The sequence below is a fragment of the Stappia sp. ICDLI1TA098 genome, assembly GCF_054880955.1.
The window spans coordinates 684,491-794,230 of sequence record NZ_JBTZBT010000001.1 but is presented as its reverse complement, the minus strand read 5'-3'; the positions used below and the strand labels follow the sequence as shown (position 1 = coordinate 794,230).

The window sequence follows — 109,740 nt, the reverse complement described above, 5'->3', positions numbered from 1 at the left end:
AGCTCATTTCCTATCCGCGCCTGCGCTCCACGCTGATGGATTTCGCCGCGGCAAAGATCCTTTCCGACATCGGCTTTGAATCTCTCGACGGCATCGCCGGCGGCGAGACGGCCGGCATTCCCTTCGCGGCCTGGATTTCCGAGCGCCTGGCACTGCCCATGCAGTATGTCCGCAAGAAGCCGAAGGGCTTTGGCCGCGATGCCCAGATCGAGGGCGCGCTCGGCGAAGGCGACCGGGTGCTGCTCGTGGAGGATCTGACAACCGACGGCGGCAGCAAGGTCCGCTTCGCCGAGGCGCTGCGCAAGGCTGGCGCCCAGGTCGACCACACCCTTGTCCTGTTCTTCTACGACATCTTCCCCGAGACCCACGCCGCCATGGCAAAGCACGGGCTGACGCTGCACTATCTCGCCACCTGGCGCGACGTGCTGGCGGTTGCCCGCGAGGACGGCCACTTCCCCGAGGCAACGCTCTCAGCGGTGGAGTCCTTCCTCGACGCCCCGCTCGCCTGGTCGGCGAAGCACGGCGGCATTTCCGAATTTGCCGTCTGAGCAAGCGCCGGAATTTGCCGGAAACGACAAGGGGGCCATGTGGCCCCCTTTTTCTTTGCCCTCACGCACCCGCCGGGGGCCCCGACCTTTTCAGCGGGTGCGGCACCGGTTCCTTTGCGCGAAAGGCATATGTGCGGATCACCTGCCAGTAGGAGCGAAACACATAACCGCCGTTGTTGCGGATGAACGCCTCGCGGTTCTCCGCGTAGACAGCCGGCAGCCGATACCACGGCAGGCCAGGCCGGGCGTGGTGGACCGCATGCAGCGAATTGAACAGAAAAAGAAAGGCGAGCGGCCCGCGGTCCTCGATCAGCACCGTCCGATGACCGACCGCCTCTTCCGCCTGATGCTCCAGAAAGGTGCGGATCGCCAGCAGGGAAAAGCCGAGATAGCAGCCGGCCAGATAGGCCATGAACGGAAAGCCCGGAACCTGCGCCAGAAGCCAGAACAGCAGTGCGCCGAATGCGGCGTGCTCAATCCATGCACGCGCGACACCCCTTTGTCCGGCGCGAATCAGGCGCGCTTCGGTGCGATAGAACGCGGCAAGACTGACCGCGGGGCCAAGTAACACACGCCCGGCAAGCGTGTTGTTGAGGCGCAGCACCAGCCGACGCGCCGGCCCGGCGCTCGCCCAGTCGCGCGGGTGCTGGTACCAGCTCTCCGGATCCTCATACGGATCCGTCAGGCGCGGATCATCGTGATGGGCGATATGCAGCGCGCGAAACCGCCAATAGGGCACGAACAGTCCCAACGGCAGCGCCACCAGCAGCGCGTTTATGCGCGGCGCGCGGAACGGGTGACCGTGCAGGGCCTCATGCTGAAGCGACGAATGCAACGCGATCAGCACGCCAAACAGAAGAGCCGCGCCCCAGCCCAGCGATTCGGCGTGAAGGGCGAGCACCAGGAAAGCCCCATACACGCCGACGAGCAGCCCGAGCGTCGGCCATTCGACAGCGGCAAGCCGAGCAAATGGACGCATGCGGCCGCCGACGTCGTTCTTCCGCCCCCCCGCCCGCTCCTGCGAGCGGACGGGCCGCCACCAAAGTCGGCCCGCAGACGGCCGCCTCGTATCGGCAGCAGCGAGGCGACAGGTGGGCGGAACAAGGCGGTAGGTGGGTTTGTCTGGCATGCCTCCTTGATCGAGCCGATGGCCGAGCCTTGCAATGAGTCAATGATCAAGCGAAAGCGAGATGATACATTGATTACACAAGAGGTATGCGACTTCACAATTTTCATGTGATTTCACATAGACCATGATCCGGGCGAGCAGGAAGCAGGGCATGAGGGGAACCGACAAGCGGGAACTGGCGGCGATCTTTCGCGAGCGGCTGGCGATCCTGATGGCGCGGCGTGCGGAACCGCCTGCCCGCTTCGCCATGCGCATCGGCCTCGACCGGTCGGCGCTGAGCCACTTCCTCGACCCGGTCTCGACACGAATGCCACGCACCGAGGCCTTGTGCGACATCGCCCGCGCCGAAGGCGTGACCACCGACTGGCTTCTCGGCCTCACGCAGACCACCAACGGTGCAGCCGACATTGCTCCCGCCATCGAGATCGAGCAGGCGGAAGACGGGCGCGGCGAGACCTTGCTGGCGAGCTGGCACCAGCAGGCGATCGGCTACAAGATCCGCTATGTCCCCTCCACGATCCCCGACCTCCTGCGGACCGAGGCCGTCGTTGCCTATGAATTCGGCGCTCCGGAAAGCGCCAAGGCCGCCGCCAAGGCCGACCAGGGCCGCAGGTTGCTCGCCTATACCCGCAGACCGGAGACCGACATGGAGGTCTGCATGCCGTTACAGACGCTGGAGGAACTCGCTGCCGGCACCGGCATCTGGTCCGGTCTTCCCGCTGCAGACCGACAGGCTCAGCTGCGCCACATGGCCCGGCTGATCGACGAGCTTTATCCGACCTTCCGCCTGTTTCTCTTCGACGGGCGCGAGCGATTCTCCGCCCCCTACACCGTGTTCGGCCCTCAGCGCGCCGCGCTCTATCTCGGCACGCTCTATCTGGTGATCAACTCGGTCGAGCAGATCCGTGCCCTTACGCGTCATTTCGACGGCCTGATCCGGGCTGCAGCGGTCGGCCCCGACCGGGCGGGCGCGCATCTTTCCGGATTGGCAGAAAAATGAGACACTTGCGCCGGAGCAGTCACGGCTTCGTGATGCCTCCCCGACTTGAGCGTGCGACACTTCGCGCGGAATGTTGTCCGGGGCGGCGACTGCCGTGCCATTCGAGGGAGACACTGACCATGATGAAAACGGGTATCCGGGCGCTTGCGCTCGCCATGCCGCTGGTGATGAGCGCGGCTGCCGCCAACGCCGACCCGGTCGCGATTCGCCAGGAGATGATGAAGTCCATCGGCGCCGCGACGGGCACGCTCGGCAAGATGATCAAGGGCGAGATCGACTATGACCCGCTGGCGGCAAGCCTTGCCATGCGGATCATCTTCGCCACGCCGTCCGGCTTTATCACCGAGTTTCCAGAAGGAAGCGAGACGGCCGAGAGCGAAGCCGGACCGAAGATCTGGGAAGACAAGGCCGGTTTCGACAAGATCGCCATGGACATGCAGGACGCCGCCCTTGCCGCGATCCCTGCCGCCGGCAAGAGCCTCGACGATCTCAAGGGCGCCTTCGGCCCGGTGGCCAAGAACTGCAAGGCCTGCCACGAGACATATCGCGTCAAGAAGAACTGAGGCACACGGCCCTGCTCAACGTGTCGCCGCCCCGGCCTGCCGCTGTCGCAGACGGGCCGAGGCGGCGGGGCGGTGACGGCTCCAGAGGACCCGCAGAGGATCTGAATGACCCGAAGGACCTTCCGCCGCCTTGTCGGCGTCTTCCTGCTCATCATCGCCGCAATGCTCTATGTGACCCGTCCGGAACGGGTCGACACGTCTGCGATCCCCGCACATGAGCCAGATCTCTCCAACGGCGAGCACATGTTCTGGGCGGGCGGCTGCGCCTCCTGTCACGCCGCGCCAGGCGCGGAAGGAGACGCCAAGCTCGTGCTTGCCGGCGGCGTCGAGCTCGACACTCCCTTCGGCCTCTTTCGCGTGCCCAACATCTCGCCCGACGCCGCGCATGGCATCGGCGGCTGGTCGCAGGCGGACTTCCTCACCGCGATGACCAAGGGCACCTCGCCGCGCGGAGAGCACTATTATCCGGCCTTCCCCTATACTTCCTACAAGAACATGCGGTCGGAAGACCTGCTTGACCTCAAGGCGTTCCTCGACACGCTGCCGACATCGCAGAACGCGGTCGCCGGTCACGACCTGTCCTTCCCCTTTTCCTGGCGCGGCGCGCTTGGCTTCTGGAAGTTCCTCTATCTCGGCGGCGAACCGCCCGCCGTGGCGGCCGACGCCAGCGACGCCGTGAAACGCGGCGCGTATCTGCTTGCCGGCCCCGGCCACTGCGCGGAATGCCACACGCCGCGCGACGTCTTCGGCGGGCTCGACCGTTCGCGCTGGCTTGCCGGAGGTCCCAACCCGGACGGCAAGGGAACGATCCCCAACATCACCCCGGCCCCCAACGGCATCGGCTCCTGGTCGGCCAAGGATATCGCCTATTATCTGGAAACGGGCTTCACGCCCGAGTTCGACAGCGTTGGCGGCGGCATGGCCTCTGTGCAGCAGAACTGGGCAAAGCTTCCAGCCGACTACCGCGAGGCGATCGCTGCCTATCTGAAGACCGTGCAGGCGGTGGCGGGCGAGAAGAAGTGACGCGCGCTTGGCGCGCCTCACCCTTCCGGCTGAGTCTCGGCGCGGATCCAGTCGAAAAATCCGGCGCTGCCACCAGCGGCTGCCACTGCGACGATAGCCGGTTCCTCGTAAGGATGAACCTCGCGTATCACCGCCACCGCCTCGGCAAGACGCGTCGCCGTTGTCTTGGCCAGGAACACGATCTCCTCGCCTTCCTCGACCCTGCCTTCCCACCGGTATAGCGAGACCATTCCGGGCCACATGTTGACGCAGGCCGCCAGGCGCGCGCCGATCAGACGCTCCCCGGCCTGCCTGCCACTCTCCATATCTGGAAAAGTCGCGTAAATCAGATGGATGTCGCTTTCGTTTTGCATCGGCGAACGGATTCCCAAGTCGGTGTCGGGCATGCTACGAGACCGGATGTCCCGTGCCTTGCGGTCACGTCCCAGCGACTGTGGCGCATCATGTCGGGATTTGAAACCGGGTGGAGACCTGCCATGGGCTTGCGTCGTGCCGCATCGAACACATGCAGATCCCGCGGGCCCAGGCGACGTCGCCCCGTTTCCCTCCACGGCCTCCGCTGCCGTCCGCTTCGTCAGGTCGCGCTATGAACGCTTCGCTTCCCGCCATCGACCGGATCGCCTTCGTTTCCAGTGACACGGAGGAGGCAGCGCTTGCCCGCGAAGCGCTCGAGACACGCTACGGCGCGCATGACCCCAAGCGCGCCGACGTGATCGTCGCCCTTGGCGGCGACGGGCTGATGCTGCAGACGCTGCACCGCTTCATGAACACCGGCAAGCCGATCTACGGCCTGAATCGTGGGTCCGTCGGATTCCTCATGAACGAATACCGCGAGGACGACCTGCTCGAGCGCATCCGCAGCGCCGCGGTCAGCCGCATCCGCCCGCTGGTGATGGAGGCAACCGACGCGCTCGGACACATCCATTCCGCGCTGGCCATCAACGAGGTCTCGCTCCTGCGCCAGACCCACCAGGCGGCGAAGCTGCGCATTTCCGTCGACGACCGGGTGCGCATGGAAGAGCTCGCCTGCGACGGGGTCATCGTTTCAACGCCGGCCGGCAGCACCGCCTACAACCTGTCCGCCCACGGGCCGATCCTTCCGATAGACGCGCATCTGCTGGCGCTGACGCCGATCAGCCCGTTTCGCCCGCGGCGCTGGCGCGGGGCGCTGCTGCCCAACCGGGTGCGGGTGCGCATCACCGTGCTGGAAGGAGACAAGCGCCCGGTGAGCGCGGCCGCCGACTACACCGAGATCCGCAACGTCGTCGAGGTCCGTGTCCGCGAGGAAGAGGGCTCGAGCAGCCTCGTGCTCTTCGACGCCGATCACAACTGGGACGAGCGTATCCTGACGGAGATGTTCCGCTACTGAGCCGCGATTTCGCATTCTCTATGAAAGAATATGCGAAAGTTTAACCGATAGACGGCACTCTTGCGGCCCAAGCATCCGTCTGCCGAACGCACGGCGGATGACAAAGCGGAAGAAACATGTCGTATCCGACCCTCAGTCTTGGCGCATTGCGCATCCTGATCGTCGAGGACAACGCCCACATGCGGCGCATCCTCCGTCGCATGCTGGCAGGCTTCGGCATCACTGCCATCCATGAGGCGGAGGACGGTGCTGAAGCGCTCGACCAGATCTCGCGCCAGGACCCCGATCTTATCGTCATGGACTGGCTGATGCCGATTGTCGACGGGGCCGAGCTCACCCGCCGCATCCGTTCCGGCCGACAGCCCGGATGCTTCGTGCCGATCATCGCCGTCACCGCGCATACTCAGAAACGCCGTGTCATCGAGGCCCGCGACAGCGGCGTGACCGAAGTGCTGTGCAAGCCGGTCTCGGCCAAGGCGCTCTATCTGCGCATCGCCAATTGCGTGCTCAACCAGCGCGACTTCATCCGCAGCAAGACCTTCTTCGGCCCCGACAGGCGTCGTTTCCAGACCCCGAACTTTCAGGGGATCGACCGGCGCGGCCTGCGCACCGACGACGGCTACGCTCTGGACGGAACCGGCCAAGTCACGCAGAATCGTTCAACCTCAGGATTGAGGGAATCGGCCTGACCGCCGCGTCCTCCGGGGAAACGGAACCCGCGGCGAGCCGGACGACGGCGACATCCGCAAGATCAATAACGCAGTCGGGGACCAGGCATGGCCAATGACCAGACCGGACGAGACGACGATTTCGAAGTTGTGAAGCCGCCGCGCGACCTGCGCTCCAAGGTGCGTGTCATGAGCGCGCGCGAGGCGGCGCGGTTCGATCCGGTCAAGGCGGCCGAGGCGGCGCTCGCCCGCCTCGCCGACGACTTCGATGACTGGATGGCATCGGAAGCGCTGACGCTGTCCAACGCGTGGACCGACATCCAGACCAATGGCATCGACGCGGAACGCCGCGATACGCTGTTCCGCGCGGCGCACGACATCAAGGGGCAGGCAAGCACGCTCGGCTACCCGCTCGTCGGCGCGGTTGCCGGCAACCTCTGCTACCTGATGGATCACGTTGACACGAAGCTTCTGCCGCTGACGCTCATTGCCCAGCATGTCGACGCGGTTCGTGCCATGGTCGCGGAAACCGCTGGAGAACAGGAAAACCACACCGCGCGCGCGCTGGTCGACGGACTTGCCGATGTGACGGAGGATTTCGTCGCGCGCAACGGTCGGCCGGAACAGGACGACTGAGCGGAAGCGGAGAAAGGTCCGCCCGTCAGACCACCACCATCAGGCCGCCAGCGTGCGCTCGCGGAAGTCGCGGGCCGCCTCGCGGGCGATTTCGGCGGAAAACCGCCTGAGCATGACGACGAGGTCGTCGGCCTCGACGCCGTCCTGCGCCTGATAGCGGGCGATAACCTCGCCGATCAGCAGCCGGGAAACCCGCGCGCTGCCAGCGACCGCCGGCGCATTCGGCGCGGCCGACAGCAGATCCCGCCAAACGGACACCGCAACGCAGAACAGCGAATGGGTCCGCGATGGCAGGCCGGCGCGTCCAAGCAACGCGCGCAGCGGCAGGCTGCGGCCTGACGAGAGGACACTCGCCACCCGCCGCCGCGACAATCCGGAAAGGCGCACAAGCGCCGTCTGGAACAGCTCCGCGTTGCCCGTGCACACACCTCTGAGCAGCAGACCGGCCGTGAGTTGCCCCGACTGGCGCAAGTGCTCGACCAGCGCCTCGGTCTCATGCGGCGCGGCGCAATTGGCAAGCGACACCGTCGCCCGCTCCCGCGCCTCCGCAACCACGGTGCGTGCCCGGTCCTCGTTGAGCCCCCGGCGCACCAGCGGATGGTCGCTCAGCAGGTCTCCGACCTGCTTCAGAAGCATCTGGCGGATCTCTATCGGCACATCGCCGCGCGTCAGCAGCGCCTCGCGCAGGGCGGCCTCCTTGCCGTGGCGCTCGACCAGGCGGATCAGGGAAAGTCGGGAAATGTCCGCACCCTCGTTGCCGACAAGCGCGACGCCCGCGTTCAGCGAACCAACCTCTGCGATCGCGGCCGCGACCGAGACACTCACCTGCGAGCGGCTCGCCACAGCGACCGGTAGCGGATCCGAATGCCCTGCCACCACGTCGACAAGCTCCGCATCGAGCAGCACCGGTGAATGGCGCAGCACGGTGGTCGCGATCTGCGGAAGATCGGAGACAAGTGCCAGGATCACCTCGCGCGGCGCGTCCTCGCTGCGCGCCAGGGCCTCGGCAAGCGCCCTGCGGACACGCACGCATGGGTCATCGAGGAGCAGCGTCAGGGCCGCTTCCGCCGCCTCCCGCTCGCCCTCGCTCAGCGTCGAGTGCAGATAGGCGCGCGCCAGCGCGCTCGTCGCTTCCGCCCGCCGGTCATCCGGCGCGTCGTCCATCCACCGCAAGAACTGTTCTACGATCATGGTGCCAGGTTCCCGAAAGGTGCCCAGGAACGCGGGCACCTTGTTCGACACCGACTATGCGCGCGAAACGCTTAAATCTTCGTTCACCATGAATCTGCGCCCGGGTGCACCACCCCGCCCTCCCCTGCCGAACCGCTCAGGCCTCGACGCGCAGGAAGCCGGCAAGGCCGGTCTTCTGGTGCTCGATCACATGGCAGTGGAACGCCCAGTCGCCCGGATTGTCGGCGACAAGAGCCACCTCCATGGTTTCCTGGGCCTGCAGCAGCGCCGTGTCGGTCCACAGCGGCGGCACGGGCCGCTTGTCGGAACGCAGAAGCTTGAACGTGTGGCCATGCAGATGGATCGGGTGATCGTTCTGGGTCTCGTTGCGCAGACGCAGGATGTAGCTCCGGCCGTGTTTCATCACCGCCAGCGGATCGAGCGGACCGGGCACGTCACCTTTCCACGCGACCCGGTTGATCGACCAGAACGTGTAGCCGAGGCTTCCGCAGATGGAGCGCTGCGGTGCATCGCCGGACGGCGTCCAGCCGAAGAGGAAGTCGAGCGTCTCGGCATTGGCAAGATCCGGCTCGGCATTCGGATTGGGCCGCAGAGGCTTCAGCTCCGCAAGACTGCGGTTGACGCTGGCACCGCTCGCCCGGAAGGTCGCCAGCGTCACCGGCCCGGTGGGCGAACTGCGCGTGAGCGTCACCGTCGCGCCCTCGCGCGCCGGCATCCGAAGCGCGATATCGGCGCGCTGTCCGGGTGCGAGCAGGATGTCGCGCGCCGGACGCGCCATGGGCAACGGGTTGGAATCGAGCGCGATGACACGCGCCGAACCTCCCTCCGGGCTGCCCGGCAGATCGCTGGCGAGGTCGTAGGAGGCGACGCGCGTCAGGTCCGTGACCGCCAGACGCAGGCGCACGAGCGCTCCAGCGGGGAGATCATGCAGCGGCTCCACCTGCCAGTTGACCGTGGAAACCGTGCCGAGCGTGCCGCCGCGCGCGGCGTTTCTCGGCTTGTAGAACTCGATGAAGGAGCCCTTCCCGTCCAGACGGAAATCACGAATGTTCAAAGGCAGGTCGACGTCGAACCCCGGATCCTCGTCCTCCTCGACGACGAGAACGCCGGTCAGCCCCCGGGCAATCTGCTCCAGCGTGTTGCAATGCGGGTGATACCAATAGGTGCCGGCATCCGGCGGCGTAAAGCTGTAGCGAAAACTCTTGCCGTCCTCGATGGGATTCTGGGTCAGATACGGCACGCCGTCCATCGCATTGGGAATGCGCAATCCGTGCCAGTGCACGGTCGCTGCCTCGCCCAACCTGTTATCGACGTCAACCGAGAACGGGCGCCCCTGTCGCATTCGCAGGACCGGCGCAGGCCCCTCGGGAACGAAGCTCATCATGTCGCGCGTCAGCGTACCGGGCAGGACTTCGTGGGAAAGCCGGCTGAGCTTCAGCGCACCGTCAGCCGCGAAGGCCCTGCGCGCGGCAAAGCCGCCGACCGCTGGCGCCGCCAACAAGGCTCCTGTTCCCACAAGAAGCTCCCGACGCGATATGCCCGTCATGATCCGCTCATCCCGTTCCTGCCAGCCGAGCCTGGCCTGCCCTCGACGCTCCCAAGAGAGAGCCGCCTTGCCGGAGCGACCTTACGCCCGCTCGCGGTCGGCTTGAACCCGGCCGGCCCAAAATACATGAGGCAAGAACGCCAGTTTTCCGCAAAACACACCGCAGCGGACAATTGGTCGCATCGCGGCAGGAGCAAAAACGCCGCCGCCCGCGACAAGGCGGGCGGCGGCGCGAAAGGATCATCAGCGAAATCCGGGGGCGGATCAGACCGGAGGCAGAAGTTCTTTCTGTTCGAAGTTCGGCCGATAGCTCAAGAAGCCGGTGAGATCGATTGGCTGCCCCTTGGCGATCGAGGCCGTCTTCAGCGACATGCCCTCGTCAAGCACCCGGGAACGAAGCTGCGTGTAGGCATCGGGCTCGCTATCGCGCTGCACGGCCGCGCGCTGCAGGGCCTCCTGCTGGCCGGCCTCCTGCGCCGCGAAGGCGGAAAGGTAGCGCGTGTCGAACGAAGCCTTGCGCGCCTCCACGCCATTGCGGAAGAGCGCATGGAACGGAGAAGACACCTCGCGGGTCGCCGACCAGGCCGACAGCACCCGGTTGGTCGGATCGCCCATCGACAGGCCCGTGCCGGTTTCGGCCACCGCGACGTTGGGAATGGCATCCATGCCGCCCGAATCACGCACCGCCGCAACGCTCTCCGGCTTTGTCGCGGGCAACGCCGCAAAGCGTGTGCCGGAGGTGCCCGGCAGGGTCGGCATCGATCCCCCGTGCTTGGCGATCAGATTGGCGTAGACTTCCTGCACGGAGCGCGCGCCACCGCGATCATAGAAGATCGGTTTGTTCGCCCGCGCCTGCTGGGAAAACACCTTGTCGGCGGCCATGTCCGGATTCTGCTCGGCCAGCCGGATCAGCTTCGACGCCCCGCCGGCCCCGAGGAAGTGGGCGATGTAGAGCTCGCCGTCGCTCGGCTGGCGACCGAGCTTGTCGCTTAGGTAGGCGGCGTTCTTCTGGGTCAGCTCGCCCGCCATTGCCGAGGCGATCTCGGCATTGTCGCGCAGGCTCAGGATCTCCCGGCGCATCTGCGGATCGGCGACCCGGTACTTGCCGTTCGCGGTGCGCTGGATCTGCTCGGCGTATTGGCCAAGGCCATGTTTGGAGCCGGTCTCCTTCAGCGTCTCCAGCCAGGTGCTCTCGATGAACTGAAACAGGCCGGAGGCGCTCGACGTGCGCGCCTTTGCGTCCTCATCGAAATTCGATTCGCGTTTCGCCGTCTTCACGAGGTAGTCGAAGGACGCACCAGTGGAGGTGCTGGCGGACTGAAAAGCCTGCTCTATCCGCGATGCGATCGAGGTCGTTTCGCCGACTTTCATGCTCCACGCTCCTGACTGGCTTCGAGAGTTCTTGCGAATTGATTAAAGAGTCCGAGGAAAGTGGTTAACGAGGGGTTAACATTCGCTAACTTGCGTTGCGAATTGAGAAATATGTCGCCAATCGAGCGACATGATTCGGGTTGCCCCCAAAGAAGGCCCCGGGGAGAATGCGCGAACATCAAGTGGAGGACGGCATGGCCGGATTGTATTTCGACGAATTCGAAGAGGGGCGGCTGTTTCGCCACGCGCTGACGCGCACGGTGACGGAGATGGACAACATGCTCTTCTCCAACATGACGCTCAATCCTCAGCCGCTGCATATCGACCGGCATTTCTGCGAGACGCAGACCGAATGGGGCCAGCCCCTGGTCAACAGCATCTTTACACTCGGTCTGATGATCGGCATTTCCGTGCACGACACGACGCTCGGCACCACCATCGCCAATCTGGGTATGAGCGACGTGAAGTTTCCAAACCCGGTCTTCCAGGGCGACAGCCTGCACTGCACGACCGAGGTGATCTCCAAGCGCGTCTCGAAGTCGCGCCCCGATGCGGGCATCGTCGAATTCGAGCACAAGGCCTACAATCAGCACGACAAGCTCGTCGCCGTCTGCCGGCGCCAGGCCTTCATGCGCAAGAAGACGGAAGACGGCTGATCATGCGCTCGCTTCTCTTCGTTCCCGGCGACAGCGAACGCAAGCTTGCCAAGAGCCTGTCGAGCGGCGCCGATATCCTGCTGATCGACCTGGAGGATTCCGTCGCGCTCGAGGCCAAGGCGACGGCGAGGACGATCGCAGCGGAGTTCCTCGCAGCCCATATCGGCGCCGCCGACCGGCCGAGGCTCTATGTGCGCATCAATGCGCTCGACACAGGCGAGACGGAGGCCGACCTTGCCGCGATCATGGCCGCGGGCCCCGACGGGGTCATGCTGCCGAAATCGATTTCCGGCCGCGATGTCGAGCACCTGTCGGCCAAACTTGCCGTTCATGAAGCCGAGGCAGGCCTTGAGGACGGCGCGACCCGTATCCTGCCTGTCGCCACCGAAACGGCCGCCGCAGTCTTCAATCTGGGCACCTATCAGGGCGCGAGCCCACGGCTGGAAGGGCTGACCTGGGGGGCTGAGGACCTGTCCGCCGACCTCGGGGCACTGGCGAACCGCGACGCGAGCGGAGGCTTCACCGAGCCCTTCCGGCTTGCTCGCAACCTTTGTCTCTGCGGTGCGGTCGCCGCCGGCGTCGTTCCGGTCGATACGGTCTTCACCAACTTCCGGGATATGGAGGGGTTGCGCGTGGAGGCACTGACCGCCCTGCGCGACGGCTTTACTGCGAAGATGGCGATCCATCCCGCCCAGGTGCCCGTAATCAACGAGGTCTTCACGCCCTCGCTGGACGATGTGGCCCACGCGCAGGCCATCGTCGCCGCCTTCGAGGCCGCCGGCAATCCTGGTGTCGTCGGGCTGGAGGGCGAGATGCTCGACAGGCCGCATCTGCGCCGCGCGGAAAAGCTGATCGCGCGCGCGCGGGCCGCCGGACGCGCCTGAACCCGCGACACGACCAGACACGAAAAAGCCCGGGTGGATCCGCTGCTCCGCCCGGGCTTTTTATCTGAAGACGCCTCGGACTAGCCCTTCGGTCGGGCCATCGTGAAGACCTCGTCGACGACCGCGTAGTCCATGTAGCCAAGACGCGACAACGGCCGGGCCAGCGTCACATCGAAACGCCCGTCGCGAAGGACGCTCTCGTCCAGATGGACGGTAACCACTTCCCCAAGCACCATCCAGTTGTCCGTCTCGCGCCCGTCGAGGCCCGTAAGCCGGATCGTCCGCAGATGCCGGCACTCGAGCGCCGCCTTGGCCTCACCGACGCGCGGTGCGCCGACGCTGGTCGAAGCCACCGGCGTCAGGCCCGCCGCCTCGAACTCCGACACCCCATGCGCCAGAGGGGCCGAGGAGGCGTTCATCGCGTCCTTCAGATTCTCGGTCGCGAGATTGAAGACGAAGTCGCCGGTCTCATCGATATTGGCGACCGTGTCCTTGTAGCCGCTCGACGAGAAGGCCAGGATCGGAGGCGTATCGCATACCGCGTTGAAGAAGCTGTAGGGCGCAAGATTGACGCTGCCGTCGCCTGCCCGCGTCGAGATCCAGCCGATGGGGCGCGGCGCAACAATCGCCTTGAAGGGATTGTGCGGCAGGCCGTGCCCGTCCGAGACATTGTAGGAATAGGTGCTCATGCACCGGTCCATTCGCTGACGACGGCTGCAAGGTCCGGGCGCGGACGCTCGCTCGGCGTCTCGCTTGCGGTGCCGATATGGATGAAGCCAGCGACGCGCTCCGTTTCGCCAAGACCGAGGATGGCGGCAACCCCGTCGTCAAAGGCCATCCATTCCGACAGCCACTGGGCGACGAATCCGCTCGCATGGGCGGCGAGCATCAGGTTCATGCACACCGCGCCGACGGAGAGCTGCTGTTCCCACACCGGGATCTTGGGATGCACCGCGGCGCGGCTGACAACCGCGATGACGAGCGGTGCGCGGGTGAAGCGCCCGGCTTCCTGCGCACGCCGGTTTTCGGGAAGTGCCCCGTCGCGCGCCTCGAGCAGCGTGACCAGCTTGCCGCCAAGCTCCGCGCGGGCATCGCCGCGGATGAGAACGAAGCGCCAGGGCGCAAGCTTGCCGTGATCCGGCACACGGGCAGCGGCGGTCAGCATGCGGTCAAGCGTCTCGCCTTCGGGGGCCGGCTCCACCATGCTCGCCGAGGGGTGGGAGCGGCGCGCCAGCAAAAGGCGCATGGTTTCGGAAATGTCCTGTGTCATAAGGATCCCTGTCATGATCGGCTGGAGAAGCCTTGGGGAATGGAACCGCAGGGTCGGGCTCCGGGGTCATGGCCCATGAGGTAAGCCCGTTTTCGGCCCTGTCAATCTTCAAGGTCCGGCTTGCTCGGGGGGCATGCCTGCGGACAACGGCATCGCTGCCGTTGCGGCAGACGGAAGCGGACTTGAAATCGCCCCAGTTTCAGGGTTTGAAACGCGGGACATCCTTGCAGGCGACACGACGGGGCAATTGGTTCGATGCGCGGCAGCTTTCTCAATCTCGTGGGGCTCGTGACCGGCCTTGCGCTCGGCGCGATAGCGATCTCCCCGGTTTTTGCGCAGGATGTGCTCACCCCGCCGAAAAAGCCCGACATCGACGCCCCCGCACGCTCCTCGACTTCAGGAGCAGGCCTCGAAGGATTGCTCGACGGCCCAGGCGCAAGCCGCCCCCTGTCGCAATCCTCCCCCTTCGGCAACGGCCTGCCCGGCTCGGACGAACTTTCTGCCTCCCCGCTCCTGGAAGGCCCGGTTCCTGGCGCCTCGGTCGTTCCCTACGCCCCCTCCTCGACCCCGGACACCGGAATGCCCGACATGGGCAAGGAAGCGCCGGTCTATCTCGTTGCCCGCCTCTCCGAGGACGGCCCGGCCGTCTCGCAGGGCGTTACCTGGCGGGTCTATGCCGAAAAGCCGAACGCGGAAGGCAAGCTGGAACTCGTCGCCAGCGCCAAGGGCGGCGACGCGGATCTCCGACTGACGCCAGGCGAGTATTTCGTCCACACCGCCTTTGGCTACGCCGGGCGCACCAGCCGCATCAGCGTGCGCCACGGCGTCACCAGCCAGACCGTTCTGCTCAATGCCGGCGGGTTGAAACTCGACGCCCAGTTCGGCGGTCACCAGCCGATCCGCACCGGGCGCGTCGTCTTCGACATCTACCAGAGCGAGTTCAGCAGCCGCGGCGAGCGCAAGCTCATTGCCGGAAACGTCAAGCCGGGCGAAATCGTGCGCCTGAACGCCGACACCTATCACATCGTCAGCCGCTACGGCGCGGTGAACGCGGTGGTGCGCGCGGACATTCGCGTCGAGCCAGGCAAGCTGACCGAGGCGACCGTCTACCAGAACGCCGCCCGCGTGACGCTGAAACTCGTCAGCCAGCCAGGCGGCGAGGCCATAGCAAACACCCGCTGGTCGGTGCTGACACCCGGCGGCGACACCGTCGTCGAGGCGACCGGCGCGTTCCCTGCCTTCGTTCTCGCCTCCGGTGACTACACGGTCATCGCCCGTAACGAGGACAAGCTCTACACCCGCGATTTCAATGTCGAGACCGCGAACCACGGCGAGGTCGAGGTTCTGACCAGCCAGTTGCTCAGGCAGTAGTCACGCCGCGATCCGGCGCATCCGGCGGCGGTCCGCCTTCGGACGCGGGCGGACCACTGCCGGCGCCATTGACACCACCTTGTGGTGAAGGTGCTCGATCATCGCCTTCTGATCCCCGAAAACGGCAAGCTCCGAATAGAGAACCGGCGCACCGACGCGCACGCGAAGCTCGCATCCCATGATGCGCCGGAATTCTCGGATATAGAGCGACAGGCGCAGCGTCAGCGACACCCGCGAAACGAGATGGAAGAGCGCCGAGTTCTGCCCTTCGAAATGAAGCGGGATCACCGTCGCCTTGGCCGACCGGATCATCTTGGCCGTGAAGGTCTTCCATGGCAGTTCCCGTGCCCGCCCGAAGGGTTTCTCGGCGGTGGCCACACCGCCGCCTGGAAAGACGATGATGGTAACGCCCTCGTTGAGCAGGCGCAGCGCCTCCTGACGGGTGCGCATGTTGGTCCTGAGCGCCTCGGCCGTCTCCTCGAAGTCGACCGGAAGGGCATAGGGCCGGATCTCCGGCGCCTTCAGCAACTCGTTGTTGATCAGGATCCGGTAGGGCCGGCCCAGCTTCTCGGCCATGGACAGGATCGCCAGGCCGTCGCCCAGGCCGTAGGGGTGATTGGCGATCATGACCAGCGGCCCGTTCGGCAGGTCCTCCGGCGGCCACGCCCCTTCCGCGACCACGACGTCGACACCGATCAGGTCCAGCAGATCGCTCCACTTGTACTGGGACGTCGTGGCGATCGCATCGCGCCAGTAGCGATAGTAGCCAAGCAGGTAGCCCCGGCCCGACACGGTTTCCACACAGCGGATGAAACCGCGCTTCAGCCAGGTATGCCCGTCGTTGGCATAGCTCAATTCAGTATCAGACAACTCGCGGCCCTCGCGCCGTGCTCGACCAGTTCCGCTGCGGCAGGACAGAGATCCCGTCGCGGCTGAATCGGAGATCTAGCCTCTTTCCCGTGACAGTTCGGCGACAGGACCCACCAATTCCGGCCACGCAGGCTCAAAAAGAAAGGCCGGCGCGGGCATGCCGCGTCGGCCTTCGGTAACTGGTGCCGGTTCGCCGCAGCGCTCCGTCTCAGGCGTCGTCGGCGCGGCGCTGATCCGGCGCAACCGCTTCCTCGGCGAGAGCGGCGATCGCCTCGTCGAGCCCCATCGCGCTCTGGTTCTGGGAACCGAGCCTGCGAATATTGACCGTGCGCTCCTCCGCCTCGCGCTTGCCGCAGACGATGATCACCGGAACCTTGGCCAGCGAATGCTCGCGGACCTTGTAGTTGATCTTCTCGTTGCGCAGGTCGAGTTCGGCGCGCAGCCCGGCCTTCTTCACCGCCTTGAACACGTCCGACGCGTAATCGTCGGCATCCGAGGTGATGGTGGTGACGACCACCTGCTGCGGCGCGAGCCACAGCGGGAAGTGACCGGCGAAGTTCTCGATCAGGATGCCGAGGAACCGCTCCATCGAGCCGCAGATGGCGCGGTGGATCATCACCGGCGTCTTCTTCTCACCGTCCTTGTCGACATAGAAGGCGCCGAAACGCTCCGGCAAGTTGAAGTCCACCTGCGTGGTGCCGCACTGCCATTCGCGGCCGATGGCGTCACGCAGGGTGTACTCGAACTTGGGCCCGTAGAAGGCGCCCTCGCCCGGCAGGATGCCGGTCTTGATGCGCCCGCCCGACTGCTCGGCAATCTCGCCGAGCACGCGGGTCATCACCTCTTCGGCATGGTCCCACATCTCGTCGGTGCCGACACGCTTCTCCGGGCGGGTGGAGAGTTTCACCACGATCTCGTTGAAGCCGAAGTCCTCGTAGACCGACAGGATCAGGTCGTTGATCTTGTGGCACTCGGCCGCCATCTGCTCCTCGGTGCAGAAGATATGCGCGTCGTCCTGGGTGAAGCCGCGCACGCGCATCAGCCCGTGCATGGCGCCCGACGGCTCGTAGCGGTGCACGGCCCCGAACTCCGCCATGCGCAGCGGCAGGTCACGGTAGCTCTTCAGCCCGTGCTTGAAGATCTGCACATGCCCCGGACAGTTCATCGGCTTCAGCGCGAACAGCCGGGTATCCTCGGCCTCCGTGTCGGCGCACTGCACGGAGAACATGTTCTCCTTGTACCAGCCCCAATGACCTGAGGTCTCCCACAGCGACGTGTCGAGGATCTGCGGCGCGTTGACCTCATCGTAATCCTCGGCAAGGCGGCGGCGCATGTAGGCGACGAGCGACTGGAACAGGCTCCAGCCCTTGGCGTGCCAGAACACAACGCCCGGACCTTCCTCCTGGAAATGGAAGAGATCCATCTCGCGGCCAAGCCGGCGATGATCGCGCTTCTCCGCCTCCTCCAGCATGTGGAGATAGGCCTTGAGCTCGGCCTCGTTCGCCCAGGCGGTGCCGTAGATGCGGGTCAGCATCTCGTTGTCGCTGTCGCCGCGCCAGTAGGCGCCGGCGACCTTCATCAGCTTGAAGGCATCGCCGATCTGACGGGTAGAAGCCATGTGCGGGCCGCGGCAGAGATCGAGCCAGTCACCCTGGCGGTAGATCTTGACGTCCTCTCCCGCCGGAATCGCATCGACGAGTTCGACCTTGTAGGTCTCGCCCTTGTCCAGGAAGAAACGCTTGGCCTCGTCGCGCGACCACACCTCGCGGGTGAAGGCATCACCGCGCTGGATGATCTCGCGCATCTTCTTCTCGATGACCGGCAGATCCTCGGGCGTGAAGGGCTCGTCGCGCTTGAAGTCGTAGTAGAAGCCGTTCTCGATCACCGGGCCGATGGTGACCTGGGTGCCAGGCCACAGTGCCTGCACGGCCTCGGCCATCACATGGGCTGCATCGTGGCGAATGAGCTCAAGCGCGCGCGGGTCATCGCGCGTCACGATCTCGAGCCGCGCATCGCCTTCGATCGGCAGCGACAGGTCGGTGAGTTCGCCGTCGAGCGTCACCGCCACGGCCTTCTTGGCGAGAGACTTGGAAATGCCGGCAGCGATCTCCGCCCCGGTCACGCCAGGCTCGAAGTCACGCACGGAATTGTCGGGGAAGGTCAGATAAATCATGTCTGTCTCCTGCTCACTCCTGCAAACGGGGCAGGTAAGCGAAGCGTCCTGTGTTTCTGGAAGGCCCTCCCATAAGGGATTTGCGCCCGCCAAACAACCGTCGCGCGGCGCGAAGTTCGGCGGGAACGCAGGTTCGGCGATGGCTTGGACCGTGACGCGGGCGGTCCAGGGTCGCCGCCCGACAGCCTTCAGGTTCTTACCTCGCCTCCAGCCGCTTCACGAACCAGCGCACCAACCGGTCCCAGACGGCATCCTTCTCGGCGGAATCCTCCACGCCATGGTCGAGATTGGGGTTGTCGTTGACCTCGATGACAACGACCCTGTCGCCGAAGGACTTGAGATCGACGCCATAGAGACCGTCGCCGATCAGGCGGGCGGCGCGCACGGCGGTCTCCACCACCGCCGGAGGCGTCTCGGCGAGCGAAACGGAGCGGAACCGCCCCTCCTCCGCCTGTTTTCCATCCTCGTGGCGCACGATCTGCCAGTGCTTCTTCGCCATCAGGTACTGGACGGCGAAGAGCGGCTCGCCATCGAGCACCCCGACACGCCAGTCGAATTCCGTCGGGCAGTATTCCTGCGCGATGATGATGTCGCTTTCTTCGAGCAGCGCCTTGAGCTTCTCGGCGATGGCTTTCTCGCCCTCGACGCGGAAGACGCCCCGCGAAAAGGACCCGTCCGGGATCTTCAGAACCACCGGCGAACCGAGCCGCGCCTCAAGCCCCGCCGCTTCCTTGACGCTGGACAGGATCGCCGTCTTCGGGATCGGCAGGCCATGGGATTCCATCAGCTCGGCGAGATAGACCTTGTTGGTGCATCGGATCATCGATACCGGATCGTCGATCACCGGCATGGCTTCCTGCACCGCCCGCCGCGCGAAGCGATAGGTGTGGTTGTCGATGTTGGTTGTCTCGCGGATGAACAGCGCGTCGAACTGCGCCAGCCGGTCGAGATCACCCTTGCCGATGGGCACGATCTCGACGCCCTGACGGGCCGCGACCTTGGCAAGGTAGCGCAAGGATTCCTGGCTGGACGGTGCCAGGTCCTCCTTCGGATTGGAAAGCACGGCGAGCGAGTACTTCATCGGCACGCGCTGCTTCGGCGCCCGCCAGGCGCGATGCGTGTAGCGATCGAGGCTTTCCATCATGAAGGCGCGGCTCGCCGGGTCGAGTTCGGAAACCGGCACGGCGCGGATGCGGGTGATCGCGCGCCAGTCGCCGCCGGCGAAGCGCACCTCAAGGATCGGTGCCCGGTACCAGTCGAACAGCAGCCGCGCGAAGGGCTCGAGCGCGGCCGCCCGCGTCATGCCGAGGCAGACGAGGACGCGGCTTCCTTCCGCCTCCTCCGGCGCCTTCGCAAGACAGCGGTTAAGGCTGTCCTCCAGTTCCGGGAGTGCATGACGGTAGAGCCCCTTGCGGGACAGCTCGATCATCGTCTCAACGTTTGGCAGCACCCGGTGCTGGCGTGCCTCGGCCAGCAACGAGGCGTAATAGCCCGCGCCCTGATAGGCGTAGGAACGCGACAGGTTGATGATGTTTGGATAGGTGCCCGTGAACAGCTTGGGCCGCACCAGGTAGTCACGTACGCTCATCACCTTGTGCGGTGTGTCGGCGTTCGAGACGTCTTTCGGGTTGTCTACCAGAACGACCCATGTCGCCATGTCCGGCTAATCCTTCTTCAAAGAGGTCCTGGCGTCAGGATGATCTGGGCGCGGACCGGAGGCTTGCCCCAGCGCGCCATGCGTTCGAATTCCCCGTCCGGGATCGGCAGGTTTGCTGCATCCTGGATGGTTTCATAGCCCTCGTAGCCAAGCCAGGGGTCGTGCACGAAGAGGTGACGGCCATCTTCGCCCGTGACAAGCACCCAATGCGGCCCGCGCCGGCCGAGCATACGATATTCGGAGATGAGCACGATGGCGAGACCGCCGCCCGCCACCGTTTCCGCAAGCTGGCGCGGCGAGAGCTGCTCCTCCAGCACCGGAATGCCAAGTTCGACAGCCTGAGCGCGGTAGTCGTCCTGCACGATCTCCATCACCCGACGCTTGTCCGCATCGCGCACGGAGGACATGAAGAGATGCCCCGGAGGCGTCAGGCGGACCTGCGCGCGCAACCCCCTCTCGGCCGCTGCGACCGCCAACCCGAAAGGTCCGCAGCCGCCGTGGCCGGAGGCCAGATAGATGGTCGTTGATTCCCGCCACAGGCGCAGCTCCAGCCGCTCCCCCATCTCCGTCTCCGGCAGGAAATGCTTCAGCGCCATGACAAGGCAGGAGGGGCCGCAGGTGAAATCGGTGGTCTGGGCGAAGTAAGGCACGCGCGATGCCTGGGCCTCCGCGTCGTGAAGTGGCTTTTCCATCCGCAAGGCCGCCATGCCGTCGGCATAGTAGCCGGCGACGCGCCCATGTACCCGGTAGCCAGACCGCTCGTAGACCCGGCGCGCCGGTGTGTTGTCCTCACGAACCTCGAGGCGCAGCACGATCCGGTCGCGCGCATAGGCGTCCGCCTCCGCCGCCGCAAGCAACGGACGGGCGACGCCCCTGCCCCGCATCTCCGCCAGCACCGCGAAGGAATAGAGGCGAGCCAGCGCAGTGCCGGCCCGAAACAGCAGAAGCGCATAGCCAACCGCCTTGCCGTCGAGTTCGGCGATCAGACAGGACGCGCCCGGACTTTCAAGGAACCGTCGGAACGAACGGCGCGAGATGCGGTCGTGGGTGAACGCTTCCGTCTCGATGGCGAGGAGGTCTGCGAGGTCGTCGGGGCGGGCTGCGCGAATGCTGGCCTGCACCAGGTCGGGAGTGTCCAATTCCGGCTCCAGCGGCTGCGGCGCCTTGAGCCCGCGCTGCGCGGACCCCGGCTGGCCATGCCTTGCACGGCGCGCGCCTCCACGATGCGGGACGTCACGTTGCAGGCAGTCTCCATACTCGCCTTCACCGCGAGCGTCGCCAAGAGCTTTCGCATGGCTCCTGCGTTTTTCGCATGGGAGCGACGGCTCTCGGACGGGATCGAAAAACGTCGCGCTGGAAAGACCTTGAGGTAAGAACTCAGTCGAGCCGCGTCGCCGGATCGATATGGTCGGACGTCCAGTGGCCATAGCGCCAGGGCATATACCAGCGAGCGTTGTCCGGCAGGCTCCCGGGGATCGGATCGAAGCCACTGCCGCCACCTGGCCGGCACCTAAGGATTCGGGCAAGGCCGATCCAGCCGCCCGCCCAGAACCCGTAACGCGCCATCGCATCGGAGGTGTACCAGGAGCAGCTTGGCGCGTAGCGGCAGCCCCGCCCCATAAAGGCCGACAAGGAGAGCTGATAGGCGCGGATCACCGCCATGCCGACGCGCGCGGGCACGCTGACGTGGCCTGCCGACGGGGGGCGGTGCTGCGCGCCTTCCCCGTGCCGATGGCTGCTTCCGGGCCCGCACATGGCAGCACTCCCGCGGGCGGCTCAGGCTGCCGCCTCGTCCTTCGCCTTGATCTGGTCGAGCGCATCGACCACTGCCTCGAAGACAAGCATCGTGGAGGCGTGGCGGGCCTTGAAGTCACGCACCGGCTCGAGCAGCACACAGTCGGCGAAACGCCCGGCGGGCGCCGGGGCGCCTTCCTTGAGCATTGCCCGCATCTCATCGCGCAGCTTGCGCAGCTCGTCTGCGGTCGCGCCGACGACATTGCGGGCCATGATCGAGGCCGATGCCTGGCCGAGCGCGCAGGCTTTGACGTCCTGCGCGAAATCGGTCACAACATCATTCTGCATCTTAAGGTCGACAACAACGGTCGATCCGCACAACTTTGAGTGTGCCTTGGCGGATGCGTCAGGGGCATCGAGGCGGCCAAGACGGGGGATATTGCCAGCCAGTTCGAGGATTCGCGCGTTGTAGATGTCGTCGAGCATGAAGGCCTCATCACCGAAACGTGAAACGGACAACCCGAACTTCACGTCCTTCCCAAAGCTCTTATATAGGCGCTTGTCGGCGAAGAAAACGCATCCGGCGACCCTTGTCGCCGGAACCCGCGTCTCCCACACCGAAAGTCAGGACGGGATGTGGCCCATATCCGCCGTATTTCCGGGGTCTTGACGTCAACTTCCGTGCTGCTACTCCCCGGTCTCGGGTGGGTCGGCACGACCATACAGGCCGGGGCCATGTGGTCCGCGGCGGCAGGGATAGCGTAAGGCATGCGGAATAAAGCACAAACGGGAGACCCCGCAATGGATGCCATCTTGAAGTCGGTCAACGGGGAAGACGGCGATCACACGCCCGCGCTCAAGCGCCCGACCCGCGAGGAAGCCGAGGCGGCAGTGCGCACGCTCATTGCCTGGGCCGGCGACGACCCGACGCGCGAGGGCGTGATCGAAACGCCCAAGCGGGTCGCAAAGGCCTATGGAGAGATCTTCTCAGGCTATGATCAGGATCCGGCCGAGCATCTTCAGCGGACCTTCGAAGACGTCGGCGGATACGACGACATCGTCCTCGTGCGCGGCATCCCCTTCTTCTCCCATTGCGAGCATCACATGCTGCCCTTCATCGGCGAGGCGCATGTCGCGTATTATCCCTCCGACGGCGTCGTCGGCCTGTCGAAGATCGCAAGGGTCGTCGACATCTACGCCAAGCGCCTGCAGACACAGGAAAACCTGACGGCGCAGATCATCGGGTCCATCGACAAGCATCTGGCGCCGCGCGGCATCGCCATCATGCTGGAGGCCGAGCATCAATGCATGACCATGCGCGGCGTGCAGAAGACCGGCGTCTCGACCATCACCACCCAGTTCACCGGCGTCTTCCGCGACGACCCGGCCGAACAGGTGCGCTTCATGACCCTGGTGCGCGACGGCCGGCGATAAGCCGGCCCGTTCCCCTCGCACACCACGCAAGAAATTCCGAAAGACCATGACCGAAACGCTTTTCGCCCAGCGGGGCAGCAAGGCCGAGATCGAAGGCGGTGCCTCCTTCCAGCCGAAGTTCGATGCCGATGGGCTCATCGTCTGCGTCGTCACCGACGCAACCGACGGCACCGTGCTTATGGTTGGCTACATGAACGCCGAGGCACTGGCACGCACCATCGAGACCGGCGAGGCATGGTTCTGGAGCCGTTCGCGCAAGGGGTTCTGGAAGAAGGGCGAGACCTCGGGACAGATCCTCGCCGTCGTCGACATTCTCACCGACTGCGATCAGGACGCGCTCGTCCTCAAGGTCAATGTCGCCGGCAACGGCGCGACCTGCCACGTCGGCTATCGCTCCTGCTTCTATCGCCATGTGGTGAAGGGCAACGCCGGCGAAAGCCCGCGCCTGTCGCCGATTGGCGAGGACCGGGTCTACGACCCGGCCGAGGTCTACGGGCACAGCCACGACCACTAAGACCGTTGCCGCCGGCTACCGCATCCGCAGCGGTGTCCCGTGCAGCCCGGACCAGTCCACATCGCCGGCGCCCGACAGGCGCCGGCGATGTTCGTTTCAGGTCATGGCGATGTAGTTGCGCATGTCCTCGGCTTCGCGCTCGATCTGCGCGATACGGTACTTCACCACGTCGCCGATCGAGATCAGGCCGTCGAGCTTGCCGTCCTTTACGACGGGCACATGGCGGAAGCGGCCGCCGCTCATCCTGGCCATCACGGAGTTGATCGATTCATGCGCCTGGCAGGTCACCACCTTGCGCGTCATGTAGTCGGAGACAGCCTTGTCGAGCGCCTCCGGCCCGTCCTGCGAAATGGCGCGGACCACATCGCGCTCCGACAGGATGCCGGAAATGCCGGCCCCGGCGCCTGCGATCACGATGGCGCCGATCTTGTGCTGCGCAAGCGTTGCGCAGATCTCGCGCATCGTCGCGCCCTCAGAGGCGGTCGTGACCTCCCGCCCCTTCTCGTTCAAAATCGCTGCAACGGTCATGCGCCGATCCTCCCATGCCTGAATTCCGGACCCGATTCCGGTACGCGAAACGCTCCTCCGGCGTTGACGGTGCCCGCCTGTCGCTCCGTCATCATGACCTATCCTGACGCTGGCGCAATCGGCAAAGACGCCAAGGAAGGCCGTCAGCGTGCGAGCCGACGAACCGGATCGAACAAGGAAAACAGCAGGAAACCGGCAAGGAAGCCACCAAGATGTGCTTCCCAGGCAATCTGTGCGCCCTCCCCGGCAATGGCCGGCGTGAACAGGCCGAACACCAGATTGATGCCGAACCAGACCGCAAGGAAGATCAGGACCTGGGGATTCGACAGCGCCGCGACAAAGCCGATGGCAGGGACCCGGTAGGCCGCCTGGTCGGAACGGCGGAACGCTCCAAGCGGGCCTCCCATCTGGAAGACGAAGCGCGTTGCCGCCGCCATATGGCCCGAGATCGCCGCCGAGGCACCGATCATCGGCGCGATCTCGCCGAAGTGCGCGGACAGATAAGCCGCCGCGCCGGCAATGGCGCAGACGGCCGAGAACAGCAGGAAGCGCAGGGCGCCGAAGCGACGCGCCACCGCGCTGCCGAACACCGCCATCCACAAAAGGTTGACGAAGAGGTGGCTCCAGCCGCCGTGCAGAAAGGCATAGGTGACGAACGTCCAGGCGTTCGCGAGGTAGCCGCCGGGCAGCTCCGCGGACGCACCCGGAAGATAGCGCGCGGGCAGGAAGGCAAAGGTGAGAAGAACCTCAAGCTGCGCCTGCTCGGAGAGAAACACCGCATCGACGACATGGATCGCGCCCATGGCCAGCGCCAGCGCCACGATGACGCGAGGAAGGTTCAGCGCCGGTTCCCGGCCTTCCGGCGGAAACGGTCGCTGCGGCGCGGGGCGGTGCGTTTCTGGCATGTGTTCCGGGCTCGACAAGGGCGGCACTCCTGCGGCGCGCTGCCGCGCGCGGGCTCAAGCATATCGGGTTGCGTCCGGCGAATACCATGGCCGACCGCCGCGCCCAACCGCTTTCGCCGGCAACTGGCACACGCCCTGCTTCGTTGAGGACGAAACCCGGCCCGGCAGCTGGAACCGTCCCCGATCGGGACAGATCCGAGGCAGCCGTCCCGAAACGACCGAACGACGGGCGCGCAAATGAAACATCCGGTGACACAACGCCTCTATGCCTATTGGGACGGATTGCGCGACGAGCGCCCCGCCCCCGACCGCAATGAGATCGAGCCGGGCCAGATTCGCGGCCTGCTGGGCGACACGTTCATCCTCGAACTGGTCAACCGCGACACCTACCGCTACCGGCTCGCCGGCACGCGCCTGTGCTCCCTGCACTGTCGCGAGCTGAAGAACCGCAACATCCTGCGCGGCTGGTCGAGCGAGGACCACGAGGCGCTCGGCACGCTGCTCGCAGCCGTTACCGAGGACGCCGCCGCTGCCGTTCTGGGCATCGCCGGCTTCACCGAGCGCAAGCAGGCGGTGGAGATGGAAATGCTTCTCCTGCCGCTGCACATTCCCGGCGAGGGATGCAGCCGCGTGCTCGGAAGCTGTGTCGCGCTGGAGCAGCCCTACTGGGCGGGAATGCACCCGATCCTGTCGCAGACGATCAAGAGCGTCCGCCTGCTCTGGCCGGACGAACGGCCGTCCTTCCTGGGCATGCGCACCGCGCAGGTGGCGACCGCAGCCTCGTCGGTTCCCCAGATCCGCCGCGCGCCGTTGCCCGCCAGCGCCAGCCCGTTTCCCGTTGCAGGGGCAAGGCAGGTGCAACACCTCACCGTCATCGAGGGTGGCAAGAACTGACCAGCTTCCAGCGATTACGCTATGTTAACGCTCCCGACCTAGGGTGGACGCAGCAGCGTTCCGGCGGCATGATATCCGTGTTGGTGGTTTAGGGAAGGTCGGTGACTGATGGCGCACGCCACGGCACTCACATACATGACAGTCGCCGCCACGAAGGATGTCGACCGCCGACGCCATTCGCGCGTCAGGGTCGATATTCTCGGTCGCTTCATGCTTGAAGATCGCCGCGAGTACCCCTGTCAGGTTATCGACATGTCGCCCGGCGGCGCGGCCATCATCGCCCCGACAACCGCCCGGATCGGCGAGCGCGTGATTGCCTACATCGACCACATCGGTCGTATCGAGGGCGAGGTCGTCCGCGAGATCGAGGGCGGGTTTGCCATCCGCATCAACGCCCCCCTGCGCAAGCGCGACAAGCTCGCCAATGTGCTCACATGGCTCGCCAACCGCGACGTCCTGAACCTGCCGGAAGACCGCAGGCACGAGCGCTTCACGCCGAAGAACCCGCTGACGCAGATCGTTCTTCCCGACGGGCGCAAGTACCAGTGCCGGATCGTCGACCTGTCGCTCTCCGGAGCCTCGCTCAAGACCGACGTCAAACCCGAGATCGGCATCGTCATCGACATCGGCAAGATGCGCGCGCGCGTCATCCGTCACACCGAGGACGGCGTCGCGGTCGAGTTCGCGAACATCCAGAACCGCGATCTTCTGGAACGCCATATTTCCTGACCGGGCTTTTCCGCAACTTCCGACTGGCGTTGTCCCGCGCCCTGCCGCCTGCGCTCCGCTCGCGCCACGACCTCCCAGCTTTCACACAAATGTTCCTTGCACATCGCCCGGCTCTCAGCCGGGCCAATCGCGTTGCAACGCGGCGCCGGCCGAAACGTCGCGTGCGCGGCCGAACTGAGTGTCTGAGCTGAGCGCCCGAGAGGCGGCACAGAACAGCTCCCTCTTCACAACCCAAGCGCCAACAAGCCCAAGCCCTTCCCGAGCACTCTTCACAAGCAGCTACCGCCTGTCAGCGGGAGCTGCTCGCCCGATTTCAGTCATGCCCGATAATCGATAAAATTTGAATCAAATAAGCATAAAAATATGTATTTATTTGAATAAAATTTGACTTAAATGCAATTATACTTTGCATCAAAAACACATTCCGGGCTTATACTGGAATAAAAACGAGCGTGTCATTGTATATCCAACCTTGGGGAAGGGATATACGATGAAAAAGACATCGAAAGCACATTTCGCGATCGCAGCTCTGGCGATCCTGATGACCGCCGGCACCGCACGCGCGGATGACGGCCCCGGCCGCTACATGGAGACCGGGCAGGCCGCCAGCGCGCCGGTCGGGCATGTGGGTTTTTGCAAGGAAAATCCATCGGCCTGCCGTACAGGCAAAGGTGGTGCCGTGGTCGTGAAGCTCGACCGGGACCGCTGGGCCGAGTTGATCGCCGTCAACGCGCAAGTCAACCGCAGCGTCAAGCCCGTGACCGACATCGAGCTCTTCGGCGTAGAGGAGTACTGGACCTATCCGACGGACGGTCAGGGCGACTGCGAGGAATACGTTCTGGAGAAGCAGCGCGTGCTCGAAGCCCGCGGCTGGCCGCGCAGTGCACTTCTTATCACTGTCGTGAAGGACACGAACAGCGCTGGACACGCTGTCCTGACGGTTCGCACCGATCAGGGCGACGTGATCCTCGACAACCAGATCGAGGCCGTTCTGCCCTGGTATTCGGCTCCATACCGTTTCGTCAAAAGGCAGTCGCCCTCGAACCCGGCCCGCTGGGCCGCGATTAGCGACCGCCGTGTCAGCACGGTGGCTAGCTTGTCGAACTGACGAGGCCGCGCCTCACCACCTTCGGCACCGCCGACCTCCCCCCCTTCCCCAAACTTGTGGGTCGGGGTGCCGGGCCGGTCCTTCGGGACCGGCCATTTTTTTTGCGCCCGGCCAATGCGGGCGATGGTGGATGCCTAGAGCTGGACCAATCCGTCACGGAACCGCTTCCAGTTGCGCACATAGCTGGCGGCCGACTCCGTCAACCCTCGCGCTGCCGCTTCGTCGAGCTGGCGCGCGACCCGCCCCGGCATGCCGACGACGAGCGAATTGTCCGGAATCTCCTTGCCCTCGGGGATGAGCGCATTCGCGCCGACGATGCAGTTGCGGCCAATCTTTGCACCGTTCAGCACCGTTGCCCCCATGCCGACAAGGCTGTTGTCGCCAATCGTGCAGCCATGCAGGATTGCCTTGTGGCCGATCGTGCAATTGCTACCGATGGTGAGCGGAAAGCCAAGATCCGTATGGATGACGCAACCGTCCTGCACATTCGAATTCTCGCCGACGGTGATCGTCTCATTGTCGCCGCGCAGTATCGCGCCAAACCAGACGCTGGCGTCCTTCAGGAGAACGATGCTGCCAATCAGCGTGGCGCAGGGCGCGATCCAGTAATTTCCCTCGCCGGGAAGTTCGGGGCATCGCTCGCCGAGGCGATAGAGGGGCATGATGTCTCCTTCAGGGCGTGTGTTGGCTGGGGCCGACCGCAAGACCGGCCACCTTCATTGCAGCACGACCAGCATCACATGCAAGACCATCACGCCCGAGCATAGGCTCCACATGCCGGCAATGGTGGACGACGCGACAAGCCAGCCAAATGGCCTCTGTTCGATGCGCCTTCCGCGAATCGCATTGCGCATGATGATGAAAGGGCCGGCGAAAACGCACAAAAGACAGGAAACAAGCCCCTGCAGCCATGTCTCGACCTGAAACACAAATCGCAAGGGCTTACCCGTCACCAACTGATAGAAACTGCCAAGAATCCCGGCCACAACAAACCCTGAACACCCCAAATACGCCGCCGCCGCAAGTTCGCCCATCACCCTGTTAACCCCTCATTAACCAAACATCGGAGAGCCTGTCCTGAAACTGGCTTTCCGCTTGAGTAAAAAGCTCGAGCAAATAGCGTGCCGAGTGTATCGGTCCGTTAACGAACCGGTAACCATGAAATGGCGCGCAAGAGGCACCGCCTTCCGCTTCGAAACGGGACAGGTGTCCCACGGCGGAACAGGCGCGCAGCGCCCATGCAGAGGAACGAAGCAAGGATGGGGAGCGCATGACGATGCCGATGTCGCTCCCGAACGGTACGGGCATGCGGGCGCGACACTTCACGCCGATCGTGCTCGCGCTGGCGCTGGCCGGCACGGCCTTCGTTGCTCATACCGTCGGCTCCTGGATGAGCTTCGCACGCGCGCCCAGCGGCTGGAGCGCGCGCGCCGAGCACATTCCCGTCTCCCTTGGAACGCTCACGCTTTCAATCCCGGCCAACATGATGCGCAGAGTCGAGGAGCGCGTCGCCGGCGGCAGCCTGGAGCGTGTCAATCTCTCGGTGCTGTGGCCGTCGATGGAAGGCTACAGCGAATTGCGCGCCCGCGACTTCGCCGATGCCGGCGACCGCTCGCCGGTGCTCAACATCGCGCTTTCCGATGATGCCGAGACGATGGACACGAGCGAGCGGCTGCGCCGGGTGTGGCTGTCGCTGGCAGCCGGCGAATCCCTGCCCGGCCCCGAGGGCCTTGCGCTGCTGCCGCTTCCCGGCGACAGCGCCTCGGGCACCGACTTCGTCGCTCACCGTGCCGAGCCGGAGGGGCTGTTTGCGGCCCGCTGCTTCACCCCGCGTGAAAAGTCGCTCGCCGCCAATTGCGAGCGCTCGATCCGCATTGGCGACCGACTGTTCGCGACCTACCGCTTCCGCCAGGCGCAACTTGCGAACTGGCGCGAACTCGATGCCCGCGTCGGCGCGCTCGTCGCCTCGCTTCGCCCCTGACCCCGATATCTGAGCAAAGAAAAAGGCGCGCCGAACCCTGCTCGCCGCGCCTTCGTGTCCTGTCGACCTCGAGCCGAAGGAAAATCACATCTCTTCGATATCCATCTCGAGGATGGCCATCGAGAAATTCCAGCTCAGATCGCCATCGTCGTCATCGCGATAGACCACGCCGATGAACTCGTCACCAATGTAGACCTCGGCGGAATCGTCCTTCTTCGGGCGCGCCCGGACGGCAAGCTTCGGCAGCTCGAATTTCTTCTGGAAATAGAGTTCAAGCTTGCGGATTTCGTCTGCCTTCACGGTCGGCTCCTCTCGTCGCCCGCCCGGGCAAGCCGGCCCGGCGGGTGTCATGTTCCTGTGGCGCCCCGCGCGAACCAGCGGTTCCGCGCGATGCGACCGGACACCGAAGCGGCGACCGGCCCGGGCACCGTCGATGCGCGAACCCTACACGTTCAAAGCGTCGAGCCAAGGCACTCGCGGCCACTTTCCCCATGCGAGCTTCGCCTGGGGAGAAGTGATGCGCGAATGAGCCACCAATGCGGCAGAGACAATCCCGCCGCACAGGAGGCGCTGTTCACCGTCTCTGACCCTGGCCGCGCCCGGGTCGTCGGACTACGCCTTGTCACTCTGCGGTTCGTCGACGATCAGCTGGTTCATCGTGCGCGACGGCTCGGCGCACCCCGCCGCGCCGACCACCCTGGCCGGAACGCCCGCCACGGTTGAGTTCGCCGGCACGTCGTGGAGCACCACCGAGCCGGAGGCGATCTTCGAGCAATGGCCGATGTCGATGTTGCCGAGCACCTTGGCGCCGGCGCCAATCAGAACGCCGTTGTGGATCTTGGGATGGCGGTCGCCCTCCTCCTTGCCAGTGCCGCCGAGCGTTACGTTCTGGAGGATCGAGACATTGTCGCCGATCTGCGCGGTCGCACCGACGACAATGCCCGTGGCGTGATCGACGAAGACGCCGTTGCCGACCGGCACGGCCGGATGGATGTCCACCTGGAACACCTCCGAGCAGCGGCTCTGCAGATAGAGCGCGAAATCCTTGCGCCCGCGCTTCCACAGCCAGTTGGCCAGCCGGTGCGTCTGCAGCGCGTGGAACCCCTTGAAGTAAAGCAGCGGCTCCAGGAAGCGGGTGCAGGCCGGGTCGCGATCATAGACGGCCACGATATCGACGCGGAACGTCTCGGCAAGCTCCCGGCTCTCGACCAGCGCCTCCAGATAGGTCTGCCGGATGAGAGAGGCCGAAACGACCACATGGCCAAGCCGGTCGGCAAGACGATGGACCACCGCCTCCTCCAGCCGGTCGTGATTGAGGACGGTCTCATAGACGAACGAGGAAAGCGCCGGCTCGGCGCGAACCATTGCCTCCGCTTCCTCGTGAAGACGCTCCCAGACGGGATCGTGGCGCGGCAGTACTGCCGCTTCCGTTGCGTGTGTGGATTGCGGCATGCCTGCCTCCTTGCCCCGGCCGGCCCCTGGGGCAACGTCCGGGCGCATGCATTGTGACTGCGGTCTCGGGAGACATCATATAGCCATCGCCCCGGCGATGACCATAGGGGAGGCGGCGAGGCGTCTCGCGCGTGGTGCGAGTCGTTTTGTTAACCGGTTTCAGCGAAGGTGCAGGGATGGAATGCGACGCACTTTCGCCTGGAAGCCGCGCCCTGCCGGGGACCTGCCGCAGTCGCTCTTGACGCCGGCCACATCGCCTGATTCCTTACCGCGCAATCAGGCTGATTGATTCTCCTTGCGAAGCAGGAGATTCATCGCATGAAGAACCTGAAGCAGCGCTTCAAGCGCCCAAAAGATCCAAGCCGACGCAAATACCGAAAGATCTTGCTAGCCAACCTGCTGGAGCAATCTCCTCACAGGAAGCTTAAACACGCTCACGCTCCGCGTTAACTTTCAGTTTACCATATAGGTCTCTGAAAAATATAGAATTCCCCCGTAGCGCGCGTGACGCCCCCCCGCACACTGGAACGTCCCGCCCGCATGGCACGAAGGCGGCTTCAGGCGGCTTTCAATTTTTCCAGGAACGACACCACCGCATCGGCGAAGGCGTCATTCCGGTCTCCGGCCACCATATGCCCCGCGCCCTTTACATCCGCGTATTCGGCCTGGGGAACGAGGGACAGGAACTCCTCGACATGCGCGTCGGTGACGAGCTCGGAACGCGCGCCCCGCACAAGCAGAACGGGCAGGCGCAACGCCGCCGCCGAGGCGACGAGCTGCGCCTCCACATCCTGCGGCCGCGCCTCGGTGCCGTGGCGGCCGTCGATGAAACGCGGGTCCCAGTGCCAGCGATAGCGCCCGTCCTCATGCAGCCGCAGGTTCTTCGAAAGACCGTCGAGGTTCGAGGGGCGGCGGCGATGGGGCAGATAGCTGGCGATGGCGTCGGCCGCCTCTTCCACCGAGGCAAAGCCCTCGTGCATGCGCTCCGCCATGAAGGAGATGATCCTGTCGACGCCGGAAGGATCCATGCGCGGCGTCACGTCTACCAGCACCAGTGCGGAGAGCGTTCCCGGCTGCAGCCTCCCCTCCGCCAGAAGCGCCGCTATTCCACCAAGCGACGCGCCAATGGCGATCGGTCGTGCGCCGGTCTCGCTGACGATCAGGTCGCTGACGGAAACGACGTCGCGGGCGAAATCGGTGAAGTCATAGGCGCCGCTCTCCACCCAGGCGCTGTCTCCATGGCCGCGCTGATCCATGCTCCACGCATTGAGACCGCGCTCGGCCAGCCGCACTCCGGTCGCGTCCCAGGCATGGCGGGTCTGCCCACCGCCATGGAGAAGCAATGCCGACCGGGCCCCACTGCCGAAACGGTCTGCCACGAGGGTATTGCCCTCCGCGCCGCAAAGTTCGACCGTCCGCGCACTCATGACACACCCGCCCGCGCCAAGGCATGGAGGAAGTCGACGACACCCTGCTTGTAGACCTTGTCGCCGACGGCAACCATGTGATCGCGGTTGGGGATCTCCAGCACCTCGGCATGCTGCATCAGCGCGGCAAGCTTCTGCGGCGAACCGGCGATATCGTCCTTCGTGCCGACGGCAACCAGAACCGGCTGCCGGATGCGCGAGATTTCCTCCTCCGAGATCTTCTGGCGCGAGGAGCGCATGCAGGCCGCAAGCGCCAGCCGGTCCGACTTCGTCTGCTCGGCGAAGGCGCGGAAGGCGCGCCCGGTGCGGTCGGTCACATCGGAGAGCTTCTCCGCCTCGAGGGCTGATGCGATCGGCTCGGGATCGCCGACGCCGGACACCATTCCATAGCCAAGGCCGCCAAAGACGACGCTGCGCACCCGCTCGGGATGATTGAGCGCGAGAAAGGCGGAAATGCGCGCGCCCATCGAGTAGCCCATCACGTCGGCACGACCGATGCCGAGATGGTCGAGAAGCCGAAAGGCATCCTCCGCCATCGCCGGCGCACCGTAATCATCCGGCTTGTGGCTTCCCTGGCTCTCGCCATGCCCGCGGTTGTCGATCGCTATGACCCTGCGCCCGGTCTCCGTCAGCAGCTTGACCCAACCGGGATAGACCCAGTTCACCTGCTTGTTGGATGCAAATCCGTGGATGAGCAGGATCGGCTCGCCCCGCCCCTCGTCGAGGTAGGCAAGTCGCAGTCCGGCGGAATCGAAGTGGGGCATCTATCCTCTTACCCTTACGTAAAGGTTACATTTGCTCCCGCTACGATAGAGCCCCGCTCCCTTGTTGAAAAGTCCCGCGCCACGCGACGAAGGCAATGTCATTCATCGCATTTGCCGACCAGAAGTGCCCGCGGATCAGCTCCACCGGCTGGAATGTCGCATCCCTCTCGCCGCTTTCCCCTGTTCAATCCGGGTCTTCCTGCGTATGGTCCCGCCAAACATCGACCCGAACGGCAAGGATGGATGCGATGGCGGACGCAGTGATCCCCCATTTCCAGAACGACAGCGGCTTCGAGACCATCGAGATCGGCGCGAAGGAATTCCAGTGCGTCGGCGCACGACCGCCTTTCGATCACCCGCATGTCTATCTCGACATGGGTGACGAGACGGAGATCGTCTGCCCCTATTGCTCGACGCTGTACCGCTACAATGCGAAGCTCGGCGCGGGTGAGACGGAGCCGGCCGGCTGCCTTTGGAAGCCCGAAGCGGCGTGACCGCGCGGCGTCATCGGCTTCGCGCTGCATGACGCGGGACACACGCCGGACAAAAACATGGCGACTTCCGAAACAGGCTCCGGCCCCCTCTATGTGGCAGGAGCCGGCATAGGTGGACTGACCACCGCACTGGCGCTGTCACGCCGGGCGATACCGGTCACGGTTCTGGAGCGCGCCGAGCGCCTCGACCCGGTCGGATCCGGCCTGCAGATCCCGCCCAACGCGATGCACATCTACCGCGCCTTCGGCCTCGAGGAGGTGCTGAAGCGGCATGCGGTGGCCCCGGAAGCGATCCGGATCATGTCGGCGCGCACGGGCCGCGCGCTTGCCGACGTGCCGCTCGGCAGAACCGTCGAGGAGCGCTACGGCGCGCCCTATCTCGTCATCCACCGCGCCGACCTGCAATCTATTCTGCTCGATGCGGCGCGCCTTTCCGCCGGCGTCACCCTGACGCTTGGAGCAAGTCTTCGCGACGCGACGCAAGACGCTTCCCGCGTCACCATCGCGCTCGAGGAAAGCGACCGCGGCGATCTCCAGACCGGCTGCGGCCTCATCGGCGCGGACGGCGTCTGGTCCCAGGTCCGCCGCCGTGTCATGGGCATCCGCCAGGCCGTCTACAGCGGACGCACCGCCTATCGCGCGGTTTTCCCCATCGACTCCGTTCCCGGCGACTGGCGCCATGTCACCGGACTGTGGATCGGTCGCAACGCCCATATCGTCCACTACCCGGTCCGCGCCGGCACCCAGCTCAACGTCGTCGCCATTGTCAGCGAGGACTGGCAACAGGAAACCTGGTCGGGACCCGCCGCACGCGACGAACTGCTCGGCCATTTCCGCGACTGGCCAGCAGAGGTTCGCGCCTTGCTGGAGAGGCCGGAAAGCTGGCTGAAGTGGGCGCTATGCGGCATGGACCCCGGCTCGAGCTGGGTCGACGGCCGGCTCGCCCTGTTGGGCGATGCCGCCCACGGCATGCTTCCCTTTGCCGCCCAGGGCGCGGCAATGGCAGTGGAGGACGCGGCAGTCCTGGCGCGCGAGGTCGAGCGTCACGACACGATTCCCGCCGCCTTCTCCGCCTATCAGGATGCACGCCAGAACCGGGCGGAGCGCGTGCTTCGTCTGGCGCGGGAAAACGACCGCATCTATCACATGTCCGGCCCGCTGGCGCTTGCCCGGGACACGGTGATGCGCACCCTGCCCGCGATACGTCTTCTCGGACGGCTCGATTGGCTATATGGATGGCAACCTCCGGCCGAAGCGTGAGCGCCCGGCATCGGGGAAATGATGCACCGGAAAGCAGGAAACCGCGACTCATGACCGGCGAGCGCCAGGACACGATCGTCACCGCCGCGTTTCTCGTCATTGGCGACGAGATCCTCTCAGGCCGCACCAAGGACAAGAACATCGGCTATCTGGCCGAATATCTGACCGCGCTCGGCATCGATCTCGCCGAGGTCCGTGTCGTGCCCGACGTTACCGAGCGCATCGTCGAGGCGGTCAACGCGCTGCGCGCGCGCTATACATATGTGTTCACCTCCGGCGGCATCGGGCCGACCCATGACGACATCACCGCCGATTCCATCGCCGCAGCCTTCGACGTGCCGATTGACCACGACCCACGCGCCGTCGCGATTCTCACGGCGTTCTATCCCGAGGGACAGCTTACTCAGGCGCGCCTGCGCATGGCGCGCATCCCGCAGGGCGCGGAGCTGATCGAGAACACGGTTTCCAAGGCTCCGGGATTTCGCATCGGCAACGTGCATGTGATGGCCGGCGTTCCCGCGATCATGCAGGCGATGCTCGACGCCATCGCCCCCACGCTGAAGACAGGAACCCGCATCCTGTCGCGCGCCATCGACGCCGACCTTCCCGAAAGTCGCATCGCCGACCGCCTGCGCACGATCCAGGACGAGAACCCCGGAACGATGATCGGCTCCTACCCCCGTTCCAACGACGGCCGCTTCTCCACGCAGATTGTCGTGCGCTCACGCGACGAAGCGCTTCTGGAGCGTGCCGCATCCGCCGTGAGCGAGGCCGTCGCCGAGACGACCCGCCAGGCACCGAACCCCTAAGACACACCGCCCATCAGGACGAGATTACATGGAAAACCCGCAAGCCCCGAAAGCCTTCCCCGTCTCCTGGGACCAGTTCCACCGGGACTGTCGCGCGCTTGCGTGGCGCCTGTCCAGCCAGGGCAAGTGGGAAGCCATCGTCTGTATCACCCGCGGCGGTCTCGTTCCAGCGGCGATCGTTGCCCGCGAACTGGGCATCCGCATGATCGAGACGGTCTGCATCGCCTCCTATCACGATTACGAATCCCAGGGCGCGCTCAAGGTCATCAAGCCCGTCGACCCGGATGTCATCGACCTTGACGGCGGCAAGGGCGCGAGCGTGCTGGTCATCGACGATCTGGTCGACACCGGCAAGACCGCGCGGGTCGTGCGCGAGATGCTGCCGGACGCGCATTTCGCGACCGTCTACGCCAAACCGATGGGCCGCCCGCTCGTCGACACCTTCGTCACCGAGGTGTCGCAGGACACCTGGATCTACTTCCCCTGGGACATGGGCTGGCAATTCCAGCCGCCGATCGCGACCAATACGCAGGGCTGAACCGCCGAGATAGGCGCGCGCCGCTATTTCGGCGCATTTTCCTAGGCAAAAGGGAGACATGAGCGGATTCGGCGCCAGCCTTCGCCACGGCCTGACCGTGTTTCTTCTCCTTGCCTTCGCGTTGCACGCGGGCGGGGCGAACCTGCGTGCGTCCTCCCTGCGCAGCCTCGAGGCCCCGGGCGCGACGGCAACGGAAGCGTCGGCCACGCGGGAGGTGGCGCGCGGAGGTCCGTTGCGCTCCTGTGCCCTGCAGGGCAAGTGCGTGCCCTATGTCGCACCAGGCACCCCCCGCCTCGCGCCTCCCGAGCGCTCCGCGCGCCGGCACCCGCGCGAGACCGGGACGCTGATCGCACTCGCGGAACCCGCTCTCGACAATCCGCCACCGCGCGCCTGAACGGTTTTCCCGGAACCGTGGAACCGACCGCGTGTGCTCGGGGTTCTTCCCGTGTACCTCGGGACGCGCCGCCCCTTCCCTTGCCCTCGCCGGGCTGCCACTCGCCCGCTGGCGCATCTGACCTATGTGAAACGAAATGAAGACAATGACGCCTCCCAATCTTGCCTTGCCGTCGCGGCGCAGCTTTCTCACCGGACTGGCGGGCATATCGGGCCTGGCCCTGGCCGGTTGCCAGTCGGCGCCGCACGGTCGCCTCCAGCCGGCGGCCACCGCTCCCGCCCAGGTGGCCATCGACCCGTATTACCTGCAGATGTACGCGGCGATGCCCCAGGAGGAATTCCCGGTTCCCGCCGTCGATCTGCGTAGGCTCGATCCGGTCTATTTCCGCCAGGTCGTGCCCTACCAGACCGACGAACGCACCGGCACGCTGATCGTCGACACGCCGAACAGGTTTCTCTATCTGGTGATGGAGAACGGGCAGGCGATGCGCTACGGCGTCGGCATCGGCCGTGCCGGCTTCTCATGGGGCGGCCGCGCCAGGATCGCCTACAAGCGCGCCTGGCCGCGCTGGACGCCGCCGGCGGAGATGATCCAGCGCCAGCCGGAGCTGGAGAAGTATCGCAACGGCATGGCGCCGGGGCTGGAAAACCCCCTTGGCGCCCGCGCGCTCTACATCTTCGAGAACGGGCGCGACACGCTGTATCGCATCCACGGCACGCTCGAGACCTGGTCCATCGGCAAGGCCGTGTCCTCGGGCTGCGTCCGCCTGCTCAATCAGGATGTCATCGATCTCGCTTCGCGCGTCCCCAACGACACGCCGATCATCGTGCTTCAGGATCGCAACAACGGCAGCGTCGCCTGACCCTAAAAGGTCGACCGGCGCGACCCGTGCTCACATCTCGAGCATGACGCGCCGGTCGACGACGATTTCCTCCGGCGTGATCCGGCACCCGATGGCATAAGCCTCGACACCGCGCTCACGCGCCGCTGCGAAGGCGGCCGCATATGCCGGGTCGATGTCCGCGGCCAGGTTCATCCGCGCGCAATCGGGACGCTGCACCAGATAGACCATCGCCGCGCGCGCCCCCTGCTCGACCATGTCTCCCATCTCCACCAGATGCTTGGCACCGCGCGCGGTAACGGAATCGGGAAATTCCGCCAGTCCCGGCTCGCGCATCAGATGGACGTTCTTGACCTCCACATAGACCGGCCGGCCGTCGCTCTCCTCCAGCAGGATGTCGATGCGCGAGTTCTTCCCGTAGCGGACCTCGCGCCGCAGGCTCGAATAACCGGCGAGTTCACCGACAAGCCCGGCGGCAAGCGCCTCCTCGACCAGCCCGTTGGGATGCGCGGTATTGATGCCCACGAGCACTCCGTCGACCTCCACGATCTCCCAGGAATAGGCAAGCTTGCGCTTGGGGTTGTCCGACTTCGACAGGAAGACGCGCGCGCCCTCCGGCGCGAGCCCCAGCATCGAGCCGGGGTTGGCGCAATGGGCGGTGATCGTCTCGCCGTCATCGTCGAGAATGACGTCGGCGAGAAACCGCTTGTAGCGACGCACGAGTCGCCCGGAAACAAGAGCGGTGGGAAAACGCATGGGGAAACCCCTTGGAAGAACGGGCGCGCCCGGTGTCAGCGCGACCAGAAATCGGGATCGAGCAGCACGATGACCGTGAAAAGCTCGAGACGCCCCATCAGCATGGCGAAGGACAGGATCCATTTGGCCCCATCGGGAAGCGGCGCGAAATTGCCCGACGGCCCGATGATCGGCCCCAGTCCGGGTCCGACGTTGCCGACCGAGGTCGCCGCCGCCGACAGCGCTGTGACGAGATCGAGATCGAAGGCGGCCAGCAGCAGCGTGATGATGCCGACCGTTCCCATATAGACGACGAGAAAGGCCAGCACCGAGAAGGACAGTTCCGGCGTCAGCCGGGTGTTGCCATAGAGCTCCGGCACCACGCGGTTCGGGCGCACCATGCGGCGCAAGTGGGCCCGCACGGTGCCGAAGAACACCAGGAAGCGGAAGATCTTGATGCCGCCCGTCGTCGAGCCGGTGCAGCCGCCGACGAACTTCAGCAGCAGCGCCAGCACGACCACCGGCGTTCCCCATGTGGTGTAGTCGCCGTAGGCATAGCCCGTGCCGGTGATGATGGCGATCATATTGAAGGCGGAGAGCCGCAGCGCGTCCTCGAACGGCAACCGGTGCACGAGGCCGATGTAGACGGTGACCGCCAGCGAGACGAGGACGATGAAGCCGAGGAAGGCACGCACCTGCGGATCGCGCCAAAGCGCCAGTGGCGCCCCCCGGAGCGCCTGGATGATCAGCACGAAGGGCAGCGCACCGGTGATCATGAAGACGATCGCGACCCAGGCCGTCGCCGGGTTTGTGAAGAAGCCGAACGACTTGTCGTGGGTGGAATAGCCGCCCGTTCCCACCGTCGTGAAGGCGTGGTTGACCGCGTCGAAGGGCGACATGCCGGTCGCCCAGAAGGCCGCCGCGCAAAGAGCAGTCAGAAACAGGTAAGAGACGCCGATCAGCCGCACCAGTTCGATGGAGCGGGCGACGATCTTCTCGCTTCGGTCGGAGTTCTCGCTCTGGAAGAGCTGCATGCCGCCGATCCGCAGGAACGGCAGCAGCACGATGGCCATGACGATGATGCCAACGCCGCCCATCCACTGCATCAGCGAGCGCCAGACAAGCAGCCCCGGAGGCAGGTCGTCGAGGCCGGAAAGCACGGTCGAACCGGTCGTGGTGAATCCCGACACCGCCTCGAAGACGGCGTCCGCGTAACCGACGCCAAGCCACAGGAACGGCAGTGCGCCAAAGGCCGGCAGCGTTACCCAGGACAGCGTCGTCAGGATGAAGGTCTGGCGCATGTTGAGCCCGTCGCCGAGCGATCCGCCGACGGCAACCGACAGCAACAGTCCGATCAGGCCGGTGATCAGCGACGACATGACAAAGGCCTGCCAGTCGGCGTTGCGCGCGGCCACGTCCACCATCGCCGGAATCAGCATGGCCGTCGCCAGCCCGACATGGAGGAAACCGAGAACGTTCAGGACAGGGCGCAGCGAAATCACGAACCGGGCATCTTTCATCGACAACAAGGCCGCAAAGGCTTAGCCGATTTCAGGGCCGAACCCTACCCCCAATTGACAAGGGCGACGCCCATGCGCCCGCAAGCGAACATACGGCGAGGACAAACGGCAAGACGTGACGCCGGGCCGGGCGGATCAGCCGTGCTGCACCTGGAATGCGCGGATGTCGGCCAGCGTCGGAATCGCCTCCGTCGCCCCGTGCCGTCCGACCTGTAGCGCCGCCGCGGCATTGGCCGTCGCCATCGCGGTGGCCGGATCGGCTCCCTTGTCGGTCTCCGCCAGGAAGGCACCTAGGAACACGTCGCCCGCCCCGGTCGTGTCGACGACGCTCACCGCATGTGCGCCGACCGTCGTTTTGCTGCCGCCGGCGATATAGTCGGCGCCCTCGCCGCCGCGCGTGACGAGCAGCGCGAGGCTCTCCGGCAGGTTGCCCGCGCCACCTATGGCATGAAGCAATTGCTCAAGCTCGATTGCGTTCACGGAAAGCAGATCGACATCGGCAAGCAGCGGAACGACCGTATCGGCGACAAAGGGGGCGGCCGAATAGGCCACCTTCAGCCCGCGCCGACGTGCCGGCCGGGCGCAGCTCTCCGCCTGATTGGTCTCGTTCTGGAACAGCAGCCAGTCGCCCGCCTGTGCCGCTTCGATGGCCGCCTGAACGGCGCCATCCGGCACCCGCCCGTTCGCTCCCCAGTCCAGCACGATCAGGTTCTCGCCGGCCCGGTCGACGAAGATCGTCGCGCTTCCCGTCTCGATGCCCTCGACGCCGACAACCGCGCCGTCGTCGAGGGACAGACGACGCAGGGTCTCGCGCATTGGTACATCCAGGGCTCCAACCGCCCCGACGTGACGCACCGATCCTCCGGCCCGCAGGATCGCAACCGACTGGTTGAGCCCCTTGCCTCCAGGCCCGACCGACACCGAGAACGCCTGCAGCGTCTCACCCGGCTGCGGGAAATGCGGCACCCGCAGCACGCGATCCCAGTTGATCGAGCCGACGTTCAGGATGGTCATTGCGCCGCAATCTCCTCCCGGAATTGCGCCGTGCCCGTCTCGATGTGCTCAAGCAGGTCCATAACGGCCCAGTGCCTTTCGCAAATGTCGTAATCCGTGACCCGGGAGTGCGCCGAGGCAAAGGTCCCAAGGCGCGTGTGGTAGATCTTGGCAAGGCCCGGATAGCCCATGGGTTCGGCCATGGCCGCCAGCGCCAGGAACACTTCCAGCCGCCGCGACAGATCGCTGTCCGCATCCCGGTTGCGGTAGAGCCAGGCATAGAGATCCGGGTGGAAGTTGGTGAAGACCCCGGCAAAGCCGCGCGAACCGGCCCGCATCGCCTGCGCGGCGATCGCCGCGTTGGCGTTCACCACGGCAAAGCCTGAATCGCCCGCAAGCCCGACCCGCCGCCGCACTGTCTCAAGGTCGCAGGACACATCCTTCAACGTCACGAAGCGTCCGGTGTCGCGGCACAGTTTGAACTCGTCGTCACTCAGAAGCCTCCGGTATGGCGCCGGGCATTCGTAGAGCCCCAGCTTCAAGTCACCGGGAAGCCAGCCGAGGACGGCATCGAGCCCCTCGCGGAACGCCGCCTCGCCCGCGTTCGCGGGATCGAGGTGATTGGTCACCAGGACCAGCGCGTCCAGGCCGGTGTCGGCCATCGCCATCAGTTCCTCGCGCTGCGCGTCCCGAGCATCGCTGATATGGCCCGAGCCGATGACCCCGACCCGTCCGTCGGCGAACTCGATCGTGCGCCGCGCCAGTTCGACGCGTTCGGCCAGCGACAGCCTCTGCATCTCGCTCGACTGGCACACTGCAAACAGGGTGTCCGCACCCTGGGCGACATACCAGTCGACGAGACGTGCGAGGCCATCCCAGTCGATCCGGTCATCTTCCGTGAAAGGTGTCAGCATCACCGGTACGATACCGTCAGAGCCCTTGCGCATTTTCCGTTCTTTCCAATGGATTTGTAATCATTTTTTATTTTAGAATAGCATTCCAGAATTCAAGTCGACAAGGAGGTTCGTCGCGTGAACGTCAAGAGGTGGGAGGACGATGCAACTGTCTGGCACGGGCCGGACTATGGCCCCGAGGCGCTCAGCTACCATCCGGATGTCGCCTCGGCCTCCGTCGCGGGGCGCATCATCACCTGCGTCGACGTGGTCGACTGGACGGGGACGGGCGCGCGCGACCTTCTGCTCTCGACCTGGGACCCCTGCTACGACGGCAAGGTCTTCCTGCGCCGGCAGATCGGCACCAACGACGACGGGACGCCGATCCTCGGCGAGGAGGAATGCGTCGAGGGCGTTCGCGGATACGTGACCGCCGTTCCGGATGGCGAGGTCTTCCACCTCGTGTCCGCGTCCCGCATGCGGCGCCAGATCTACCTGTTCCCCAACATCGGCCGCCGGGGCGCGCCCGAGTTCGGCGAGCCGGTGGTGCTCGAGCTCGACGCCGACTGGGTCAAGGGAAACGAATATTTCCACATGGTCCGGTTCCATGACATCGACGGTGACGGCGTGCCGGAGCTGATCGTCGGCAGCGACAGCTGGGACGACTACTGGCCCAACGGACTGGAATGGAACGACGAGGGCTACCGCGGTTATGACGCCGCCGGACGCTGGCTCGGCGGCCCGCTGCGCGGCTTTCTCTATGCCTTCAAGAACACCGGATCGCTCGCCGCACCGGTTCTCGAGAAAGGCCGTCCGCTGCTGGCTGGTGACACGCCGCTGGAGGTCTACGGCCAGCTTGCGCCCGCGTTCGGCACCTTCCGGCCCGGCGAGACGAGCCTGATCGCCGGCGAGTTCTGGAACATCCTGCACCTCGCCCGCCAGCGCCAGGATGGCCACTTCGAGCCGAACACCCTGGTGCGCACGCCGGGCGACGAGGTCCTCGAGCTCGACCAGTGCATCCATCTTCCCTGTGTCACCGACTGGAACGGCGATGGCAGGCTCGACATTCTCGTCGGCGCCGAGGATGGCTATGTGACCTATCTGAGGAACTGCGGCGAGGGAGACGACGGCCAGCCGCGTTTCGAGAAGATCGGCCGCGTGCAGACCACCCGGCCGCTGATCCACGCCGGCGTGCTGCCCTCGCCGGCTGCCCATGATTTCACCGGCGACGGCCGCCCGGACCTCGTTGTCGGCAACAGCACCGGCGAGCTTCTGTTCTACGCGAACCGGGGCGATAGCGATCCCCGCCATCTCGACAAGGAAGTCATGCTGACGGCGGCCGGTCAGCCGGTGCGCATCGCCGCCGGCCTTACCGGCTCCGTGCAGGGCCCCTCGGAAAAGATGTTCGGCTACACCTGCCCCACCGTCGCCGACTGGACGGGCTCGGGCGCCGGCGATCTGCTCGTCAGCGACGTGACCGGCTATCACCGCCTGTTCCGAAACCTCGGCAAGGGGACCGTTCCCCCGGTCTTCGCGCAGGAGGAGCTGCTCACCGTCCGGGGCAAGCCGCTCAAGACCGTCTGGCGGGTGCGCCCTGCCGTAACCGACTGGGGCGGCGACGGTCCGCTGCACTATCTCGCCCTGGACGAGGATGGTGTGCTCTCGGACTGGACGAAAGTGTCGGACACGGAACTCGCCGACAAGCGCCACCTCAAGTGGGAGGACGGCCGCGACATCCGCTTCACGGTGGACGTGGGCGGCGGACGCGGCCGCGTGAAGCTCTGCCTGTGCGACTGGGAAGGCAGCGGACGCACCGACCTGATCTTCGGCACCCACGCCCGGGCCTGCGTCCCCGACGACCCGGCAACCGGTGCGCCGCGCAACACCACGAAACAGGCCGGCCTCTTCTACGCCCGCAATGTCGGCACGCCTGAGGAACCGCGCTTTGCCCTGCCCGTGGCGATGAAGCACAAGGGAGAGACGATCGCCATGGCCATGCACGTCGCCTCGCCCGAGGCGGTCGACTGGGCCGGACGCGGCGCGCTCGACCTGATCGTCGGCGTCGAGGACGGCAGCATGGTCTGGCTCAAGCGCGAGGATCTGTCATGGCAGTCGTGATCGGCGGCGGCACCCGGCTCATGGGCGTGATCGGAGATCCGATCGCCCAGGCCCGCACGCCCGGAGCGATCAACCCGCTGTTCGCGGCCCGTGGCGCGGATATCGCCTGCGTGCCCCTGCATGTGCCGACAAACGATCTGGCCGTCTGCTGGGCTGGCCTCAAGGCGATGCCGAACCTTGTCGGCTTCGGCATTACCTTGCCCCACAAGCAGGCGGCGCTGGCGCTTTGCGACAGCCTTGACCATGTTGCCGAGCGCGTCGGCGCGGTGAACCTGGTTCGCCGCGAGGAAGACGGCAGTTTCAAGGGGTATCAGTTCGATGGCGAAGGCTTCGTGCGTGGACTGAATGCCGCCGGGATCGCGATTGCCGGGCGAAGCTGCCTGATGATCGGCGCCGGCGGAGCCGCCGTCGCCATTGCCTTCGCGCTTGCCGGGGCGGGCGCCTCGCAAATCATCGTCGCCAATCGAACCCGGGCCAAGGCCGAAGCGCTTGCCCGAAAGGTCAACGACGACCTGGGCCGCGAATACGCCTGCGCCGGCGATCCCCTGCCGCAAGCCGGCCAGCTCGTGATCAACGCCACCTCGCTGGGCCTCAAGGATACGGACGCGTTGCCGCTCGATCCCGACCTTCTGCATCCCGGCATGACCATGGCCGAGGTGATCGCCCAACCGGAGACCACGCCGCTGCTCGAGGCCGCGAAACGTCGTGGCGTCGCGTGTCATTCCGGTCTTCGGATGATCGAGGGTCAGGTCGGGCTCATCGCCGACCACATCAGCGCGCTCTGGGGCTAGCCGACAACCGCCCGCGCGGCTGCGCTGCGGAGACGTCCGGGTCGTCGCGGCTTCGGCTGTGCTGCCTCAGGCTCCCAGCGGCGTTCCAGCGGGCAGTCCGGACGCGAACCCGGCGATCAGCGCGATCTGCGCCTGCAGCATGTCGTTGCCGTCCGAGGTCGCCGCGCCGGCCGCCCTCGCATCGCGCAGAAGCTGTGTCTCGCCCGAAAGCGCCGCGATGTCGGCAACCAGCATGTCGCTGTGCAAGGCTTCCGGCGAGATCGGAAAGCCGGCATTGCCCTTGATGCCGATGGGCGAGGCATTGATCACGACGTCGAACCTCGCCTCCGCCAGCGGATCGAGGGCGGTGGCCGCCTCGCGCTTCAACAGGCCATTGACCATCCAGGCGGTGAAGGCGATGGCGTCGGGGTCGAGGTCCACGAGTGCCAGCGAGGCAATCCCCTCGCCCGCCAGCGCATGGGCAATGGCGCGCCCGGCACCGCCCGCGCCAACCATCAGCACCCGCGCGCCGGCAAGACGCGCCCGGTGCGCGCCAATCCCCAGAACAAAGCCGGTGCCGTCGAACAGGGCCCCGTGCATGCTCCCGTCCGCACTGCGCTGGATCGAATTAACGGCGCCAACGGCCTCCGCCGTCGGTGTCAGCGTCGCGCACTTGCGCGCGGCCGCCACCTTGTACGGCACCGTCACGCCGATGCCGGCGACGTTGTCGAGCATGGAAAACGCATCCCAGGCGCTGTCGAACTGCGCCGGAGTGACATGAAAGGGAACGGCGAAGATGTTGCACGCGGCCGCGGCGAAGATCGGGTTCACCAGCCGCGGTGTCTGCACCTGCGCCACCGGATCGCCGAAGACCGCATAGATCCGCGACGCGCCATCCAGGTTGGGGATCAATCCGCCCATGCCGCCTGCTCCGTTCCGAAAATCCTCGCGCAGCGATCCAAGGCGATATCCATCACCTCCGCCGGATCGCGCTGCCACCAGGTGCTGGAGAAGATCTCCACCTCGACCGGTCCGCCGAACCCGGCGCGACGCATCATCGCCTCGATGCCGGGAAGGTCGATCACGCCGTCACCCATCATGCCCCGGTCCGTGAGCAAGTGCCGCGTCGGCACCAGCCAGTCGTTGACATGGAAGCCAAGCAGCCGGCCGGCCCGACCCGCACGTGCGATTTCCGCCTCCAGCCGTTCGTCCCACCACAGGTGATGCACGTCGACAACAACGCCGATGCCCTCGCCCAGCCGGTCGCAGATGTCGTTCGCGTGGCTCAGGCTGGAGATCAGCGTCCGGTCGCCGACAAGCATCGGGTGCAAGGGCTCTATCGCCAGCTTGACGCCAACGCGCCGGGCGCGCTCCAGCAGGCCGGCGATTGTCTCCTCGGCCCGCTGTCGCGCGCCGGGAAGGTCGCGCGCGCCCTCTTCAAGCCCGCCCGTGAACAGGAAAACATGGTCGGCCCCGAAGCGGGCGGCACGCTCCAGCTCGGCCTCCGCCGCGCCAAGCCCCTCGGCCGTGAACGGGCCGATGCGGTTGTAACCGGCGACCGACAGTCCGTGCGCGCGGATCGCCTCCAGCGCCCGCGCCTCGCCCACCTTGTCGATCTCGTTGCCCCAGATCGACACCGTGTCGAGCCCGCGCCCCGCACAGAGGTCGAGGAACGTCAGCATGTCGGCACGTTCGCGCACCGTTGCGTGATTGAAGACGACCCCTGTCATCGCCGCGCTCAAAACTTGTAAACACCCAGCTTCGAGAAGATCCGGTAGATCCGCTCGGCATATTTCGAGAACTCCGGATATTCACCCAGATGCGCCGGACGCGGCCTCGGCAGGTCGATCTTGATCTCCTCGACGATCTGGCCGGGGCTCTGCGACATCACCAGCACCCGGTCGGAAAGGCCGACGGCCTCCTCGATGGAATGGGTGATGAAGAGCACCGTCTTCTTCGTTTCCAGCCAGAGCATTTCCAGGTCGTGCCGGATCTGGGTGCGGGTGATCGCATCGAGCGCGCCGAAGGGCTCGTCCATCAGCAGCATCGAGGGATCGTGAACCAGAGCCCGGGCGATGGAGACCCGCTGGCGCATGCCGCCGGAGAGCTGGCGCGGATACTTGCTCTCGCTCCCCTTGATGCCGAGGCGGTCGAAGAGCATTTCCGCGCGTCCGAAGAGCTTCGCCCTGTCGAGCCCGCGGATCTCCTGCTGCAGCATCACGTTCTGGATCGCGGTGCGGAAGTCGAGCAGCAGATGGTCCTGGAACACGATGCCGACTTCGGAGATCGGCTTGGTCAACGGCTTGGCGTCAACCTCCACCACGCCGTCGCTGACCGGCTCCAAGCCGGAGACCAGCAGCAGCGTCGTGCTCTTGCCGCAACCCGAAGGGCCGATCAGGCTGACGAACTCGCCCGGCTTCACGTCGAGGTCGATGGGGCCCAGCGCGTGAAACGGGTTCGGGCCGTCCTGCCCGTAGATCTTGGAAATTCCCCTGGCGACAATCGACGCACCGACGGCAACGGTGTCGCCCTCGTCCGAGGACGCAAGTGCACTGTGATACGGCTCCGTGGTCTCTGCCATTCGTGCCATCCTGTTCTTTCCTTTTCCTGGCAGCGGGTTCAGTGCCCGCTTCGTTCCCAGGGCATCAGCCAGCGTTCCGTCACGCCCATTGCACCGTTGAAGACCAGCGCGACGAGCGCCGCCGCGATCAGGCCCGCGAACATCAGCGGCATGTCCATGAAGCTCGAGGCCTGCATGATCATGAAGCCCAGTCCCTTGTTGGAGGCGATGAACTCGGCGATGATCACGCCCTCGACCGCCTTCACCACGCCGATTTTCATGCCGGAGAAGATCTCCGGCATCGCCGCCGGCAGGCGGAACTTCCAGAAGCTCTGCCACTGCGTCGCGCCCATGGAGCGCGAAATGTAGAACAGGCGCGGATCGACCGCCCTGAAGCCGGCCATGGAATCGACAAGCACCGGGAAGAAGCACATCAGGAAGACGATCAGCGCGGCGACCAGCGGCCCGATTCCGAACCAGATGATGAGGATCGGCCCGATCACCGTTTTCGGCATGATGTTGAGGAACACGACCACCGGGTAGAGCCCGCGCTCCAGCGCCGGCACCGACACGATGGCAAGGGCCATCGGCACCGCGACGACCACGCCAAGCGCGAAGCCTTCGGCAATGGTCACGGAGGTTGCCAGTGCGTGATACCCGATGATCCGCCAGTCATCGACCAGCCTGCCGAGAAAGTCCGAGGGCTTGGGCACCAGCCAGGCGGGCACCTCGAACCAGATCGCCAGCCCCTCCCACAGGCCGAGCAGGGCCGCGATCGACAGCACGCCGATCAGGAAGGATCCGACGAATGATCCGCGCAGATGCGCGAAGACGCCGAGCGGCAAGCTATGGCCCTGGCGTCGCATGGCCATCGCGGGCGGTTCGGGGGACGTTGCCATCCGTTGTTCCTGCTGTTCCTTCGTCACCTACCGGAGGGGGCGCGACAGGCGTGCCCCATCCGGCTGACCGCATCGATCAGGGGCAGGTGACGGGCGTGGCCGGGGCCAGCTCGTTCGTGTAGTAGGTGGTCACGGGCTTGTCGTTGGACATGCTCATGGCCGTCGTCATCACCGAGAACATCTTCTCCCAGGTCTCCGGAGCGGTGACGCCGATGACATCGCCCGTGCCGCCCGGGCAGACCGAGGCGAAGCTGAAGGCGGCCGCCTGCTTCAGCGACGCGGCCGAGTTCTCGGTTTCGGGGAAGACCTTCTGCAGGTCCTCGATGGCCTTGTCCGGATCGGCCATGGCCATCTTCCAGCCCTCGGCGGTCGCCTCGATGAAGCGTTTGAAGACGTCGCTCTTCTGCGCGATCTTGTCCTCGCGCGCGACGAGGCTCAGACTCGCGATCGGCACGCCATTGTCATAGAAATACATGTTGCCGGCCTCGATGCCCTGTTCGGCGAGAGGCACCACGATGTTCTCCGGCGTCTGCGAGACCGCGTCCACCTCATGCGAGGTCAGCAGGCCGAGGAAGGCGGATTCCGAGGCCGTGACGATCTCCACATCGCCCTCGGCAATCCCGTTGGCCTTCAGGAACACCGGGATCAGCGGCATCATCGCCGAGCCGGGCGAGACCGCCAGCTTCTTGCCGACCAGGTCCTGGGGCTTGGAGATGCCCGAATCCGACAGGAACTGAATGCCGAACTGTCCGGATTTCCAGATCGTCGAGACGATCTTGATCGGCGCGCCCTTGGAGGCGACATTGAGCGCCGCGCCGGCATCCGCGTAGCCGAGGTCGACCTGGCCGGTGGCAACGAGCTGCGCCGCCACGGACGACCCGCGCCCCTCGACCAGATCGACGTCGAGATCGTACTTCTTGTAGATCCCTTCCGCCTGCGCGACGGCAAAGCCCAGATGCGCGGAGTCCGCCGTCCAGTTCATCTGCATCGTCAGCTTGTCGGCCGCCATCGCCCCCGATGACATCAGCCCGGCCGCGAGCACGACAGCGGATGCGCCGATCAGTTTCCCGAAATACGTCATGACCTTCCTCCCAACTTCAGGTTATTCAGGCTGGCAATTGATCGCCCTGGCTCAGAACCTCCGCCACGGCAACAGGACGCGCTCCAGCAACGACATCCCGAAACTCAGAAACACCCCGATCAGCGAGCCGACGACGAGCACGGCGAAGATGAGCGGCGTGTTGGAGCTGTCCATCGCCCGCAGCACGAGGTAGCCAAGACCGTTCTGCGAGTTCAGCCACTCGACGACGATCACGACGGTGACCGCGATGACGATGGTGATCTTCATGCCCGACAGGATGCTCGGGGCGGCAGAGGGAAGCTCGAAGAGGCGGAATGTCTGCCACCAGGACGCCCCGACCGAGCGGCTCAGGTAGTATTGGCGCGGATCGATCGACTTGAACCCGGTGACGCTGTCGACCATCACCGGAAAGAAGGTGATCAGCGCCGTCAGAAGCACTTTCGGAAGGTCGCTGAAGCCGAACCAGACCAGCATGAGCGGCGCCAGCGTCACCTTCGGCAGCCCCTGGATGAAAACGACCATGGGATAGAGGATCTGCTCCGCGATCCGGAACTTGGCGATCAGATAGGCAAGCACGATCCCCGGCACCGCGCCCGCGACGAAGCCGACGAGGATAAGCCGGGTGGTGATCAGGCCATGGTGCAACAGCCGCCAGCGTTCCTCGACCATGTCGGCCAGGAAGTCCGAAGGCGCCGGCAGCACGAAGATGGGCACCTCGAACACACGCACGCACACCTGCCAGATCGCCAGCAGCCCGGCGAACCAGAGCACCGGCTCGACGATGCGTCGGAACGTGGAAACCTCACTCATTGGATCGCTCTCGCCCCGTTTGCGCCGAAGCGTTCGAAGCCGGACACATTGCGCTGGCGCTTGCGCAACGGCCATAACTGGCTGATTTCCTCCGCCGCGCGATGAAGCGCATCGGCAAGCTCCGGCCAGCGCTCTTGCCCGATACGCAGCAGCGGCCCGGCGATCGAGATCGTCCCGGCCACCGGATCGCTCTCGTCGGGGCCCGAGCGGAACGGCACCGCCAGCGCCGCGGTACCCGCCTCGGCTTCCTCAACGGAGGTGCCGAACCCCTGCTCACGGGTCTCGCGCAGCCTGCGCCGCAGATCGTCGATCGATGTCGCGCTGTTGGGACCGAGTTCGCGATTGGCCTTGAAGCCGCGCGAATAGACGATGGCGAGCGCCTCCTCCTCGGGCAGCGTCGCCAGCCAGGCCTTGCCGTTCGCCGTCGCGTGGAGAACCACCTCCTGCCCCATGTCGGGGTCGTAGCGCAGGCCCGTCACGGCGCCTTGCGCACGCGCCACCCAAACGAGGTCCTGCCCCTCGAGAATGGCCAGCCGGCAGTATTCCCTGGTTTCCGCCGCCAGGCGGTTCAGCGCCGCCTGCACCACGTCGGGCACGTTGCGGCCGTCGAGGTTGCGGAAGGCAAGCGAACTCATGCGCAGTGACAGGGCGTAGTTCTGGCTGGCGGGATCCTGCACGACCCAGCCGTGGTCGAGCAGCGTGCTGATGAGCCGATGCACGGCACTCGGCGGGATGTCGAGCCGCGTCGCCAGTTCGGACAACTCCACCGGCTCGCGCTCACCGGCAAGTATCTCCAACAACTTCAGGCACCTGGATACAGCTGCGACCGTCACTGGGTTTCTCCTCTTGGGGCGATCATATGGGACCTCGTTCCAAATTGGAATATGTTTCTAAAACTATCCGTTCCGCGTCTGCCGATGTCGCCTGCGGCAGCGTGGCGCCGACGCCCTGTTGCGCCACATCTGTTGCATGCCGCGCAACACTGCAGAGCTCTCCTCCCCGGAAAACCGCGCTTTTGAAACTGGCACAGGCGTTGCTGACCTTGATCGGCGGGAGGACACACATGATCAAGGTCGGCGTTATCGCCAATCCGATTTCTGCCCGCGACATCCGGCGGGTGATATCGCACGCGGGCAATCTGCCCATCAACGACCGCGCAAACATCGTCCTGCGGATGATGGCCGGGCTGGCGGCGACCGGCGTCGGCGACGTGGTGATGATGCCCGAGCACGGCGGCATCCGCTTTCATCTGGAGCGCAGCATCCAGCGCGAAGCGCGCCGGGGGGGCTCCTGCTTTCCGCGGATGCGCTATCTCGACATGCGCGTTACGGCGACCGCGGAGGACAGCGCCCACGCCGCCCGCATGATGCGCGAGGAGGGTGTCAGCGCCGTCGTGGTGCTCGGCGGCGACGGCACGCACCGCGTCGTCGTGCAGGCCTGCGGCGATCTTCCGGTGGCCGGCGTCTCGACCGGCACGAACAATGCCTTTCCCGAAATGCGCGAGCCCACGATCACCGGACTGGCAGTCGGCCTCGCCGTCACCGGGCAGGTTCCGCCCGAGCGCGCCCTTGCCCGCAACAAGTGGCTCGAGGTGACGGTGGGTGGGCGCAGCGAGATCGCACTCGTGGATGTGGCCGTCGTCGAGGATCGCTTCATCGGCGCCCGTGCGATCTGGAAAACCGCGGGTTTCCGCGACCTCTTCGTCGCCTTTGCCCTTCCCCAGGCGATCGGCATGTCCTCGATCGCCGGACTGACCGACCCGGTGGACCGCGCGACGCCCGAGGGGCGGCACGTTCGCCTGTCGCGCGACGCCGCCCACAGGCTTCGCGCGCCCATCGCCCCGGGCCTGATCGACGAGATGGGCATCGAGGCCACCGCCCGCATGGTGCCGGGTGAAGTCTACCGCCCCTCGATCCGCGCCGGCTCGCTCGCCCTCGACGGCGAGCGCGAGCTGACCTTCAGCGAAAAGGACGACGTGGCGATCCGCCTGGTAACCGACGCCTTCGCCACCATCGACGTTCCCGCCTGCATGGCCCACGCGGCCGCCACCGGGCTTTTCTCCAGCAACCAGAACTGAACGACAAGGGAGGAGTTCATGACCAATCCGTTTCCGCTGCCCAAGGATAGGCTGCTCGACGCCTATCGCAGGATGAAGACGATCCGCGACTTCGAGGAGCGTCTGCACGTCGACTTCTCGCGCGGCGAGATCCCCGGCTTCGTCCACCTCTACGCCGGAGAGGAGGCCACCGCCGTCGGCATCATGATGCACCTGCACGACCGCGACCGCATCGCCTCGACCCATCGCGGCCACGGCCACTGCATCGCCAAGGGCGTCGACGTGAAGGCGATGATGGCGGAGATCTACGGCAAGGCGACCGGTTGTTGCGCGGGCAAGGGAGGGTCCATGCACATCGCCGATCTCAGCCTCGGCATGATGGGGGCGAACGGCATTCTCGGCGCGGGCGCTCCCCTCGCCTGCGGCGCCGCGCTCGCGGCGATGAAACTCGGCCACGACGGGGTCGCGATCACTTTCTTCGGCGACGGCGCCTCCAACCAGGGCACCGTGCTGGAGAGCATGAACCTGGCCGCGATCTGGAACCTGCCGGCGATCTTCGTGGTCGAGAACAACGGCTATGCGGAATCCACCTCCGTCGACTACGCCACCGCCTCCGACAGCTACGTCGACCGCGCCACGGGCTTCGGCATGCCCGGCATCACCGTCGACGGGCTCGACTTCTTCGCGGTCTTCGAGGCCGCCGGCGAGGTCATCAAGCGCGCCCGCGAGGGCGCCGGCCCGACGCTCCTGGAGTGCAAGAACGTTCGCTTCTTCGGCCACTTCGAAGGCGACGCGCAAACCTACAAGGCACCGGGAGAGAACGAGCACAACCGGGCCAACAACGACTGCCTGAAGCTCTTCCGCCAGAAGGTCACCGAGGCCGGCATCATCTCCGACAGCGAGCTGGATGCCATCGACACCGAGGTTGCGACCCTCATCGACGAGGCCGTGGCCGAGGCCATCGCCGCGCCGCTGCCCGGTCCGGAGCAACTGACCACTGACGTCTACGTGAACTGAAGAACCAGGGGAGGAGAAGAAAATGGCACGTATCATCAGCATGAAGGACGCGGTGAACGAGGCGCTCGATCAGGAGATGACGCGCGACCCCACCGTGATCATGTTGGGCGAGGACATTGTCGGCGGTGCCGGCGCGCAAGGCGAGGACGACGCCTGGGGCGGGGTGCTCGGCGTCTCCAAGGGGCTGTACCACAAGCACCCGAACCAGATGATGGACACGCCCCTGTCGGAAAGCGCCTATGTCGGCGCGGCCATCGGAGCCGCGACCGCCGGCTTGCGGCCGGTGGCCGAACTCATGTTCGTCGACTTCATCGGCGTCTGTCTCGACCAGGTGTTCAACCAGGCCGCCAAGTTCCGCTTCATGTTCGGCGGCAAGGCGGAAACGCCGGTGGTGATCCGCGCGATGTGCGGTGCCGGCTTTCGCGCGGCGGCACAGCACAGCCAGATGCTGACGCCGTTCTTCACCCACATTCCGGGTCTGAAGGTCGTCTGCCCCTCCAACGCCTATGACACCAAGGGCTTGCTGATCCAGTCGATCCGCGACAACGACCCGGTGATCTTCCTCGAGCACAAGAACCTCTACGCCTCGCAATGCGACGTGCCGGAGGAGGCCTACACAATCCCCTTCGGCGAGGCGAACATCGTTCGCGAGGGGGGCGATGCGACCATCGTCACCTACGGACAGATGGTCGGACGGTCGCTGGAAGCCGCCGACCTGCTCAAGAAGGACGGCATCGAGGTCGAGGTCATCGACCTGCGCACGCTGTCTCCCATCGACATGGACACGATCCTGGAAAGCGTCGAGGTCACCGGCCGGCTGATCTGCGTCGACGAGGCGAACCCGCGCTGTTCAATCGCGGCGGACATTTCCGCCACCGTTGCGCAGGACGGCTTCGACCTGCTCAAGGCTCCGATCCGGATGGTCACCGCCCCGCACGCGCCGGTGCCCTTCTCGCCCGCGCTCGAAGACATCTACGTGCCGTCGGCCGCCCGCATCGCCGAGGCCGTCCGAAAGGCCATGGAGAACTGAAATGGCAGACATAACTCCGATCCTGATGCCGAAATGGGGCCTGTCCATGCAGGAGGGCAGGCTCTCCGCATGGCATGTGGCGGAAGGCGCCACGATCTCTCCCGGCGACGAGATCATGGACGTCGAGACCGACAAGATCGCCAATGTCGTCGAGGCCGCCGACGGCGGCCTCCTGCGCCGGCGCGTCGGCAAGGAGGGCGAGGTCTATCCGGTGCGCGCGCTGCTCGCCGTGCTCGCCCCCGCTTCCGTTTCCGACGAGCAGGTCGACGCCTATGTCGCCGCCTATGAGGTTCCCGCCGCCGGCGGCGACGACGAGGAGGCCGGCCCCGTCTACCGCTTCGCCGACCTTCCGGCGGGTCGCATCCGCTACGCGGAACGTCCCGGCGAGGGCACGCCGCTTCTCTTGATCCACGGCTTCGGCGGGGATCTCGACAACTGGCTCTTCAACATCGACACGCTTGCCGAGGGCGGGCCGGTCTATGCACTGGACCTTCCCGGCCACGGCCAGTCGGTCAAGACGGCGCGCCCCGCGGCTCTCGAGCTCATGGTCTCGACCGTCCTCGCCTTCCTGGATCATCTCGGGCTCGAAAAGGCTCATCTGGCCGGGCATTCCATGGGCGGGCTGGTCGCCGGACGTCTCGCCATCGACCATCCGGACCGGGTCGCCTCCGTCACGCTCGTCTGCGCGGCCGGCCTCGGGGACGCGATCAACGCCGACTATATCGACGGTTTCGTCGCAGCCGAGGGGCGCAAGGACCTGAAGCCGGTGCTCGCCCATCTGTTCAATGACCGCAGCCTGGTGTCCCGCGCGATGGTCGAGGACCTGCTGAAGTTCAAACGCCTCGACGGCGTGCGGGAGTTCCTCGGCGAGCTGTCGGCGACCCTTTTCGCCAAGGGCCGGCAGGCCGAGACCATCGCCGCCGCCCTTTCCGCCTCCGGCGTACCGGCACAGGTGATCTGGGGTGAGGCGGACGCGATCATCCCGGTCGCGCATGCCGCCAACGTCGACGGCGCGGCGGTCCATGTGCTCGCGAACGCCGGCCACATGGTCCAGATGGAGCAGGCGGCCGAGGTCAACCGGCTGATCCGCGCTTTCATCGGCTAACGCAACAGGCTGTTCCCCGCCACCGGGGGCAGCCGCCTTTCAACGGGTGGGAAACATGAGCAATTCCGTCGAAAATCGCGCAATCATCGTCACCGGCTCGGGCCGGGGCATCGGCCGCTCCATAGCGGAGGGACTGGCCGGCGCCGGCGCCCGCGTGGTCATCGCCGACATCGATCCGGCAACCGCCGAGGCGACCGCGGCCGAAATCCGGAAGGCGGGCGGACAGGCGATCGGCCTTCCGGTCGATGTCACCAAGCGCGCAACCGTCAGGACGCTGATCGAAAGCACCGTCGCCGAGTACGGCCGTCTCGACGTGATGTTCAACAACGCCGGCATCGCGCAGGTGAAGCCCTTCAACGACATCACCGAGGACGACTGGCACCGCGTCATGGACGTCAACGCCATGAGCGTGCTGATCGGCATTCAGGAAGCCTCCCGTCAGTTCATCGCGCAAGGCGGCGGGGGCAAGATCATCAACACCTCCTCGATCGCCGGCAAGCAAGGCTACGAGCCGCTGGCGCATTATTCGGCCAGCAAGTTCGCCGTCGTCGCCCTGACCCAGGCGGCTGCCCGCGCCTTCGGCAAGCACAAGATCAACGTCAACGCGATCTGCCCGGGCGTGGTGGCGACCGACATGTGGAAGCTGATCGACAAGGGCTTCAAGGACGAAGGGCTGACCAGTCGCGACAACGAGGCGTTCGAGTCGTTTTCCGCCGACATCCTGCTCGGTCGCCCCTCGCGCCCCGACGATCTCGCCGGTGTGTCGATCTTCCTGGCCTCCTCGGGCTCCGACTACATGACCGGCCAGTCGCTGCTGGTCGACGGCGGCATGGTGCTGGTCTGATGGCGGATGCAAAGGAGAAGCTCGCCGGGATCAATGCCCGCGCCATGGCCCTCTACAAGGCCGACGGCAAGACGATGGGCGCCTTTCGCGAGCTGATGGCCTCGGCAACGCGCGAAGGCAGGCTGTCGCCCGCCATGAAGGAGATGGTCGCCATCGCCGTTGCCGTCGCGCGCGGCTGCGAGGATTGCATCGTCTTTCACGCCCACGAGGCAAAAGGCCGCGGCGCAAGTCGCGAGGAGCTTGTGGAGATCCTCGCCGTTGCCATTGAGATGTCGGGTGGTCCGGGCACGGTCTACGCTGGCAAGGCGCTGGCCGCCTTCGACGAACTGTGAAAGGAACTCCCATGAAAGCACTGCGTTTTCACGCCGCCAAGGACCTGCGCCTGGAAGAAATTCCCGTCCCGCCGCAGCCCGGCCCGGGCCAGGTGCTGATCCGCAACCGCTTCGTCGGCATCTGCGGCACGGACCTGCATGAATACGCCAGCGGCCCGATCTTCATCCCCAAGGAGCCGCACCCCTACTCCGGCGCAGAGCTGCCGCAGGTGCTGGGCCACGAGTTTGGCGGAACGGTCGAGGCCGTCGGCGAGGGCGTCACCAAGGTCGCGGTCGGCGACCGCGTTTCCGTACAGCCGCTGATCATGCCCCGCGGCGGCGAGTATTTCGCCGATCGCGGCTGGCACAACCTCTCCGGCAGCCTGGCGCTCGTCGGGCTGAGCTGGGTTTCCGGCGGCATGGCCGAGATGGCCCTCCTCAACGACTACAACGTCGAGAAGATCCCGGCCGAAATGTCGGACGAGGAAGCCGCCCTCGTCGAGCCGACCGCCGTTTGCGTCTATGCCTGCGACCGCGGGCGGATCACGGCGGGAAGCAGCGTGCTGGTCACGGGTGCCGGTCCCATCGGCATCCTCGCGCTGCTCACGGCGCGGGCCTTCGGTGCAACCAGGCTCTTCGTCTCCGACGTGAACGAGACCAGGCTGAAGCTTGCCGAGGAGATCGTGCCCGGCGTCGTCGCCATCAACGCCGCGCGCGAGGATGTCGGCGAGCGGGTCCGCGCCGGCACCCAGGACGGCATCGGCTGCGACGTTGCGCTGGAATGCGTCGGCAACGAGCGCGCCCTCCAGTCCTGCCTGGACGCCATCCGCAAGCAGGGCGTCATCGTCCAGACCGGACTGCATCCGGGCAAGGGAAGCGTCGACTTCTTCCAGCTCACCTTCAAGGATGCCGAGATCCGCGGCTCCTGGTGCTACCCGACCCACAGCTGGCCGCGCACCATCGAGCTGATCGCATCCGGCGCGATCCCGGCAAAGCGGGTCGTGACCCGGCGCATCGCGCTGGAGCAGGCCGTCTCGGAGGGCTTCGAGGCGCTGCTTGATCCGGCGGGAACGCAGTTGAAGATCCTGATAGATCTTGCCGGCTGACGGCACACCGGCAACGGAACCATCGAGCTTTCTGGACCGGGGCGAAGAAGAAGTGCTATCTTCGCCCCGGCTTTGGGAGGAGTCGATGGACGGAGCGCAGGAGACGGGGACGCATGTCCTCGAAATCAGCCGCGTTGCCGAGGGACAACGGTCGCATCGAGACGACGATGTCCTGGCTTCATGGCGTCGCTGCCTGAACGAGCACCGGCTCGACCCTGCCCGGCGTGCCGGGCCGCGCATTCTCACCCAGCGTGAACTTCGCCAGCACAGACAGGATTCCGAGGAACTGCTCGGCATGGCGCGCCACGGCATGGAGGATCTCTTCCGCCGTGTGAATGCAATGGGATACGTGCTGCTTCTGGCCAACGCGCGCGGCGTCACCGTCGACACGATCGGCGATGCGGATCTGGACCGCGACCTGCGCCATGCCGGCTTGATCGCCGGGTCGGAATGGCACGAAAGCAACGCCGGCACCAATGGCGTCGGCGCCTGCCTCGCCTCCGGCCGGGCGATAACCGTGCACCGCACGGATCATTTCGACATGGCGCTGACACCGCTGTCGTGCACCGCCGTTCCGGTGCATGATGCCCTGGGTCGCCTGATCGGCGTGCTCGACCTGTCGCACCTTCAGGCTCCGCACAACAAGATGAGCCAGGCGCTGACGCTGGAGGTAATGAAATCCTGCGTCCGGCGGATCGAGATGGCCAATCTGGTGCGCAGCCGTCGCAGCGACTGGATCCTGCGGCTCAATCCCTCGCCCGAATTCCTGGACGTCGACCCCATGGCCGCCGTCGCCATAGACGCGGGCGGGCGCATCAGCGGCATGACCCGCAACGCGGCCGAGATGCTGACGGCGGGCACGCCGCCCGCCACGCTGATCGGCCGGCGTTTTTCGGACATCTTCGCCTATGAGGTCGAGGACCTGCCGAAGCTGTCGCACTCGCTCGCGCAGGGCGAGGGCATGCTCGAGAAGCAGGCCGGCGGCTTGCTCTTCGCCCGCGCCGTGCCGCCGACCGCGCCGGCCCCGCGCGCCACAAGCCCCCTGCCCACCGCCCTGCGCGAGATCCATGGCGGCGATCCGGCGCTGCAACGCCTGGCCGAGCGCGGTGCCAAGGTCGCCGACCGGCAGATCAGCGTGATCCTGCGCGGCGAGACAGGTACCGGCAAGGAGTTCATCGCCCGCGCCCTGCACGAGGCCAGCACCCGTCGCGGCCCCTTTGTCGCGATCAACTGCGCCGCCCTGCCCGAGGCGCTGATCGAGAGCGAGCTCTTCGGCTATTCGCCCAATGCCTTCACCGGCGCCCACGCGCGCGGCAAGAAGGGCCTGATCCGCGAGGCAAGCGGCGGCACGCTGTTTCTCGACGAGATCGGCGACATGCCGCTTGGGCTGCAGGCGCGGCTGCTGCGCGTGCTTTCCGAACGCGAGGTGCTGCCCGTTGGCGGCACCCGCGCCGAGCCGGTGGACATCCGCGTCATTTCCGCCTCGCACCGCGATCTGGCCGCGATGGTGGCGGAGGGCGGGTTTCGCCAGGACCTCTACTACCGCCTGAACGGCCTGTCGCTCGACATCCCGCCGGTCAGGCTGCGGCGGGACCTGGAATGGCTGATCGACCGCATTGCCGCGCGAACCGAGGGCACACCCGTTTTCTCCGGCCCTGCGATGCAGATGCTTCTGGCGTACGACTGGCCGGGCAACGTGCGCGAAATCGTGAACCTTTGCGCATTGTGCGCTGCGATGTGCGAGGGCAGCCCGGTCCTTCCGGAGGACCTGCCGAGCGATGTGGCACAAGGCCCCGCCCGCATCCGCCTGCCCGTCCGGCAGGCGATGGAGGCCGAGGAAGCCGAGGCCCTGCGCGCGCTGGTGAAGTCCTGCGACGGCAACATCTCGGCCGCCGCACGCCGCTCCGGCGTCGACCGCAGCACCATCTACCGCCGGATGAAAAGACTGGGCCTCACCGGCCTCCCCCCGCGCGGCTGAGCAACAGGCGCAAGGCGGAACGGACATGGCCATCCACTGCCAAACCGGCGACGGTAGCCTCGACAACCGCCACCGACGCAGTTCCAGGTTGAGCATTGGCCACCGCTTTGCTAGCAGAGATGCCCATGCGGACGTGGTGGAATTGGTAGACACAAGGGACTTAAGGCAAACTTGAGTGCGCTGGCGGAAACGCCGGACGTAGAACTGCTCAAATTCGGGGAACCCTGTCAGATGGCAATCCCGAGCCAAGCCCGAGCGATCGGGAAGGTGTAGAGACTAGACGGGCAGCACCTAAGGCATTGGCTACGGTGAAGGTATAGTCCAGACCACAAACGCCGGAAGGCGGCGGCGAAAGCCGTAGTTGGTACGAAAATCCCTCAGCCTTGGCTATGCGGGTTCGAGTCCCGCCGTCCGTACCAGGATATTCAATCTTCTCCTCAATCCAGTCCGGGACTTTTGGCAGGGGTCCGTGACGGCTCGAATGTCGGCGGGCGACCGGTACGGGAGCCGCAAGCGGGCTGCCGGCGTACGCGCGACCAAACCGTCCACGCAGATCGTCCAACCATCGCAGCGGCGACATGGCTTTCGCTTTTTGCAGGCCGGCGCCTTGCACGAAACGGATGAATGGTCCTTGCGCCAAGGCTGCGGCTTCGTTCGATGCCCGCCATTTGCTCTGGCGGAAAATGCAAAGCGCAACCGATCCAATTGCACTCAGTATCATGCTCTTGGTTCTCAGAGGCCGCTTCGGGCCCGTGAGGAGAGACGTCTGAAAGGTGCTGGAAATCGGCCACTCCCTCTCCCTTTTTGGTGATGGACGATTCTTGGCTTTCTGGTGTCGACACGCCGTTCAGACAAGTCTCCATGAAAATTTCCGCGGCCGACGTTCGAACAAACAGGGCAACTCCCAGGCTTGGAGATGAAAATTGAAAATAAAGGCAGCACTCACAGGCGTCTTGCTCGCGACGTCCGTCACCATGTTCGCAAACGGTTTCGCGCAGGCCAAGGACCTGACACAGTCGGAAGCCAACGAGATCGCGGTGGAAGCCTATCTCTATTTCTATCCGCTCATCACAATGGACCTGACGCGTCGGCAGCTGATGAGCATCAAGCCCGGCCCCGGGTCCATGGGCGGCGGTGAGAACTGGTTCACCAATATCCCGGCCTACCCGACGGCGGATGAAAAGTCTGTCGTGCGGCCCAACTTCGACACGCTCTACTCCTCGACGTTTCTCGACCTCCGGGATGAACCGATGATCGTCTCGGCGCCCGACACCGACGGGCGCTACTACCTTCTGCCGATGCTCGACATGTGGACGGATGTCTTCGCTTCGCCGGGCTCCCGGACAACAGGAACCGAGGCTGGAACCTTCCTGGTCACCGCCCCTGGCTGGAAACCGGAGAACGGCGCGGAACTCGGTAAAGACTTTGCCGATCAGCTTGGCCTTCCGAAAGAGACGCATCACATCAAAGCCCCGACGAACCATGTCTGGATCATCGGACGGACCAAGACGGACGGACCGGCCGACTATGAGGCCGTTCACAAAGTCCAGGCCGGTTTCAAGGTGACCCCCCTCTCCAAATGGGGACAGCAGGTTACCAAACCCGCCTACTCGCCAGATCCGACCGTTGACACGAAGACGCCGCCGAAAAAGCAGGTCGATACCATGCCCGGCCGGAGCTACTTCACCTACGGCGCGGAACTCCTGAAGGCTGAAACGTCGCACATCACCGACCAGCCGATACTGGCGCGCATGGCCCGCCTCGGGTTTGAGGAAGGCAAGAGTTTCGACTTCGACGCAGCGAGCCCCCTTGTTCAGTCGGCGCTTACGGACGCACCCGTCACCGCGCAGAAGCTGATGGCCTGGAAGAGCCCGCGCATTGCCAACTTCGTGAACCAGTGGTCGATGGATATCGACACGGTGGGGGTCTACGGCACCTATTATCTCAAGCGGGCCCTGATGGCTCAGCTCGGTCTCGGGGCAAACCTGCCGGCGGATGCCGTCTATCCCATCGCCATGGCGGATGGTGACGGCAATCCTCTCAACGGAACCAACGACTATGTCCTGCATTTTGATGCAACCGACATCCCCCCGGTCAATGCCTTCTGGTCGGTCACGATCTACGACAACGACGGCTATCAGGTCGCCAACAGCCTGAACCGTTTCGCCCTGTCGAGCTGGATGCCGATGCAGAAGAACCCGGACGGATCGCTTGATCTGTACTTCCAGCACGAAAACCCCGGCAAGGACAAGGAAGCCAACTGGCTCCCGGCCCCCAACGGTCCGTTCAACGTGACCATGCGATTGTATGCACCCAAGCCCTCGGCCCTGATTGGCAAGTGGGCCCCGCCGGCCATTACCAAGGTTGGCAAGCTTTCCGTCCACACCGCGCAATAAACACGATCTCGATGGCCGTTCGGGCCAATGTATCCGAACGGATCCGGCCGTACCGCGCCGGATCCGTTTTCGTGGCGTCTGACACAGACCAACGTGAGAGAGACATGAAGCAGCTCATCCCCCTTGCCATGATCGGCTCGCTCCTCGCCGCCGCGTCCTTGCCGGCTCTGGCCGAAACCGCGCTTCCCGAAGGAGCGAGCATCGCGAAGGACGCCAAGCCACTTCGGACATACGTCCCGCAAGACAATCCCGGAGCTGTCGGCTTCGACGCCGCCGACCGGCTGGCGATCGCCAATCTGCTCTACGCCTATTCCTTTGCCTACGACAACTACGAGGCGGATTCCTGGTTCAAACTGTTCACGGCTGACGCCGTGTTCGTCGCCGGCGTACCGGGTGCGGGGGCCGTGTCGTTCACCGGAGATGGCTTCCGGACATTCTGGAAGGAGCGGATGAGGGAGTTCAGCACCTCGGGAAACCAGCGCCGGCATCTGATGTCCAACATCCTGTTCCTGGATCAGACCGCTGACACCGCTCACATCAGTGTCGCCGGGCTTTTGACCAACGCCAAGGACGGCAAGAGCTTCGCTGCCGTGTCGAGCCTCAACTACGAAGGTTGGCTGGTGAAAGGCTCCGACGGCTGGAAGATCCAGCGCTGGCATGATTTCCCGGACGCACCCGTTTCGGAAAAATAAAACAGGCAAAATCCCTCCAGAAGGAACTGCAATAAGTCCACCTCCCAAATCCTGATTTGATATTCAATTCACATTTGGGAGGCATTCTTTTGACCGTATGTCGCTTCGCCTGAGTATCGCCCCGCGCAACGGATGATCCTCCCTCAAACTGTTTTTCGCTTGCGCAAGGCAATGAGCGTTATCAGGATCCGTGTCCGGTTCTCCAACACAATGCCAAAGCGACAAGGGCGATGAGCGACAGCAGGTCGATACTCTTGGTCAGAGCCAGTGGTTTCGGTCCACTTCCGGCGATCTTTGAGCAAAGAGCCGGCGAGCAGGCACTGTGGCGCGTTTTCGAGAAAGTGGGCCTTCCCGTAGACGTTATCGGCTCACCACACACGCCCATTCCCCTCCCGGCCATGATCAGCCTTTTCGAGATATGCGGACGCGAACTCGGCGACCGGACCTTCGGCCTCGAGATCGGTTTCGAGATGCAGAAGGCCTGGGGGTACGGACTGTGGGGGCGCTATGGTGCCACCGCGGACACTCTGGGCAAGGCGATCCGACGCTACAATCTTACCTTTTGGGCCCATGCGTCCGACGGCAGGCTGGAACTTGTTCAAAGCGGCACGGCCATGCTCTGGCGCCATGTCAAACGGCCGCTCGAACCGCAGGCCCAGCATATCGATCACCTGATCGGCCCCATGATTATCATTGCCAGGCAGTTTCTCGGGCTGGACTGGTCACCGGAATGGATTGAGGTTCCTTATCAAAGGGACAACGACGCCCATCTGGTGGAAGATCGGCTGCAGGTTCCCGTCCGCTTCGGATGCAAGGGAACCGGGATCGCCTTCAAGTCCGGCGACCTTGACGTGCGAAAAGCGCGCAGACCCGAGGGAGCTGCGTCCGCGATCATCACCTTGCGAGAGGTGGTTGCCGACAATGTCCTTTCCCGCGCGCCGGAGCCGGCACGTTCCGTGTCGGCGATTGCCGCGCTTCGCCTTCTGGATGGAAGAACCGACATCGATGGTGCGGCACAGATGGCCGGGCTTAGCGTCCGCAGCCTGCAACGGCAGCTTCTGGAAAAGGGATACTCCTACCGTGACATCGTGACCATTGCGCGAAACGAGAGGGCAGTAAGTCTCCTGCGTGAAACAAGCTATGCCATCATGGAGATAGCCTTGCTCCTCGGCTACGAGGATCATGCAAGTTTCACCAGAGCCTTCCGCCGTTGGAAGGGATGTTCTCCCGTGGAGTTCAGACGTCTCCACCAGCCTGCCGGGCTGGCGTGAAATGCAAAGCAGGAAGAGCCTCTTCCTTCCTAAACGTAAGGATCGTCACACGTCCGATATTCGGCAAGGACCGCTGGATGGACAACATGCGCCCGGGACACCCTGGACATTCCGGTTCCCAGGGGACGATGCCGTCACGATGCGTTGTGCCAAATCGTCGATACGCCTGCGAAGCAAAGGACATGTGAATGGAAACTCTGTCTGGGCGATTGAAGAACGCGGTGGCGCTGCGCACCCTGTTGGTCGGACTCGGTACCGCGGTTGCCAGCATTCAGGCAGCACCAGCGATCGCTGCGGATCCAGGTGCGTCCTTTGCGTCGACCCCTCTTGAGGAAAACGTCTTTCCGCCCCAGTGGAGCGTTGAGGTCGCTCCGTATTTCTGGGCGGCTGGAATGTCGGGCCAAGTCGCGTCTTTCGGAGCCCCCAGTGTCGATGTCAACATGGGCTTCTCCGACATTCTAGACGATCTTCGGTTCTCGGCCATGGTCGCAGCGGAAATCCGCAACGGCCCTTTCAGCCTCTCAACGGATCTTTTTTATCTGAAGCTGGGCACGGACCAGGCCACCCCGCGCGGCGTTCTGGCGACGAGCGTCGAACTCGACTCGTCAACGATGTCTGCGACCGCGCTTGCCGGCTATTCGGTTCTGGATCGTGCGAACCTGCGTTTGGATGCAGTCTTTGGCGCACGCCTGTGGTCTGTCGAAAACACACTCAAATTCAAAGGCGGCATCTTTGGCGGTCAATCCTTCAAGGATTCAGAGACCTGGGTTGATGCCATGGGCGGTATCAAGGGGCGTCTGAACGTCACTGACCGCATTTACTTCACCGGCTCGGCTATCGCGGGCGGCGGTTCCTCGAATTTCGGTTGGGATGTCATGGGAGGAATTGGATATGAGATATCCCGACACTTCTCCGCAGTTGCCGGCTATCGCGCCCTCGGTGTTGACTACAAGAACGGCAGTTTCGATTTCGATGTAACGGTTCAGGGCCCCATCGCGGGGGTTTCCATCAAGTTTTAGAATTCGAGCTCATCATCCAAGTCATTCAAGTCTTGTGCCCCAGGTTCCACCATGTCGGCGCGGACTTCGCGTTGCCGGCACAGGCGCGGGCGCAAGAGGCCAGCAACCGTTATCGCCGGTTGCGGACGGCCCGCAGGGCCGAATGCGATTGCGCCCGCCCTTCCGCCGAATTATGGCTATGGAATGTAACGCGACGACGCGCATGCCGTGCAAGGTGCCCGATGTGGTGCCATCCGGTGGTCGCGGCGCGACACGGCGACTGCCGCTCTCTCCGGGGAGCCTCGCCCTGCGCCGCCGCCGCCGCGGGGCCCTCCCGCCCCTGTCGGCCTCGCAAGAAGTCCGCCCCGCGATGCAAGAGCCGGGGTGGAAAACGATGGAAAGCTGCTGCTTATGGTCACCTACGTCGATGCCGCCACGGCGCCCCTGAAGAACACCGGTCAGATTCGCCTTTACTCTCCCGAGGATTTTGCGGGAATGCGCAAGGCAAGCCAGGTGACGGCGCGCTGCCTCGATGCGCTCGTCGACCTGATCAAGCCGGGCGTCACAACCCAGCAAGTCGACGATTTCGTCTTCGATTTCGGCCTGCAGAACGACGCCGTGCCGGCCACGCTGAACTACCGCGGCTTCACGAAGTCGACCTGCACCTCGATCAACCACGTTGTCTGCCACGGCATCCCCGACGACAAGCCGCTCAAGGAAGGCGACATCGTCAACGTCGACGTGACCTTCATCGTCGACGGCTGGTACGGCGACTCAAGCCGCATGTATCCGGTCGGCCAGCTCAAGCGGGCGTCCGAACGACTTGTCGAGGTGACCTATGAATCGCTGCTGCGCGGCATCGAGGCGGCCAAGCCGGGCAACACCACCGGCGACATCGGCGCCGCGATCCAGACGTTCGTGGAGGCCGAGCGCTGTTCGGTCGTGCGCGATTTCTGCGGCCATGGCGTCGGCCGGCTCTTCCATGACACGCCCAACATCCTGCACTATGGGCGCCCCGGCGAGGGCGTGGAGCTGAAGCCGGGAATGATCTTCACCATCGAGCCGATGGTGAACCTCGGGCGCCCGCACGTGAAGGTACTGCGCGACGGCTGGACCGCGGTGACGCGCGACCGCTCGCTGTCGGCGCAGTTCGAGCATTCCATCGGCATCACCGCCGATGGCTGTGAGATCTTCACATTGTCACCCGCCGGGCTCGACAATCCGATGGTGCGCACCGGGGCGTAACGCTGCCGGAGAGAGGTGTGATGGACCAGAAAGACAACGGGTTCTCCGACGCCGGCGCCTCCTCTCCGCATTATCACGGTCACCGCGACCGTCTGCGCCAGCGTTTCCGCGAGGCCGGCCACGAGGCGCTTCAGGACTACGAGCTTCTGGAGCTGCTGCTGTTCTCGCCGATCAGGCGCGCCGACACCAAGCCTATCGCCAAGGCGCTGATTGCCCGCTTCGGCTCGTTCGGCGAGGTCCTCGCCGCTCCGCCGGCGCGCCTCAAGGAGGTGAGCGGCGTCGGCGACAGGGTCGTCGACGAGTTGAAGCTCGCCCATGCGGTGGCCGAACGCTTCCTGCGCGGCCAGTTGCGCAAGAAGCAGGTGCTCTCGTCCTGGTCCGCCGTGCTCGACTACATCCGCACCGCCATGGCCTATTCGGACCGCGAGGAGTTCCGCATTCTCTTCCTCGACAAGAAGAATGCGCTCATCGCCGACGAGGTGCAGCAGCGCGGCACGGTGGATCACACGCCGGTCTATCCGCGCGAGGTGATGAAACGGGCGCTGGAGCTTTCCGCAAGCGCCATCATCCTCGTCCACAATCATCCTTCCGGCGACCCGACGCCCTCGCGCGCCGACATCCAGATGACCAGCCAGATCGCCGAGATAGCAAAGCCTCTGGGTATTGCCCTGCACGATCACATCATCGTCGGCCGCGACGGACACGCCAGCTTCCGCGGCCTCCAGCTTCTGTGACGGCAAATGTGCAAAAAAAGACAGAAAACTGCCGCAGCGGAATAGGTCTGTTAATAATAATTAACTAATATTCCACGGCTTTTGTTAAATTCGCTGTGTAAGCGTTTCCCGGGTGGGGAAATGAGGCTGCAATGGGTGCGTCACGGAAATCTAGCGGAACGAAATTGGCCAACGCCATTTTGTTTCCGGTCGTCGGATTGGTTCTGCTCGCGATCGCTTTTTCGGTCGTGCTCATTGCCTATACGTCGCGTTCCGCGGATATCGCCGCCCTCAACAGCGAGCGCAATCTGCTGCGCGGCGGCACCAAGCTGCAGCTGGATCTGCTGGCCAAGGAGCAGGAAGGGACCGCGATCTGGGACCAGGCCTTCTTCTACACGCGGCCGGGCTCGTTCAACCCCAGCTGGATCGACGCCAACATCGGCCGCTGGATGCTGGCCAACCACGGCCACGACCAGACGCTGATCATCGGTGTCGACGGCAAGCCGGTCTACAACTTCCTCAACGGTCGCGACCAGGATCCCGCCACCGCCCGGGAGCTCGCCGACAGCATCCACCCGCTCGTCGCGCGGGTGCGAGCCCGCTTCATCAACAGCTTCACGCGGCTTCCCTCCGGCCTCTTCGTCGTCGAGCGCCCCAAGTCCGGGTTCACGCGCTCCGTCAACGAGACCGGCTTCACGCAGCTTGACGGGCGTCCCGCCTTCGTCGCCGTCACCGCCATCGGTCCCGAGCTCAAGCAATTCCTGGCCGAGCGCCAGCCGCCGGCCGTCCTCGTCAGCATCAAGATGCTCGACCCGGCGCGGCTGTCCGCTCTCGCGGAACGCTCCGGCACCCATGATCTGCGCGTTTCACCGAGGGTGCCGAACGATGGCAATGCCGCCAGTCTCGCGATCAAGGATCCGCGCGCGCGCGACATCGGCTATCTGACCTGGCAGTCGGAAAACCCGGGCGCACAGATCCTTGCCGGCGTTAGCCCGATGCTGTTCTTCCTGGCGACGACCATCGCCGGCCTGACCGGCCTCGTTCTCTACTACACCCGCCAGAACACCCGCCGTCTGGCGGAGAGCGAGGCCCGCGCCCATCATGCGGCCCTGCACGACAGCCTGACCGGACTGGCCAACCGCGACTTCTTCTCCTCCCGCTTCCGCGAGGAGCTTGGGGAATGGCACAGCGGTCGAGGCATCATCGGCGTGATCTACATCGATCTCGACCACTTCAAGGACATCAACGACACGCTCGGTCACGCCGCAGGCGACGAGGTCATCCGCGAGGCGGCGCGACGCCTCAGGGTGCTGGCGCCGGACAATGCGACGCTTGCCCGCATCAGCGGCGACGAGTTCGCCCTGCTCCTGCCCGAGTGCGCCGACCGCTCCTACATCGAGACCGTCCTGCGGCGCATGCAGGACCGTTTCGCCGTGCCGATGTATGTCGCAGGCAACCACCTGCACGTCAGCCTCAGCGTCGGCGCGGCGATCGCGCCCGACGACAGCCTTTCGATGGGCGAGCTGCTGCGCAAGGCCGACATCGCGCTCTACTCCGCCAAGTCGGGCGGGCGCGGGCGGTGGGCCTTCTTCGATTCCTTCATGGAAGAGCACGTGCGAACCCGCGAGAACCTGGCGCACGGCCTGCGCGAGGCGATCCGCAACGAGCGCCTTCAGGTGGTCTACCAGCCGCAGACCACCATCGATGGCACCCGCGTGCTCTCCGTCGAGGCGCTGCTGCGCTGGACCGACCCGGAGATGGGCGCCATCAGCCCCTCGGTCTTCGTGCCGATTGCCGAGGAAACCGGCCTCATCAACGAGCTCGGCCTCTACGTCTTGCGCCGCGCCTGCCGCGATGCCGCCGCCTGGCCGCATCTGGGCGTCGCCGTCAACGTGTCACCGACCCAGTTCCGCCATCCGCGCTTCATCGACGATCTGCGCGACACGCTGGAGGACTGCAACTTCGAGCCGACGCGGCTGGAGATCGAGGTCACCGAGACCGTTTTTGCCGACGATGACAGCGGCATTCTCGACACGCTGACCCAGGTCCAGGACCTCGGCGTACGCGTCGCTCTCGATGATTTCGGCATCGGCTATTCGAGCCTGAGCTATCTGCGCCGTTTCCCGTTCGACACGCTCAAGATCGACCGCAGCTTCATCGCCGATCTCGACGTCGCCCCGCATGCGCACGCGATCCTGTCGACGATCATCGATCTCGGCGAGGCACTTGGCATGAAGGTGGTCGCCGAAGGCATCGAGACGCGCCAGCAGGCGGCGATCCTGCAGCGCACCAACTGCGACCGCCTGCAGGGCTACTACCTGTCGCGGCCGATGCCGCGCGAGGATATCGCCGAAGCCGAGAGGCGGCTGGCCGGTGTCACCGCCCCTGGCGAGACCGACGTGCCGACCGCAGCGGCGGCCTCGCGCTGCGCCTGAAGAAAGAGGGGCGGAGCCTGTCGCGACAAGCGTCAGGCGAGCGGTGGCTGATCTGGCGTCAAGGGGTCTGGCGTCGATGACTGCCCCGCGTCGAGCCGGGCCCGCATCGCCGCGTCGAGCATGGCCATCGCCGCGAACGGCCCGCCAGCCTTGGCAAGTGCGCCGTCGACATCGCAAAGGCCGAGCCCGACGCTGCCAAAGCGCTGGCGTAGCGCGTCAACCACCCAATGGCGCTCCTGTCGCACCCGGCGCTCCCGCAGCGCACCGCTGTCGCGCGCGCTGCCGGCAAACGCGTCGGCCGCGGCCAGGGCTTCGTCGATCCCTTCCCCTGACGTAGCGGAAATGCAGAGAACCTGCGGTGCGGCACGCGCATCCGCCGGCCTGGCGAGGGTCAGAGCGCCAGCCACATCGGCGCGCGCGCGGCGCGCCAATCCACCCATGTCGGCTTTGGTGACGAGGATCAGGTCGGGCAGTTCCATGACGCCCGCCTTCATGAACTGCAGGCTGTCGCCGGAACCAGGCTGGATGCACAGCGCCAGCGTGTCGACAGCATGGACGACATCCGCCTCCGACTGTCCGATCCCGACGGATTCAACGATCACCCTGTCCATCACCGCGCGCATCAGCACAATGGCGGCGATGGCGTGATCGGACAGGCCACCGAGACGGTCACGCGCCGCCATGGAGCGCACGAAGATGCCGGCGTCCTCCGGATCCGTCGCAAGCCGCGTCCGGTCGCCGAGAAGCGCGCCGCCGGTCACCTGCGACGAGGGATCGACGGCAATCACCCCGACCCTTTCGCCACGGCTCCGATAGGCCCGGATCAGCGCGTTGGTGAGCGTCGACTTGCCGACGCCCGGCGGCCCGGTCAGGCCAAGCACCTCCGCCCGCGGCGCGGCCGCCGCCGCGTCGAGAAAACGGGCAAGATCGTCCTCGCCCGCTTCGGTCTCGACCGCCGACAACGCGCGCGCCAACGCGGCCTTGCCGCCGGCCCTCAGGGCCTCGAGGCTGGCCGGCCGGCGCACCGCGACTTACGCCGTCTGCGCCTTGAGCGCCGCCTGGGCGGCGGCAAGGCGGGCGATGGGCACGCGGAACGGCGAGCAGGACACATAGTCCAGGCCGACGCTCTCACAGAAGAAGATCGAGGCCGGATCGCCGCCGTGCTCGCCGCAGATGCCGAGCTTCAGTCCCGGACGCGCGGCCCGGCCGCGTTCCGCGCCGATGCGCACCAGTTCGCCGACGCCTTCCTGGTCGATGGACACGAACGGGTCGCGCTCGACAATGCCGAGGCGCTGGTAGGCGCCGAGGAAGGAGGAAGCATCATCGCGCGAGATGCCGAAGGTGGTCTGCGTCAGATCGTTGGTGCCGAAGGAGAAGAACTCCGCCGAGGCCGCGATCTCGCCGGCGCGCAGGCAGGCCCGCGGCAGCTCGATCATCGTGCCCACCTGATAGGCGATGGCGACACCCGTTTCCGTCGAAACCGCCTTGGCCATCGCATCGATGCGCGCGCGCACCAGGTCGAGCTCGGCCTTGACGCCGACGAGCGGCACCATGATTTCCGGCGTCACCGGGGAGCCGGTGCTCTTGCCCGCGGCAACCGCGCCCTCGAAGATGGCGCGCGCCTGCATTTCGGCGATCTCCGGATAGCTGACGAGCAGGCGGCAGCCGCGATGACCGAGCATCGGGTTGAACTCCCGCAGTTCCAGAGCCCGCTCGCGCAGCCGATCGGCGTCGACGCCCATCACGGCGGCGACCTCGGCGATCTCCTCGTCGCTGTGCGGCAGGAACTCGTGCAGCGGCGGGTCGAGCAGGCGGATGGTCACCGGCAGACCCTGCATGATCTCGAAGAGCTCGGTGAAATCACCGCGCTGCATCGGCAACAGCTTGTCAAGCGCCGCCCGGCGGCCCGCCTCGTTCTCCGACAGGATCATCTCGCGCACCGCGACGATGCGCTCCCCCTCGAAGAACATGTGCTCGGTGCGGCACAGGCCGATGCCCTCGGCGCCGAAGCCGCGCGCGGCGCGCGCATCCGCCGGCGTCTCCGCGTTGGTGCGCACCTTCATGCGGCGCTCCGCGTCGGCCCATTCCATCAGCCGCGCGAATTCGCCCGACATTTCCGGCTGCTGCATCGCCACCTCGCCGACGAGCACCTGGCCGGTCGCCCCGTCGATGGTGATGCGCTCGCCCTTTGCGAACTTGCGCCCGGCGACCGTCAGTGTGCCGGCCCGGTAGTCGATCCGCAGCGAACCCGCGCCGGAGACGCAGGGCTTGCCCATGCCGCGGGCGACGACCGCCGCGTGGCTGGTCATGCCGCCACGCGTGGTCAGGATGCCCTCGGCCGCGTGCATGCCGTGAATGTCCTCAGGACTTGTCTCGACGCGCACGAGAATGACCTTGCGCCCTGCGTTTTTCGCCTCTTCGGCCTCGTCGGAGGAGAAGACGATGTCGCCGGACGCCGCGCCCGGCGACGCCGGCAGACCGGTCGCGAGGATGTCGCGCTCCGCCTTCGGGTCGATCATCGGGTGCAGAAGCTGGTCAAGGGCGGACGGATCGACGCGCATCACCGCCTCCCTCGGCGAGATCAGACCGTCGTCCGCCATCTCGACGGCGATCTTGAGCGCCGCCTTGGCGGTGCGCTTGCCGTTGCGCGTCTGCAGCATCCACAGCCGGCCGCGCTCGATGGTGAACTCCAGGTCCTGCATGTCGCGGTAATGGCCCTCGAGCCTGTCGCAGATGGCGACGAATTCGGCGAAGGCCTCCGGCATCGCCTTTTCAAGCGACAGTGCGTCGGAGCCGGCGGCGATGCGCGCGGCTTCGGTGATGTCCTGCGGCGTGCGGATGCCCGCGACCACGTCCTCGCCCTGGGCGTTGATCAGGAACTCGCCGTAGAGCGCCTTCTCGCCGGTCGAGGGATTGCGGGTGAAGGCCACGCCGGTCGCGGAATCGGTGCCCATGTTGCCGAACACCATGGCCTGAACATTGACCGCCGTGCCCCAGTCATTGGGAATGTCGTGCAGCCGACGGTAGGTGACCGCGCGGGCGCTCTGCCAGGACAGGAACACCGCCCCGATCGCGCCCCAGAGCTGCTCGCCCGGGTCCTGCGGGAAAGGCTGACCAAGCTCCTCCTCAACCAGCGCCTTGTAGCTCACGATCACCTGCTGCCAGTCCTCGGCGGAAAGATCGGTGTCGAGCGCGTAGTCGTTGTCGTTCTTGTAGGTTTCGAGGATTTCCTCGAAATCGTGATGCTCAAGGCCAAGCACCACGTTGGAGTACATCTGGATGAAGCGGCGGTAGCTGTCATAGGCAAAACGGGCGTCGCCGGCGGATTTGGCGAGTGCGGGAACGGTGGCGTCGTTGAGGCCGAGGTTGAGGACCGTGTCCATCATGCCCGGCATGGAGACGCGCGCGCCCGAGCGCACGGAAACCAGAAGCGGATCGGTCGCGTCGCCGAAGCCGCGCCCGGTGATGCGGGCGATCTCGGCAAGCGCCGCGTCGACCTCGGCGCCGAGACTGTCCGGATAGGACCGGCCGTTCGCCTCGAACCAGGTGCAGACCTCGGTGGTGATGGTAAAGCCTGGGGGAACCGGCAGACCGAGATTGCTCATCTCCGCCAGATTGGCGCCCTTGCCGCCAAGCAGGTTCCTCATGTCGGCCGCCCCTTCGGACTTGCCGTCGCCGAAGCCGTACACCCATTTGGTCATTGCGTTCCTGTCCCTTCTCCCGCAGACGCCGCAACGCGCCCGTTTTTTTTGCCGGAGCCGGTACCACTCCGGACGCCTTCCCCTTAAATGATGCAGTGCGAGAAACAAAGGACTTTCGGACCTTCGAACGGGTTCCCGACAGGCTTTCGCCGCACTGCAATATACTTTGCCGGGGGAGCGGGCGCGCGCTGCCCTCCCCGTTTCCTGCCCACTTCCGCAAGGGCGACAAGGCACTGTCGCGAGGCCTGCTTGCGGCGCAGACACATAAAGGCCATCCTCATGGAGAAAATTCACGCCATGACTCGCCTGAACCCGCGTGCCAGCAGAGGCAGCCAGTCCGACACAATGATGCGACGCCTTTTCAGAAACACCGCCCTTTCCCGCGGCCTTCTCGCCGCAACGGCACTCGCCCTCGTCTCCGCTGCCGCGACACCGGCGCTATCGGAAACGGACGCCGCCGCCAGCATCATCGCTGAAAGCGGGACCGCAGACGGTCTTCCCGTAACGCTGAGCGGCAGCTACCTGTCCGGTCGGCTCGCCGGGCAGACCAACGACCTTGCAAATGCCGCCGCCTTCTTCGCCGAGGCGCTGGAGGCGGATCCTGGCAACACGTTCCTGCTCGACCGGGCGTTCGTGCTGCAGCTCGCCAACGGCAACATCGAAGAGGCCCTCGACCTGGCCGAACGGCTGCGCAGCGAACAGCCCGACCATTTCGTCGCCGGCCTGTTGCTTGCTGCCGACGCGCTGAGGCACGGCAAACCAGTCGAAGCCGACAAGCTCCTCGCAAAGGGCGGACGCGGCCCGCTTGCCGAGCTTGCCGGCGGTCTTGTCGCCGCCTGGGCCAAGGAGGCCGAGGGCAACACCGACGCGGCGCTTGCGCAGGTCTCCAGCCTCGACGGCCCGTCCTGGTTCACCGTTTTCCTCACCTATCACGCCGGCCTGATCCAGGATCATGCCGGGCGCACCAAGGACGCGCTGGAAAACTTCCGCGCCGCCTATGACACCGACAAGGGAGCGCTGCGCGTCGTCGACGCCTATGCCCGCTCCCTGGCCAAGAACGGCCAGAAGGACGAGGCCCTCAAGGTCCTGGCCGAATACGACCGTGTCCTCCCCGACCATCCGGTTATGAGGGCGACGCGCAAGGCTCTGGAAAGCAACGAGAAGATCGGGCCGATCGCTGGCGATGCCAAGGTCGGTTCGGCCGAGGTTCTCTATGGCCTCGGCGCGGCGATCGGACGGGATGGCGGCGAGGAACTCGCGGCCGTTTTCCTCCAGCTCGCACTGCATCTCGACCCCAAGGCGGATGTTGCCGCGGTGGCACTCGCCGGCCTCTTCGACCGGCTCGGGCGCTTCGAGCGTTCGATCGGCATCCTGGAGAATCTCTCCCCCGATTCGCCGCTCAAGCGTGACGCCGAGATCCAGATCGCCTTGAACTACAACGCTCTGGAGGATCTCGAACAGTCCCGCGCCCATCTGGAGGCGCTGGTTGCCAAGGATCCGACCCAATATGAGGCCGTGGTCGCGCTCGGCAACGTGCTGCGCTCGCACAAGCTCTTCGCCGAATGCGAGGAAGCCTATTCCCGTGGCATCGACACGATCGACAAGCCCGAGGAAAAGCACTGGACGATCTTCTACTTCCGCGGCATCTGCCGAGAACGGCAGAACAAGTGGGATGCCGCCGAGGCGGATCTGGGCAAGGCGCTGGAGCTCTCGCCCGACCAGCCCCTGGTGCTCAACTATCTCGGCTATTCGCTCGTCGACCGTGGGCTGAAGCTGCCCGAGGCGCTGGAGATGATCCGCACCGCCGTCGAGCTGCGGCCCAAGGACGGCTATATCGTCGACAGTCTCGGCTGGGTCTATTTCCGCCTCGGTCGCTACGACGAGGCGGTTGTCGAGCTTGAGCGTGCGGTCGAGTTGCGCCCCGAGGATCCGGTGATCAACGATCACCTTGGTGACGGCTACTGGATGGTCGGACGCAAGCTGGAGGCCCGCTTCCAGTGGAACCACGCCCGCGACCTCGGTGCCGAGCCGGACGATCTGGTCACCATCCTCGACAAGATCGAGAACGGACTGAAGCTGCCGCAAGGCACGCCGGCGGCCCATGTCGAGCCGAAAAAGAACGGCGGCTGACCCTCTCGTGACGCCGTCTTGCGGGGGAAATCCCCCCCAGTTCACCACACCGGACCTCGCCCGCCTCGCGCGGGCGAAGGTCAATTACGCCCTGCACGTCACCGGACGGCGCGAGGACGGTTATCACCTCATAGAAAGCCTCGTCGCTTTTCCGCGCGTCGGCGACAAGGTGGCGCTCGTGCCCGCCGGCGAGGCGGGCGCCACCCGCTCCCCGCTTGGCGGAATGGCTCTGTCGGGACGGTTCTCCGATGCACTGGAGGCGGCCGGCGGCGCGGCCGACAATCTGGTCCTGCGGGCCGCCGAAGCCCTGCTTGCCACGCTCGAGACGGGCGCGCGCGAGGCGGTGCGCCCCTTTCTCATCCGGCTCGAAAAGAACCTGCCGGTCGCAGCCGGCATCGGTGGCGGCTCGGCCGATGCCGCCGCCACTCTTCTCCTTCTGCGTGACGCCCTGTCCCCCACCCTGCCGGATGAAACGCTGCTTTCGCTCGGCGAGCGGCTCGGCGCCGATGTTCCCATGTGCATTTCCGGCCGGCCGGCGCTCGTTGCCGGGATCGGCGAACGGATCGCACCGCTCCCCGGCCTGCCGGCGCACGCGCTGGTCCTGGTCAATCCGGGGGTTCCGGTCGCCACTCCGGCCGTCTTTTCCTCGCTCGCGCGGCGCGACAATCCCCCTCTTCCATCGCTCCCCCAAGGGGGCTTCGCCACCCTGGGGGACCTTTGCGGCTGGTGCCGGCAGGCGCGCAACGATCTGGAGGCCCCGGCGCTGCGCGTCGCGCCTCAGATCGCCGGCGTTCTCGAACGGCTCGCAGACGCCGACGGCGTGCACCTTGCCCGCATGTCCGGATCCGGGGCGACCTGCTTCGCGATTCTCGACAACCTCGATCAGGCGACGCGTCTTGCCCGCGACATTTCGCGCGACCAGCCCGACTGGTGGGTCGTGGCCGCCCCCGTCGACTGAGGCTTTTCCGGACCGGGAAGCCCGCGTTTTGTCCCCGATCCGCAACGTCAGCGGGGCAAGGTCGGATTTTTATCGTTTCGCGACGCTTTTCCCGGTGGTACCGCCATCCGCGAATGCCAAGACTCGCCGAGGTGCTATACCTCGCGCAACCGCACTGCGAGACCGGCCGCCGGGCCGCCTCCAACCACCGGATGACCGTTCATGACCGCCTTCGCCCTGACCGTGACATGCGCTTCCCGGCGCGGGATCGTCGCCGCCATCTCGACCTTCCTGGCCGATCATGGCTGCAACATCACCGACAGTGCCCAGTTCGATGATCGCGAGACAGGCCGGTTCTTCATGCGGGTCAGCTTCAACGCCGAGACCGGGGCAACCCTGGAAGAGCTTCAGGACGGATTTGCCAAGCGCGCGCAGACGTTTGAGATGGACTACGCCTTCCACGACGAACACGCGCGGATGAAGGTCCTGATCATGGTGTCGCGATTCGGACACTGTCTGAACGACCTGCTCTACCGCTGGCGGATCGGCGCGCTGCCGATCGACATCGTCGGGGTGATCTCCAACCACCTCGAGTACCAGAAGGTCGTCGTCAACCACGACATTCCCTTCCACTACATCAAGGTAACGCGGGCCAACAAGACCGAGGCCGAGGCCCGCCAGCTCGCGATCATCGACGAGACCGGCGCCGAGCTCATCGTTCTTGCCCGCTACATGCAGGTCCTGTCAGAGGAAATGTGCGCGCGCATGGAAGGGCGGATCATCAACATCCACCACTCCTTCCTGCCAAGCTTCAAGGGCGCCAATCCCTACAAGCAGGCCTTCGAGCGCGGCGTGAAGCTGATCGGCGCGACGTCGCACTACGTCACCACGGATCTCGACGAGGGCCCGATCATCGAGCAGGACACGGTGCGCGTCACCCATGCCCAGTCGCCCGAGGATTACGTCTCTCTCGGCCGCGACGTGGAGAGCCAGGTTCTGGCCCGCGCCATCCACGCCCACATCCATCGCCGGGTCTTTCTCAACGGCAACAAGACCGTCGTCTTCCCGGCGAGCCCGGGCAGCTACGCCTCCGAGCGCATGGGCTGAGAAGCGGCGCAAAAAAGCGCCCGGCCGTGCATTTCCTGCAAGCCGGGCGCTTAAATTTCGAAATTTAGTCCTCAGCTGACGCGCGCGATGCAGAATTCGACGGCCTCGGCAAGCGCGGCGCGGTGCGGCCCCTCGGGCAGCGTCTGCAGCGCCTGCAGCGCCTCGGCGCCGAAGCTGCGCGCGCGCACGACCGTGTCGGCGAGCGCGCCGGTCTCGTCCATGATCCGGATCGCGGTCGCAAGGTCGTCGTCGCGCACATCGCGGTCTTCGAGGCAGCGCTTCCAGAACGCCTTATCCTCGTCGCGGCCGCGCTGAATGGCGAGGATCACCGGCAGGGTGATCTTGCCCTCGCGCAGGTCGTCGCCCGTATCCTTGCCGAGATCGGCGGCCGAGCCACCGTAGTCGAGCGCGTCGTCGACGAGCTGGAAGGCGAGGCCCAGCGCCATGCCGTAGTCGCGCGCCGCCTGGCGGGGCTCGCCCTCGATGCCGGCGATCACCGGACCGACCTCGGCGGCGGCGGCAAACAGCGCTGCCGTCTTCGCCTCGATCACCTGCATGTAGCGGTCTTCACTGGTCGCCAGGTTCTGGGCGGCACCGAGCTGCATCACCTCGCCCTCGGCAATGACTGCGGAGGCGGTCGACAGGATGCGCAAGGCCTCGAGCGAGCCGACATCGACCATCATCTTGAAGGCCTGGCCGAGCAGGTAGTCGCCCACGAGGACGCTGGCCTGATTGCCCCAGAGCTTGCGCGCGGCGAGCTTGCCGCGCCGCATGTCGCTCTCGTCGACGACGTCATCATGAAGAAGCGTCGCCGTGTGCATGAACTCGACGCTGGCGGCCAGCCCGACATGCCCCTGCCCGGCGTAGCCGAAGAGCTCGGCCATCGCGAGTGTCAGCATGGGACGCAGCCGCTTGCCGCCGGAGGAGATGAGATGGTTGGCGATCTCCGGAATCAGGTCGACATTGGATCCCGCCTTGTCGAGAATGACCTGGTTGACGGCGCCCATGCCGTCGCAGGTCAGATCGACCAGGTTCTGGATGCCTGCCGGTTCGGACCGGGTCTCGCGCAAGGGAACCACAACGCCCACGTTCAGTACCTTTTTGTCATTGTGCACGGGCGGGACAATAGGTCCGCCCCCTCCATCCGGCAAGCCGTCTTTCGCAGGGACACCGATCACAACGGCAGGCCGATGGCGCGAATCCGCCGGTGTTCGGAGGTCGTGAACACATCGTCTCACCCACCTCGCCCCCGGACTTGCCCCCGCATCGCGCGCCGGCGGTCGCGTCTTCGCGCCGGACGCGGTAAGCTCGTCCGCGACAATCGGCCCTCCTGCGGGAAAGCGGCCGCCACCCCAGACGGAAGGCCGATCCATGGTTCCAGTCCTGCGCACCAACGACGTGGTGCTGATCTCCTTCGTCGAGGCGCTGCTCGACGAATCCGGAATCGGCCATGTCGTGCTCGACGGGAACATGAGCGTGCTGGAGGGAACCCTGGGCATCATCCCCCGCCGGGTGATGATCGCCGACGACGACGCCGTCGCCGCCGTGCGCCTGCTGCGCGAGGCCGACCTTGGCGCCGAAATCCACGCGGACTGCCTGAAGGCCGCCGACCTCGCCGCCTCCGGAGGCGCGGCATGAGCCTCGCGCCCGCGGCCGAAACCGATGGCCTGTCTTCCGGCGATGTCACCAAGGACGCCTTTCTCGGCGGCCTCGTGCAGGTGCTCCAGCCAAGGCGCGGCGCCGGCCACCGCGCCGGGCTCGATGCGGTCTATCTCGCCGCCGCCGTTGCCGCCGGCACCACCGGCCATGTGATCGACCTTGGGTCCGGCGTCGGCACCGCCGGCTTCTGTCTCGCCGCCCGCCTTCGCGGCGTGAGCGTGACGCTGGTCGACCGCGACCGTCGCGCCCTCGATCTCGCGCGCCAGGCGCTGACGCTTGAGGAAAACGCCGGCTTTGCCGACCGCATTCGACTGATGGAGGCGGATGTGACGGGCGCGGGCCAACTTCGCCATGCCGCGGGTCTTGGCCCCGCCATCGCCGATCACGTCATCTGCAATCCGCCCTATTACGCCGACACCCGCTTCCGCGCCTCGCCGGAAGTGTCGCGGGCCGGCGCCCATGTTCTGGACGGGCGCGGGCTGGAGCCCTGGGCCCGCACCATCACCGACATCCTGAAGGAGGGTGGCACGCTGACGCTGATCTTCCGCGCCGACGGGCTCGACGAGGTGCTGTCGGTTCTGGCCCGCCGCTTCGGGGCAATCGACATCGTGCCGCTGCGCCCCCGGCCGGAGGCGGCGGCGACCCGGATCCTGGTGCGGGCGGTCCGCGCAAGCCGCGCGCCGCTGCGCCTGCTGCCAGGCTTCGTGCTGCACGAGGGCACGGGCTCGGACTTCACCGCAGAGGCCAATGGCGTCATGCGCGACGGGGCCGGTCTCTCGATCCCGCCGCGCTGATTGGCGACAGCGTTGCGTCAGTGGATCGGGAACTCGGCGTCGAGAAGACGCCAGTCTCCCGGCCCGATCAGCCCGCGATGGGCGATCTTCACCGAATGCAGCTTGCCTTCGATGTCGCGCTGCCAGAACTCCAGAAACTGCCTGAGCTCGGGAAAGACCGGAGCCTTGTCGAGCGTTTGCCACAGAAAGCTCTGGAGCAGCTTCGGGTGGTCCGGCATGTGGTAGAGAATATGAGCCGTCAGCAGCCCGTAGCCCTCAAGCTGGCGCGAAAAATCCGATCTCGTCATATCGGAACCTCCGTTACCCTCTCCTAGCGTAAAGTTTCCGGCCACCATGGTTAACAAACCCTGAAGGCTCCGGGTCATCCCGATATCGCCCCTACGGCAACCTCAGCGGCATGACCCTCCACGTCCCTCCCCGTGGCTTGCCCCCACGGCGGCACCCTCCGGTGCCAGCCCCCCCTTCGGAGCGGCCCCGACCCGGCCCCCTCCTGCGCCGGCTCCCCCCCCCAGGCGTCATCCCGGGCTTGACCCGGGACCCAATCCACATCGCGACAGCCGGAGCGGGGGCCGGTGCGCCAGAAGCGGCCCGCATGCCCGGAGCCCAGTCTGCGAAAGCTGCGGGAACCAATAGGCCCCGGGTCAAGCCCGGGGTGACGGCGGAGCGGAAGGCGACCGGCAGATGCATCAGCCAGCACTGCGGAGCGAGGGCCACCAAGCGCACATCCGCAGGCACCGGACCGGGCGTGGAGCCGCGCCCACACTGCCACGCACCGCCACACCTCCCTCCCGGCGGCCCCCTCCTGTGCCAGCCCCCCCTTCTGGAGCTGCCCCGACCCGGCCCCCTCCTGCGCCAACTCCCCCTCCGGGCGTCATCCCGGGCTTGACCCCTGATCCTCCGGCGCCAGCTCCCCCCCCCGGCGTCATCCCGGGCTTGACCCCTGATCCTCCGGCGCCAGCTCCCCCCCCGGCGTCATCCCGGGCTTGACCCGGGACCCAATCCACATCGCAACAGCCGGAGCGGGGGCCGGCGTGCCCGCAGCGGTCCGCATGCCCCGTGCCCGGCTGCGAAGGCTCAGGGAGCCAATCCACGTTGCGACGGGTGGAGGGCCTGACAAACCCGGCCGGGAGGTTCTATGGTGAGCGTAGCGCCGCGCGCGGACCTGCGCGCACGCCACCGAGCCAGGCGGTCGTGCCGCCAGCAAACCAGCCGGAGATCCGATGTCGCAACGTCCCCTGCCCGCCTCCATCGACGAGACCCTGGCCCTGCTCGACGGGCAGGGCTATGTCGGCGACCGCGCGCTCGCAACCGTCCTGCATCTGGCGCTGAAGCTGAAGCGGCCGCTCTTTCTCGAGGGCGAGGCCGGCGTCGGCAAGACCGAGATCGCCAAGGTCCTGTCAGAAGGGCTCGGGCGCGACCTGATCCGCCTGCAATGCTACGAGGGGCTCGACGTCTCGACCGCTGTCTACGAATGGAACTATGCGGCGCAGATGGTCGAGATCCGGGTTTCGGAGGCGTCCGGCGACGCCGATCACGAGGATCTGTCGAAGTCGGTCTTCGGCGAGCGCTTCCTGATCAAGCGTCCGGTGCTGCAAGCGCTGGAACCGTCGCTTTCCGGCCCGCCCGTGTTGCTGATCGACGAGCTCGACCGCGCCGACGAGGCCTTCGAGGCCTTCCTCCTGGAAGTCCTGGCCGACAATCAGGTGACGATCCCCGAACTCGGCACCATTCGTGCCGAGGAGCCCCCCATCGTCATCATCACCACGAACCGCACCCGCGAGATCCACGACGCGCTGAAGCGCCGCTGCCTCTACCACTGGGTCGACTATCCCGATGCCGCGCGCGAACTCGCCATCGTCCGGCGCAAGGTGCCCGGCGCGGCCGAGCGGCTGGCGGGGGAAGTCGTCGCCTTCGTCCAGGCGCTCAGGGCCAACGAGGATCTCTTCAAGCAGCCCGGCGTCGCCGAGACCCTCGACTGGGCGACGGCGCTCACCGAGCTGAACGAGATCGCGCTCGATCCCGACATGGTGTCCGATACGCTGGGCGTGCTGCTGAAATACCAGGACGACATCGAGCGCGTACGCGGGTCGAGGGCACGACAAATCATCGACGACATCCGCCGCGAGCACGACCGCGCCCTGGCCGACACCGAGTGACGGCGCCCCTGCATCGATGACGACACCGGCAGAAAGCGACGCCCCGCGCGGGCGCATCACCGAGAACATCGTGCATTTCGCGCGCACCCTGCGGCGTGCCGGCATGCCCGTGGGGCCCGCCAGCGTCGTCGACGCGGTGCGCGCCGTCGAGGTTGCCGGCATCCGCAACCGGGACGACCTCTACTGGGCGCTGCATGCCGTCTTCGTGCGCAAGCGCGACCAGCGCGCCGTCTTCGACGAGGCCTTCCGCATCTACTGGAAGTCGCGCGGGCTCGTCGAGAAGCTGCTGTCGATCCTGTCGCCCGTGGCCCCGCCGCGCGGCGAGCCGGACAAGCCGAAGGCCGCCCAGACCCGTGTCGCACAGGCGTTCCAGGCGACCCGGGAGCGCCGCCGGGAGGACGAGCGCGAGGAGATGGAGATCGACGCGCGCTTCACCGCATCGGGCCGCGAGGTGCTGCAGCGCAAGGACTTCGCCCAGATGAGCGCGCAGGAAATCGCCACCGCCAAGGCGGCGCTGCGCCGCATGGTGCTGCCGATGGAGAAGGTGCGCCGGCGGCGGCTTGTCGCCGCGCCGCGCGGGCGCATCGACCCGCGCAAGACCCTGCGCGCCTCGCTGCGCACCGGCGGTGACATGATCGACCTGCGCCACCGCAGGCCGGAGGAGAAGCGCCCGCCCATCGTGGCGCTTTGCGACATTTCCGGCTCCATGAGCCAGTACACCCGCATCCTGCTGCATTTCCTGCATGCGCTGACGGAGGAGCGGCGCAACGTCCACACGTTCCTGTTCGGCACCCGGCTGACCAACGTCACCCGGCAGTTGCGCATGAAGGACCCGGACGAGGCGCTGATCGCCTGCACCGACGGGGTGGAGGACTGGTCGGGTGGCACGCGGATCGCCACCGCGCTCGCCGACTTCAACCGCCACTGGTCGCGCCGGGTGCTCTCGGGCGGGCCGATCGTGCTGCTGGTCACCGACGGGCTCGAGCGCGACACCGACGAGGACCTCGCCCGCGAGATCGACCGGCTGCACCGCTCCTGTCGCCGGCTGATCTGGCTGAACCCGCTCCTGCGCTTCGACCGGTTCGAGGCGCGCGCGCGCGGCGTGCGGGCCATGCTGCCGCATGTGGACGAGTTCCGCGCGGTTCACTCGCTGGAGGCCGTGGAAGACCTGTGCAAGGCGCTGTCCGGCTCGGCGCGCACGCTCACCGCCGCAACCGATCCGCGCCGCTGGCTGCGCGGCGGCTAGGGCTGCCGGCCCCGGCCCGCCGGCGCCGCGAAGGTCTCCGCCCATGTCGGCAGGACGTCGCCGGGGGCCCGGGTCGCGGCGAACACCGCACGGGCAATCGCCCGGCTCATCACGGCTGCCGCCGTCGCCCCCGCCTCGATGGCGTCGGCCATCGGCTCAGCCGACTTCACCCGCGCCGTCGAGGCGGCGAAGACCAGATCGCCGTCAAGCGCGGTGTGCGAGGGCCACAGCGCCCGGGCATAGCCGTCATGGGCCATGACCGCGAGGCGCTTCAGTTCCGCCTTGGTGAGATCGAGATCGGTCGCGACGATGCCGATGGTGGTGTTGGCCCCCTCGCGCACCGCGTCGAACTTGGTGCGGATGCGGTCGAGGCCGTCGACCCGGACCGGCAGACCGAGGCCGCCGAACTCACGCTCCCTCTCGAAGGGGGCGGCCCAGAAATGCGGCCCCTCGCCCATGGTCGCCGACCCCAGCGCGTTGACGGCGACGAGCGCGCCGACGGTCGCTCCGTTCGAAAGCCGCGCCGAGGCGGAACCGAGCCCGCCCTTGAAGGTGGCCGTGGTGCACCCCGTGCCCGCGCCGGCGCTGCCGAGGGCAAAGTCGCGCGCCGCCGCGCCAAGCGCCTGCCGCCCGAGCGCGCCATAGGGGTTGCCGTCGCCCCAGTCCTTGTCGCCGCCATTGGCGAGGTCGAAGAGGATCGCGCCGGGCACGATGGGCACCCGCACCGGGCCAACGGCAAAACCGCGGCCCGCCGCCCTCAGCGCCATCTGCACGCCGGAGGCGGCATCGAGACCGAAGGCCGAGCCCCCAGACAGCACCAGCGCGTCAACCGCATCAACGGTGAACTCAGGCTCCAGCAGGGTCGTGTCGCGGGTCCCCGGCGCCCCGCCCAGAACGGCAACGGAGGCACGCAACGGCGCATCCGGGACAAGCACGGTGACGCCCGATTTCAGGCGCGCGTCCTCGGCATTGCCCACCAGAAGGCCGGGCACATCGGTGATCAGGTTCAGCAAGGCGTGTGGCTCCCGGCATGAGGAAAAGGGCGAACCGGCGGGCGGACCTGCCTCAGATGCGGTGGTAGGCGCGGTCGAGATAGATCAGCGCCGGACCGCGGTCGCCGAGCGACAGGGCGACGACCTCGCCAAAGATGACGGAATGGGTTCCGACCTCGGTGATTTCGGTGACGCGGCAATCGAGGCCGACGCGGGCGGCGGCGAGCACCGGCGTGCCGGTCGCCAGCACCATCCACTCGGCAAGCGCGAATCGCTCGTCGAAGCTCAGACCGCCCTTGCCGGCGAAGGCATCGGACAGCCGCTCGGCGTGGGCGGGGAGCGTGTTGATGGCGAAGACGCCGTTTTCCTTGATGGCGGCGTTGATGCGTGCCTGGCGGTTGACGCAGACCAGGATCGAGGGGGGCGAATCCGAGACCGAGGTCACCGCCGAAACGGTGGTGCCGCAGCGTCCGCTCGCGCCATCGGTGGTGGCGATATGCACCGCCGAGCCGAGCCGGCTCATTGCCTCGCGAAAGGCGGCGGCATCGACCTCGTCGGCGACCGGGCGCGGATCGGCTCCGGTCGGTCCGGACACGGGACTGTTCGTCATTCGCGGCACTCGCAGGCTCCCCTCGGGCGCAACCGCCCATCCATGCTTGGGTTTAGGCTATATCGAGGGGGTTTCAATTCCCTTTCTGCACGAGATTGCCCGCATCCGGCATCTGCGCGCTCAACCAGTCGACAAAGCGCCGCGCGGCCGGGCTCGGCGCATCGGTTGCCGTCAGCCAGTAACCGCGCCTGCTGGCGCCGATGGTGCCGGTGAGCGGCACCAGATCGCCACGGCCAAGCTCCGCCTCGATCATGGTCTCCACGCAGAGCGCCACGCCGTGGCCGGCCACGACGGCGCTGACCAGAAGGTTGAAGTCGTCGAAGACGGGTCCCTCCGACGCCTGCTCCAGCGGCAGGCCGTTGTCGATCAGCCAGTCGCGCCAGTCCTTGCGGGTCTCGTCGTGCAGCAGACGGGCGCGCACGATCTGCTGCGAACGGTCGAAGGGACCGTAGCGGGCCAGATGCGCCGGACTGCAGACCGGGCGCGTGTGCCCCGACAGCAGCCGGATGCAGACGGCGAGACGGTCGGCCGGCGGCGGCGCGTCGTACCAGTCGATGGAAATGTCCGCGTCCTGCGGCGTGCCGTGGAGCGCATAAAGCAGACGCAGGCGCAGCGCCGGATCGACCTCGGTGAAGTCGACCAGCCGGGGAATGAGATAGCGCGTGGCGAAGGACGGCACGCAGGCGATGGAAAGCTCCGTGCGCCGCGCCGCCTCGGCAACGTCGCCGCAGACCTCGCCGAGCCGGGTGAGCGCTGCCTGCATGGCGGCGGCGATCCGCTCCGCCTCCGGCGTCAGCTCGATGCGCCGGCCGACGCGGCGCACAAGGGCCGTGCCGAACCAGTCCTCCAGGTTCCGCAGATGATGGCTGACGGCGGCGTGGGTGACGCCGAGTTCCTCGGCAGCAAGACCGACCCGACCCGTGTGGGCGAGGCTCGCAAGAGCGCGCAGGGCATTGAGCGGTGGCAGGCGGGACGGTTGCATTGTTCGAAAAACTAACCACCTGGTCGGTGAAATTCAATTGTCCCAGCCGTTCTGCTGTGACTTTTTTCGTCATAGAGATATTTTGCAAGCAGGAGGAGGAGTCGGCGGGGGCCGATCTTTCGAAACTCATCCGGCCGGCAAGGCTTGCGCAGGTCGACGTGTCGGCGACCCTGCGGAACAGCGCGAGGTGTGCCACGTCAGGTGGACCATCCTCGCCGTCGCCACCCGGCGAGGATGAAATGTTCGATCCAGCCGCCCAACGGGAAAGATGTTCTTTTCTGGCAGGTGGCAAACGAGGGGAATTGTCTCCCCTTGAGCGTCTTGATAAAAACGGATTTCATTCGTCGTTGAGAATTCTTCGACGCATGCGGGACCGAGAAAGGCAAAAGCCTCCGGTTCATGAGGGGAACACAGGGCAATGGACTATTTCTTCCAGCAGTTGATCAATGGCGTCACGCTGGGGTCGATCTACGGCCTCATCGCCATTGGCTATACGATGGTCTACGGCATCATCGGCATGATCAATTTTGCCCATGGCGATATCTTCATGGTCGGCGCCTTCATCGCGCTGATCCTGGTCATCGCCCTCGGCATCACCGCGGCAACGCCGCTTCTGCTTCTCATCCTGGCGCTGGTTCTGGTGCTGGTCATCGCCATGGCGCTGACCGCGGTCTGGGGCTGGACGGTTGAGCGGATCGCCTACCGCCCGCTGCGCGGGTCCTTTCGCCTGGCGCCGCTGATCACCGCGATCGGCGCCTCGATCGCGCTCCAGAACTTCGTCCAGATCGCGCAAGGGGCGCGCAACAAGCCCCTGCAGCCGCTGATCTCGGGCAACTTCCAGCTCTGGGAAACCTCGACCACCGACGGCTCCTTCGTCGTCCAGGCCAGCTACATGCAGGTCCTGATCGTGGTCACCACCTTCCTGCTGATGGTCGGCTTCACGCTGCTGATCAACAAGACCTCGCTCGGCCGCGCCCAGCGCGCCTGCGAGCAGGACCGCAAGATGGCCTCGCTGCTTGGCGTCAACGTCGACAGGACGATCTCGCTGACCTTCGTGATGGGCGCCTCGCTGGCCGCCGTCGCCGGTCTGATGTTCCTGCTCTACTACGGCGTCATCGACTTCTACATCGGCTTCCTCGCCGGCGTGAAAGCCTTCACCGCAGCGGTTCTCGGCGGCATCGGCTCGCTTCCCGGCGCCATGCTTGGCGGCTTGCTGATCGGGCTGATCGAGACCTTCTGGTCCGGCTATTTCTCGCTCGAGTACAAGGACGTCGCGGCGTTCTCCATCCTCGCCATCGTGCTGATCTTCATGCCTGAAGGTCTGCTCGGACGGCCCGAAGTCGAGAAGGTTTGAGCCGATGGCAACCCGGAAAGATGATCTCCTCGGCGCGTCCCTGAAGGATGCGGCCGTGGGAGGCCTGATCGCGCTCGGCCTGTTCGGCCTGCTGATCGGAATGCGCACCAAGATCGACGTCGGCGGCCTGCAGATCGAGTACCGCTGGAGCACCGTGGCCATCGCCGTTCTTGTCGTCTTCGTCGGACGGCTCCTGCTCAACCTCTTCGTCTGGAAGAGCGAGCGCCCGCTCACCGGCATGCTGTCTGCGCTCAAGCCGAAGCCGGGGGCGATGTCCTCCGTCTCGCATCTGGTCGCCCCGCTGCTGTTCCTGCTGGCGGTCGTGCTGCCCTTCCTGCTCATGTACTTCCTGGGCACGCGCGGCTCGCGGCAATATCTCGATCTCGCCATCCTGGTGACGACCTACGTGATGCTCGGCTGGGGCCTCAACATCGTCGTCGGCCTCGCCGGCCTGCTCGACCTGGGGTATGTCGCCTTCTACGCGGTGGGTGCCTATTCCTACGCGCTGCTGGCGCATTACTTCGGCTTCTCGTTCTGGGTGTGCCTGCCGCTGGCCGGCATTCTCGCCGCCTTCTGGGGCATCATCCTCGGCTTCCCGGTGCTGCGGCTCAGGGGCGACTATCTCGCCATCGTGACGCTGGCCTTCGGCGAGATCATCCGCGTGGTGCTGCTCAACTGGTACGAGTTCACCGGCGGGCCTGACGGCATCTCCGGCATTCCCCGGCCGTCCTTCTTCGGGCTCGAGTTCGAGCGTGGCGAGGGCGGGTTCGCCGCCTTCTTCGGGCTCGACTACAGCTCCATCCACCGCATCATCTTCCTCTACTACCTGATCCTGCTGATGGCGCTGGCGACCAACTTCGTCACCATGCGGCTGCGCAAGCTGCCGGTGGGTCGGGCCTGGGAAGCGCTGCGCGAGGACGAGATCGCCTGTCGCGCGCTCGGCATCAACACGACGAACACCAAGCTCACCGCCTTCGCGCTGGGCGCCATGTTCGGCGGCTTCGCCGGTTCGTTCTTCGCGACCAGGCAGGGCTTCATCTCACCCGAGAGCTTCACCTTCATCGAGTCCGCCGTGATCCTGGCCATCGTCGTGCTCGGCGGGCTCGGCTCGCAGATCGGCGTCGTCATCGCCGCGGTGGTGATGATCGGCGGCTTCGAGTTCTTCCGGCAGTTCGAGGAGTACCGGATGCTGGTGTTCGGCCTGCTCATGGTGGTCATCATGGTGTGGAAGCCGCGCGGCCTGATCTCGACCCGCACACCCTCGGTCGCACTCGACCGGGGCAAGGCCAAGGGCATATCCGCCGATATGGTTCAGGAGGGCCACGGATGACCCACTGGAACGACGATCCGGTCCTGCGCATCGACCATCTGACGATGCGCTTCGGCGGCCTGGTGGCCGTCAACGACCTCTCCTTCAACGTCGGCCGGGGCGACATCACCGCCCTGATCGGCCCCAACGGCGCCGGCAAGACCACGGTCTTCAACTGCGCGACCGGCTTCTACAAGCCGACCGAGGGGCGGATCTCGATGCGGCGCAAGGGCGGCGACGTTTTCCTGCTCGAGCGCATGCCCGACTTCCAGATCTCGGCGAAGGCGGGCGTGGCGCGCACCTTCCAGAACATCCGCCTGTTCGGCGGCATGACGCTTCTGGAAAACCTGATGGTCGCCCAACACAACGAACTGATGGTCGCCTCCGGCTACACGGTCGGAGGCCTGCTGGGGCTGAAGGGCTTCCGCAGCGCCGAACGCGAGGCGATGGACCGGGCCCGCTACTGGCTCGAACGGACCGAGCTGCTGCCGCGTGCCGACGCCCCGGCGGCCGATCTTCCCTACGGCGACCAGCGCCGGCTGGAGATTGCCCGCGCCATGTGCACAAGCCCGGAACTCCTGTGCCTCGACGAGCCGGCGGCCGGCCTGAACCCGCGCGAGAGCAGCGAGCTCAACACGCTGCTGCACTTCATCCGCGACGAGCACGCAACTTCCGTCCTGCTCATCGAGCATGACATGTCGGTGGTGATGGAAATCTCCGACCACGTCATCGTGCTCGACTACGGTGAAAAGATCTCCGACGGCACGCCGGACGAAGTGAAGAACGATCCCAAGGTGATCGCGGCCTATCTCGGCGTCGCCGACGACGAAGTCGACCTGGTCGAAGAGGAGGTGGGCCTGTGAGCGTGCAGAAACCGCTTTTGCGAGTCCGCGGCGTCGAGACCCACTATGGCAAGATCGTCGCCCTGCGCGGCGTCGACCTCGACGTGTTCGAGGGAGAGATCGTGACGATCATCGGCGCCAATGGCGCTGGCAAGTCGACCCTGATGATGACCGTCTGCGGCGCGCCGCAGGCCACCACGGGCCAGATCCTCTACAAGGATCTCGACATCACCCGCATGCCGACCCACGAGATCATGCGCATGGACATCGCGCAATCGCCCGAAGGGCGGCGGATCTTCCCGCGCATGTCGGTGATGGAGAACCTGCAGATGGGCGCGGCCGTGGCCGATCCGACGCATTTCGATGCGGATCTGGAGAAGGTCTTCAGCCTGTTCCCGAGGCTCAAGGAGCGGCGCGAGCAGCGCGGCGGAACGCTGTCGGGCGGCGAACAGCAGATGCTGGCCATCGCCCGCGCCCTGATGGGCCGGCCGCGGCTGCTTCTGCTCGACGAGCCCTCGCTGGGGCTCGCGCCGCTGGTCGTCAAGCAGATCTTCGACGCCATCGCCGAGCTCAACCGCTCGGACGGGCTGACGGTCTTCCTTGTCGAGCAGAACGCCTATCACGCGCTCAAGCTCGCCCACCGTGGCTATGTGCTGGTCAACGGGGCCATCACCATGGCCGGAACGGGCAAGGAGCTGCTGGCGCGCGACGACGTCAAGGCCGCCTATCTCGAGGGCGGACGCCATTGAGGCCGCCGGCCGCGCCCGCCCCTGCCCTTTCGGCAAGGCGAAGCGCGCGGCCGCATTCGGAAATCTCCGCGGAGAGCCGGCAATCCGGCTCCCGTCGGGGTGCCCCCGGGCAAGCGGCACGGCCGCGACCCCGGGCACTGGGGAGAGCCTGACATGGGTTACCTTTACGACTCGAGCCTGACCGGCTTCATCGTGCTGACGCTTTGCCTGGGCGGCACCGCCGCCTGGGCCACGGGGCGCGCCTGCGCGCTGACCTGGCGTCCGCTCTATGTGCTTGTCTGGTTTCTTTTCCTGCTGTCGCTGGGCGTGCGTTTCCTCAATTACGCGCTCAACCACGGCGGCCTTCTGTCCGTCTCGCACTGGCTGGTTGCCTTCGTCTATCTGCTCGCGGTCGGCCTTGCCAGCTGGCGGCTGACCCGCACCGAGCAGATGACGCGGCAGTACCGGTGGCTCTACGAAAAGACCAGCCCCTTCAGCTGGCGCGTGAAGCCGGGTGCCGACGATACGATCACCTCGTGAAAACGGGGCTGGCGGACGCGATTTTCCGTTGCGTCCGCAAGGGTTCCGAAACGCTCGACTTTGTCTGAGAAGCCGATAGTGTTTCGGTACAAGCCGCCATCCACGGGGTGCCGGCGCGGGTGAAAATCCCGCAAGCCAGAGTGGTCCAGCGCCGGCCCGGTCCGGGTTCGGTTTTGCATCTGGAGCAAGGGGAGAACAGTCAATGAAAAAGCTTCTTATGGCGAGTGTGGCAACGGTTGTCGGCATGGGCCTGTCGACCGCGGCCATGGCCGACATCGTGATCGCCACGGCCGGTCCGATGACCGGCCAGTACGCATCCTTCGGCCAGCAGATGAAGGCGGGTGCCGAGCAGGCGGTCGAGGACATCAACGCGGCCGGCGGCATCAATGGCGAGAAGCTCGTCCTCGAGGTCGGCGACGACGCCTGCGATCCCAAGCAGGCCGTGGCCGTTGCCAACCAGTTCGTCGGCAAGGGCGTCGTCTTCGTCGCCGGTCACTTCTGCTCGGGCTCCTCGATCCCGGCCAGCCAGGTCTATTCGGAAGAGGGCATCATCCAGATCTCTCCCGCCTCGACCAACCCGAAGTTCACCGATGAGCGTCCGGGGCCGGGCATCTTCCGCACCTGCGGCCGCGACGACCAGCAGGGCCAGGTGGCCGGCGCCTTCCTCGCCAAGAACTTCGGCGACAAGAAGATCGCCATCATCCACGACAAGTCGGCCTACGGTAAGGGTCTCGCCGACGAGACCAAGAAGTACATGAACGAGGCGGGCAAGCAGGAGACCCTCTACGAAGCCTACACGGCGGGCGAGAAGGACTACACCGCGCTGGTGACCAAGCTGAAGTCCGAGGGCATCAACGTGCTCTACGTCGGCGGCTATCACTCCGAGGCCGGCCTGATCAAGCGCCAGATGGCCGAGCAGGGCATGGACACCATCCTCGTTTCCGGCGACGCGCTGGTCACCGACGAGTACTGGTCGATCACCGGCGACGCCGGCGCCGGCACGCTCATGACCTTCTCGCCGGATCCGCGCAAGAACCCGGACGCCGCCCCGGTCGTCAAGGCGCTTGAGGCCGCAGGCCGTACCGCCGAGGGCTACTCGCTCTACACCTACGCCGCGATCCAGGCGTGGGCCGACTCCGTCAAGGCCGCCGGTTCAACGGACTTCGACGCCGTCATCGAGAAGCTCAACGACGGCGAGTTCACGACCGTTCTCGGCCAGCTCTCCTTCGACGACAAGGGCGACGTGACCCTGCCGGGCTATGTCTTCTACGAGTGGAAAGACGGAAAGTACGACTACCTGAACTGAGCCGCGACAGGCTCCCGTCGCAGCGGACCCCGGTCCGCCGCACACCCCGCCCGGGCGACCGGGCGGGGTTTTTCTTGACAGAGACACTTTCATCAAGGTCAAGCGCGCGCGAATCGTAACCTTAACAGGCGATTGTCGCGAAGGTGCATTCAGTCGCTCTCTGCGATGTCGTAAACTCCTCGTTAAGCATTGACGGGAGTACCGACATGCAGAAAGTGGTCTGGGGAATGGTCGCCATCTATCTGGCGATCGGGCTGGCATTCTGGAGCAGCCGCGCGTTCGCCGCGCCGGAGCTCGTTCGCTTTTCCGATACCCGCTTCCAGGCGGGCACGATCCTTGTGAAGAACGGAGAAAAGCGCCTCTATCTCGTCCAGCGGGACGGAACGGCGCTGCGCTACCGCGTCGCCGTCGGCAAGACCGGCAAGGTCTGGACCGGCCGCACCTATGTGTCCGGCAAATACGTGCGTCCGGCCTGGTCGCCGCCGGCAACGGTCTGGCGCGACCTGCCGCACCTTCCCGCCCGCATCGAGGGCGGCGCGCCGAACAACCCGATGGGCGCGGCCGCCATGACGCTGGCCGGCGGCGAATACGCCATCCATGGCACCAACCGGCCCGGCTCCATCGGCCGCGCCGTCTCCTATGGCTGCATCCGCATGAAGAACGAGGACATCGCCGACCTGTTCGCCCGTGTCCGCGTCAACACGCCCGTCGTCGCGGTGAACTGAGGGCGGCGATTGCCGGTCCGCCTATTCGGCAGCCTCGAGACCGGATGCGCCCGCGTCCGGCGCATCCAGACGGGCAAGGAGCGTCGCGCGCTTCGCCGCCGCCTTCGCCATGTTCGCCTCCTTCACCGGCCCGAAGCCGCGCACAAGGTCCGGCACCCGCGCGATCTCGACCAGCAGACCGTAGTCGGCCCGCCCGAGCGAGGAAACGACCCGCTCCAGATCGGCGAGATAGCTTGCAACCAGCGCCCGCTCGCCACGCCGCTCGGCCGTCTTCCCGAAGATGTCGAGCGCCGTGCCGCGCAGCCGCTTCATGCGCGCGAGCAGGCGGAAGGCGGTGAAGATCCACGGCCCGAAGGCGATCTTCCTCGGCCTGCCCGTCTTCGCGTCGAGCGAACGCGCCAGCAGCGGCGGGGCGAGCATCACCCTCACCTTCTTCGGATCGGCGAACTGGGCGGCGAGCTTTTCGCCGAACCCGGGCAGCGTGTAGAGCCGCGCCACCTCGTATTCATCCTTGTAGGCCATGACCCGGAAGAGCATGTCGGCCGCCGTTCGGGTGAGCCTGAGAGCGCCGTTGCCGCGCGCCTCGTCGGCCTGCCGGACACGCGCCACCGCGGCGGAGAAGCGCTGCGCATAGGCCGTGTCCTGATAGGCCGCAAGCTCGCTCTCCAGAAAGGCGATGCGGGCGTCGAGATCCATCTGCGCGCCGGATGCCGGCTCCCGGCCTCCCGGCAGCGCCGAAAGGATCGCCTCCGGTGTCGCGAAGAGCACCCGCCCGGCGCGAAATGCCTTGATGTTGCGCGCGACCGCCGCGCCGTTGAGCGTGATCGCGGTCTCCAGCGCGGCCGTCGACAGCGGCAGGCGGCCCGCCTGGTGCGCCATGCCGACCAGCATCATGTTGGCGAAGATGGCATCGCCCAGCACCGCCTCGGCGATGCCGGCGATATCGTGGCCGGCGTACAGCGGACAGGCCTCGGCCAGCGTCTGGCGCATGCGCGTCTCGTCGAAGGAAAGCGTCTGGCGCATGACGAATTCCGCCGTCGGCGCGACACGCGCATTGGCGAAACACGCCGTCTTCTCCCGGTCGATCAAGGCGAGCTGCTCGGCATTGGTGGCCACCACCATGTCGGAGGCAAGCAGCACGTCGAGGCTGGCGGCGGGAACGCGCGGCCCCTCGATGGCGCGCGCGCGCGTCGAGAAGCGCACATGCGAGGTGACCGGCCCGCCCTTCTGAGCAAGGCCCGTCATGTCGAGCGTCGAGGCCTGCTTGCCGTCGACATGGGCCGCCATGGCGATCACCGCAGCCGTCGTCGTCACTCCCGCCCCGCCGATGCCGGCGATGAGCAGGTTCACCGTGGTCTCCAGCGGAGCGACCGCAGCCGCCGGCAGAGCCTCCGAGAGCCCGTCGATGTCGAGGCCGGTGACTTCCATGCGGGCAAGCTCCGCCCCCTCGATCTCGACGAAGGAGGGGCAGAAGCCCTTCACGCAGGAGAAATCCTTGTTGCAGGACGACTGGTTGATCCGCCGCTTCTCGCCGAAGGGCGTCGCCAGCGGCTCGACCGAAAGGCAGTTCGACTGCACCGAGCAATCACCGCAGCCTTCACAGACACGGTCGTTGACGAAGAGCCTGATGTCGGGGTCGGGATAGCCGCCCTTCTTGCGCCGCCGACGTTTCTCCGCCGCGCAGGTCTGGTCGTAGATGAGGATGGTGACGCCCTTCACCTGGCGCAGCTCCTCCTGCACCTCCATCAACCGGTCGCGGTGGTAGACATCGACGCCCGGCGCAAGATCGTGGCGGCCGAGATAGGCGTCCGGCCGCTCGCTGACGACAACGACGCGCTCCGCGCCCTCCGCCTCGAGTTGGCGGGTGAGCTGTGGCACGGTGAGAATGCCGTCGACCGGCTGCCCGCCGGTCATCGCGACCGCATCATTGTAGAGAATCTTGTAGGTGATCGGCACTTTCGCCGAGATCGCCTGGCGGATCGCCAGGATCCCCGAGTGGAAATAGGTTCCATCGCCAATGTTGGCGAAGACGTGGGTATCCCGGGCGAAGGGCGCCTGGCCGACCCAAAGCACCCCCTCGCCGCCCATGGCGATCTGCCCGTCCGTTGTCCGCCCCGGGATCTCGGTCATGGCATGGCAGCCGATGCCCGGGAGCGAACGCGCGCCCTCGGGCACCACGGTGGAGGAGGAATGCGGGCAGCCCGAGCAGAAATAGGGCACCCGCGCGGCCCGCTCCGCGTGGCCCTGCGCCCACATCGCCTGCCGGTTCATGCGCTCCGCCACGGCCCGCATGTCCGCCGTGACCACCGCCTCGGGCAGGAAGGCGAGCAGCGCCGGCACGATCTCGGCGACGGAAAGCTCCAGAACGTCGGAGAGGAAGGGACCGCCCTCCGGTGCGCTCTTGCCCCAGATCGCCGGGCGCGCATGCTCCGGCCAGGCGTAGGCCAGTTCCTTGATCTGCGGCTCGATGAACCCGCGCTTGTGCTCGACGACGAGCAGCCGCTCCAGTCCGCGCGCGAAGCCGGAAACGCCGATCGGCTCCAGCGGCCAGGGCATGGCGACCTTGTAGATGGCAAGGCCGATGTCGCGCGCACGCGCCTCGTCGATGCCGATGAGCTCGAGCGCCTGGCGCAGGTCGCGATAGGCCTTGCCGGTGGCGACGAGGCCGACACGCGGACGCCCGGAGCCGAAGGCCACCCGGTCAAGACCGTTCGCCCGCACATAGGCCCGGGCGGCGGGAAGGCGCACATCGCGCAGAAGCCGCTCGGTCTCGAGCCGATTGGCCAGCAGCAGCCCCCGGTTGAGGTCCGCATGGCGACGCGGATCCCGCTCCATCGGCCGCTCGAAGGAGAGCCGGGCCGGATCGACGGAAATGGTGGCGGAGGCATCCATCGTGTCGGCCAGGCAGATCATGCCCGTCCACAGGCCCGAGAACCGCGACAGCTCCAGCCCGTGCAGGCCATAGTCGAGCACTTCCTGGATGTCGGAAGGATTGAGCACCGGCATCTCCGCATGGGCGAAGAAGAATTCGGACTGGGCGGGCAGGATCGACGACTTGGCGAGATGATCGTCGCCGGCCAGCGCCAGCACGCCGCCATGCGCGGCCGTGCCGCTGGCATTGGCCTGGCGCAGCACGTCGCCGGCGCGGTCGACGCCCGGCGCCTTGCCGTACCAGATGCCAAAGACGCCGTCGCGGTCGGTGCCCCTGCCATGCAGAGCGACCTTCTGCGAGCCCCAGACCGCGGTCGCGCCGAGTTCCTCGTTGACGCCCGGCTGGAAGACGATGTCGGCGGCGGCAAGATGGCGTTTCGCCCGCACCAACTCGGTGTCGTAGCCGGCGAGCGGCGAACCGCGATAGCCGGAGACGAAGCCGGCGGTGTCGAGCCCCGCCTCCCGGTCGAGCCGGCGGCGGTCGAGCGTCAGGCGCACGAGCGCCTGGATGCCGGAGAGATAGACATGCCCCTGCGTGGCGACATACTTGTCGTCGAGCGAAATGGGCGTGTTTCCCAGCGAAATGGCACGGGTGATGGCATTCATGGCGACGGCTCCTCTTCCGCCCGGGCTTCAACGGCCCTCTGGTGCCGTGCGCCCGCTTATCGCGGCCACCCAATATCCTCCGGCTTACGGTCAAATTCTGTGCTATCCGCCCTCACAAAACTCTGGAAATCGCAGTAAAATTCCGTACAAGAGCCGGATGAGCGAAAAATATCTCCTCGATCCGTCCGACATTCGCGTGCTCAAGATCCTGCAACGGGACGCCTCGCTGTCGATTGCCGAAATCGCGCGCGAGGCCGGCATGAGCCAGACGCCCTGCTGGCGGCGGATCAAGAAGCTCAAGGAAAGCGGCATCATTCGCCAGACGGTCGCCGTGGTCGACCGCGAGGCCGTGGGCCTCGGCTTCGTCGCCTATGCCTTCGTCAAGCTGGCGGTGCCGAGCCGGGAGAACATGGAAACCTTCGACAAGCTGGTCGACCGCTGGCCGGAGGTGGTGATCTGCGAGCGCATCACCGGCGCCGTCGACTACCTGATCAAGGTCGTGACCAGCGACATAAAGGCTTATGACGATTTCCTGCGGCTGAAGCTGCTCGACAACGCCATGGTCTCCGACGTGCAGTCACGCATCGTCGTCAGCACGGTGAAACAGACGGTCGCCCTGCCGCTTCGCGAAAGCTGAGGCGGCCTCGCCCGCCCTCAGCGGTCCATCACGGCGATGCGCAGGCCGAGCAGGATGAGTACGCCGCCGAGCAGGCGTGACACGCCTGCCTGCGCCCCCTCGATGGATCGGCGCACCGGCCGCGTGTCGAGCGTGAAGACAAAGACCAGCCAGAACAGCGCGCTGACGCAAACCGTGGTCGCCACCAGCGCCAGCATGCCCGCGCCCGAGGTCTGCGGCGTGATCACCATGGTGAAGACGCCGAGGTAGAAGAGCGTGCCCTTCGGGTTGAGGATGTTGTTGAAGAAGCCTTGCACGAAGAACGTGCGCCGACGCGCCTTTGTCGTCTCCGCCGACGCGTCGAGGGAAATTCTCCCGCCGGCCGAGCGCAGGCTCATGATGCCGAGATAGACCAGATAGGCGGCGGCCAGGTATTTCAGCACCGAGAAGGCGACAATGCTGCGCGAGATCAGCAGCCCGATGCCGACCGCGCAATAGCCGATGTGCACCAGATTTCCCGCGAGAACCCCGAGCGCCGTCATCAGGCCGCCACGACGCCCGCCAGCAAGCGTGTTGCGCAGCACGATGACCATGTCCGGCCCCGGACTCACCATGACAAGGGCAGTGAGACCGGCAAGCACCGCGACCTGATGGGCAAGCATGTTGTCGATCTCCTACGCAGAGCGGGCAAGAACAGGATCCGCCCGAAAGAGATCACCTGTCGACAAGATGGACAAGGCGTCATTTTGGGCAAAAGGGCAGGTATGCAGGTTTCGGGGCGCTCGGTTTCGGGCCACACTGCGGCCAGGAATCGCAACGCCCACTGCCCTGAAGGGGAGCATCCCATGAAGCCGCTTGTCGGATCCTGCCGTTGTGGCAAGACGGAAATCGAGGTATCCGCCCCGCCGATCATGACGGCGGCCTGTCACTGCGACGGTTGCCGCAAGATGAGCGCGAGCGCCTTTTCCCTTACCGCCATGGTGCCAACCTCCGCCTTTCACGTCACCAAGGGAGAGCCGGTGAAAGGCGGGGCGAAAGGCCCTCAGCTCGACCACTATTTCTGCCCCGACTGCATGACCTGGATGTTCACGCGGATTGTCGGCATGGATGCCTTCGTCAACGTGCGCCCGACCATGTTCGACGACGCCCGCCTGTCGTACCCCTTCATGGAGACGATGACGGCGGAGAAACTTGCCTGGGTGGAGCTGCCTGTCGAACACAGCTATACGGGCTTCCCTCCTCCCGAGGATTTCGCGAAACTCATGCAGGATTTCGCCGCACGCTGGGCGGCGGCTCCCGCGGAAGAGACCGGCAGCTAACCGACCAGAAGGCGCGCCGGAGTGAAGGGTACCGGATCGACGAAGGCCGGGTCGCCCGACATCATCTCCGAGAGCAGCCGCCCCATGGCCGGCGCCAGAGAGAAGCCGTCCGCGCCGTGGCCGAGCGCCATCCACAGGCCGGGGCCACCGGGGACGGGGCCGAGCACGGGCAGCCCGTCCGGGGTCAGCACACGGTGGCCGATGACCGGCACGTCCTCCACCGCGGAGCCAAGGGGGATCAGCGCGCGCGCGCAGGTCACCTGCCGCTCGAAACCAGCGGAGCGGATCTCGTCGGCCGGCTCGTTCTGGCCTGCCGTCAGTTCCTCGTCGCCGATCAGGCGGATGCCGCGCTCCATCGGCGTCATCAGGAAACCGCCGTCAACATCGCTGACCGGCCGCGACAGCGACACGCCCGATACGGGCCGGAAATGGCCGTGGCGGTTGCGCAGCGTGGCAAGCGGCAGTGCCAGGCCGAACCGGTGCAACAGCGGCAGCGTGCCCGAGCCCAGCGCCAGCACGGCCTGTTCGGCTGCGATCTCGCCATGGGCCGTCGGCACCGTCCAGTTCGACCACGCCTGAGACAGCGCTCCCGGATCGCCGGTAACGATCTCGCCGCCGCGCTCGCGGAAGAGGCGTGCATAGGCCTTGGTCACCCCGCCCGGCGAGGACACCGACTGGCTGTCGGGCCAGTGGACAGCGGCAAGAATGCGCCCGCGAATATCCGGCTCGAGCCGGGCAAGGCGCGCGTCGTCCAGATCCTCGTAGGGAATGCCGACAATCCGGGCGAAATGACGCTCGACCTCGCTGGCCTGATGCGAGGCCGCGGTCCGGTAGATCTTGATCCAGCCGGTGCGCCGGAAAAAACGGAAGGCGCTCGCCGCACGGGCAATCGCCAGATGCTCGGCGATGGCCGCCGCCTGAAGCGGCGCCAGCGCGCGGGCATGGCGCGGAACGTTCAGCGAGGAGGTCTCGACGCGCGCCGCCTTGAGAAACCGGCGCAGGGCGGGAAGCGCACGTGCCTCGATTCGCATCCCCCCGGAGCGTGAGAAAAGGCGCGCGAGGATGTCCATCGCTCCCTGCGGCACATCCAGCGGCGTGAAGCCGGTGCGGGCAAGAAGCCCCGAATTCCCTCGCGAGGAGACCTCTCCCGGCGCGAAATCGTCGACGAGGCACACACGCCAGCCTCGCGCCTGCAAGTGCAAGGCGACGCTGACCCCCGTGATACCCGCCCCCAGGACGATGACGTCGACGCTACGCATATCATCTATCGACACAAATCCGCCGCGCCGCGCAAGCGGCAAGTCGCGCGCGGTCCCATGTCGACGGTTGCGAAGCCCCTGCGGCCACACGCTTTCACCAGCATTCGTGTCGCCGGTCATTGCCAAGCCTGCCGCCGGCCGGCATGCTTGCACCTCCCGCCGCAGCCGCCGGAGGCCATGCCATGCAGGCGCTCGCCCTGCCCCTCCATCTTCTCGCGTGGCTCGGACGCCAGGGCACACGCGCCGTCGCCATCAGCGCCTTGCTCGGCCTCTTCCTGCCGCAGCTTTCAGCGCTCTTCCGCCCCTATGTGGGCGAAGCCATCTTCGTGCTCCTGGTGCTTGCCTTCCTGCGCGTCGACCCGGTGGCCGTTCTTGCCCACATGCGGCGGCCGCGCCTGATCTTCCTTGCCTTCGTGTGGATGCAGGTCGCCGTGCCGGTGGCGGCCGCCCTTCTGGTGACCGCCTTCGGCCCGGCCTCCCTGCAGCCCGACCTCGGCCTTGCGGTCTTTCTCGTCACCGCCGGCCCGGCGATCATGTCGGCACCCGCCTTCATCGCCCTGATCGGCCTCGACAGCGCCCTGTCGCTCGCCCTGATCGTCGCCGGCATGCTGCTGACGCCGCTGACCGCGCCTCTGATCGGCGGCCTGATCCTCGGTGACACGCTGCCCATCGACGCGCTCGCCCTCGGCATCCGCCTGGCGCTGCTGCTCGCGGCCTCCGCCGGCAGCGCCTGGGTAATCCGCCGCCTCGCCGGAACGCCGCGCGTAGCGGCCGCGCGCGAGCATATCGACGGGCTCAACGTGCTGATCCTCTTCGTCTTCGCCGTCGCCGTGATGGACGGGGTGGCGGCGCATTTCGCCGAGACACCGTTGCTGACGCTCGGTGTCGGCGCGCTCACCTTCGCCGTCGCGCTGGCGCAGATGGGCCTGACCATGCTGGTCTTCGCCCGCACAAGGCGCGACCAGGCCTTCGTGCTCGCCCATGCCTGCGGCAACCGCAACATGGGTCTGCTCGTCGCCGCCCTCGGCGGCACACTGCCCGATCTCGCCTGGCTCTATTTCGGCCTCGGGCAGTTGCCGATCTACCTGCTGCCCTGGCTGCTGAAGCCGGTGGCGACACGTCTTGCCGCCGATCATCGCCCGCGTGACGGCGATCACATCACAGCCCCCGGTTCCAGCTAGACTTGCCGGCACGAAGCCCGCAAGGGCTTGCCCCTTGCCCGCGAAGGACAGTCCGATGCCCAACCGCTCCCGCTTCATCGCCGTGCCCAGGCACTTCGTCCGTCTGCTTGCCGTAGCCGTCGCGGTGCTTGTCGCCCCCGTCGGCCCGGCGCTTGCCGGCGACTACGCCAGGACAGAGATCCTCGGCTTTTCCGCCGACGGCGGCCATTTCGCCTTCGAGGAATACGGCATCCAGGACGGTTCCGGCTTTCCCTATTCCAACATCTACGTGATCGATACGAGCCAGGACAGCTGGGTGCCGGGCTCACCGTTCCGCCTGCGCGAGCGCATCGACGACAGCCAGCCGCTCGACCTCGAAGAGGTGCTGCGGGAAACCCGCGCCCGCAACCGGGAGACGGCGCGCGCCGTGCTGGAGGCGGCCGGGATCGACGGGCGCGGCGACACGGTCGCTCACAATCCGCCGACGGAAAAATTCGCCGACCGCTACCTGATGGTGGCCTCGACGGTGCGCGAGTCCCCCGACTTCGGCACTCCGCTGGATCTGCGCATGTCGGTCTTCCCGCTCGACGCCAAGTCCTGCCCCTCGGGCTTCGGCAAGACGCAAGGGTTCCGCCTGACGATGACAGAGGGGCAAGACGAACGCCTCCTCAACGACGACAAGAGCCTGCCGGAAAGCCGCGGGTGCCCGCTCGACTACCGCATCGAGAGGCTCGTCACCTACCGCAAGAGATGGAACGACACGCCCTATTTCGCCGTGCTCGTGCTGGTCGAGTCGATCGGCTTCGAGGGCAAGGACGGACGCTATCTGGCGATCACCGGCAAGCTCTAGGCGCACAGGCGGTGGCAGCGGCGCTTTCCCTGCGGCCTTGTGAGCCGGCACCGGCTATGATAGCCGCATTCGCGAATGCGGCGGCATCGCCCGCCACCTCCCCTCGCCCCTGCCGGAGCTGCCACCGATGACCCGCCCGATCACCATCGCCCCCTCGATGCTCGCCTCCGACTTCTCCGCCTTTGGCCAGGAAGTCCGCGACGTCGTGGAAGCCGGCGCCGACTGGATCCATCTCGACGTGATGGACGGGCATTTCGTGCCCAACATCAGCTTCGGCCCAGACGTGATCGCGGCGATGCGCAAGCACACCGACAAGGTGTTCGACACCCACCTGATGATCGCGCCCTGCGATGCCTATCTGGAGGCTTTCGCCAAGGCCGGCTCCGACATCATCACCGTCCACGCCGAGGCGGGCCCGCATCTCGACCGCTCGCTGCAGGCGATCCGTTCGCTTGGCAAGAAGGCCGGTGTCTCGCTCAACCCGGCGACACCGGAAAGCGTCCTCGAATATGTGCTCGACCGGCTCGACCTGATCCTCGTCATGAGCGTCAACCCGGGCTTCGGCGGCCAGTCCTTCATCCCGGCGATGGTCGACAAGGTGGCGCGGATCCGCGAGATGATCGGTGACCGGCCGATCGACATCGAGGTGGACGGCGGCGTCACTCCCGCCACCGCGCCGCTGGTCGCCGCCGCCGGCGCCAATGTGCTCGTCGCCGGCTCCGCCGTGTTCAAGGGTGCGGGCGTCGACGGCTACCGCAGCAACATCGACGCGATCCGCAGTGCCGCCGAGATGGCCGCGGCGGCGGCCTGATCCGGCCGGCCCGCGGCCGCAGCCGAAGGAGACGCCGATGCGCCCCCTCCTCTTCGCGTTCGTCTGGTCGCTTTTCGTGACAGGGCTCGAGGCGGGTGTGCTCACCCTGCGCGCGGAGGCGCTCACCGGACGCTCGCTCGGCGTCGTGGCGATCTTCGCCGTCGGCGGCTTCGCCGGCGGGCTCGCCGCCTGGGGCATCGCCTCGCTGCTCACCTTCCGGCGCAGGCGTCACCGCACATCCGCCCGCTTCGCGGCGATGGTGGTGGCGCTCGCGGTGGCGACAGCCGCCGCCACCGCCTTCCTCTTCTACCTGCAATTCAACACCTATTACGCCCAGTGGCACACCGACAGGCCATCCTTCCGGATGCTCTGGGAGACGATCTTCACCTCGGCGACGAGCAGCTACATCTTCGTCGTCATGGGCATCCGCCCGCTGCTGCCCGTCCTGCTCCCCGCACTTCTCGCGGCCGGCTGGATCTTCGCCCGGATTGAGCCGCGCCGCCGCGTCTGATATGGCACCGGCAACTTTCCGAAGCTTCCAAACAGCTCCCAAGAGGACACCGCATGATTCCGCGCTACTCCCGGCCCGAGATGGTCGCCATCTGGTCGCCCGAGACCAAGTTCCGCATCTGGTTCGAAATCGAGGCGCATGCCTGCGACGCGCTGGCGGAGCTCGGCGTCATCCCGCAGGAAGCTGCAAGGACCATCTGGGAGAAGGGCGGCTCGGCCACCTTCGACGTCGACCGCATCGACGAGATCGAGCGCGAGACCAAGCATGACGTCATCGCGTTCCTGACCCATCTCTCCGAGATCGTCGGCCCCGACGCGCGCTTCGTGCACCAGGGCATGACCTCCTCGGACGTGCTCGACACCTGCCTCAACGTGCAGCTGACCCGCGCCGCCGACCTGCTGCTCGCCGACATCGACGCGCTGCTTGGCGCGATCAAGCGCCGCGCCTTCGAGCACAAGGACACCGTCTGCATCGGCCGCTCCCACGGCATCCATGCCGAGCCGGTCACCTTCGGCCTGAAGATGGCGGAGGCCTATGCCGAGTTCGACCGCTGCCGCACCCGCCTTCTGGCGGCCCGCGCCGAGATCGCCACATGCGCCATCTCCGGCGCCGTCGGCACCTTCGCCAACATCGATCCGCGCATCGAGGAGCATGTCGCCAACGCCATGGGCCTCGCCGTCGAGCCGGTCTCGACCCAGGTCATTCCGCGCGACCGCCATGCGATGTTCTTCGCCACGCTCGGCGTCATCGCCTCCTCGATCGAGCGCGTGGCGACCGAAATCCGCCACCTGCAGCGCACCGAGGTGCTGGAAGCGGAGGAGTATTTCTCCCCCGGCCAGAAGGGCTCCAGCGCCATGCCGCACAAGCGCAACCCGGTCCTGACCGAGAACCTGACGGGCCTCGCCCGCATGGTGCGCGCCTATGCGATGCCGGCGATGGAGAACGTGGCGCTGTGGCACGAGCGCGACATCTCGCACTCCTCGGTCGAGCGCATGATCGGCCCCGACGCGACCGTCACCCTCGACTTCGCACTCGCCCGGCTGACCAATGTCATCGACAAGCTGATGGTCTATCCGGAGCGGATGCTGGCCAACATGAACCGCCTTGGCGGTCTCGTGCACTCCCAGCGCATCCTGCTGGCGCTGACGCAGGCCGGCGTGTCGCGCGAGGACGCCTACCGGCTCGTCCAGCGCAACGCCATGAAGGTGTGGGACAGCTACCAGACGCAGGGCAGCTCCGACGTCGATTTCCTTGAAGAGCTGCTGAAGGACAAGGACGTGCGCGATGCTCTGTCCGAGGACGAGATCCGCTCGCGCTTCGACCTCGGCTACCACGTCAAGTCCGTTGACACGATCTTCGCCCGCGTCTTCGGCAAAGACTGACAGCACGGATGGGGACGAGCCTCGCGGCCGTCCCCATTTTCCTGCCCAACCGGGAGAAGAGCGGCCATGAAGATCTCCGAGACAGACATTCTCCTCGTTCCAGGCTACGGCGAGACGCCGGCCGCGCACTGGCTGCACCGCTGGCAGGAGAAAATGCCCACGGCTCGCTTCGTCGAGCTGTCCTCGACCTTCCATCCCGTGCGCAAGCAGTGGGTCGAGGCGATCGCGGCCGCCGTCGAGGCAGCCGAACGGCCGGTTGTGCTCGTCGCCCATTCGCTCGGCGCCATCGCCTGCGTCCATGCAGCCCGCGCCCTTCCGGCGGACAAGGTGAAAGCCGCCTTCCTCGTCGCGCCGACCAATCTCGCCCGCAGCGCGCCGAAACCCGCCTTCGAAGTCGGCGACTTCCTGCCCGTCCCCAAAGGTCCGCTTCCCTTCATGGCGCGCGTCGTCGCGAGCCGCAACGATCCGCATTGCGACTACGACACGGCACACGGCTTCGCGCTCGACTGGGGCGCCCACTTCCAGGACGCGGGCGAAGCCGGGCACATCAACCAGGACAGCGGCCACGGCCCATGGCCGGAAGGGCTGATGTCCTTCGCCTATCTCATGAAGGACTTGTGAGCGCGCGCAGGCGATGACGCAAGGACAGCGCCCTGCCCTTCTTCACACCCGGCGGAAGGCGTTTTCGCCGTTGCTTGCCGCAAACGCCGCACATACAGTTCGGGACGTGCGTTCGGCGCAAAAGCTTTGACTGCATTTCCCTGGTCACATCAAGCGTTAGGCGGCGTCATTCATTTCGCCAGCCACCTCTTTTTCCGGAAAAAGACATTTCGATGAAATCAGGCAAGAACGTCCTGCGCGCAGCGCTGCTCCTCGCCGGCCCGATGATCCTCGCCGGGTGCGGCCCGAGCAAGGAGGATCTGGAGCGGCACAAGCAACTGGTGCAAACGCTCGTCGAGGCCCGTGACGGCAGGAGCACCTGCGGCAACACGGAAAACTCCTCTCCTGCCGCCCGTGCCATCGTGGCGAAGGACAGGCTGCGCGGGTTGACACGCTACACCGACAACGACGCCCCCGAGGCCATGTCCGACCGCACCAGCGTGTCCTACATGCCCGGGCACGGCACGCAGATCTCCTACACCTCCGCCGACGGACGCTCCTGGCTCTGGTATCCGGGCAACAGCCGTATCCTGGAAGGCCGCTGGAAGCTGGACGACAGCAAGGACTACCTGCAGGTCTGCTACGACTACGGTGCTGGAACCCGCAACCCGACGATGAAGAAGGCCGGCAGCAGCACCCAGTGCGGCAATTTTCACAACCAGGAAATCTTCACGCTCGATACGAAACGCGGCGACGTCTTCGGTCTTGCCGGCGCGGCGGTGGCCAGGCCGCTGCCCAAGGACGCGGCCAAACCCTATTCACCGGGTTGCGCGCCGGCCCGCAAGCCGCTGCTGAAAAACGGCAAGCCGCCGATCGAGAACCTGCAGGCGGACCTCAAGGGATACCTCCGTCATCCCTGAGGGAAGCGCCCCGTCCGCCGCGGGTCAGCTGGCCGCGCGCGGGCCGGCCTTGGTCAGCGCGCTGATCTTGGCGGCCACAAAGAGGGAGACGGGCACGGCGAGCACCACGCCGACGCCGGCGAAGGCCGCCAGCAGCCAGGGCTCATAGTCGTTGATGCCATAGAAGGTCATCGGCATGAGCGCGCAGATGCCCGCAAGCGTCGGGGCGATCACGATGAAAAGCAAGGCTGCCAGTTTCCACATAGGAAGTCACTCCGCGCTGAGGCGGCGCTCCTGATCCCCGGCCCGCACCGGCGGGCCCGCGCCGCACGACACGGTTCACCCTAGCCTTCACAAATGCGAAAAGAATGCGGCACCCCGCCCCATGGGGCTTTCACCTAGGGCGCCAGGCCCTGCGGGCGGGGCTTCCTCATCGGCGCGCGCCTCAGCCGATTTCGGCGCGCTTGCGGGCTGCCTCGTCGAGGAACATGGCCATGTCGACGCCATAGGCGATGTAGCCGTAGCCCATCTCGCGCGCCCTGATGGCATCCGCGGCGGTGTTGCAGAAGATACCCGCGAGCTTACCGGCCGCCTTCGCCCGCGCGGCGATGTCGGCGGCATGGCCCTGCACCTCGTCGCTGCTCGGGGCAAGACCCTTGCCCTCCGACAGGGTCAGCGACAGATCGCCCGGGCCGACGAAGACCGCATCAAGCCCTTCGACCGCAAGGATCTCGTCCAGCGCGGCAAGGGCCGCGGGCGTCTCGACCATGGCGAAGGCGATCGTCTCGCTGTTGGCGGCGGCGAGATACTCAGGCGGCGTCAGCCCGGCAAGCATGGCCCCGCGATGCGGCCCCCAGCTGCGCGCGCCGAGCGGCGGGTACTTGGCCGCTGCGACCAGCGCCAGCGCGTCCTCCGGCGTGTTGATCATCGGCACGATGACCGCCTCGGCGCCGAGATCGAAGGCCCGGCTGACATTGGCGAAATCATCCACGGGCGTGCGCACCACCGGATGCGCCCCGCCAAGCCGCGCGGCGGCGATGCCGTCGCGGACCGAGGCGATGTCGTGGAAGCCGTGCTGCATGTCGAGCATGACGCCCTCGTAGCCGGCGCGCGCGCACAGCTCGGCGACAATCGGCACCGCCAGCGACGACCAGGCCGTGACAATGGTCTCTCCGGCACGAAGCCGGGAAGCGAGCGAAGGCGTTCGGGAGGTCATGACGGGTCATCCTGTGCCGGGCCTAAGGCAGCAGCGCAAGGCGCGGTGCCGATGGCGGGATCGATCTGGCCGAAGCAGGATGCCCCGGCCGCGCGGGTCGCGGGCCGCCGGCAATGGGGGCCCGGACGCGACGGGGAGGGAAAGCGCGCCGCGGAGCGGAGCCGCGACGCGCGAAGTCATAAACTGTCGGGGTTCAGGTGCCCGACTGGATCTGCTCAGCCGCGGTGTGCAGCAGTTCGTCCATGGTGCGACGGATCTGATGATCGGACTGCTCCACGCCGGCGTCGTCGAAATCCTTGCGGATCTTGCGGAACACGTCCTCCTCGCCCGGCTCCTCGAAGTCGGAACGGACGACTTCCTTGGCATATTCCTGAGCCTTCTCGGCATCGAGGCCGAGCTTCTCGGCAGCCCACAGGCCGAGCAGCTTGTTGCGCCGCGCGATGGCCTTGAAGCGCAGTTCCTCGTCGTGAGCGAACTTGCCCTCGAACCCCTCCTCGCGGTTGTTGAACGTGTTCATGCGCTCTTTCTCCTGCCTGTGTATCGCGTTTGCGTGTATCGCCACTGTATGTGGGCGGTTTCGGGGCGGTGCGGACCCGGCCCTGACCCCGGCCACGCCCTCGCGCGGCCTGTCGGCCCGGTCCGTCCCCCCATATGGGTATTGGTTCGCACCTTGCATATCCTTGCAGGGTGACCAAATCAACGCGATAACGCCCGCTTTCCTGAACTCTGCACGCTCCCTCGCACACCGGCCGCAAGCTGCGGCGCAGGCGCTGCAAATGTCGCCCAACGGCTTCATTGTACTTTGTCGGGCGATCGTGTAGTTTCCGCGCCATCGAGCGGGGGGACCGTATCTCATCTGCTGCTTCCGGACGCGCCGATGCTCCGCCCTCCTGCCAAGGACAAGGCGAGGCAGACGGCACCCGAAGGCACGCAGCGCACTGGAGCCACTCCGCCAGAATGGATTTTCTCTCACCAACACGGTACGTGCCTATGAACCGCCGCCGGCGCATTTACGAAGGCAAGGGCAAGATCCTCTATGAGGGCCCTGAGCCTGGAACGCTCATCCAGCACTTCAAGGACGATGCAACCGCGTTCAACGCCAAGAAGCACGAGATCATCGATGGCAAGGGCGTCCTGAACAACAGGATCTCCGAGTTCATCTTCAATCAGCTGAACGCGATCGGCATCCCCACCCACTTCCTGCGTCGCATGAACATGCGCGAGCAGCTGATCCGCGAAGTCGAGATCATCCCGCTCGAGGTGGTGGTGCGCAACGTTGCAGCCGGTTCGCTGTCGAAGCGCCTCGGTCTCGAGGAAGGCACGCAGCTGCCGCGTTCGATCATCGAGTTCTACTACAAGAACGACGCGCTCGACGATCCGATGGTCTCCGAGGAGCACATCACCGCTTTCGGCTGGTGCTCGCCCCAGGAGATGGACGACATCATGGCGCTGGCGATCCGCGTCAACGACTTCCTGACCGGCCTGTTCCTTGGCGTCGGCATCCGTCTCGTCGACTTCAAGATCGAGTGCGGCCGTCACTGGGAAGGCGACATGATGCGTGTCGTCGTCGCCGACGAGATCTCGCCCGACAGCTGCCGCCTGTGGGACATCCAGTCCAACGAGAAGATGGACAAGGACCGCTTCCGCCGCGACCTCGGCGGAATGCTGGAAGCCTACCAGGAAGTGGCCCGGCGCCTCGGCATCCTCAACGACAACGACCGGCCGAACGGCACCGGCCCCGTGCTGGTCAAGTAAGCTGCTCGCCAGGCGAGATCGCCGCGCGCTTCGCTTGCAAGAAACACGGAAAGCCCCGACCGGAAACGGCCGGGGCTTTCGGCTTTTCAGGGACGCCTTGCAGCGAAGGTCAGGTGCGGTTGATCGAAACGCCGCCGTCGACCAGCATCGCCGTTCCGGTGGTGAAGCTGGAGGCCGGAGAGGCAAGGTAGAGCGCGGTCCCGGCGATCTCCTCGGGTGAAGAGATGCGCTTGAGCGCATGCAGGCTCTCCACGAAGGCCAGCGCCTCCGGCGTCGAAGCCGCCTCGCGTCCCATCGGCGTGTCGATGCCGCCTGGCAGGATCGCATTGACCCGGATCCCCTTCGCGCCGACCTCGGCGGCCAGCACCTTGGTCAGGCCGACCAGGCCGGCCTTGCTGGCGGCATAGGCTGCCATGCCCGGCAGGCCGGCGGTATGGCCGACAAATGTGGACGTGAAGATCACCGAGCCACCGCCCCGCTCCTCCATGGCCGGAAGCTGGTATTTCGCCCCCAGAAACCCGCTGGTCAGGTTGGTGGCGAGCACCGTGTTCCAGTCGTCGAGCGACAGGGACGACACGGGCTCCATGGGGCCGATCATGCCCGCATTGTTGAACGCGATGTCGAGGCCGCCGAAGCGGTCCCTCGCCAGATCGACCAGCGCCCTTGCGTAGTCCTCCTCCTGCACGTCGCCGGCCAGAACCGCCGCCCGGCCGCCTGCCCGCTCGATCTCCCCGGCGACCTCCTCAAGCTCGCCCCGGCGCCGCGCGCCAAGAACGACGGCACAGCCTTGCGCGGCGAAGAGCCGCGCTGTCGCCGCCCCCAGCCCGGAGCTCGCCCCGGTGATGATTGCGACCTTGTCTTCCAGTATCGGCATGAAACCCTCCATCGCCGTTGCAATGGCAGGCTTGGTAGGCGGGGAGAGCGCGCGGCGACACCCGATAGCAGATCGGCGAGGTTATCCCTGAGCGGGAGCCCGAACGGGAAAAACGGGCCGCGAAACGCCTCCCGCCGCTGCAAAGCGCACAAAACCCCCTTCCTTCCGGACGGCCAGCGCGCTAGAAGCGGGCCAACTGCCCAGCCGGTGGACGCCAACGCGCGCCGGCGCCGACTTGCGGAGACATCCCCCGATGAAAGCACGTGTGACCGTCACCCTGAAATCCGGCGTTCTCGACCCTCAGGGTCAGGCGATCGAGGGCGGCCTCGCCGCGCTTGGCTTCGCCGGGGTCGACAGTGTCCGCCAGGGCAAGGTGTTCGACGTGCAGTTGTCGGGCCGCGACGCGCAGGCCGCGCGCGACGATCTCACCGCCATGTGCGAGAAGCTGCTCGCCAACACGGTGATCGAGAATTACGCCATCGAGATCCTCTGAGGGGATCGCGGCCACGCACGACGACGGAGCACC

110 protein-coding genes (1 of these 110 running past the window's edge) are annotated in these 109,740 nt (G+C 66.0%); 64 read left to right on the top strand and 46 right to left on the bottom strand.

What is annotated here, in order from left to right; genetic code table 11:
* Nucleotides 1-548, top strand: partial view of an orotate phosphoribosyltransferase gene (locus tag ACSLUQ_RS03525; RefSeq protein ID WP_461807715.1) — the 3' portion only. Its footprint begins 148 nt before the window's first position; 548 of the gene's 696 nt are visible here — the last part of the coding sequence; its start codon lies off the left edge, out of view; the stop codon is at nt 546-548.
* A 61-nt stretch (nt 549-609) separates the two neighbouring features.
* On the opposite strand, the gene ACSLUQ_RS03520 is transcribed toward ACSLUQ_RS03525, so the two are convergent.
* Entirely contained in the window at nt 610-1,527 is a 918-nt protein-coding gene (locus tag ACSLUQ_RS03520; protein WP_461807714.1) for a fatty acid desaturase, read from the bottom strand.
* Between the two features lie 301 nt (nt 1,528-1,828).
* Here ACSLUQ_RS03520 and ACSLUQ_RS03515 point away from each other — a divergent pair, with 301 nt between their 5' ends.
* From ACSLUQ_RS03515 to ACSLUQ_RS03505, 3 genes are all read left to right on the top strand, one after another.
* Nucleotides 1,829-2,677: a helix-turn-helix domain-containing protein gene (locus ACSLUQ_RS03515; RefSeq protein ID WP_461807713.1), complete on the top strand. Its 849-nt coding sequence runs from the start codon at nt 1,829-1,831 to the stop codon at nt 2,675-2,677.
* A gap of 119 nt (nt 2,678-2,796) precedes the next feature.
* Entirely contained in the window at nt 2,797-3,240 is a 444-nt protein-coding gene (locus tag ACSLUQ_RS03510) for a c-type cytochrome (RefSeq protein WP_417770718.1), read from the top strand.
* Between the two features lie 105 nt (nt 3,241-3,345).
* A complete protein-coding gene (locus ACSLUQ_RS03505) occupies nt 3,346-4,263 on the top strand; it encodes a c-type cytochrome (RefSeq protein WP_461807712.1) in 918 nt (305 codons plus the stop codon).
* A gap of 17 nt (nt 4,264-4,280) precedes the next feature.
* Here ACSLUQ_RS03505 and cutA read toward each other — a convergent pair whose 3' ends face one another.
* Nucleotides 4,281-4,649, bottom strand: a complete 369-nt coding sequence (gene cutA, locus ACSLUQ_RS03500; RefSeq protein ID WP_461807711.1) for a divalent-cation tolerance protein CutA — start codon at nt 4,647-4,649, stop codon at nt 4,281-4,283.
* Between the two features lie 200 nt (nt 4,650-4,849).
* On the opposite strand from cutA, the gene ACSLUQ_RS03495 reads away from it, so the two are divergent.
* The 3 genes from ACSLUQ_RS03495 to ACSLUQ_RS03485 all read left to right on the top strand — a co-directional run bounded on the left by ACSLUQ_RS03495 (nt 4,850) and on the right by ACSLUQ_RS03485 (nt 6,936).
* Nucleotides 4,850-5,632, top strand: coding sequence for an NAD kinase (locus ACSLUQ_RS03495; RefSeq protein ID WP_417770721.1), 783 nt, complete (start codon nt 4,850-4,852; stop codon nt 5,630-5,632).
* Nucleotides 5,633-5,748: 116 nt separating this feature from the next.
* The gene (locus tag ACSLUQ_RS03490; protein WP_417770722.1) at nt 5,749-6,321 is read left to right on the top strand and encodes a response regulator; all 573 of its coding nucleotides are present in this window, start codon (nt 5,749-5,751) and stop codon (nt 6,319-6,321) included.
* Nucleotides 6,322-6,408: 87 nt separating this feature from the next.
* Nucleotides 6,409-6,936 (top strand): Hpt domain-containing protein, encoded by a 528-nt coding sequence (locus ACSLUQ_RS03485; RefSeq protein WP_417770723.1) that lies wholly within the window; start codon nt 6,409-6,411, stop codon nt 6,934-6,936.
* 39 nt (nt 6,937-6,975) lie between these two features.
* Here the strand turns inward: ACSLUQ_RS03485 and ACSLUQ_RS03480 are convergent, their stop codons facing one another.
* The 3 genes from ACSLUQ_RS03480 to ACSLUQ_RS03470 form a co-directional block, all read right to left on the bottom strand.
* Nucleotides 6,976-8,127 (bottom strand): DUF2336 domain-containing protein, encoded by a 1,152-nt coding sequence (locus tag ACSLUQ_RS03480; RefSeq protein ID WP_417770724.1) that lies wholly within the window; start codon nt 8,125-8,127, stop codon nt 6,976-6,978.
* Nucleotides 8,128-8,263: 136 nt separating this feature from the next.
* Nucleotides 8,264-9,673 (bottom strand): multicopper oxidase family protein, encoded by a 1,410-nt coding sequence (locus ACSLUQ_RS03475; RefSeq protein ID WP_461807710.1) that lies wholly within the window; start codon nt 9,671-9,673, stop codon nt 8,264-8,266.
* Nucleotides 9,674-9,937: 264 nt separating this feature from the next.
* Nucleotides 9,938-11,044 (bottom strand): lytic transglycosylase domain-containing protein, encoded by a 1,107-nt coding sequence (locus ACSLUQ_RS03470; protein ID WP_461807709.1) that lies wholly within the window; start codon nt 11,042-11,044, stop codon nt 9,938-9,940.
* Between the two features lie 194 nt (nt 11,045-11,238).
* Here ACSLUQ_RS03470 and ACSLUQ_RS03465 point away from each other — a divergent pair, with 194 nt between their 5' ends.
* Both ACSLUQ_RS03465 and ACSLUQ_RS03460 read left to right on the top strand, forming a co-directional pair.
* On the top strand, nt 11,239-11,700 hold the full coding sequence (locus ACSLUQ_RS03465) for a MaoC family dehydratase (RefSeq protein ID WP_417771198.1): 462 nt from the start codon (nt 11,239-11,241) through the stop codon (nt 11,698-11,700).
* Nucleotides 11,701-11,702: 2 nt separating this feature from the next.
* Complete coding sequence (locus ACSLUQ_RS03460) at nt 11,703-12,584, top strand: HpcH/HpaI aldolase/citrate lyase family protein (RefSeq protein ID WP_461807708.1); 882 nt, start codon at nt 11,703-11,705, stop codon at nt 12,582-12,584.
* 80 nt (nt 12,585-12,664) lie between these two features.
* Here the strand turns inward: ACSLUQ_RS03460 and ACSLUQ_RS03455 are convergent, their stop codons facing one another.
* Both ACSLUQ_RS03455 and ACSLUQ_RS03450 read right to left on the bottom strand, forming a co-directional pair.
* Entirely contained in the window at nt 12,665-13,273 is a 609-nt protein-coding gene (locus tag ACSLUQ_RS03455) for a flavin reductase family protein (RefSeq protein ID WP_417770728.1), read from the bottom strand.
* Entirely contained in the window at nt 13,270-13,869 is a 600-nt protein-coding gene (locus ACSLUQ_RS03450; RefSeq protein ID WP_461807707.1) for a nitroreductase family protein, read from the bottom strand. Before ACSLUQ_RS03450 ends, ACSLUQ_RS03455 begins: the two co-directional genes overlap by 4 nt.
* 240 nt (nt 13,870-14,109) lie before the next feature.
* On the opposite strand from ACSLUQ_RS03450, the gene ACSLUQ_RS03445 reads away from it, so the two are divergent.
* Nucleotides 14,110-15,225 carry a hypothetical protein gene (locus tag ACSLUQ_RS03445; RefSeq protein WP_461807706.1) on the top strand — a complete coding sequence of 372 codons (1,116 nt, stop codon included), beginning with the start codon at nt 14,110-14,112 and terminating at the stop codon, nt 15,223-15,225.
* Here ACSLUQ_RS03445 and ACSLUQ_RS03440 read toward each other — a convergent pair whose 3' ends face one another.
* The 6 genes from ACSLUQ_RS03440 to ACSLUQ_RS03415 form a co-directional block, all read right to left on the bottom strand.
* Nucleotides 15,226-16,095 carry a lysophospholipid acyltransferase family protein gene (locus tag ACSLUQ_RS03440; protein ID WP_461807705.1) on the bottom strand — a complete coding sequence of 290 codons (870 nt, stop codon included), beginning with the start codon at nt 16,093-16,095 and terminating at the stop codon, nt 15,226-15,228.
* Between the two features lie 208 nt (nt 16,096-16,303).
* The gene (gene thrS, locus ACSLUQ_RS03435; protein ID WP_461807704.1) at nt 16,304-18,268 is read right to left on the bottom strand and encodes a threonine--tRNA ligase; all 1,965 of its coding nucleotides are present in this window, start codon (nt 18,266-18,268) and stop codon (nt 16,304-16,306) included.
* A gap of 196 nt (nt 18,269-18,464) precedes the next feature.
* A complete protein-coding gene (locus ACSLUQ_RS03430; protein ID WP_461807703.1) occupies nt 18,465-19,925 on the bottom strand; it encodes a RimK family protein in 1,461 nt (486 codons plus the stop codon).
* A 17-nt stretch (nt 19,926-19,942) separates the two neighbouring features.
* Entirely contained in the window at nt 19,943-21,064 is a 1,122-nt protein-coding gene (locus tag ACSLUQ_RS03425) for a GNAT family N-acetyltransferase/peptidase C39 family protein (protein WP_417770734.1), read from the bottom strand.
* Between the two features lie 238 nt (nt 21,065-21,302).
* Entirely contained in the window at nt 21,303-21,680 is a 378-nt protein-coding gene (yidD, locus tag ACSLUQ_RS03420) for a membrane protein insertion efficiency factor YidD (RefSeq protein WP_461807702.1), read from the bottom strand.
* A 21-nt stretch (nt 21,681-21,701) separates the two neighbouring features.
* On the bottom strand, nt 21,702-22,145 hold the full coding sequence (locus ACSLUQ_RS03415) for an iron-sulfur cluster assembly scaffold protein (RefSeq protein WP_417770735.1): 444 nt from the start codon (nt 22,143-22,145) through the stop codon (nt 21,702-21,704).
* 315 nt (nt 22,146-22,460) lie between these two features.
* Here ACSLUQ_RS03415 and folE point away from each other — a divergent pair, with 315 nt between their 5' ends.
* Both folE and hisI read left to right on the top strand, forming a co-directional pair.
* On the top strand, nt 22,461-23,093 hold the full coding sequence (gene folE, locus ACSLUQ_RS03410) for a GTP cyclohydrolase I FolE (RefSeq protein ID WP_461807701.1): 633 nt from the start codon (nt 22,461-22,463) through the stop codon (nt 23,091-23,093).
* A 46-nt stretch (nt 23,094-23,139) separates the two neighbouring features.
* Complete coding sequence (gene hisI / locus ACSLUQ_RS03405) at nt 23,140-23,607, top strand: phosphoribosyl-AMP cyclohydrolase (RefSeq protein ID WP_461807700.1); 468 nt, start codon at nt 23,140-23,142, stop codon at nt 23,605-23,607.
* A 96-nt stretch (nt 23,608-23,703) separates the two neighbouring features.
* Here the strand turns inward: hisI and ACSLUQ_RS03400 are convergent, their stop codons facing one another.
* A complete protein-coding gene (locus ACSLUQ_RS03400) occupies nt 23,704-24,135 on the bottom strand; it encodes a CBS domain-containing protein (RefSeq protein ID WP_417770738.1) in 432 nt (143 codons plus the stop codon).
* A 143-nt stretch (nt 24,136-24,278) separates the two neighbouring features.
* On the bottom strand, nt 24,279-25,040 hold the full coding sequence (locus tag ACSLUQ_RS03395; protein ID WP_461807699.1) for a rhomboid family intramembrane serine protease: 762 nt from the start codon (nt 25,038-25,040) through the stop codon (nt 24,279-24,281).
* Nucleotides 25,041-25,289: 249 nt separating this feature from the next.
* Here ACSLUQ_RS03395 and ACSLUQ_RS03390 point away from each other — a divergent pair, with 249 nt between their 5' ends.
* The 3 genes from ACSLUQ_RS03390 to ACSLUQ_RS03380 all read left to right on the top strand — a co-directional run bounded on the left by ACSLUQ_RS03390 (nt 25,290) and on the right by ACSLUQ_RS03380 (nt 27,771).
* The gene (locus tag ACSLUQ_RS03390; RefSeq protein ID WP_417770740.1) at nt 25,290-25,934 is read left to right on the top strand and encodes a PAS domain-containing protein; all 645 of its coding nucleotides are present in this window, start codon (nt 25,290-25,292) and stop codon (nt 25,932-25,934) included.
* Nucleotides 25,935-26,042: 108 nt separating this feature from the next.
* Entirely contained in the window at nt 26,043-26,663 is a 621-nt protein-coding gene (locus tag ACSLUQ_RS03385) for a PilZ domain-containing protein (RefSeq protein ID WP_417770741.1), read from the top strand.
* Between the two features lie 490 nt (nt 26,664-27,153).
* Nucleotides 27,154-27,771 (top strand): transglutaminase-like cysteine peptidase, encoded by a 618-nt coding sequence (locus ACSLUQ_RS03380; protein ID WP_461807698.1) that lies wholly within the window; start codon nt 27,154-27,156, stop codon nt 27,769-27,771.
* Nucleotides 27,772-27,905: 134 nt separating this feature from the next.
* Here the strand turns inward: ACSLUQ_RS03380 and ACSLUQ_RS03375 are convergent, their stop codons facing one another.
* Nucleotides 27,906-28,433, bottom strand: coding sequence for a gamma carbonic anhydrase family protein (locus ACSLUQ_RS03375; RefSeq protein WP_417770743.1), 528 nt, complete (start codon nt 28,431-28,433; stop codon nt 27,906-27,908).
* Between the two features lie 54 nt (nt 28,434-28,487).
* Entirely contained in the window at nt 28,488-28,805 is a 318-nt protein-coding gene (locus tag ACSLUQ_RS03370; protein ID WP_417770744.1) for a DUF6949 family protein, read from the bottom strand.
* Between the two features lie 242 nt (nt 28,806-29,047).
* Between ACSLUQ_RS03370 and ACSLUQ_RS03365 the strand changes: the two genes are divergently transcribed.
* Nucleotides 29,048-29,752: a hypothetical protein gene (locus ACSLUQ_RS03365; RefSeq protein ID WP_417770745.1), complete on the top strand. Its 705-nt coding sequence runs from the start codon at nt 29,048-29,050 to the stop codon at nt 29,750-29,752.
* Nucleotides 29,753-29,836: 84 nt separating this feature from the next.
* Here the strand turns inward: ACSLUQ_RS03365 and ACSLUQ_RS03360 are convergent, their stop codons facing one another.
* From ACSLUQ_RS03360 to ACSLUQ_RS03345, 4 genes are all read right to left on the bottom strand, one after another.
* Nucleotides 29,837-30,052, bottom strand: coding sequence for a DUF3126 family protein (locus ACSLUQ_RS03360; protein ID WP_417770746.1), 216 nt, complete (start codon nt 30,050-30,052; stop codon nt 29,837-29,839).
* 312 nt (nt 30,053-30,364) lie between these two features.
* Nucleotides 30,365-31,204, bottom strand: a complete 840-nt coding sequence (gene cysE / locus ACSLUQ_RS03355) for a serine O-acetyltransferase (protein ID WP_417770747.1) — start codon at nt 31,202-31,204, stop codon at nt 30,365-30,367.
* A 557-nt stretch (nt 31,205-31,761) separates the two neighbouring features.
* Nucleotides 31,762-32,583 carry an alpha/beta fold hydrolase gene (locus ACSLUQ_RS03350; RefSeq protein ID WP_461807697.1) on the bottom strand — a complete coding sequence of 274 codons (822 nt, stop codon included), beginning with the start codon at nt 32,581-32,583 and terminating at the stop codon, nt 31,762-31,764.
* A gap of 44 nt (nt 32,584-32,627) precedes the next feature.
* Nucleotides 32,628-33,395, bottom strand: coding sequence for an alpha/beta fold hydrolase (locus ACSLUQ_RS03345; RefSeq protein ID WP_461807696.1), 768 nt, complete (start codon nt 33,393-33,395; stop codon nt 32,628-32,630).
* Between the two features lie 248 nt (nt 33,396-33,643).
* On the opposite strand from ACSLUQ_RS03345, the gene ACSLUQ_RS03340 reads away from it, so the two are divergent.
* The 6 genes from ACSLUQ_RS03340 (at nt 33,644) to ACSLUQ_RS03315 (ending at nt 37,752) form a co-directional block, all read left to right on the top strand.
* Entirely contained in the window at nt 33,644-33,889 is a 246-nt protein-coding gene (locus ACSLUQ_RS03340; protein ID WP_417770750.1) for a zinc-finger domain-containing protein, read from the top strand.
* Nucleotides 33,890-33,946: 57 nt separating this feature from the next.
* Nucleotides 33,947-35,149: an FAD-dependent monooxygenase gene (locus ACSLUQ_RS03335; protein WP_461807695.1), complete on the top strand. Its 1,203-nt coding sequence runs from the start codon at nt 33,947-33,949 to the stop codon at nt 35,147-35,149.
* A gap of 50 nt (nt 35,150-35,199) precedes the next feature.
* Nucleotides 35,200-35,958 carry a competence/damage-inducible protein A gene (locus ACSLUQ_RS03330; RefSeq protein WP_461807694.1) on the top strand — a complete coding sequence of 253 codons (759 nt, stop codon included), beginning with the start codon at nt 35,200-35,202 and terminating at the stop codon, nt 35,956-35,958.
* Between the two features lie 28 nt (nt 35,959-35,986).
* Nucleotides 35,987-36,496 (top strand): xanthine phosphoribosyltransferase, encoded by a 510-nt coding sequence (gene gpt / locus ACSLUQ_RS03325; protein ID WP_417770753.1) that lies wholly within the window; start codon nt 35,987-35,989, stop codon nt 36,494-36,496.
* Nucleotides 36,497-36,554: 58 nt separating this feature from the next.
* On the top strand, nt 36,555-36,890 hold the full coding sequence (locus ACSLUQ_RS03320; protein ID WP_417770754.1) for a hypothetical protein: 336 nt from the start codon (nt 36,555-36,557) through the stop codon (nt 36,888-36,890).
* A gap of 145 nt (nt 36,891-37,035) precedes the next feature.
* Entirely contained in the window at nt 37,036-37,752 is a 717-nt protein-coding gene (locus ACSLUQ_RS03315) for a L,D-transpeptidase (RefSeq protein ID WP_417770755.1), read from the top strand.
* Between the two features lie 30 nt (nt 37,753-37,782).
* Here the strand turns inward: ACSLUQ_RS03315 and sfsA are convergent, their stop codons facing one another.
* The 4 genes from sfsA to ACSLUQ_RS03295 all read right to left on the bottom strand — a co-directional run bounded on the left by sfsA (nt 37,783) and on the right by ACSLUQ_RS03295 (nt 41,926).
* Nucleotides 37,783-38,487 carry a DNA/RNA nuclease SfsA gene (sfsA, locus tag ACSLUQ_RS03310; protein ID WP_417770756.1) on the bottom strand — a complete coding sequence of 235 codons (705 nt, stop codon included), beginning with the start codon at nt 38,485-38,487 and terminating at the stop codon, nt 37,783-37,785.
* Between the two features lie 35 nt (nt 38,488-38,522).
* On the bottom strand, nt 38,523-39,986 hold the full coding sequence (locus tag ACSLUQ_RS03305) for a TrkH family potassium uptake protein (protein ID WP_461807693.1): 1,464 nt from the start codon (nt 39,984-39,986) through the stop codon (nt 38,523-38,525).
* Between the two features lie 135 nt (nt 39,987-40,121).
* Nucleotides 40,122-41,000: a ribokinase gene (locus ACSLUQ_RS03300; protein ID WP_461807692.1), complete on the bottom strand. Its 879-nt coding sequence runs from the start codon at nt 40,998-41,000 to the stop codon at nt 40,122-40,124.
* Nucleotides 40,997-41,926, bottom strand: coding sequence for a dihydrodipicolinate synthase family protein (locus tag ACSLUQ_RS03295; RefSeq protein ID WP_417770759.1), 930 nt, complete (start codon nt 41,924-41,926; stop codon nt 40,997-40,999). Before ACSLUQ_RS03295 ends, ACSLUQ_RS03300 begins: the two co-directional genes overlap by 4 nt.
* Nucleotides 41,927-42,010: 84 nt before the next feature.
* Between ACSLUQ_RS03295 and ACSLUQ_RS03290 the strand changes: the two genes are divergently transcribed.
* Together ACSLUQ_RS03290 and ACSLUQ_RS03285 are read left to right on the top strand one after the other, a co-directional pair.
* A complete protein-coding gene (locus ACSLUQ_RS03290; RefSeq protein ID WP_461807691.1) occupies nt 42,011-43,990 on the top strand; it encodes an FG-GAP repeat domain-containing protein in 1,980 nt (659 codons plus the stop codon).
* Nucleotides 43,978-44,781 carry a shikimate dehydrogenase family protein gene (locus tag ACSLUQ_RS03285; RefSeq protein WP_417770761.1) on the top strand — a complete coding sequence of 268 codons (804 nt, stop codon included), beginning with the start codon at nt 43,978-43,980 and terminating at the stop codon, nt 44,779-44,781. Before ACSLUQ_RS03290 ends, ACSLUQ_RS03285 begins: the two co-directional genes overlap by 13 nt.
* A 66-nt stretch (nt 44,782-44,847) precedes the next feature.
* Here the strand turns inward: ACSLUQ_RS03285 and ACSLUQ_RS03280 are convergent, their stop codons facing one another.
* From ACSLUQ_RS03280 to ACSLUQ_RS03250, 7 genes are all read right to left on the bottom strand, one after another.
* On the bottom strand, nt 44,848-45,681 hold the full coding sequence (locus tag ACSLUQ_RS03280; RefSeq protein ID WP_461807690.1) for a shikimate dehydrogenase family protein: 834 nt from the start codon (nt 45,679-45,681) through the stop codon (nt 44,848-44,850).
* A complete protein-coding gene (locus ACSLUQ_RS03275; RefSeq protein ID WP_417770763.1) occupies nt 45,669-46,490 on the bottom strand; it encodes a sugar phosphate isomerase/epimerase family protein in 822 nt (273 codons plus the stop codon). The genes ACSLUQ_RS03280 and ACSLUQ_RS03275 overlap by 13 nt, the downstream gene beginning before the upstream one ends.
* 8 nt (nt 46,491-46,498) lie before the next feature.
* Entirely contained in the window at nt 46,499-47,341 is an 843-nt protein-coding gene (locus ACSLUQ_RS03270) for an ABC transporter ATP-binding protein (RefSeq protein ID WP_461807689.1), read from the bottom strand.
* A 38-nt stretch (nt 47,342-47,379) separates the two neighbouring features.
* Nucleotides 47,380-48,219: an ABC transporter permease gene (locus ACSLUQ_RS03265; protein WP_461807688.1), complete on the bottom strand. Its 840-nt coding sequence runs from the start codon at nt 48,217-48,219 to the stop codon at nt 47,380-47,382.
* 76 nt (nt 48,220-48,295) lie between these two features.
* Nucleotides 48,296-49,300, bottom strand: coding sequence for an ABC transporter substrate-binding protein (locus ACSLUQ_RS03260; protein WP_417770766.1), 1,005 nt, complete (start codon nt 49,298-49,300; stop codon nt 48,296-48,298).
* 51 nt (nt 49,301-49,351) lie between these two features.
* The gene (locus ACSLUQ_RS03255) at nt 49,352-50,110 is read right to left on the bottom strand and encodes an ABC transporter permease (protein ID WP_461807687.1); all 759 of its coding nucleotides are present in this window, start codon (nt 50,108-50,110) and stop codon (nt 49,352-49,354) included.
* Complete coding sequence (locus ACSLUQ_RS03250) at nt 50,107-50,943, bottom strand: IclR family transcriptional regulator (RefSeq protein ID WP_417770768.1); 837 nt, start codon at nt 50,941-50,943, stop codon at nt 50,107-50,109. The genes ACSLUQ_RS03255 and ACSLUQ_RS03250 overlap by 4 nt, the downstream gene beginning before the upstream one ends.
* A 230-nt stretch (nt 50,944-51,173) precedes the next feature.
* Here ACSLUQ_RS03250 and ACSLUQ_RS03245 point away from each other — a divergent pair, with 230 nt between their 5' ends.
* The 15 genes from ACSLUQ_RS03245 (at nt 51,174) to ACSLUQ_RS03175 (ending at nt 69,307) form a co-directional block, all read left to right on the top strand.
* Nucleotides 51,174-52,187 (top strand): ATP-NAD kinase family protein, encoded by a 1,014-nt coding sequence (locus ACSLUQ_RS03245; RefSeq protein WP_417770769.1) that lies wholly within the window; start codon nt 51,174-51,176, stop codon nt 52,185-52,187.
* Nucleotides 52,188-52,205: 18 nt separating this feature from the next.
* Complete coding sequence (locus ACSLUQ_RS03240) at nt 52,206-53,183, top strand: thiamine pyrophosphate-dependent dehydrogenase E1 component subunit alpha (RefSeq protein WP_417770770.1); 978 nt, start codon at nt 52,206-52,208, stop codon at nt 53,181-53,183.
* A 22-nt stretch (nt 53,184-53,205) separates the two neighbouring features.
* Complete coding sequence (locus ACSLUQ_RS03235; protein WP_417770771.1) at nt 53,206-54,213, top strand: alpha-ketoacid dehydrogenase subunit beta; 1,008 nt, start codon at nt 53,206-53,208, stop codon at nt 54,211-54,213.
* A gap of 1 nt (nt 54,214) precedes the next feature.
* A complete protein-coding gene (locus ACSLUQ_RS03230) occupies nt 54,215-55,318 on the top strand; it encodes an acetoin dehydrogenase dihydrolipoyllysine-residue acetyltransferase subunit (RefSeq protein WP_461807686.1) in 1,104 nt (367 codons plus the stop codon).
* 55 nt (nt 55,319-55,373) lie between these two features.
* Nucleotides 55,374-56,162 carry a glucose 1-dehydrogenase gene (locus tag ACSLUQ_RS03225; protein WP_417770773.1) on the top strand — a complete coding sequence of 263 codons (789 nt, stop codon included), beginning with the start codon at nt 55,374-55,376 and terminating at the stop codon, nt 56,160-56,162.
* Nucleotides 56,162-56,494 (top strand): carboxymuconolactone decarboxylase family protein, encoded by a 333-nt coding sequence (locus ACSLUQ_RS03220; RefSeq protein ID WP_417770774.1) that lies wholly within the window; start codon nt 56,162-56,164, stop codon nt 56,492-56,494. The genes ACSLUQ_RS03225 and ACSLUQ_RS03220 overlap by 1 nt, the downstream gene beginning before the upstream one ends.
* An 11-nt stretch (nt 56,495-56,505) precedes the next feature.
* Nucleotides 56,506-57,579 carry a 2,3-butanediol dehydrogenase gene (locus ACSLUQ_RS03215; protein ID WP_461807685.1) on the top strand — a complete coding sequence of 358 codons (1,074 nt, stop codon included), beginning with the start codon at nt 56,506-56,508 and terminating at the stop codon, nt 57,577-57,579.
* An 85-nt stretch (nt 57,580-57,664) separates the two neighbouring features.
* Nucleotides 57,665-59,557: a sigma-54-dependent Fis family transcriptional regulator gene (locus ACSLUQ_RS03210; protein ID WP_461807684.1), complete on the top strand. Its 1,893-nt coding sequence runs from the start codon at nt 57,665-57,667 to the stop codon at nt 59,555-59,557.
* Nucleotides 59,558-60,531: 974 nt separating this feature from the next.
* Nucleotides 60,532-61,953 carry a DUF1254 domain-containing protein gene (locus tag ACSLUQ_RS03205; RefSeq protein WP_461807683.1) on the top strand — a complete coding sequence of 474 codons (1,422 nt, stop codon included), beginning with the start codon at nt 60,532-60,534 and terminating at the stop codon, nt 61,951-61,953.
* A gap of 104 nt (nt 61,954-62,057) precedes the next feature.
* Nucleotides 62,058-62,645 carry a nuclear transport factor 2 family protein gene (locus tag ACSLUQ_RS03200; RefSeq protein WP_461807682.1) on the top strand — a complete coding sequence of 196 codons (588 nt, stop codon included), beginning with the start codon at nt 62,058-62,060 and terminating at the stop codon, nt 62,643-62,645.
* Between the two features lie 230 nt (nt 62,646-62,875).
* Nucleotides 62,876-63,916, top strand: coding sequence for an AraC family transcriptional regulator (locus ACSLUQ_RS03195; RefSeq protein ID WP_417770778.1), 1,041 nt, complete (start codon nt 62,876-62,878; stop codon nt 63,914-63,916).
* 188 nt (nt 63,917-64,104) lie between these two features.
* Nucleotides 64,105-64,935 carry an outer membrane protein gene (locus ACSLUQ_RS03190; protein ID WP_461807681.1) on the top strand — a complete coding sequence of 277 codons (831 nt, stop codon included), beginning with the start codon at nt 64,105-64,107 and terminating at the stop codon, nt 64,933-64,935.
* A gap of 390 nt (nt 64,936-65,325) precedes the next feature.
* Nucleotides 65,326-66,159, top strand: coding sequence for a type I methionyl aminopeptidase (gene map, locus ACSLUQ_RS03185; RefSeq protein WP_417771201.1), 834 nt, complete (start codon nt 65,326-65,328; stop codon nt 66,157-66,159).
* 20 nt (nt 66,160-66,179) lie between these two features.
* The gene (gene radC / locus ACSLUQ_RS03180; protein WP_417770780.1) at nt 66,180-66,893 is read left to right on the top strand and encodes a RadC family protein; all 714 of its coding nucleotides are present in this window, start codon (nt 66,180-66,182) and stop codon (nt 66,891-66,893) included.
* A gap of 164 nt (nt 66,894-67,057) precedes the next feature.
* Complete coding sequence (locus ACSLUQ_RS03175) at nt 67,058-69,307, top strand: bifunctional diguanylate cyclase/phosphodiesterase (RefSeq protein WP_417770781.1); 2,250 nt, start codon at nt 67,058-67,060, stop codon at nt 69,305-69,307.
* A 32-nt stretch (nt 69,308-69,339) separates the two neighbouring features.
* Here the strand turns inward: ACSLUQ_RS03175 and ACSLUQ_RS03170 are convergent, their stop codons facing one another.
* Both ACSLUQ_RS03170 and ppdK read right to left on the bottom strand, forming a co-directional pair.
* On the bottom strand, nt 69,340-70,332 hold the full coding sequence (locus tag ACSLUQ_RS03170; RefSeq protein WP_461807680.1) for an ArgK/MeaB family GTPase: 993 nt from the start codon (nt 70,330-70,332) through the stop codon (nt 69,340-69,342).
* 6 nt (nt 70,333-70,338) lie between these two features.
* Nucleotides 70,339-73,008, bottom strand: coding sequence for a pyruvate, phosphate dikinase (ppdK, locus tag ACSLUQ_RS03165; protein ID WP_461807679.1), 2,670 nt, complete (start codon nt 73,006-73,008; stop codon nt 70,339-70,341).
* Nucleotides 73,009-73,305: 297 nt separating this feature from the next.
* On the opposite strand from ppdK, the gene ACSLUQ_RS03160 reads away from it, so the two are divergent.
* From ACSLUQ_RS03160 to purU, 3 genes are all read left to right on the top strand, one after another.
* The gene (locus tag ACSLUQ_RS03160; protein WP_417770784.1) at nt 73,306-75,138 is read left to right on the top strand and encodes a tetratricopeptide repeat protein; all 1,833 of its coding nucleotides are present in this window, start codon (nt 73,306-73,308) and stop codon (nt 75,136-75,138) included.
* A 7-nt stretch (nt 75,139-75,145) separates the two neighbouring features.
* Entirely contained in the window at nt 75,146-76,096 is a 951-nt protein-coding gene (locus ACSLUQ_RS03155) for a 4-(cytidine 5'-diphospho)-2-C-methyl-D-erythritol kinase (protein WP_461807678.1), read from the top strand.
* A gap of 201 nt (nt 76,097-76,297) precedes the next feature.
* Nucleotides 76,298-77,182 carry a formyltetrahydrofolate deformylase gene (purU, locus tag ACSLUQ_RS03150; RefSeq protein WP_417770786.1) on the top strand — a complete coding sequence of 295 codons (885 nt, stop codon included), beginning with the start codon at nt 76,298-76,300 and terminating at the stop codon, nt 77,180-77,182.
* 71 nt (nt 77,183-77,253) lie between these two features.
* Here purU and ACSLUQ_RS03145 read toward each other — a convergent pair whose 3' ends face one another.
* Entirely contained in the window at nt 77,254-78,270 is a 1,017-nt protein-coding gene (locus tag ACSLUQ_RS03145; RefSeq protein ID WP_417771202.1) for a polyprenyl synthetase family protein, read from the bottom strand.
* A gap of 283 nt (nt 78,271-78,553) precedes the next feature.
* On the opposite strand from ACSLUQ_RS03145, the gene ACSLUQ_RS03140 reads away from it, so the two are divergent.
* Both ACSLUQ_RS03140 and ACSLUQ_RS03135 read left to right on the top strand, forming a co-directional pair.
* Nucleotides 78,554-78,820 (top strand): putative signal transducing protein, encoded by a 267-nt coding sequence (locus ACSLUQ_RS03140; RefSeq protein WP_461807677.1) that lies wholly within the window; start codon nt 78,554-78,556, stop codon nt 78,818-78,820.
* On the top strand, nt 78,817-79,635 hold the full coding sequence (locus ACSLUQ_RS03135) for a tRNA1(Val) (adenine(37)-N6)-methyltransferase (protein WP_461807676.1): 819 nt from the start codon (nt 78,817-78,819) through the stop codon (nt 79,633-79,635). Before ACSLUQ_RS03140 ends, ACSLUQ_RS03135 begins: the two co-directional genes overlap by 4 nt.
* A 17-nt stretch (nt 79,636-79,652) precedes the next feature.
* Here ACSLUQ_RS03135 and ACSLUQ_RS03130 read toward each other — a convergent pair whose 3' ends face one another.
* Entirely contained in the window at nt 79,653-79,922 is a 270-nt protein-coding gene (locus ACSLUQ_RS03130) for an usg protein (RefSeq protein WP_417770789.1), read from the bottom strand.
* Nucleotides 79,923-80,855: 933 nt separating this feature from the next.
* Here ACSLUQ_RS03130 and ACSLUQ_RS03125 point away from each other — a divergent pair.
* Together ACSLUQ_RS03125 and ACSLUQ_RS03120 are read left to right on the top strand one after the other, a co-directional pair.
* Nucleotides 80,856-81,791, top strand: coding sequence for an AAA family ATPase (locus ACSLUQ_RS03125; RefSeq protein ID WP_417770790.1), 936 nt, complete (start codon nt 80,856-80,858; stop codon nt 81,789-81,791).
* Between the two features lie 16 nt (nt 81,792-81,807).
* On the top strand, nt 81,808-83,037 hold the full coding sequence (locus tag ACSLUQ_RS03120) for a vWA domain-containing protein (protein WP_461807675.1): 1,230 nt from the start codon (nt 81,808-81,810) through the stop codon (nt 83,035-83,037).
* Here ACSLUQ_RS03120 and ACSLUQ_RS03115 read toward each other — a convergent pair.
* The 3 genes from ACSLUQ_RS03115 to ACSLUQ_RS03105 all read right to left on the bottom strand — a co-directional run bounded on the left by ACSLUQ_RS03115 (nt 83,034) and on the right by ACSLUQ_RS03105 (nt 85,621).
* Nucleotides 83,034-84,050 (bottom strand): P1 family peptidase, encoded by a 1,017-nt coding sequence (locus tag ACSLUQ_RS03115; protein WP_461807674.1) that lies wholly within the window; start codon nt 84,048-84,050, stop codon nt 83,034-83,036. The genes ACSLUQ_RS03120 and ACSLUQ_RS03115 overlap by 4 nt on opposite strands.
* A 52-nt stretch (nt 84,051-84,102) precedes the next feature.
* A complete protein-coding gene (locus tag ACSLUQ_RS03110) occupies nt 84,103-84,639 on the bottom strand; it encodes a flavin reductase family protein (protein WP_417770793.1) in 537 nt (178 codons plus the stop codon).
* Nucleotides 84,640-84,712: 73 nt separating this feature from the next.
* On the bottom strand, nt 84,713-85,621 hold the full coding sequence (locus tag ACSLUQ_RS03105; RefSeq protein ID WP_461807673.1) for a LysR substrate-binding domain-containing protein: 909 nt from the start codon (nt 85,619-85,621) through the stop codon (nt 84,713-84,715).
* 418 nt (nt 85,622-86,039) lie between these two features.
* Here ACSLUQ_RS03105 and ACSLUQ_RS03100 point away from each other — a divergent pair, with 418 nt between their 5' ends.
* From ACSLUQ_RS03100 to ACSLUQ_RS03070, 7 genes are all read left to right on the top strand, one after another.
* Nucleotides 86,040-86,975 carry an ABC transporter permease subunit gene (locus tag ACSLUQ_RS03100; RefSeq protein ID WP_417770795.1) on the top strand — a complete coding sequence of 312 codons (936 nt, stop codon included), beginning with the start codon at nt 86,040-86,042 and terminating at the stop codon, nt 86,973-86,975.
* Nucleotides 86,976-86,979: 4 nt separating this feature from the next.
* Nucleotides 86,980-88,305, top strand: coding sequence for a high-affinity branched-chain amino acid ABC transporter permease LivM (gene livM / locus ACSLUQ_RS03095; protein WP_417770796.1), 1,326 nt, complete (start codon nt 86,980-86,982; stop codon nt 88,303-88,305).
* Nucleotides 88,302-89,147, top strand: coding sequence for an ABC transporter ATP-binding protein (locus tag ACSLUQ_RS03090; protein ID WP_461807672.1), 846 nt, complete (start codon nt 88,302-88,304; stop codon nt 89,145-89,147). The genes livM and ACSLUQ_RS03090 overlap by 4 nt, the downstream gene beginning before the upstream one ends.
* Nucleotides 89,144-89,875 carry an ABC transporter ATP-binding protein gene (locus ACSLUQ_RS03085; RefSeq protein ID WP_417770798.1) on the top strand — a complete coding sequence of 244 codons (732 nt, stop codon included), beginning with the start codon at nt 89,144-89,146 and terminating at the stop codon, nt 89,873-89,875. Before ACSLUQ_RS03090 ends, ACSLUQ_RS03085 begins: the two co-directional genes overlap by 4 nt.
* A gap of 153 nt (nt 89,876-90,028) precedes the next feature.
* Nucleotides 90,029-90,394, top strand: a complete 366-nt coding sequence (locus ACSLUQ_RS03080) for a DUF6867 family protein (RefSeq protein WP_417770799.1) — start codon at nt 90,029-90,031, stop codon at nt 90,392-90,394.
* Between the two features lie 202 nt (nt 90,395-90,596).
* On the top strand, nt 90,597-91,700 hold the full coding sequence (locus tag ACSLUQ_RS03075; protein WP_461807671.1) for a branched-chain amino acid ABC transporter substrate-binding protein: 1,104 nt from the start codon (nt 90,597-90,599) through the stop codon (nt 91,698-91,700).
* 227 nt (nt 91,701-91,927) lie between these two features.
* Nucleotides 91,928-92,425 carry a L,D-transpeptidase gene (locus ACSLUQ_RS03070; protein ID WP_417771203.1) on the top strand — a complete coding sequence of 166 codons (498 nt, stop codon included), beginning with the start codon at nt 91,928-91,930 and terminating at the stop codon, nt 92,423-92,425.
* A gap of 21 nt (nt 92,426-92,446) precedes the next feature.
* Here the strand turns inward: ACSLUQ_RS03070 and ACSLUQ_RS03065 are convergent, their stop codons facing one another.
* A complete protein-coding gene (locus tag ACSLUQ_RS03065; protein ID WP_461807670.1) occupies nt 92,447-95,962 on the bottom strand; it encodes an indolepyruvate ferredoxin oxidoreductase family protein in 3,516 nt (1,171 codons plus the stop codon).
* A gap of 157 nt (nt 95,963-96,119) precedes the next feature.
* On the opposite strand from ACSLUQ_RS03065, the gene ACSLUQ_RS03060 reads away from it, so the two are divergent.
* The gene (locus ACSLUQ_RS03060; protein ID WP_417770802.1) at nt 96,120-96,599 is read left to right on the top strand and encodes an Lrp/AsnC family transcriptional regulator; all 480 of its coding nucleotides are present in this window, start codon (nt 96,120-96,122) and stop codon (nt 96,597-96,599) included.
* A 17-nt stretch (nt 96,600-96,616) separates the two neighbouring features.
* Here ACSLUQ_RS03060 and ACSLUQ_RS03055 read toward each other — a convergent pair whose 3' ends face one another.
* Entirely contained in the window at nt 96,617-97,240 is a 624-nt protein-coding gene (locus tag ACSLUQ_RS03055; RefSeq protein ID WP_461807669.1) for a LysE family transporter, read from the bottom strand.
* A gap of 183 nt (nt 97,241-97,423) precedes the next feature.
* On the opposite strand from ACSLUQ_RS03055, the gene ACSLUQ_RS03050 reads away from it, so the two are divergent.
* Entirely contained in the window at nt 97,424-97,897 is a 474-nt protein-coding gene (locus tag ACSLUQ_RS03050) for a GFA family protein (protein WP_417770804.1), read from the top strand.
* Here ACSLUQ_RS03050 and ACSLUQ_RS03045 read toward each other — a convergent pair.
* The gene (locus ACSLUQ_RS03045; protein WP_417770805.1) at nt 97,894-99,156 is read right to left on the bottom strand and encodes an NAD(P)/FAD-dependent oxidoreductase; all 1,263 of its coding nucleotides are present in this window, start codon (nt 99,154-99,156) and stop codon (nt 97,894-97,896) included. The genes ACSLUQ_RS03050 and ACSLUQ_RS03045 overlap by 4 nt on opposite strands.
* Before the next feature lie 182 nt (nt 99,157-99,338).
* Here ACSLUQ_RS03045 and ACSLUQ_RS03040 point away from each other — a divergent pair, with 182 nt between their 5' ends.
* The 7 genes from ACSLUQ_RS03040 to ACSLUQ_RS03010 all read left to right on the top strand — a co-directional run bounded on the left by ACSLUQ_RS03040 (nt 99,339) and on the right by ACSLUQ_RS03010 (nt 105,390).
* A complete protein-coding gene (locus tag ACSLUQ_RS03040) occupies nt 99,339-100,337 on the top strand; it encodes a sodium:proton symporter (RefSeq protein WP_461807668.1) in 999 nt (332 codons plus the stop codon).
* Nucleotides 100,338-100,392: 55 nt separating this feature from the next.
* On the top strand, nt 100,393-101,166 hold the full coding sequence (locus ACSLUQ_RS03035) for a DUF2259 domain-containing protein (protein ID WP_461807667.1): 774 nt from the start codon (nt 100,393-100,395) through the stop codon (nt 101,164-101,166).
* 127 nt (nt 101,167-101,293) lie between these two features.
* Nucleotides 101,294-101,977: a ribulose-phosphate 3-epimerase gene (rpe, locus tag ACSLUQ_RS03030; protein ID WP_417770808.1), complete on the top strand. Its 684-nt coding sequence runs from the start codon at nt 101,294-101,296 to the stop codon at nt 101,975-101,977.
* Nucleotides 101,978-102,014: 37 nt separating this feature from the next.
* On the top strand, nt 102,015-102,488 hold the full coding sequence (locus ACSLUQ_RS03025; RefSeq protein ID WP_417770809.1) for a hypothetical protein: 474 nt from the start codon (nt 102,015-102,017) through the stop codon (nt 102,486-102,488).
* A 53-nt stretch (nt 102,489-102,541) separates the two neighbouring features.
* Complete coding sequence (gene purB / locus ACSLUQ_RS03020; RefSeq protein ID WP_417770810.1) at nt 102,542-103,870, top strand: adenylosuccinate lyase; 1,329 nt, start codon at nt 102,542-102,544, stop codon at nt 103,868-103,870.
* 66 nt (nt 103,871-103,936) lie between these two features.
* On the top strand, nt 103,937-104,491 hold the full coding sequence (locus ACSLUQ_RS03015; protein ID WP_417770811.1) for an RBBP9/YdeN family alpha/beta hydrolase: 555 nt from the start codon (nt 103,937-103,939) through the stop codon (nt 104,489-104,491).
* 212 nt (nt 104,492-104,703) lie between these two features.
* Nucleotides 104,704-105,390 carry a hypothetical protein gene (locus tag ACSLUQ_RS03010; protein WP_417770812.1) on the top strand — a complete coding sequence of 229 codons (687 nt, stop codon included), beginning with the start codon at nt 104,704-104,706 and terminating at the stop codon, nt 105,388-105,390.
* A 24-nt stretch (nt 105,391-105,414) separates the two neighbouring features.
* Here ACSLUQ_RS03010 and ACSLUQ_RS03005 read toward each other — a convergent pair whose 3' ends face one another.
* The 3 genes from ACSLUQ_RS03005 to ACSLUQ_RS02995 form a co-directional block, all read right to left on the bottom strand.
* The gene (locus tag ACSLUQ_RS03005; RefSeq protein ID WP_417770813.1) at nt 105,415-105,633 is read right to left on the bottom strand and encodes a hypothetical protein; all 219 of its coding nucleotides are present in this window, start codon (nt 105,631-105,633) and stop codon (nt 105,415-105,417) included.
* 181 nt (nt 105,634-105,814) lie between these two features.
* On the bottom strand, nt 105,815-106,585 hold the full coding sequence (locus tag ACSLUQ_RS03000) for an HpcH/HpaI aldolase family protein (RefSeq protein ID WP_417770814.1): 771 nt from the start codon (nt 106,583-106,585) through the stop codon (nt 105,815-105,817).
* A gap of 193 nt (nt 106,586-106,778) precedes the next feature.
* A complete protein-coding gene (locus ACSLUQ_RS02995) occupies nt 106,779-107,102 on the bottom strand; it encodes a DUF1476 domain-containing protein (RefSeq protein ID WP_417770815.1) in 324 nt (107 codons plus the stop codon).
* Between the two features lie 440 nt (nt 107,103-107,542).
* On the opposite strand from ACSLUQ_RS02995, the gene purC reads away from it, so the two are divergent.
* A complete protein-coding gene (gene purC / locus ACSLUQ_RS02990; RefSeq protein WP_417770816.1) occupies nt 107,543-108,340 on the top strand; it encodes a phosphoribosylaminoimidazolesuccinocarboxamide synthase in 798 nt (265 codons plus the stop codon).
* A 109-nt stretch (nt 108,341-108,449) separates the two neighbouring features.
* On the opposite strand, the gene ACSLUQ_RS02985 is transcribed toward purC, so the two are convergent.
* A complete protein-coding gene (locus ACSLUQ_RS02985) occupies nt 108,450-109,214 on the bottom strand; it encodes an SDR family oxidoreductase (RefSeq protein WP_461807666.1) in 765 nt (254 codons plus the stop codon).
* 253 nt (nt 109,215-109,467) lie between these two features.
* Here ACSLUQ_RS02985 and purS point away from each other — a divergent pair, with 253 nt between their 5' ends.
* Nucleotides 109,468-109,707, top strand: coding sequence for a phosphoribosylformylglycinamidine synthase subunit PurS (gene purS, locus ACSLUQ_RS02980; protein WP_417770818.1), 240 nt, complete (start codon nt 109,468-109,470; stop codon nt 109,705-109,707).
* Nucleotides 109,708-109,740: the final 33 nt, after the last annotated feature.

Excerpts from the sequence above, each read along its gene's own strand:
- ACSLUQ_RS03520 (WP_461807714.1), bottom strand. The coding sequence starts at position 1,527 with ATGCGTCCATTTGCTCGGCTTGCCGCTGTCGAATGGCCGACGCTCGGG.
- ACSLUQ_RS03515 (WP_461807713.1), top strand. The coding sequence starts at position 1,829 with ATGAGGGGAACCGACAAGCGGGAACTGGCGGCGATCTTTCGCGAGCGG.
- ACSLUQ_RS03510 (WP_417770718.1), top strand. The coding sequence starts at position 2,797 with ATGATGAAAACGGGTATCCGGGCGCTTGCGCTCGCCATGCCGCTGGTG.
- ACSLUQ_RS03505 (WP_461807712.1), top strand. The coding sequence starts at position 3,346 with ATGACCCGAAGGACCTTCCGCCGCCTTGTCGGCGTCTTCCTGCTCATC.
- cutA (WP_461807711.1), bottom strand. The coding sequence starts at position 4,649 with ATGCCCGACACCGACTTGGGAATCCGTTCGCCGATGCAAAACGAAAGC.
- ACSLUQ_RS03495 (WP_417770721.1), top strand. The coding sequence starts at position 4,850 with ATGAACGCTTCGCTTCCCGCCATCGACCGGATCGCCTTCGTTTCCAGT.
- ACSLUQ_RS03490 (WP_417770722.1), top strand. The coding sequence starts at position 5,749 with ATGTCGTATCCGACCCTCAGTCTTGGCGCATTGCGCATCCTGATCGTC.
- ACSLUQ_RS03485 (WP_417770723.1), top strand. The coding sequence starts at position 6,409 with ATGGCCAATGACCAGACCGGACGAGACGACGATTTCGAAGTTGTGAAG.
- ACSLUQ_RS03480 (WP_417770724.1), bottom strand. The coding sequence starts at position 8,127 with ATGATCGTAGAACAGTTCTTGCGGTGGATGGACGACGCGCCGGATGAC.
- ACSLUQ_RS03475 (WP_461807710.1), bottom strand. The coding sequence starts at position 9,673 with ATGACGGGCATATCGCGTCGGGAGCTTCTTGTGGGAACAGGAGCCTTG.
- ACSLUQ_RS03470 (WP_461807709.1), bottom strand. The coding sequence starts at position 11,044 with ATGAAAGTCGGCGAAACGACCTCGATCGCATCGCGGATAGAGCAGGCT.
- ACSLUQ_RS03465 (WP_417771198.1), top strand. The coding sequence starts at position 11,239 with ATGGCCGGATTGTATTTCGACGAATTCGAAGAGGGGCGGCTGTTTCGC.
- ACSLUQ_RS03460 (WP_461807708.1), top strand. The coding sequence starts at position 11,703 with ATGCGCTCGCTTCTCTTCGTTCCCGGCGACAGCGAACGCAAGCTTGCC.
- ACSLUQ_RS03455 (WP_417770728.1), bottom strand. The coding sequence starts at position 13,273 with ATGAGCACCTATTCCTACAATGTCTCGGACGGGCACGGCCTGCCGCAC.
- ACSLUQ_RS03450 (WP_461807707.1), bottom strand. The coding sequence starts at position 13,869 with ATGACAGGGATCCTTATGACACAGGACATTTCCGAAACCATGCGCCTT.
- ACSLUQ_RS03445 (WP_461807706.1), top strand. The coding sequence starts at position 14,110 with ATGCGCGGCAGCTTTCTCAATCTCGTGGGGCTCGTGACCGGCCTTGCG.
- thrS (WP_461807704.1), bottom strand. The coding sequence starts at position 18,268 with ATGATTTATCTGACCTTCCCCGACAATTCCGTGCGTGACTTCGAGCCT.
- ACSLUQ_RS03430 (WP_461807703.1), bottom strand. The coding sequence starts at position 19,925 with ATGGCGACATGGGTCGTTCTGGTAGACAACCCGAAAGACGTCTCGAAC.
- yidD (WP_461807702.1), bottom strand. The coding sequence starts at position 21,680 with ATGTGCGGGCCCGGAAGCAGCCATCGGCACGGGGAAGGCGCGCAGCAC.
- ACSLUQ_RS03415 (WP_417770735.1), bottom strand. The coding sequence starts at position 22,145 with ATGCTCGACGACATCTACAACGCGCGAATCCTCGAACTGGCTGGCAAT.
- folE (WP_461807701.1), top strand. The coding sequence starts at position 22,461 with ATGGATGCCATCTTGAAGTCGGTCAACGGGGAAGACGGCGATCACACG.
- hisI (WP_461807700.1), top strand. The coding sequence starts at position 23,140 with ATGACCGAAACGCTTTTCGCCCAGCGGGGCAGCAAGGCCGAGATCGAA.
- ACSLUQ_RS03400 (WP_417770738.1), bottom strand. The coding sequence starts at position 24,135 with ATGACCGTTGCAGCGATTTTGAACGAGAAGGGGCGGGAGGTCACGACC.
- ACSLUQ_RS03395 (WP_461807699.1), bottom strand. The coding sequence starts at position 25,040 with ATGCCAGAAACGCACCGCCCCGCGCCGCAGCGACCGTTTCCGCCGGAA.
- ACSLUQ_RS03385 (WP_417770741.1), top strand. The coding sequence starts at position 26,043 with ATGGCGCACGCCACGGCACTCACATACATGACAGTCGCCGCCACGAAG.
- ACSLUQ_RS03380 (WP_461807698.1), top strand. The coding sequence starts at position 27,154 with ATGAAAAAGACATCGAAAGCACATTTCGCGATCGCAGCTCTGGCGATC.
- ACSLUQ_RS03375 (WP_417770743.1), bottom strand. The coding sequence starts at position 28,433 with ATGCCCCTCTATCGCCTCGGCGAGCGATGCCCCGAACTTCCCGGCGAG.
- ACSLUQ_RS03370 (WP_417770744.1), bottom strand. The coding sequence starts at position 28,805 with ATGGGCGAACTTGCGGCGGCGGCGTATTTGGGGTGTTCAGGGTTTGTT.
- ACSLUQ_RS03365 (WP_417770745.1), top strand. The coding sequence starts at position 29,048 with ATGCCGATGTCGCTCCCGAACGGTACGGGCATGCGGGCGCGACACTTC.
- cysE (WP_417770747.1), bottom strand. The coding sequence starts at position 31,204 with ATGCCGCAATCCACACACGCAACGGAAGCGGCAGTACTGCCGCGCCAC.
- ACSLUQ_RS03345 (WP_461807696.1), bottom strand. The coding sequence starts at position 33,395 with ATGCCCCACTTCGATTCCGCCGGACTGCGACTTGCCTACCTCGACGAG.
- ACSLUQ_RS03340 (WP_417770750.1), top strand. The coding sequence starts at position 33,644 with ATGGCGGACGCAGTGATCCCCCATTTCCAGAACGACAGCGGCTTCGAG.
- ACSLUQ_RS03335 (WP_461807695.1), top strand. The coding sequence starts at position 33,947 with ATGGCGACTTCCGAAACAGGCTCCGGCCCCCTCTATGTGGCAGGAGCC.
- ACSLUQ_RS03330 (WP_461807694.1), top strand. The coding sequence starts at position 35,200 with ATGACCGGCGAGCGCCAGGACACGATCGTCACCGCCGCGTTTCTCGTC.
- gpt (WP_417770753.1), top strand. The coding sequence starts at position 35,987 with ATGGAAAACCCGCAAGCCCCGAAAGCCTTCCCCGTCTCCTGGGACCAG.
- ACSLUQ_RS03320 (WP_417770754.1), top strand. The coding sequence starts at position 36,555 with ATGAGCGGATTCGGCGCCAGCCTTCGCCACGGCCTGACCGTGTTTCTT.
- ACSLUQ_RS03315 (WP_417770755.1), top strand. The coding sequence starts at position 37,036 with ATGACGCCTCCCAATCTTGCCTTGCCGTCGCGGCGCAGCTTTCTCACC.
- sfsA (WP_417770756.1), bottom strand. The coding sequence starts at position 38,487 with ATGCGTTTTCCCACCGCTCTTGTTTCCGGGCGACTCGTGCGTCGCTAC.
- ACSLUQ_RS03305 (WP_461807693.1), bottom strand. The coding sequence starts at position 39,986 with ATGAAAGATGCCCGGTTCGTGATTTCGCTGCGCCCTGTCCTGAACGTT.
- ACSLUQ_RS03300 (WP_461807692.1), bottom strand. The coding sequence starts at position 41,000 with ATGACCATCCTGAACGTCGGCTCGATCAACTGGGATCGCGTGCTGCGG.
- ACSLUQ_RS03295 (WP_417770759.1), bottom strand. The coding sequence starts at position 41,926 with ATGCGCAAGGGCTCTGACGGTATCGTACCGGTGATGCTGACACCTTTC.
- ACSLUQ_RS03285 (WP_417770761.1), top strand. The coding sequence starts at position 43,978 with ATGGCAGTCGTGATCGGCGGCGGCACCCGGCTCATGGGCGTGATCGGA.
- ACSLUQ_RS03280 (WP_461807690.1), bottom strand. The coding sequence starts at position 45,681 with ATGGGCGGATTGATCCCCAACCTGGATGGCGCGTCGCGGATCTATGCG.
- ACSLUQ_RS03275 (WP_417770763.1), bottom strand. The coding sequence starts at position 46,490 with ATGACAGGGGTCGTCTTCAATCACGCAACGGTGCGCGAACGTGCCGAC.
- ACSLUQ_RS03270 (WP_461807689.1), bottom strand. The coding sequence starts at position 47,341 with ATGGCAGAGACCACGGAGCCGTATCACAGTGCACTTGCGTCCTCGGAC.
- ACSLUQ_RS03265 (WP_461807688.1), bottom strand. The coding sequence starts at position 48,219 with ATGGCAACGTCCCCCGAACCGCCCGCGATGGCCATGCGACGCCAGGGC.
- ACSLUQ_RS03260 (WP_417770766.1), bottom strand. The coding sequence starts at position 49,300 with ATGACGTATTTCGGGAAACTGATCGGCGCATCCGCTGTCGTGCTCGCG.
- ACSLUQ_RS03255 (WP_461807687.1), bottom strand. The coding sequence starts at position 50,110 with ATGAGTGAGGTTTCCACGTTCCGACGCATCGTCGAGCCGGTGCTCTGG.
- ACSLUQ_RS03245 (WP_417770769.1), top strand. The coding sequence starts at position 51,174 with ATGATCAAGGTCGGCGTTATCGCCAATCCGATTTCTGCCCGCGACATC.
- ACSLUQ_RS03240 (WP_417770770.1), top strand. The coding sequence starts at position 52,206 with ATGACCAATCCGTTTCCGCTGCCCAAGGATAGGCTGCTCGACGCCTAT.
- ACSLUQ_RS03235 (WP_417770771.1), top strand. The coding sequence starts at position 53,206 with ATGGCACGTATCATCAGCATGAAGGACGCGGTGAACGAGGCGCTCGAT.
- ACSLUQ_RS03230 (WP_461807686.1), top strand. The coding sequence starts at position 54,215 with ATGGCAGACATAACTCCGATCCTGATGCCGAAATGGGGCCTGTCCATG.
- ACSLUQ_RS03225 (WP_417770773.1), top strand. The coding sequence starts at position 55,374 with ATGAGCAATTCCGTCGAAAATCGCGCAATCATCGTCACCGGCTCGGGC.
- ACSLUQ_RS03220 (WP_417770774.1), top strand. The coding sequence starts at position 56,162 with ATGGCGGATGCAAAGGAGAAGCTCGCCGGGATCAATGCCCGCGCCATG.
- ACSLUQ_RS03215 (WP_461807685.1), top strand. The coding sequence starts at position 56,506 with ATGAAAGCACTGCGTTTTCACGCCGCCAAGGACCTGCGCCTGGAAGAA.
- ACSLUQ_RS03210 (WP_461807684.1), top strand. The coding sequence starts at position 57,665 with ATGGACGGAGCGCAGGAGACGGGGACGCATGTCCTCGAAATCAGCCGC.
- ACSLUQ_RS03205 (WP_461807683.1), top strand. The coding sequence starts at position 60,532 with ATGTTCGCAAACGGTTTCGCGCAGGCCAAGGACCTGACACAGTCGGAA.
- ACSLUQ_RS03200 (WP_461807682.1), top strand. The coding sequence starts at position 62,058 with ATGAAGCAGCTCATCCCCCTTGCCATGATCGGCTCGCTCCTCGCCGCC.
- ACSLUQ_RS03195 (WP_417770778.1), top strand. The coding sequence starts at position 62,876 with ATGAGCGACAGCAGGTCGATACTCTTGGTCAGAGCCAGTGGTTTCGGT.
- ACSLUQ_RS03190 (WP_461807681.1), top strand. The coding sequence starts at position 64,105 with ATGGAAACTCTGTCTGGGCGATTGAAGAACGCGGTGGCGCTGCGCACC.
- map (WP_417771201.1), top strand. The coding sequence starts at position 65,326 with ATGGTCACCTACGTCGATGCCGCCACGGCGCCCCTGAAGAACACCGGT.
- radC (WP_417770780.1), top strand. The coding sequence starts at position 66,180 with ATGGACCAGAAAGACAACGGGTTCTCCGACGCCGGCGCCTCCTCTCCG.
- ppdK (WP_461807679.1), bottom strand. The coding sequence starts at position 73,008 with ATGACCAAATGGGTGTACGGCTTCGGCGACGGCAAGTCCGAAGGGGCG.
- ACSLUQ_RS03160 (WP_417770784.1), top strand. The coding sequence starts at position 73,306 with ATGACTCGCCTGAACCCGCGTGCCAGCAGAGGCAGCCAGTCCGACACA.
- purU (WP_417770786.1), top strand. The coding sequence starts at position 76,298 with ATGACCGCCTTCGCCCTGACCGTGACATGCGCTTCCCGGCGCGGGATC.
- ACSLUQ_RS03140 (WP_461807677.1), top strand. The coding sequence starts at position 78,554 with ATGGTTCCAGTCCTGCGCACCAACGACGTGGTGCTGATCTCCTTCGTC.
- ACSLUQ_RS03135 (WP_461807676.1), top strand. The coding sequence starts at position 78,817 with ATGAGCCTCGCGCCCGCGGCCGAAACCGATGGCCTGTCTTCCGGCGAT.
- ACSLUQ_RS03130 (WP_417770789.1), bottom strand. The coding sequence starts at position 79,922 with ATGACGAGATCGGATTTTTCGCGCCAGCTTGAGGGCTACGGGCTGCTG.
- ACSLUQ_RS03125 (WP_417770790.1), top strand. The coding sequence starts at position 80,856 with ATGTCGCAACGTCCCCTGCCCGCCTCCATCGACGAGACCCTGGCCCTG.
- ACSLUQ_RS03120 (WP_461807675.1), top strand. The coding sequence starts at position 81,808 with ATGACGACACCGGCAGAAAGCGACGCCCCGCGCGGGCGCATCACCGAG.
- ACSLUQ_RS03110 (WP_417770793.1), bottom strand. The coding sequence starts at position 84,639 with ATGACGAACAGTCCCGTGTCCGGACCGACCGGAGCCGATCCGCGCCCG.
- ACSLUQ_RS03105 (WP_461807673.1), bottom strand. The coding sequence starts at position 85,621 with ATGCAACCGTCCCGCCTGCCACCGCTCAATGCCCTGCGCGCTCTTGCG.
- ACSLUQ_RS03100 (WP_417770795.1), top strand. The coding sequence starts at position 86,040 with ATGGACTATTTCTTCCAGCAGTTGATCAATGGCGTCACGCTGGGGTCG.
- livM (WP_417770796.1), top strand. The coding sequence starts at position 86,980 with ATGGCAACCCGGAAAGATGATCTCCTCGGCGCGTCCCTGAAGGATGCG.
- ACSLUQ_RS03090 (WP_461807672.1), top strand. The coding sequence starts at position 88,302 with ATGACCCACTGGAACGACGATCCGGTCCTGCGCATCGACCATCTGACG.
- ACSLUQ_RS03080 (WP_417770799.1), top strand. The coding sequence starts at position 90,029 with ATGGGTTACCTTTACGACTCGAGCCTGACCGGCTTCATCGTGCTGACG.
- ACSLUQ_RS03075 (WP_461807671.1), top strand. The coding sequence starts at position 90,597 with ATGAAAAAGCTTCTTATGGCGAGTGTGGCAACGGTTGTCGGCATGGGC.
- ACSLUQ_RS03070 (WP_417771203.1), top strand. The coding sequence starts at position 91,928 with ATGGTCGCCATCTATCTGGCGATCGGGCTGGCATTCTGGAGCAGCCGC.
- ACSLUQ_RS03065 (WP_461807670.1), bottom strand. The coding sequence starts at position 95,962 with ATGAATGCCATCACCCGTGCCATTTCGCTGGGAAACACGCCCATTTCG.
- ACSLUQ_RS03060 (WP_417770802.1), top strand. The coding sequence starts at position 96,120 with ATGAGCGAAAAATATCTCCTCGATCCGTCCGACATTCGCGTGCTCAAG.
- ACSLUQ_RS03055 (WP_461807669.1), bottom strand. The coding sequence starts at position 97,240 with ATGCTTGCCCATCAGGTCGCGGTGCTTGCCGGTCTCACTGCCCTTGTC.
- ACSLUQ_RS03050 (WP_417770804.1), top strand. The coding sequence starts at position 97,424 with ATGAAGCCGCTTGTCGGATCCTGCCGTTGTGGCAAGACGGAAATCGAG.
- ACSLUQ_RS03045 (WP_417770805.1), bottom strand. The coding sequence starts at position 99,156 with ATGCGTAGCGTCGACGTCATCGTCCTGGGGGCGGGTATCACGGGGGTC.
- ACSLUQ_RS03040 (WP_461807668.1), top strand. The coding sequence starts at position 99,339 with ATGCAGGCGCTCGCCCTGCCCCTCCATCTTCTCGCGTGGCTCGGACGC.
- ACSLUQ_RS03035 (WP_461807667.1), top strand. The coding sequence starts at position 100,393 with ATGCCCAACCGCTCCCGCTTCATCGCCGTGCCCAGGCACTTCGTCCGT.
- rpe (WP_417770808.1), top strand. The coding sequence starts at position 101,294 with ATGACCCGCCCGATCACCATCGCCCCCTCGATGCTCGCCTCCGACTTC.
- ACSLUQ_RS03025 (WP_417770809.1), top strand. The coding sequence starts at position 102,015 with ATGCGCCCCCTCCTCTTCGCGTTCGTCTGGTCGCTTTTCGTGACAGGG.
- purB (WP_417770810.1), top strand. The coding sequence starts at position 102,542 with ATGATTCCGCGCTACTCCCGGCCCGAGATGGTCGCCATCTGGTCGCCC.
- ACSLUQ_RS03015 (WP_417770811.1), top strand. The coding sequence starts at position 103,937 with ATGAAGATCTCCGAGACAGACATTCTCCTCGTTCCAGGCTACGGCGAG.
- ACSLUQ_RS03010 (WP_417770812.1), top strand. The coding sequence starts at position 104,704 with ATGAAATCAGGCAAGAACGTCCTGCGCGCAGCGCTGCTCCTCGCCGGC.
- ACSLUQ_RS03005 (WP_417770813.1), bottom strand. The coding sequence starts at position 105,633 with ATGTGGAAACTGGCAGCCTTGCTTTTCATCGTGATCGCCCCGACGCTT.
- ACSLUQ_RS03000 (WP_417770814.1), bottom strand. The coding sequence starts at position 106,585 with ATGACCTCCCGAACGCCTTCGCTCGCTTCCCGGCTTCGTGCCGGAGAG.
- ACSLUQ_RS02995 (WP_417770815.1), bottom strand. The coding sequence starts at position 107,102 with ATGAACACGTTCAACAACCGCGAGGAGGGGTTCGAGGGCAAGTTCGCT.
- purC (WP_417770816.1), top strand. The coding sequence starts at position 107,543 with ATGGATTTTCTCTCACCAACACGGTACGTGCCTATGAACCGCCGCCGG.
- ACSLUQ_RS02985 (WP_461807666.1), bottom strand. The coding sequence starts at position 109,214 with ATGCCGATACTGGAAGACAAGGTCGCAATCATCACCGGGGCGAGCTCC.
- purS (WP_417770818.1), top strand. The coding sequence starts at position 109,468 with ATGAAAGCACGTGTGACCGTCACCCTGAAATCCGGCGTTCTCGACCCT.